This window comes from Streptomyces sp. PL-29 (assembly GCF_058344425.1).
In genome coordinates this window covers 6,678,971-6,788,281 of sequence record NZ_CP136996.1, presented here as the reverse complement: position 1 = coordinate 6,788,281, position 109,311 = coordinate 6,678,971, and the positions used below count along the sequence as shown (strand labels likewise).

Annotated in this window: 111 protein-coding genes and 1 pseudogene (2 of these 112 only partly in view); 50 read left to right on the top strand and 62 right to left on the bottom strand. The window is 72.8% G+C overall.

Annotation, left to right across the window (positions count from 1 at the left end; all coding sequences use genetic code 11):
- Window positions 1-519 carry the final stretch of a sigma-70 family RNA polymerase sigma factor gene (locus R4Z63_RS30930; RefSeq protein WP_037917236.1) on the top strand. Its footprint begins 1,071 nt before the window's first position, so the window shows 519 of its 1,590 coding nt (coding positions 1,072-1,590); the start codon falls outside the window, past its left edge; the stop codon is at window positions 517-519.
- A gap of 10 nt (window positions 520-529) precedes the next feature.
- Here R4Z63_RS30930 and R4Z63_RS30925 read toward each other — a convergent pair whose 3' ends face one another.
- The 4 genes from R4Z63_RS30925 to R4Z63_RS30910 form a co-directional block, all read right to left on the bottom strand.
- On the bottom strand, window positions 530-1,438 hold the full coding sequence (locus tag R4Z63_RS30925; protein WP_384454213.1) for an NAD-dependent epimerase/dehydratase family protein: 909 nt from the start codon (window positions 1,436-1,438) through the stop codon (window positions 530-532).
- 55 nt (window positions 1,439-1,493) lie between these two features.
- Window positions 1,494-2,309 (bottom strand): class I SAM-dependent methyltransferase, encoded by an 816-nt coding sequence (locus tag R4Z63_RS30920; RefSeq protein WP_384454216.1) that lies wholly within the window; start codon window positions 2,307-2,309, stop codon window positions 1,494-1,496.
- A 9-nt stretch (window positions 2,310-2,318) separates the two neighbouring features.
- Entirely contained in the window at window positions 2,319-3,710 is a 1,392-nt protein-coding gene (gene gad, locus R4Z63_RS30915) for a glutamate decarboxylase (RefSeq protein WP_037917230.1), read from the bottom strand.
- 73 nt (window positions 3,711-3,783) lie between these two features.
- Window positions 3,784-4,515: a TioE family transcriptional regulator gene (locus R4Z63_RS30910; protein WP_384454219.1), complete on the bottom strand. Its 732-nt coding sequence runs from the start codon at window positions 4,513-4,515 to the stop codon at window positions 3,784-3,786.
- A gap of 58 nt (window positions 4,516-4,573) precedes the next feature.
- Here R4Z63_RS30910 and R4Z63_RS30905 point away from each other — a divergent pair, with 58 nt between their 5' ends.
- The 3 genes from R4Z63_RS30905 (at window position 4,574) to melC2 (ending at window position 7,258) form a co-directional block, all read left to right on the top strand.
- Window positions 4,574-5,803, top strand: coding sequence for an erythromycin esterase family protein (locus R4Z63_RS30905; RefSeq protein WP_384454222.1), 1,230 nt, complete (start codon window positions 4,574-4,576; stop codon window positions 5,801-5,803).
- A gap of 220 nt (window positions 5,804-6,023) precedes the next feature.
- A complete protein-coding gene (gene melC1, locus R4Z63_RS30900) occupies window positions 6,024-6,413 on the top strand; it encodes an apotyrosinase chaperone MelC1 (protein WP_037917224.1) in 390 nt (129 codons plus the stop codon).
- A complete protein-coding gene (melC2, locus tag R4Z63_RS30895; RefSeq protein ID WP_037917222.1) occupies window positions 6,410-7,258 on the top strand; it encodes a tyrosinase MelC2 in 849 nt (282 codons plus the stop codon). The genes melC1 and melC2 overlap by 4 nt, the downstream gene beginning before the upstream one ends.
- Here the strand turns inward: melC2 and R4Z63_RS30890 are convergent.
- The gene (locus R4Z63_RS30890) at window positions 7,213-7,917 is read right to left on the bottom strand and encodes a response regulator (protein ID WP_384454226.1); all 705 of its coding nucleotides are present in this window, start codon (window positions 7,915-7,917) and stop codon (window positions 7,213-7,215) included. The genes melC2 and R4Z63_RS30890 overlap by 46 nt on opposite strands.
- Entirely contained in the window at window positions 7,914-9,542 is a 1,629-nt protein-coding gene (locus R4Z63_RS30885; protein ID WP_037917218.1) for a sensor histidine kinase, read from the bottom strand. Before R4Z63_RS30885 ends, R4Z63_RS30890 begins: the two co-directional genes overlap by 4 nt.
- A 105-nt stretch (window positions 9,543-9,647) precedes the next feature.
- On the opposite strand from R4Z63_RS30885, the gene R4Z63_RS30880 reads away from it, so the two are divergent.
- Window positions 9,648-11,042: a cation:dicarboxylate symporter family transporter gene (locus R4Z63_RS30880; protein WP_384454230.1), complete on the top strand. Its 1,395-nt coding sequence runs from the start codon at window positions 9,648-9,650 to the stop codon at window positions 11,040-11,042.
- Between the two features lie 276 nt (window positions 11,043-11,318).
- A complete protein-coding gene (locus R4Z63_RS30875; protein ID WP_037917216.1) occupies window positions 11,319-13,091 on the top strand; it encodes a S8 family peptidase in 1,773 nt (590 codons plus the stop codon).
- A gap of 143 nt (window positions 13,092-13,234) precedes the next feature.
- Here the strand turns inward: R4Z63_RS30875 and R4Z63_RS30870 are convergent, their stop codons facing one another.
- Entirely contained in the window at window positions 13,235-13,909 is a 675-nt protein-coding gene (locus R4Z63_RS30870) for a (2Fe-2S)-binding protein (protein WP_384454234.1), read from the bottom strand.
- Between the two features lie 660 nt (window positions 13,910-14,569).
- On the opposite strand from R4Z63_RS30870, the gene R4Z63_RS30865 reads away from it, so the two are divergent.
- Together R4Z63_RS30865 and R4Z63_RS30860 are read left to right on the top strand one after the other, a co-directional pair.
- Entirely contained in the window at window positions 14,570-15,256 is a 687-nt protein-coding gene (locus R4Z63_RS30865; protein ID WP_037917212.1) for a GNAT family N-acetyltransferase, read from the top strand.
- 288 nt (window positions 15,257-15,544) lie between these two features.
- Window positions 15,545-16,801 carry an alpha/beta hydrolase-fold protein gene (locus tag R4Z63_RS30860; protein WP_384454237.1) on the top strand — a complete coding sequence of 419 codons (1,257 nt, stop codon included), beginning with the start codon at window positions 15,545-15,547 and terminating at the stop codon, window positions 16,799-16,801.
- Here the strand turns inward: R4Z63_RS30860 and R4Z63_RS30855 are convergent.
- On the bottom strand, window positions 16,779-18,260 hold the full coding sequence (locus R4Z63_RS30855; RefSeq protein WP_384454240.1) for a carboxylesterase/lipase family protein: 1,482 nt from the start codon (window positions 18,258-18,260) through the stop codon (window positions 16,779-16,781). The genes R4Z63_RS30860 and R4Z63_RS30855 overlap by 23 nt on opposite strands.
- Before the next feature lie 99 nt (window positions 18,261-18,359).
- Between R4Z63_RS30855 and R4Z63_RS30850 the strand changes: the two genes are divergently transcribed.
- Together R4Z63_RS30850 and R4Z63_RS30845 are read left to right on the top strand one after the other, a co-directional pair.
- Window positions 18,360-18,680, top strand: coding sequence for a hypothetical protein (locus R4Z63_RS30850; RefSeq protein ID WP_037917210.1), 321 nt, complete (start codon window positions 18,360-18,362; stop codon window positions 18,678-18,680).
- Window positions 18,681-18,775: 95 nt separating this feature from the next.
- Entirely contained in the window at window positions 18,776-19,054 is a 279-nt protein-coding gene (locus R4Z63_RS30845; protein ID WP_037917208.1) for a chaplin, read from the top strand.
- 71 nt (window positions 19,055-19,125) lie between these two features.
- On the opposite strand, the pseudogene R4Z63_RS30840 reads toward R4Z63_RS30845, so the two are convergent.
- From R4Z63_RS30840 to R4Z63_RS30810, 7 genes and pseudogenes are all read right to left on the bottom strand, one after another.
- A pseudogene (locus R4Z63_RS30840) lies at window positions 19,126-19,308 on the bottom strand (transposase); the annotation flags it as partial.
- A gap of 278 nt (window positions 19,309-19,586) precedes the next feature.
- Window positions 19,587-20,450 (bottom strand): tyrosinase family protein, encoded by an 864-nt coding sequence (locus R4Z63_RS30835; RefSeq protein ID WP_037917206.1) that lies wholly within the window; start codon window positions 20,448-20,450, stop codon window positions 19,587-19,589.
- Between the two features lie 30 nt (window positions 20,451-20,480).
- Window positions 20,481-20,849: a tyrosinase family oxidase copper chaperone gene (locus R4Z63_RS30830; RefSeq protein WP_037917204.1), complete on the bottom strand. Its 369-nt coding sequence runs from the start codon at window positions 20,847-20,849 to the stop codon at window positions 20,481-20,483.
- A 59-nt stretch (window positions 20,850-20,908) separates the two neighbouring features.
- Complete coding sequence (locus R4Z63_RS30825) at window positions 20,909-21,448, bottom strand: GNAT family N-acetyltransferase (RefSeq protein ID WP_384454245.1); 540 nt, start codon at window positions 21,446-21,448, stop codon at window positions 20,909-20,911.
- 128 nt (window positions 21,449-21,576) lie between these two features.
- A complete protein-coding gene (locus R4Z63_RS30820; protein ID WP_384454248.1) occupies window positions 21,577-22,698 on the bottom strand; it encodes an acyl-CoA dehydrogenase family protein in 1,122 nt (373 codons plus the stop codon).
- Complete coding sequence (locus tag R4Z63_RS30815; RefSeq protein WP_384454252.1) at window positions 22,695-23,900, bottom strand: acyl-CoA dehydrogenase family protein; 1,206 nt, start codon at window positions 23,898-23,900, stop codon at window positions 22,695-22,697. The genes R4Z63_RS30820 and R4Z63_RS30815 overlap by 4 nt, the downstream gene beginning before the upstream one ends.
- Window positions 23,897-24,871: an NADPH:quinone oxidoreductase family protein gene (locus tag R4Z63_RS30810; RefSeq protein WP_384454255.1), complete on the bottom strand. Its 975-nt coding sequence runs from the start codon at window positions 24,869-24,871 to the stop codon at window positions 23,897-23,899. Before R4Z63_RS30810 ends, R4Z63_RS30815 begins: the two co-directional genes overlap by 4 nt.
- 244 nt (window positions 24,872-25,115) lie before the next feature.
- Here R4Z63_RS30810 and R4Z63_RS30805 point away from each other — a divergent pair, with 244 nt between their 5' ends.
- On the top strand, window positions 25,116-26,222 hold the full coding sequence (locus R4Z63_RS30805) for a hypothetical protein (protein WP_384454257.1): 1,107 nt from the start codon (window positions 25,116-25,118) through the stop codon (window positions 26,220-26,222).
- 287 nt (window positions 26,223-26,509) lie between these two features.
- Entirely contained in the window at window positions 26,510-27,409 is a 900-nt protein-coding gene (locus R4Z63_RS30800) for an SDR family NAD(P)-dependent oxidoreductase (protein WP_384454260.1), read from the top strand.
- Window positions 27,410-27,419: 10 nt separating this feature from the next.
- On the opposite strand, the gene R4Z63_RS30795 is transcribed toward R4Z63_RS30800, so the two are convergent.
- From R4Z63_RS30795 to R4Z63_RS30775, 5 genes are all read right to left on the bottom strand, one after another.
- Window positions 27,420-28,184, bottom strand: coding sequence for a PIG-L deacetylase family protein (locus R4Z63_RS30795; protein WP_384454263.1), 765 nt, complete (start codon window positions 28,182-28,184; stop codon window positions 27,420-27,422).
- Window positions 28,185-28,391: 207 nt separating this feature from the next.
- Window positions 28,392-30,146 (bottom strand): DNRLRE domain-containing protein, encoded by a 1,755-nt coding sequence (locus tag R4Z63_RS30790; protein ID WP_384454266.1) that lies wholly within the window; start codon window positions 30,144-30,146, stop codon window positions 28,392-28,394.
- A 120-nt stretch (window positions 30,147-30,266) separates the two neighbouring features.
- The gene (locus R4Z63_RS30785; RefSeq protein WP_384454269.1) at window positions 30,267-31,571 is read right to left on the bottom strand and encodes an alpha/beta fold hydrolase; all 1,305 of its coding nucleotides are present in this window, start codon (window positions 31,569-31,571) and stop codon (window positions 30,267-30,269) included.
- Window positions 31,572-31,843: 272 nt separating this feature from the next.
- A complete protein-coding gene (locus tag R4Z63_RS30780; protein ID WP_384456283.1) occupies window positions 31,844-32,929 on the bottom strand; it encodes an S-(hydroxymethyl)mycothiol dehydrogenase in 1,086 nt (361 codons plus the stop codon).
- A gap of 73 nt (window positions 32,930-33,002) precedes the next feature.
- Complete coding sequence (locus tag R4Z63_RS30775) at window positions 33,003-33,992, bottom strand: LysR substrate-binding domain-containing protein (RefSeq protein ID WP_384456286.1); 990 nt, start codon at window positions 33,990-33,992, stop codon at window positions 33,003-33,005.
- A gap of 71 nt (window positions 33,993-34,063) precedes the next feature.
- On the opposite strand from R4Z63_RS30775, the gene R4Z63_RS30770 reads away from it, so the two are divergent.
- Both R4Z63_RS30770 and R4Z63_RS30765 read left to right on the top strand, forming a co-directional pair.
- Window positions 34,064-35,173 (top strand): dihydrodipicolinate synthase family protein, encoded by a 1,110-nt coding sequence (locus R4Z63_RS30770; protein ID WP_384456289.1) that lies wholly within the window; start codon window positions 34,064-34,066, stop codon window positions 35,171-35,173.
- Window positions 35,174-35,510: 337 nt separating this feature from the next.
- Window positions 35,511-36,254: a transglycosylase SLT domain-containing protein gene (locus tag R4Z63_RS30765; RefSeq protein ID WP_384456292.1), complete on the top strand. Its 744-nt coding sequence runs from the start codon at window positions 35,511-35,513 to the stop codon at window positions 36,252-36,254.
- On the opposite strand, the gene R4Z63_RS30760 is transcribed toward R4Z63_RS30765, so the two are convergent.
- From R4Z63_RS30760 to R4Z63_RS30735, 6 genes are all read right to left on the bottom strand, one after another.
- Window positions 36,251-37,177, bottom strand: a complete 927-nt coding sequence (locus R4Z63_RS30760; RefSeq protein WP_384456295.1) for a phytoene/squalene synthase family protein — start codon at window positions 37,175-37,177, stop codon at window positions 36,251-36,253. The two genes, R4Z63_RS30765 and R4Z63_RS30760, sit on opposite strands and share 4 nt — an antisense overlap.
- Window positions 37,178-37,279: 102 nt before the next feature.
- Entirely contained in the window at window positions 37,280-38,980 is a 1,701-nt protein-coding gene (locus tag R4Z63_RS30755; protein ID WP_384456298.1) for a serine/threonine-protein kinase, read from the bottom strand.
- 27 nt (window positions 38,981-39,007) lie between these two features.
- Window positions 39,008-40,630: a peptide-N4-asparagine amidase gene (locus R4Z63_RS30750; protein WP_037917183.1), complete on the bottom strand. Its 1,623-nt coding sequence runs from the start codon at window positions 40,628-40,630 to the stop codon at window positions 39,008-39,010.
- Window positions 40,631-40,702: 72 nt separating this feature from the next.
- Complete coding sequence (gene rraA, locus R4Z63_RS30745) at window positions 40,703-41,182, bottom strand: ribonuclease E activity regulator RraA (protein WP_384456301.1); 480 nt, start codon at window positions 41,180-41,182, stop codon at window positions 40,703-40,705.
- A 300-nt stretch (window positions 41,183-41,482) separates the two neighbouring features.
- Window positions 41,483-42,382, bottom strand: coding sequence for a DMT family transporter (locus R4Z63_RS30740; protein WP_172671263.1), 900 nt, complete (start codon window positions 42,380-42,382; stop codon window positions 41,483-41,485).
- Window positions 42,379-43,254 carry a phosphatase PAP2 family protein gene (locus R4Z63_RS30735; RefSeq protein ID WP_384456305.1) on the bottom strand — a complete coding sequence of 292 codons (876 nt, stop codon included), beginning with the start codon at window positions 43,252-43,254 and terminating at the stop codon, window positions 42,379-42,381. Before R4Z63_RS30735 ends, R4Z63_RS30740 begins: the two co-directional genes overlap by 4 nt.
- A gap of 152 nt (window positions 43,255-43,406) precedes the next feature.
- On the opposite strand from R4Z63_RS30735, the gene R4Z63_RS30730 reads away from it, so the two are divergent.
- A complete protein-coding gene (locus tag R4Z63_RS30730; RefSeq protein ID WP_037917177.1) occupies window positions 43,407-44,039 on the top strand; it encodes a TetR/AcrR family transcriptional regulator in 633 nt (210 codons plus the stop codon).
- Window positions 44,040-44,193: 154 nt separating this feature from the next.
- On the opposite strand, the gene R4Z63_RS30725 is transcribed toward R4Z63_RS30730, so the two are convergent.
- Window positions 44,194-44,745 (bottom strand): TerD family protein, encoded by a 552-nt coding sequence (locus R4Z63_RS30725; RefSeq protein ID WP_384455700.1) that lies wholly within the window; start codon window positions 44,743-44,745, stop codon window positions 44,194-44,196.
- Between the two features lie 131 nt (window positions 44,746-44,876).
- Window positions 44,877-45,953 (bottom strand): hypothetical protein, encoded by a 1,077-nt coding sequence (locus tag R4Z63_RS30720; protein WP_384455697.1) that lies wholly within the window; start codon window positions 45,951-45,953, stop codon window positions 44,877-44,879.
- A 260-nt stretch (window positions 45,954-46,213) separates the two neighbouring features.
- On the opposite strand from R4Z63_RS30720, the gene R4Z63_RS30715 reads away from it, so the two are divergent.
- Complete coding sequence (locus R4Z63_RS30715; RefSeq protein WP_384455694.1) at window positions 46,214-47,023, top strand: glutamate ABC transporter substrate-binding protein; 810 nt, start codon at window positions 46,214-46,216, stop codon at window positions 47,021-47,023.
- Window positions 47,024-47,093: 70 nt separating this feature from the next.
- Here R4Z63_RS30715 and R4Z63_RS30710 read toward each other — a convergent pair whose 3' ends face one another.
- The gene (locus tag R4Z63_RS30710; protein WP_384455691.1) at window positions 47,094-47,660 is read right to left on the bottom strand and encodes a DJ-1/PfpI family protein; all 567 of its coding nucleotides are present in this window, start codon (window positions 47,658-47,660) and stop codon (window positions 47,094-47,096) included.
- Between the two features lie 218 nt (window positions 47,661-47,878).
- Between R4Z63_RS30710 and R4Z63_RS30705 the strand changes: the two genes are divergently transcribed.
- On the top strand, window positions 47,879-48,703 hold the full coding sequence (locus tag R4Z63_RS30705) for an endonuclease I family protein (RefSeq protein ID WP_384455688.1): 825 nt from the start codon (window positions 47,879-47,881) through the stop codon (window positions 48,701-48,703).
- A 114-nt stretch (window positions 48,704-48,817) separates the two neighbouring features.
- Entirely contained in the window at window positions 48,818-49,120 is a 303-nt protein-coding gene (locus R4Z63_RS30700) for a DUF3040 domain-containing protein (RefSeq protein WP_037917164.1), read from the top strand.
- A gap of 46 nt (window positions 49,121-49,166) precedes the next feature.
- On the opposite strand, the gene R4Z63_RS30695 is transcribed toward R4Z63_RS30700, so the two are convergent.
- Complete coding sequence (locus tag R4Z63_RS30695; RefSeq protein ID WP_078555943.1) at window positions 49,167-50,789, bottom strand: beta-N-acetylhexosaminidase; 1,623 nt, start codon at window positions 50,787-50,789, stop codon at window positions 49,167-49,169.
- Between the two features lie 177 nt (window positions 50,790-50,966).
- Window positions 50,967-52,196: an MFS transporter gene (locus R4Z63_RS30690; RefSeq protein ID WP_384455685.1), complete on the bottom strand. Its 1,230-nt coding sequence runs from the start codon at window positions 52,194-52,196 to the stop codon at window positions 50,967-50,969.
- Window positions 52,197-52,416: 220 nt separating this feature from the next.
- Here R4Z63_RS30690 and R4Z63_RS30685 point away from each other — a divergent pair, with 220 nt between their 5' ends.
- Window positions 52,417-52,872, top strand: a complete 456-nt coding sequence (locus tag R4Z63_RS30685; RefSeq protein ID WP_037917159.1) for a MarR family winged helix-turn-helix transcriptional regulator — start codon at window positions 52,417-52,419, stop codon at window positions 52,870-52,872.
- Window positions 52,873-52,875: 3 nt separating this feature from the next.
- On the opposite strand, the gene R4Z63_RS30680 is transcribed toward R4Z63_RS30685, so the two are convergent.
- The 4 genes from R4Z63_RS30680 to R4Z63_RS30665 form a co-directional block, all read right to left on the bottom strand.
- Window positions 52,876-53,400 (bottom strand): hypothetical protein, encoded by a 525-nt coding sequence (locus R4Z63_RS30680; protein WP_384455682.1) that lies wholly within the window; start codon window positions 53,398-53,400, stop codon window positions 52,876-52,878.
- Window positions 53,397-54,080 (bottom strand): RNA polymerase sigma factor, encoded by a 684-nt coding sequence (locus tag R4Z63_RS30675; RefSeq protein WP_384455679.1) that lies wholly within the window; start codon window positions 54,078-54,080, stop codon window positions 53,397-53,399. The genes R4Z63_RS30680 and R4Z63_RS30675 overlap by 4 nt, the downstream gene beginning before the upstream one ends.
- 8 nt (window positions 54,081-54,088) lie before the next feature.
- A complete protein-coding gene (locus R4Z63_RS30670) occupies window positions 54,089-54,544 on the bottom strand; it encodes an LPXTG cell wall anchor domain-containing protein (RefSeq protein ID WP_052030135.1) in 456 nt (151 codons plus the stop codon).
- A 155-nt stretch (window positions 54,545-54,699) separates the two neighbouring features.
- Window positions 54,700-55,074: a YbjQ family protein gene (locus R4Z63_RS30665; protein WP_037917157.1), complete on the bottom strand. Its 375-nt coding sequence runs from the start codon at window positions 55,072-55,074 to the stop codon at window positions 54,700-54,702.
- A 341-nt stretch (window positions 55,075-55,415) separates the two neighbouring features.
- Between R4Z63_RS30665 and R4Z63_RS30660 the strand changes: the two genes are divergently transcribed.
- Window positions 55,416-55,880, top strand: coding sequence for a hypothetical protein (locus tag R4Z63_RS30660; protein WP_384455673.1), 465 nt, complete (start codon window positions 55,416-55,418; stop codon window positions 55,878-55,880).
- On the opposite strand, the gene R4Z63_RS30655 is transcribed toward R4Z63_RS30660, so the two are convergent.
- The 5 genes from R4Z63_RS30655 to R4Z63_RS30635 all read right to left on the bottom strand — a co-directional run bounded on the left by R4Z63_RS30655 (window position 55,846) and on the right by R4Z63_RS30635 (window position 60,893).
- Window positions 55,846-56,253, bottom strand: a complete 408-nt coding sequence (locus R4Z63_RS30655) for an NYN domain-containing protein (protein WP_384455670.1) — start codon at window positions 56,251-56,253, stop codon at window positions 55,846-55,848. The two genes, R4Z63_RS30660 and R4Z63_RS30655, sit on opposite strands and share 35 nt — an antisense overlap.
- Before the next feature lie 9 nt (window positions 56,254-56,262).
- Complete coding sequence (locus R4Z63_RS30650; RefSeq protein WP_384455667.1) at window positions 56,263-58,551, bottom strand: phosphatase domain-containing protein; 2,289 nt, start codon at window positions 58,549-58,551, stop codon at window positions 56,263-56,265.
- Window positions 58,552-58,608: 57 nt separating this feature from the next.
- Window positions 58,609-59,295, bottom strand: coding sequence for a Rossmann-fold NAD(P)-binding domain-containing protein (locus tag R4Z63_RS30645; protein WP_384455664.1), 687 nt, complete (start codon window positions 59,293-59,295; stop codon window positions 58,609-58,611).
- A gap of 142 nt (window positions 59,296-59,437) precedes the next feature.
- Window positions 59,438-59,872, bottom strand: a complete 435-nt coding sequence (locus tag R4Z63_RS30640) for a VOC family protein (protein WP_037917151.1) — start codon at window positions 59,870-59,872, stop codon at window positions 59,438-59,440.
- A gap of 70 nt (window positions 59,873-59,942) precedes the next feature.
- The gene (locus tag R4Z63_RS30635; protein ID WP_384455661.1) at window positions 59,943-60,893 is read right to left on the bottom strand and encodes an SLAC1 family transporter; all 951 of its coding nucleotides are present in this window, start codon (window positions 60,891-60,893) and stop codon (window positions 59,943-59,945) included.
- Between the two features lie 326 nt (window positions 60,894-61,219).
- On the opposite strand from R4Z63_RS30635, the gene R4Z63_RS30630 reads away from it, so the two are divergent.
- Together R4Z63_RS30630 and R4Z63_RS30625 are read left to right on the top strand one after the other, a co-directional pair.
- Window positions 61,220-61,675, top strand: a complete 456-nt coding sequence (locus R4Z63_RS30630) for a DoxX family protein (protein ID WP_384455657.1) — start codon at window positions 61,220-61,222, stop codon at window positions 61,673-61,675.
- 44 nt (window positions 61,676-61,719) lie between these two features.
- Window positions 61,720-62,295 carry a YdeI/OmpD-associated family protein gene (locus R4Z63_RS30625; RefSeq protein ID WP_384455654.1) on the top strand — a complete coding sequence of 192 codons (576 nt, stop codon included), beginning with the start codon at window positions 61,720-61,722 and terminating at the stop codon, window positions 62,293-62,295.
- A 216-nt stretch (window positions 62,296-62,511) separates the two neighbouring features.
- Here R4Z63_RS30625 and R4Z63_RS30620 read toward each other — a convergent pair whose 3' ends face one another.
- A complete protein-coding gene (locus tag R4Z63_RS30620; RefSeq protein WP_172671262.1) occupies window positions 62,512-62,916 on the bottom strand; it encodes a DUF5997 family protein in 405 nt (134 codons plus the stop codon).
- A 58-nt stretch (window positions 62,917-62,974) separates the two neighbouring features.
- On the opposite strand from R4Z63_RS30620, the gene R4Z63_RS30615 reads away from it, so the two are divergent.
- From R4Z63_RS30615 to R4Z63_RS30605, 3 genes are all read left to right on the top strand, one after another.
- Entirely contained in the window at window positions 62,975-63,787 is an 813-nt protein-coding gene (locus tag R4Z63_RS30615) for a LysR family transcriptional regulator substrate-binding protein (RefSeq protein WP_384456055.1), read from the top strand.
- An 88-nt stretch (window positions 63,788-63,875) separates the two neighbouring features.
- Window positions 63,876-64,247 carry a VOC family protein gene (locus R4Z63_RS30610; protein ID WP_491522616.1) on the top strand — a complete coding sequence of 124 codons (372 nt, stop codon included), beginning with the start codon at window positions 63,876-63,878 and terminating at the stop codon, window positions 64,245-64,247.
- Window positions 64,248-64,717: 470 nt separating this feature from the next.
- Complete coding sequence (locus tag R4Z63_RS30605; protein ID WP_384456052.1) at window positions 64,718-66,211, top strand: cellulose binding domain-containing protein; 1,494 nt, start codon at window positions 64,718-64,720, stop codon at window positions 66,209-66,211.
- A 27-nt stretch (window positions 66,212-66,238) separates the two neighbouring features.
- Here R4Z63_RS30605 and R4Z63_RS30600 read toward each other — a convergent pair whose 3' ends face one another.
- The 8 genes from R4Z63_RS30600 to R4Z63_RS30565 form a co-directional block, all read right to left on the bottom strand.
- The gene (locus R4Z63_RS30600) at window positions 66,239-66,886 is read right to left on the bottom strand and encodes a hypothetical protein (RefSeq protein WP_384456049.1); all 648 of its coding nucleotides are present in this window, start codon (window positions 66,884-66,886) and stop codon (window positions 66,239-66,241) included.
- A gap of 133 nt (window positions 66,887-67,019) precedes the next feature.
- Window positions 67,020-67,259 (bottom strand): chaplin, encoded by a 240-nt coding sequence (locus tag R4Z63_RS30595; protein ID WP_037917135.1) that lies wholly within the window; start codon window positions 67,257-67,259, stop codon window positions 67,020-67,022.
- Window positions 67,260-67,736: 477 nt separating this feature from the next.
- A complete protein-coding gene (locus R4Z63_RS30590) occupies window positions 67,737-68,195 on the bottom strand; it encodes a DUF7144 family membrane protein (RefSeq protein ID WP_037917134.1) in 459 nt (152 codons plus the stop codon).
- Window positions 68,196-68,319: 124 nt separating this feature from the next.
- Window positions 68,320-68,520: a DUF8691 family protein gene (locus R4Z63_RS30585; RefSeq protein WP_037917131.1), complete on the bottom strand. Its 201-nt coding sequence runs from the start codon at window positions 68,518-68,520 to the stop codon at window positions 68,320-68,322.
- A gap of 179 nt (window positions 68,521-68,699) precedes the next feature.
- Window positions 68,700-70,910, bottom strand: a complete 2,211-nt coding sequence (locus tag R4Z63_RS30580; RefSeq protein WP_491522615.1) for a winged helix-turn-helix domain-containing protein — start codon at window positions 70,908-70,910, stop codon at window positions 68,700-68,702.
- Between the two features lie 525 nt (window positions 70,911-71,435).
- Window positions 71,436-72,320, bottom strand: a complete 885-nt coding sequence (locus tag R4Z63_RS30575) for a YhjD/YihY/BrkB family envelope integrity protein (protein ID WP_384456041.1) — start codon at window positions 72,318-72,320, stop codon at window positions 71,436-71,438.
- Between the two features lie 467 nt (window positions 72,321-72,787).
- Entirely contained in the window at window positions 72,788-73,234 is a 447-nt protein-coding gene (locus R4Z63_RS30570; RefSeq protein ID WP_384456038.1) for a hypothetical protein, read from the bottom strand.
- Window positions 73,235-73,363: 129 nt separating this feature from the next.
- Entirely contained in the window at window positions 73,364-73,789 is a 426-nt protein-coding gene (locus R4Z63_RS30565; protein WP_037917121.1) for a secondary thiamine-phosphate synthase enzyme YjbQ, read from the bottom strand.
- 470 nt (window positions 73,790-74,259) lie between these two features.
- Between R4Z63_RS30565 and R4Z63_RS30560 the strand changes: the two genes are divergently transcribed.
- From R4Z63_RS30560 to R4Z63_RS30510, 11 genes are all read left to right on the top strand, one after another.
- On the top strand, window positions 74,260-74,679 hold the full coding sequence (locus R4Z63_RS30560) for a DUF5133 domain-containing protein (protein WP_384456035.1): 420 nt from the start codon (window positions 74,260-74,262) through the stop codon (window positions 74,677-74,679).
- A 244-nt stretch (window positions 74,680-74,923) separates the two neighbouring features.
- Window positions 74,924-75,247: a plasmid stabilization protein gene (locus tag R4Z63_RS30555; protein ID WP_384456032.1), complete on the top strand. Its 324-nt coding sequence runs from the start codon at window positions 74,924-74,926 to the stop codon at window positions 75,245-75,247.
- Between the two features lie 138 nt (window positions 75,248-75,385).
- Window positions 75,386-76,480: a carboxylate-amine ligase gene (locus R4Z63_RS30550; RefSeq protein ID WP_384456029.1), complete on the top strand. Its 1,095-nt coding sequence runs from the start codon at window positions 75,386-75,388 to the stop codon at window positions 76,478-76,480.
- An 85-nt stretch (window positions 76,481-76,565) separates the two neighbouring features.
- The gene (locus R4Z63_RS30545) at window positions 76,566-77,039 is read left to right on the top strand and encodes a helix-turn-helix domain-containing protein (RefSeq protein WP_384456026.1); all 474 of its coding nucleotides are present in this window, start codon (window positions 76,566-76,568) and stop codon (window positions 77,037-77,039) included.
- A gap of 10 nt (window positions 77,040-77,049) precedes the next feature.
- A complete protein-coding gene (locus R4Z63_RS30540) occupies window positions 77,050-77,463 on the top strand; it encodes a VOC family protein (protein ID WP_030027260.1) in 414 nt (137 codons plus the stop codon).
- 91 nt (window positions 77,464-77,554) lie between these two features.
- Window positions 77,555-79,939 (top strand): ATP-binding cassette domain-containing protein, encoded by a 2,385-nt coding sequence (locus R4Z63_RS30535; protein ID WP_384455577.1) that lies wholly within the window; start codon window positions 77,555-77,557, stop codon window positions 79,937-79,939.
- 187 nt (window positions 79,940-80,126) lie between these two features.
- Complete coding sequence (locus R4Z63_RS30530; RefSeq protein WP_384455574.1) at window positions 80,127-82,682, top strand: galactose oxidase family protein; 2,556 nt, start codon at window positions 80,127-80,129, stop codon at window positions 82,680-82,682.
- 186 nt (window positions 82,683-82,868) lie between these two features.
- Window positions 82,869-83,591 (top strand): TetR-like C-terminal domain-containing protein, encoded by a 723-nt coding sequence (locus R4Z63_RS30525; RefSeq protein WP_384455571.1) that lies wholly within the window; start codon window positions 82,869-82,871, stop codon window positions 83,589-83,591.
- A 1-nt stretch (window position 83,592) separates the two neighbouring features.
- The gene (locus R4Z63_RS30520) at window positions 83,593-84,744 is read left to right on the top strand and encodes an MAB_1171c family putative transporter (RefSeq protein ID WP_384455568.1); all 1,152 of its coding nucleotides are present in this window, start codon (window positions 83,593-83,595) and stop codon (window positions 84,742-84,744) included.
- Between the two features lie 300 nt (window positions 84,745-85,044).
- On the top strand, window positions 85,045-85,497 hold the full coding sequence (locus tag R4Z63_RS30515) for a helix-turn-helix domain-containing protein (protein ID WP_037917099.1): 453 nt from the start codon (window positions 85,045-85,047) through the stop codon (window positions 85,495-85,497).
- On the top strand, window positions 85,494-86,075 hold the full coding sequence (locus R4Z63_RS30510; protein WP_037917096.1) for a toxin: 582 nt from the start codon (window positions 85,494-85,496) through the stop codon (window positions 86,073-86,075). Before R4Z63_RS30515 ends, R4Z63_RS30510 begins: the two co-directional genes overlap by 4 nt.
- 10 nt (window positions 86,076-86,085) lie before the next feature.
- On the opposite strand, the gene R4Z63_RS30505 is transcribed toward R4Z63_RS30510, so the two are convergent.
- The 5 genes from R4Z63_RS30505 to R4Z63_RS30485 form a co-directional block, all read right to left on the bottom strand.
- Window positions 86,086-89,454 carry an aminotransferase class I/II-fold pyridoxal phosphate-dependent enzyme gene (locus R4Z63_RS30505; protein WP_384455563.1) on the bottom strand — a complete coding sequence of 1,123 codons (3,369 nt, stop codon included), beginning with the start codon at window positions 89,452-89,454 and terminating at the stop codon, window positions 86,086-86,088.
- A complete protein-coding gene (locus R4Z63_RS30500; protein ID WP_384455560.1) occupies window positions 89,451-90,389 on the bottom strand; it encodes an NAD-dependent epimerase/dehydratase family protein in 939 nt (312 codons plus the stop codon). The genes R4Z63_RS30505 and R4Z63_RS30500 overlap by 4 nt, the downstream gene beginning before the upstream one ends.
- Window positions 90,390-90,609: 220 nt before the next feature.
- Window positions 90,610-91,506, bottom strand: a complete 897-nt coding sequence (locus R4Z63_RS30495) for a geranyl diphosphate 2-C-methyltransferase (protein WP_384455557.1) — start codon at window positions 91,504-91,506, stop codon at window positions 90,610-90,612.
- Window positions 91,507-91,508: 2 nt separating this feature from the next.
- Window positions 91,509-92,912: a family 2 encapsulin nanocompartment cargo protein terpene cyclase gene (locus tag R4Z63_RS30490; protein WP_491522614.1), complete on the bottom strand. Its 1,404-nt coding sequence runs from the start codon at window positions 92,910-92,912 to the stop codon at window positions 91,509-91,511.
- Between the two features lie 94 nt (window positions 92,913-93,006).
- Entirely contained in the window at window positions 93,007-94,419 is a 1,413-nt protein-coding gene (locus R4Z63_RS30485; RefSeq protein ID WP_384455554.1) for a family 2B encapsulin nanocompartment shell protein, read from the bottom strand.
- A 425-nt stretch (window positions 94,420-94,844) separates the two neighbouring features.
- Here R4Z63_RS30485 and thpR point away from each other — a divergent pair, with 425 nt between their 5' ends.
- From thpR to R4Z63_RS30470, 3 genes are all read left to right on the top strand, one after another.
- Window positions 94,845-95,447 carry an RNA 2',3'-cyclic phosphodiesterase gene (thpR, locus tag R4Z63_RS30480; protein ID WP_384455551.1) on the top strand — a complete coding sequence of 201 codons (603 nt, stop codon included), beginning with the start codon at window positions 94,845-94,847 and terminating at the stop codon, window positions 95,445-95,447.
- A gap of 165 nt (window positions 95,448-95,612) precedes the next feature.
- Window positions 95,613-95,927, top strand: coding sequence for a hypothetical protein (locus R4Z63_RS30475; protein WP_491522613.1), 315 nt, complete (start codon window positions 95,613-95,615; stop codon window positions 95,925-95,927).
- A gap of 17 nt (window positions 95,928-95,944) precedes the next feature.
- Window positions 95,945-96,250 (top strand): hypothetical protein, encoded by a 306-nt coding sequence (locus tag R4Z63_RS30470; protein WP_384449300.1) that lies wholly within the window; start codon window positions 95,945-95,947, stop codon window positions 96,248-96,250.
- 70 nt (window positions 96,251-96,320) lie between these two features.
- On the opposite strand, the gene R4Z63_RS30465 is transcribed toward R4Z63_RS30470, so the two are convergent.
- Together R4Z63_RS30465 and R4Z63_RS30460 are read right to left on the bottom strand one after the other, a co-directional pair.
- Window positions 96,321-96,941 (bottom strand): TetR/AcrR family transcriptional regulator, encoded by a 621-nt coding sequence (locus R4Z63_RS30465; RefSeq protein ID WP_384449297.1) that lies wholly within the window; start codon window positions 96,939-96,941, stop codon window positions 96,321-96,323.
- A complete protein-coding gene (locus R4Z63_RS30460) occupies window positions 96,934-97,284 on the bottom strand; it encodes a darcynin family protein (RefSeq protein ID WP_384449294.1) in 351 nt (116 codons plus the stop codon). Before R4Z63_RS30460 ends, R4Z63_RS30465 begins: the two co-directional genes overlap by 8 nt.
- Window positions 97,285-97,387: 103 nt before the next feature.
- Here R4Z63_RS30460 and R4Z63_RS30455 point away from each other — a divergent pair, with 103 nt between their 5' ends.
- Together R4Z63_RS30455 and R4Z63_RS30450 are read left to right on the top strand one after the other, a co-directional pair.
- Window positions 97,388-98,116, top strand: coding sequence for an SDR family NAD(P)-dependent oxidoreductase (locus tag R4Z63_RS30455; RefSeq protein WP_384449291.1), 729 nt, complete (start codon window positions 97,388-97,390; stop codon window positions 98,114-98,116).
- Window positions 98,117-98,452: 336 nt separating this feature from the next.
- Window positions 98,453-98,608 (top strand): DUF6131 family protein, encoded by a 156-nt coding sequence (locus R4Z63_RS30450; protein WP_172671261.1) that lies wholly within the window; start codon window positions 98,453-98,455, stop codon window positions 98,606-98,608.
- A 23-nt stretch (window positions 98,609-98,631) separates the two neighbouring features.
- Here the strand turns inward: R4Z63_RS30450 and R4Z63_RS30445 are convergent, their stop codons facing one another.
- Window positions 98,632-99,018 carry a VOC family protein gene (locus tag R4Z63_RS30445; protein WP_037917078.1) on the bottom strand — a complete coding sequence of 129 codons (387 nt, stop codon included), beginning with the start codon at window positions 99,016-99,018 and terminating at the stop codon, window positions 98,632-98,634.
- A 31-nt stretch (window positions 99,019-99,049) separates the two neighbouring features.
- A complete protein-coding gene (locus R4Z63_RS30440; protein WP_384449287.1) occupies window positions 99,050-100,270 on the bottom strand; it encodes an FUSC family protein in 1,221 nt (406 codons plus the stop codon).
- A 136-nt stretch (window positions 100,271-100,406) separates the two neighbouring features.
- Between R4Z63_RS30440 and R4Z63_RS30435 the strand changes: the two genes are divergently transcribed.
- A complete protein-coding gene (locus R4Z63_RS30435; RefSeq protein ID WP_384449285.1) occupies window positions 100,407-100,592 on the top strand; it encodes a hypothetical protein in 186 nt (61 codons plus the stop codon).
- A gap of 44 nt (window positions 100,593-100,636) precedes the next feature.
- On the opposite strand, the gene R4Z63_RS30430 is transcribed toward R4Z63_RS30435, so the two are convergent.
- Window positions 100,637-101,002 (bottom strand): hypothetical protein, encoded by a 366-nt coding sequence (locus R4Z63_RS30430; protein ID WP_037918362.1) that lies wholly within the window; start codon window positions 101,000-101,002, stop codon window positions 100,637-100,639.
- 120 nt (window positions 101,003-101,122) lie between these two features.
- On the opposite strand from R4Z63_RS30430, the gene R4Z63_RS30425 reads away from it, so the two are divergent.
- A complete protein-coding gene (locus R4Z63_RS30425) occupies window positions 101,123-101,680 on the top strand; it encodes a SixA phosphatase family protein (protein ID WP_384449282.1) in 558 nt (185 codons plus the stop codon).
- Between the two features lie 66 nt (window positions 101,681-101,746).
- On the opposite strand, the gene R4Z63_RS30420 is transcribed toward R4Z63_RS30425, so the two are convergent.
- A complete protein-coding gene (locus tag R4Z63_RS30420) occupies window positions 101,747-102,202 on the bottom strand; it encodes a DUF5709 domain-containing protein (protein WP_037917071.1) in 456 nt (151 codons plus the stop codon).
- A gap of 63 nt (window positions 102,203-102,265) precedes the next feature.
- Window positions 102,266-102,607 (bottom strand): STAS domain-containing protein, encoded by a 342-nt coding sequence (locus R4Z63_RS30415; RefSeq protein ID WP_052030127.1) that lies wholly within the window; start codon window positions 102,605-102,607, stop codon window positions 102,266-102,268.
- Between the two features lie 102 nt (window positions 102,608-102,709).
- Here R4Z63_RS30415 and R4Z63_RS30410 point away from each other — a divergent pair, with 102 nt between their 5' ends.
- From R4Z63_RS30410 to R4Z63_RS30395, 4 genes are all read left to right on the top strand, one after another.
- Window positions 102,710-103,612 (top strand): oxygenase MpaB family protein, encoded by a 903-nt coding sequence (locus tag R4Z63_RS30410; RefSeq protein ID WP_384449277.1) that lies wholly within the window; start codon window positions 102,710-102,712, stop codon window positions 103,610-103,612.
- A gap of 167 nt (window positions 103,613-103,779) precedes the next feature.
- Complete coding sequence (locus R4Z63_RS30405) at window positions 103,780-104,178, top strand: hypothetical protein (protein ID WP_384449274.1); 399 nt, start codon at window positions 103,780-103,782, stop codon at window positions 104,176-104,178.
- Between the two features lie 230 nt (window positions 104,179-104,408).
- Window positions 104,409-105,281, top strand: coding sequence for an isocitrate lyase/PEP mutase family protein (locus R4Z63_RS30400; protein WP_037917064.1), 873 nt, complete (start codon window positions 104,409-104,411; stop codon window positions 105,279-105,281).
- A gap of 464 nt (window positions 105,282-105,745) precedes the next feature.
- A complete protein-coding gene (locus tag R4Z63_RS30395; protein ID WP_172671260.1) occupies window positions 105,746-105,973 on the top strand; it encodes a hypothetical protein in 228 nt (75 codons plus the stop codon).
- A 57-nt stretch (window positions 105,974-106,030) separates the two neighbouring features.
- Here R4Z63_RS30395 and R4Z63_RS30390 read toward each other — a convergent pair whose 3' ends face one another.
- Window positions 106,031-106,900: a class I SAM-dependent methyltransferase gene (locus R4Z63_RS30390; RefSeq protein WP_384449269.1), complete on the bottom strand. Its 870-nt coding sequence runs from the start codon at window positions 106,898-106,900 to the stop codon at window positions 106,031-106,033.
- Between the two features lie 136 nt (window positions 106,901-107,036).
- On the opposite strand from R4Z63_RS30390, the gene R4Z63_RS30385 reads away from it, so the two are divergent.
- The 3 genes from R4Z63_RS30385 to R4Z63_RS30375 all read left to right on the top strand — a co-directional run.
- Window positions 107,037-107,561 carry a hypothetical protein gene (locus R4Z63_RS30385; RefSeq protein WP_384449266.1) on the top strand — a complete coding sequence of 175 codons (525 nt, stop codon included), beginning with the start codon at window positions 107,037-107,039 and terminating at the stop codon, window positions 107,559-107,561.
- A 56-nt stretch (window positions 107,562-107,617) separates the two neighbouring features.
- On the top strand, window positions 107,618-108,352 hold the full coding sequence (locus R4Z63_RS30380; RefSeq protein ID WP_384449264.1) for an ArsR/SmtB family transcription factor: 735 nt from the start codon (window positions 107,618-107,620) through the stop codon (window positions 108,350-108,352).
- An 85-nt stretch (window positions 108,353-108,437) separates the two neighbouring features.
- Window positions 108,438-109,311 carry the 5' portion of a DMT family transporter gene (locus R4Z63_RS30375; RefSeq protein WP_491522612.1) on the top strand. 83 nt of this gene lie beyond the right edge of the window, so 874 of the gene's 957 nt are visible here — the first part of the coding sequence; it begins with the start codon at window positions 108,438-108,440; the stop codon falls past the right edge of the window.

Sequence of the window (109,311 nt, the reverse complement as noted above, 5' to 3'; positions counted from 1 at the left end):
TCCGCCGGAACCCCTTCGGAGTCGGCCTCCCCGTCCCCCTCCGCCCCGGCGAGCCCTTCGCCGAGTCCGAGCCCCACACCGCGGCGCAGCAGCCCGCCCAGCCCGCGGGCCTCGTCGCCCAAGCCGGCCCCCGCGCCGCCGGGTATCACCGGCCAGGTGGTGGCCCTGGTCAACACCGAGCGGGCGGCGGCAGGCTGTGGGCCCCTCAAGGAGGACCCGAAGCTGCGGGCTGCGGCGCAGGAACACTCCGACGACATGGCCGCACGGGGCTTCTTCGACCACACCAACCCGGACGGCGAGGACCCCGGGGACCGCACGACGGCGGCCGGCTACCGCTGGTCGACGTACGGCGAGAACATCGCGAAGGGCCAGCAGACGGCGAAGTCGGTGATGGACTCCTGGATGAAGAGCACCGGGCACCGGGAGAACATCCTCAACTGCTCCTTCAAGGACATCGGCGTGGGCATCCACCAGGGGGCGGGCGGCCCCTGGTGGACGCAGAACTTCGGCGCGCGGTAGGCGGCCCGAATCAGCCACGGGCGAGTGCGCGCAACGCTGCGACGCAGTCGGGGTGGCTCGGGGCCCATCCCAGCTCCGCCTTCGCCCTGGCGTTGGACACCCGGAGGTTCGTCGTGACCATCCGGTGGGCGTAGGGGTAGGCACGCATCAGCCAGCTGGGCGCGTTCAGCGGCCTGGGGGTGGCGAAGGCTTCCGCGACCGCCTTCACGTGCGCGCCGAAGCCCATCGGGGTGTCGTCGGCGATGTTGTACGCCTGCCCTGCCCGGCCTCCCTCGACGGCGAGCGCCACGGCCCGGCCGGCGTCCGCCAGGTCGACCCAGGGCAGGACGCGCCCCTGGTCGGCGACCGCCGGAAGCTTCCGGCGGCGCAGCAGTTCCACGAGGGCCTCCGTGCCCCCTGCTCCGTAGAACAGGCCGAACCGCAGGGCGATCCCCTCGATGCCGTCCGCCTCCAGTACGAGCTGCTCCTTGACCCGCATCGCCTCGACGTGGCGGTCCACCGCGCGGTCGCCGGTGGGGCCGAAGAGGTCCCCCGCCTCGGTGACCACGTGCCGGCCGAAGTCCCGGTAGCCGTAGCCGAAGACCATCGACTCGGCGATGACGCGCCGGGCGCCGAGCTCGCGGGCGGCCTCCATCAGGTGCCGGGTCCCGATGAGCCGCAGGTCGTCGGTGGCGTACATGTCCCGGTGCCTCATCGGTGCCTCGCGCAGGGCGGTGGCCGCGTGCACGATCGTGTCGATCCGGAGGCCGGCGACCGCGCGCAGCAGTCCGTCACGGTCCAGCAGATCGGCCCGTACGTCGGATCCGGCACCCCGGCCGAGGCCGGTCACGGTGTGGCCGGCGCGGGTGAGCGCCGCGGCGATGTGGTGTCCCAGGACTCCGCTCGCCCCGGCCAGCAAGACGTTCTTGGTTTCAGTCACACCCGGACGACCGGCCGCCGGTGGCGGATGTGACACATCGGTAGCGTGACCTGTGTCACTGCGGCGGGCCGGGTGGGCGCCTCCCCCGGACCGTCCAAGCGCGTGCGGTGAGCCGGACCGAGCCGCCCGGGCCGGCGGGCAGGGTCGCTGCGAGCCGGGTGCGCAGCCGGTCCCGGGCCGCGGGGGCGAGCGTCGCGACGTAGCCGGGAGCAGGTCCCTGACCGGAGAGGAACGGCTCCCACAGGTCCTCAAGGCCAGTGAAGACGGTGGGCACCTCGACGGAGCCGACCGTCACGTCGGTCAGCCCCGCCCCCGTCCAGAGCGCGCGCAGCGGATCGGGGCGGCACAGGGGGAAGCGTCGGCCCTCGTCCAGCGCGGCGGCCGCCGGGTCGACGGCGGCCGCGGCGTCCCAGAAGAGGCGCAGGAGCGCCATGCCGTCGGCGTAGTCCCACACGTACGCCGCGACCAGCCCGCCGGGCCGGACCACCCGGGCGGCCTCGGCGACCGCCGCCTCGGGCGGTTCGACGAAGTTGAGGGCGAGTCCGCTGACGACGGCGTCGAACACCGCGTCGCATAGGGGCAGCGCCGAAGCGTCGGCGACGGCGAAGCGGGCGGGCACGGGCGCGGCGGCCCGGGCGGCGCGCACGAACTCCCCGGACCGGTCGAGTCCCAGTACGGTGCGCGGCCGGCACCGGGACGCGACCTGCGAGGTCAGCGCCCCGGTGCCGCAGCCGACGTCCAGCCATCGCAGGGCGGCCGGGGCGCCCAGCCGCGCCAGGAACAGCTGGGCGACCCGGCGGCTCCACCGGCCCATGTACCGCTCGTAGGCGTCGCCCCGCGCCCAGACGTCGGACGGGCCTCCCGCGTCCATCCGCCGCGCCTAGTGGTGGAAACCGGAGCGGGGTGCGGTGGCCGGTGCGGGAGGGGGCGAGGCCGTCAGGTGCTCCACGGCCCGGCGCAGGTCCTCGACGAGCAGGGCGATCTGGTCGCGGGTCACTCCGTGCCGGACCAGGACGCGCTGGATGACGGTGTCGTCGCGGTCTGCGGGCAGCGGGTAGGAGGGCACCTGCCAGCCGCGCATGCGCAGCCGGTCGGAGAGGTCGTAGAGGGTGAAGGGGGCCGAGGCCGGGTCGGTGAGCGTGTAGGAGACGGCGGGCAGGGCCCCCTTGCCGTCGTAGAGGAGGGTGAAGGGGCCCATGTCGGCGATCTGGCGGGCCAGGTACTGGGCGGTGTCGGCGCAGGCCTGCTGGACCCTGGCGTAGCCGCCGCGGCCGAGGCGCAGGAAGAGGTAGTACTGGGCGATGACCTCACCGCCGGGGCGGGAGAAGTTGAGGGCGAAGGTCGGCATGTCGCCGCCGAGGTAGTCCACCTTGAAGACGAGCTCCGCGGGGAGCAGGTCGGCGGAGCGCCAGATGATCCAGCCGACTCCGAGGGGCGCGAGTCCGTACTTGTGGCCGGAGGTGTTGACGGAGGCGACGCGCGGCAGTCTGAAGTCCCAGACCACGTCGGGGTGGAGGAAGGGGGCGACGAAGCCACCGCTCGCGCCGTCGACGTGGATGGGGATGTCCCAGCCGTGCTCGGCCTGGATCCGGTCGAGCTCGGCGGCGAGTTCGGCGACGGGCTCGTAGTCGCAGGTGTAGGTGACGCCGAGGATGGCGACGACGCCGATGGTGTTCTCATCGACGTACTCGGCGAGCTGATGGGGCCGCAGGCCGGTGGCGCCGGGCTCCAGCGGGACCTGGCGCAGCTCGACGTCGAAGTACCGGGCGAACTTGTCCCAGCAGATCTGGACCGGCCCGCAGACCAGGTTCGGGCGGTCGGTGGGGAGCCCCTCGGCGCGGCGGCGCTCGCGCCAGCGCCACTTGAGGGCGAGGCCGCCGAGCATGGCAGCCTCGCTGGAGCCGGTGGTGGAGCATCCGGTGGCGGTGGTGCCGGCCGGGGCGTTCCACAGATCCGCCAGGATGTTGACGCACCGGGACTCGATCTCGGCGGTCTGCGGGTACTCGTCCTTGTCGATCATGTTCTTGTCGAGACAGACGTTCATCAGGCGGTGCACACCCTCGTCCGACCAGGTGGTGCAGAAGGTCGCGAGGTTCTGGGCGGCGTTGCCGTCGAGCAGGAGCTCGTTGCGGAGCAGCTCGTAGACGACCTCGGTGGGCGAGTGGTCCTCCGGAATCCGGTACTTGGGGAGGATCTGCCCGCTCAACGTGGACGCGAACACGTCCGTGTCGGCGTCCTGGCGGGATGCGTCCTTCGTCTCATGCAGGGCCATATCGGGACTATAAGTGAATAAAGTCGCCATTCACCGGCACTTCGGATGGTGACGCGGGGCGGTGACTGGCGGGTCACCCGCCGGTCCGTCGGTCGGCGGCGCGGAGGTAGCCGTCCAGCTCGGCGGCGCCGGCCAGCAGGGCCCGGCCGCGGGCCGACAGGCGTTCGCACCAGGTGCCTAGGGCCGCGTCCAGGGGCTCCAGGCCGCCGGCCGAGCGGACCTCGGTGAGCAGCGGGGCGATCTGCTCCAGCCGGTAGCCGCCGCGCCTGAGCTGGTGGGCGAGGCGGGCGTCCCGTACGGCGGCCGCGTCGTAGACGCGGTAGCCGGTCTGCCGGTCGCGCCGTGGCTGGACGAGCCCGGCACGCTCCCATGCGCGCAGGGTCGCGGGGCGGACCCCGAGCTGCTTCGCGAGCGGCCCGATGAACGTGTCACCGGATGCGGGAACCTCCGCGAGGGGCGCCAGGTCGCGCAGGGCGCTCTCCACGGCCCACAGGGTCCGCCGGTCGTCGAGCAGCTGGGCGTGGCTCTCGTCGATGAGGCGGAACGCCTCGTCGAGCACGCCCTCGTTGACCGCCTTCATGATCGACGCCGCCGTCCGGTGGCCGTGGCCGGGCACCAGGGCGAGGAAGGCGTCCAGGGCGCGGGCGTGCAGCGGGGTGTAGGTGCGGTAGCCGTGGGACGTGCGGTCGGCGGCCGGGAGGATGCCGGCCTCTTCGTAGTTCCTGATCGCCTGCGTGGACAGGCCGTGGCCGCGCGCCAGATCGACCGGCCTCAGCCGCACACCGCTTTTAAGGTTCTTCCGCATTAACCCCATGATATGGCGGGAAACTCTCAACCGGAACTTCAACGATAGCGTTGAAGGTATGGATATCGGCATCAAGGACACCGTCCACACCGTCGAGGCCGCCGCCGTCATGGGGCTGCTCACCACCCGGCCGCGGGTGCTCGCGCTGGGCGAGCCCACCCACGGAGAGGACGCGCTGCTCGACGTCCGCAACGAGCTGTTCCGGCAGCTCGTCGAGGAGGAGGGCTACCGGACGATCGCGATCGAGAGCGACTGCCTGGCGGCACTGCGCGTCGACGCCTACGTCACCTCCGGCACGGGCGGCCTCGACGAGGTCATGGAGAGCGGGTTCACCCACGGCTTCGGCGAGTCCGCGGCCAACCGCGAACTCGTGTGCTGGATGCGGGCGTACAACGACGGCCGGCCCGCGGCCGACCGGCTCCGCTTCGCCGGCATCGACGGCCCGCTGGAGATCACCGGAGCCGCGAGCCCCCGCAAGGCCCTCACCGCGCTGTACGACTACCTCGCCCACCACGTCGACGCCGCCCTGCTCCCGTGCACCGGGCAAACGCTCGACCGCCTGCTCGGAACCGACGCACGGTGGACCGAGCCGGCCGCGATGACGGATCCGGCCCGGTCCGCGGGCCGCTCCGCCGGGGCCGGTGAACTGCGCCTGCTCGCCGACGACCTCGTGGCGCTGCTCGAAGCGCAGACGCCGCACCTGATCGGGGCGACGTCGCGGGAGGAGTGGGAGCGGGCTCGCCTCCACGGACGCACGGCCACCGGCCTACTGGGCTACCACCGCTGGATGGCCGACACCTCACCCGGCCGCATGGCGCGGCTGGTCGGCCTGCGAGACCTGATGATGGCCGAGAACCTCCTCGCCCTCGCCCGGCGCGGCCCCACCCTGGTCCACGCCCACAACAGCCACCTCCAGCGGGGCAGGAGCGCGATGCGGATGGGCGACCTGCCCCTGGAGTGGTGGAGCGCGGGTGCGATCGCAAGCGCACACCTGGGCGGGCAGTACGCCTTCTTCGCTACGGCCGTCGGCACGATCCGGCACCGAGGGGTGGACACCCCGCAGTCGGGCACGCTGGAAGGCCTGCTGTACGCGCTCCCGAACGACCTCTGCGTGGTCGACTCCCGTGCGCTCGGCGCCGCCCTCGCGGGGACGCCGACCGCACCCCGCACGTCCGCCTGGTTCGGCTACGCCCCCTTCGAGGCCGCCCAGTTGCCGATGACCGACGGGCTCGTGTTCATCAAGGACATCCCGCAGGGCCGCCCGGCGGCCATCTCGCCGGCGCGCTGACACTCCGCTTCCGGCCGACTCTCCCGTGTGACACCGTTCATACGACCCCCGCCCCACAGGAGAACTTACCGCTCAGTAGGCTCATTCCCGCAGATCTTCCCGTCGGGGCCTCAGGAGCCGGCCCAGACGGGAAGATCATCCAACTGGTTCTACCGGCAACTTGTCCGCCGATGTCCGGATACCGGCCACGTCTCCTCCGAGCGCTGATACCTCTTCGGGCATGAACAAGATCACCCGCCGTCAGGCTCTGGGGACAACCGCCGGTGCACTCACCGTCCTCGGCCTGACCGCCGCAGCATCGAGCGTCGCCACGAGCGCCGCCGCGACCCCGGCCGTTTCCACACCCCCGGGCACGGTCGACGAGGTCTACCAGGGCCGCCGCATCCAGATCAGCACGGGCGGTGGAGGCCACCACGGCGGCCACCACTCAGCCGGCCAACCCACCGTCCGGATAGACGGCAGAGAACTCCACATCATGCGCAACGCCGACGGCAGCTGGATCAGCGTGATCAACCACTACGAGACGTTCACCGAGCCCAAGCTCCTCGCCCGCGCCGCCGTCCGCGACCTCCAGGGCGCTCCCCTCGTCCCCTTCGGCGGTGCGGCATGACCGTCCGCAAGAACCAGGCCTCCCTGACCTCCGACGAGAAGCGCGCCTTCACCTCGGCGCTGCTGGAGCTCAAGCGGGACGGCAGCTACGACCGCTTCGTGACCACCCACAACGGCTTCATCATGAGCGACACCGACTCGGGCGACCGCGTCGGCCACCGCTCCCCCTCCTTCCTGCCCTGGCACCGCCGCTTCCTGCTGGAGTTCGAGGCGGCGCTGCAGCGGGTGGACGCGAGCGTCGCACTCCCCTACTGGGACTGGACCGCCGACCGCACCACCCGCTCCTCCCTCTGGGCCCCCGACTTCCTCGGCGGCACCGGCCGGGCCCGCGACGGGCAGGTCCTCGACGGCCCCTTCGCCTACTCGACGGGCCGTTGGAACATCAACGTGCGCGTGGACGGGCGTCCCTACCTGCGGCGCACGCTGGGTGCGGGCGTTGCCCAGCTGCCGACCCGGGCCGAGGTGGACTCCGTCCTAGCCATGCCGGTCTACGACATGGCTCCCTGGAACAGCTCCTCGAACGGCTTCCGCAACCACCTGGAGGGCTGGCGCGGCGTCAACCTGCACAACCGGGTGCACGTGTGGGTCGGCGGGCAGATGTCCACCGGCGTCTCCCCCAACGACCCGGTGTTCTGGATGCACCACGCCTTCGTCGACAAGTTGTGGGCGGACTGGCAGGCCAAGCACCCGCAGTCCGCCTACCTGCCGGCAGCGGGCACCACGAACGTGGTGGACCTGAACGACACCATGCGGCCGTGGAACGACGTGACCCCGGCGGACATGCTGGACCACCGGAAGTTCTACACGTTCGACACCGAACCGGTCGCCGCCGCCAGCCAGCGGTAGTGCAGTTCGGGGCGGCCGACCTGGCCGTACCGCGGGGTCCGGTCCGCCCGGCCGCTCTCCACCAGGTGCTCCAGGTAACGGCGGGCGGTGATCCTGGAGATCCCGGCCGCCTCGGCCGCCCCCGCCGCGGTCAGCCCCTCGGACGCGGACCGCAGCAGCGCGGCGACCCGGTCCAGGGTCGGCGCGCTCAGCCCCTTGGGGAGCTCGGCCGGGCGTGGCGCGCGCAGCGCCGCCATCGCCCGGTCGACGTCGTCCTGACCGGCCGCCTCGCCCGCCGCCTGCCGGAACTCGGCGTAGCGCAGGAGCCGTTCGCGCAGCGTCGGGAAGGCGAAGGGCTTCAGGACGTACTGGACCACGCCCAGCGAAACGCTCTCGCGGACCACGGCCAGGTCCCGGGCGGAGGTCACCACGATCACGTCGACCGGATGCCCGGCGGCGCGCAGCCCACGCGCGAAGCGCAGGCCGTGTCCGTCGGGCAGACCGAGGTCCAGCAGGAGCAGGTCGACCCGCGTGCGCTCCAGCACCCGGGTGGCCCCGGCCAGCGAATGGACGGCTCCGACGGCGGTGAACCCGGGCACGCGGTTGACGTACAGCGCGTGCGCGTCGGCGGCGACCTGGTCGTCCTCGACCACCAGCACGCGCACCTCTGCGCCGCTCACCGCGGGCTCCGCGCGGCCGGTGCCCGATCCGCGGCCCGTTCGGGAGCGGCGGGCAGCCGTACGGTGAACTCCGCACCGCCGCCCGGCCCCTGCGCGGCGACCACCGCGCCGCCGTAGCGCTGAGCCACCTGGGCGACGAGCGCGAGGCCGAGGCCGCGGCCCTCACCCTTGCCGGACCAGCCCCTGCGGAACACGTCGACCCCCTCGGGCAGTCCGGGCCCGTTGTCCGCGACCCGCAGCAGCAGCCCGTCGCGCTCGGGCCGCAGCGTGACCGCGATCCGCGCCCCGGGGACGGCCGCCACCGCGTCGACGGCGTTGTCGATGAGGTTGCCCAGCACGGTGACGAGATCGCGGGCCGGCGGCAGGCCTGCCAGGTCGGCCAGGCTGCGGCTGTCGGCGGTCACGGCGAGTTCGACACCCCGCTCGTGCGCCTGGGCGGCCTTGCCCAGGAGCAGCGCGACGAGTACCGGCTCGCCCACGGCGGTGACCACCTCGTCGGTGAGGGCCTGCGCCAGCTCCAGCTCGGCCGTGGCGAAGTCCACCGCCTCCCGGGCACGGCCGAGCTCGATGAGGGAGACCACGGTGTGCAGCCGGTTGGCCGCCTCGTGGGCCTGGGAGCGCAGTGCCTGTGTGAATCCCCGCTCGTGGTCCAGCTCACCGGTCAGGGCCTGTAGTTCGGTGTGGTCGCGCAGGGTCACGACGGTGCCCCGGCGGCCGCCGCCGGCGACCGGCGAGCTGTTGACCACCAGCACCCGGTCCGCGGTCAGGTGCACCTCGTCCACCCGGGGCCGGTCGGCGAGCAGTACACCGGTGAGGGGCGTCGGCAGCCCGAGGTCGGCGGCACCCGTTCCGGTGACGTCGCCGGGCAGGCCCAGCAGTTCGCGACCGGCATCGTTGATCAAGGTGATCCTGCGCTGCCCGTCGAGCATGAGGAGTCCCTCGCGCACCCCGTGCAGGGCCGCCTGGTGGTAGTCGTACATCCGGCTGAGCTCGGCCGCGTTCATGCCGTGCGTGTGGCGGCGCAGCCGCGCGTTGACCACGTACGTGCCGGCGCCGCCGAGGGCGAGCGCTCCGCCCGCGACCCACACCAGCGCGGAGAGCTGCGCGCCGAGCCGGTCGCTGACGGCTCGGACGGTGATTCCCGCGCTGACCAGGCCGATGATCCGGCCGTCGTCGTCGAGTGGGGTGACCACGCGGATGGAGGGGCCGAGGGTGCCGGTGTAGGTCTCGCTGAAGGTCTCGCCGCGCAGGGCCGGGGCGGTGTTGCCCAGGAAGGGCTCACCGATCCGGTGGGGATCGGGGTGGGTCCAGCGCCTGCCGTCCGGAGCCATGATCGTCACGAAGTCGACCCCGGAGTCCACCCGGACCTTCTGCGCATAGGGCTGGAGCTCTGCCGAGGGGTCCGTCCCGCGCGCCGCTCCCCGGGCGGCCTCGCGCACGGAGGGCGAGTCCGCGACCGCGCGGGCCACGGCCCCGGCCTGGCGCGCGGCGGCCTCCTCGGCCTGCCCCCGGGCGGTGGCGTAGGCGAAGACGGCACAGCCGGCGACGACCACGGCGACGAGCAGTACCTGCATGGCGAAGAGCTGGCCGGCGAGGCTGCGCGGCGGACGAGGGAGGCGGAACATGGCGCTCAGTGTGCACCGGGTCGTGAACTCAATGAACGCAAGGGTGACCGGGGTCACAGCCCTGGGTGATGGTCTCCCCGGACGACTTCACCACCAGGAGGCATCGTGGCCGCCAGGCGCGACAGAACGCACTATCTCTACATCGCGGTGATCGCCGCGGTGCTGCTCGGCATCGCGGTCGGGTTCGCCGCACCCGGCGTGGCCGTGGAGCTCAAACCGCTCGGCACGGGCTTCGTGAACCTCATCAAGATGATGATCTCGCCCGTGATCTTCTGCACCATCGTGCTGGGCATCGGCTCGGTCCGCAAGGCCGCCAAGGTGGGCGCCGTGGGCGGACTGGCCCTCGGCTACTTCATGGTCATGTCCACGGTGGCACTGGCCATCGGCCTGTTGGTCGGCAACCTCCTGGAGCCGGGCAGCGGGCTGCAACTGACGGAGGCGGCGCGCAGCGCGGGCGAGGCGCAGGCCAAGGCGGGCGGGGCCGAGAGCACGACGGAGTTCCTGCTGGGGATCATCCCGACCACACTGGTCTCCGCCTTCACCGGGGGCGAGGTGCTCCAGACGCTGCTGGTGGCACTGCTGTGCGGGTTCGCCCTGCAGGCCATGGGCGCGGCCGGCGAACCGGTGCTGCGGGGCATCGGGCACGTGCAGAAGCTGGTGTTCCGAGTGCTTGCGATGATCATGTGGGTAGCTCCCGTGGGCGCCTTCGGGGCGATCGCCGCGGTGGTCGGTGCGACCGGCATCGACGCCCTGAAGTCCCTTGCCGTCATCATGATCGGCTTCTACACGACCTGCCTGCTCTTCGTCTTCCTGGTGCTGGGCACCCTGCTGCGCGTGTGCACCGGGGTCAGCGTCTTCGCCCTGCTGCGCTACCTGGGCCGGGAGTTCCTGCTGATCCTGTCGACCTCCTCGTCGGAGTCGGCGCTGCCGCGGCTGATCGCGAAGATGGAACACCTGGGCGTCTCGCGCCCGGTCACCGGCATCACCGTGCCGACCGGGTACTCCTTCAACCTGGACGGGACCGCGATCTACCTGACGATGTCCTCGCTGTTCGTCGCCGAGGCCATGGGTACGCCGCTGGCCCTGGGCGAGCAGATCTCGCTGCTGCTGTTCATGGTCATCGCGTCGAAGGGTGCGGCCGGCGTGACCGGCGCGGGTCTGGCCACCCTGGCCGGGGGCCTCCAGTCGCACCGGCCCGAACTGGTGGACGGAGTGGGCCTGATCGTGGGCATCGACCGGTTCATGAGCGAGGCGCGGGCCCTGACGAACTTCGCGGGCAACGCGGTCGCGACCGTGCTCATCGGCACCTGGACGAAGGAGTTCGACCGCGACCGGGCCTGCGAAGTCCTCTCAGGACGGCTGCCCTTCGACGAGAAGACGCTGGTCGACGACGGGCACGGGACGCAGCCGGCCGCACCGGCCGCGGCTCCGGTCGCCGCCCCCGCCGGGACCGCCGCGACGGTCCCGGCGCACCGCCCCGAGGACGGCGTGCCGGTCTAGGGCTCCCCGACCGGTCCGCCCTCGGCGGGCCGGTCGTGCAGGGCTCGCCCCCACGGTGCCCCGCCCGGCCGGCCCGTCGCATTCTCCGCACTTGCACCCATAGTCGGAATTCGGCCACCGATAAACGAACCCCGGTGCTGTAAAAGGTACTTCCGCAACCGGCCGCGTGCATGACATCTTGCGTCCACCACTTGTTTCGTACGGCCCGGCCTGACCACCGGGTCAACGGAGGACGCATTGATACCCCACATATCCAGCCGACCTCGGCGTACCCTCGTGCTGGCCGCCACCCTCGGCGCGGCCCTCGCCTTCGGGGCGCCCGCCGCGCTCGCCGGCACCGCTCCGGTCTCTCCGTCCGGCTCCGCCGCCCCCGCCCCCGCGGCGGCGCCCAAGGCCGCGGCCCCTGCTTCCCAGAGTGCGACCTGGGTTGCCGGCACCCGCGCCTACCTGGTGATCACCGCCCCCGGTGACACCACGGCGGTCCGCAACGCGGTCACCGCCAACGGGGGAACGGTCTTCCAGCACTACGACGCGATCGGCGTCATCACCGCCCACTCCGCTTCCGCCTCCTTCGCCGCCACCATGCGCGGCGTGAGCGGGGTCCAGCAGGTCGGCGCCACCCGCACCTCGGACGTGCCGGCGGACGCCTACAACCCGGCGCTGCCCGCCAATCCCACGCAGTCCGCGACGCCTTCGGGCGAGCCGGTCCGCGCCGACATGACCCAGATCAAGGCCGACCAGGCCTGGGCCGTCACCACGGGCTCCGCCTCCGTCAAGGTCGGCATCCTGGACACCGGTGTGGACGACCAGCACCAGGACCTGGCCCCGAACTTCAACGCCGCGGACTCCGCGTCCTGCGCCTACGGCAAGCCGGACACCCGTACGGGTGCCTGGCGCGACGTCGGCACCCACGGCACCCACGTGGCCGGTACGGTCGCCGCCGCCAAGAACGGCAAGGGCGTCATCGGCGTGGCCCCGGGCGTGAAGATCTCATCGGTGCGCATCGCAGAGCCGGGTTCCTCGCTGTTCTTCGCCGAGAACACGATCTGCGGCTTCATGTGGGCCGGCGACCACGGCTTCAAGGTCACCAACAACAGCTACTACACGGACCCGTGGCAGTTCAACTGCCCGGACAACGCCGACCAGGCCGCGATCATCGAGGGCGTCAAGCGCGCCCAGGAGTACGCCGAGGGCAAGGGCTCGCTCCAGGTCGCGGCGGCCGGCAACTCCAACATCGACCTCGCCAACAAGACAACCGACACCGAGAGCCCGAACGACTCGACGCCGGTCAGGCGCACCATCACCAACGCCTGCCTGGACATCCCGACCGAGCTCCCGGGCGTGGTCACCGTCTCGGCGATGGGCACCACCGCGAAGGCCTCGTACTCCAACTACGGCCTGAACGTCATCGACGTCACGGCTCCCGGCGGAGACTCCACCGGCATCTACAGCACCCTGCCGGGGGGCAAGTACGGCTCCATGAGCGGCACCTCGATGGCCTCGCCGCACGTGGCCGGTGTGGCGGCACTGCTGGCCAGCACCAACCCGGGGATCACCCCGGCGCAGCTGCGCGACAAGCTGGCCACTCAGGCCAACGACGTCGCCTGCCCGTCGGACAGCCGCTGCAAGGGCACCACGGCGAAGAACGGCTTCTTCGGCGAGGGCCAGGTCGACGCCCTCAAGGCGGTCGGCAGCACCCCGCAGCCCGGCACGTACTTCGAGAGCACCGCGGACTACGCCATCAGCGACTACACCACGGTGGAGAGCCCGATCACCGTCAGCGGCGTGACCGGCAACGCCCCGTCCGCCCTCAAGGTGGGTGTGAACATCGTCCACACCTACATCGGTGACCTCAAGGTCGACCTGATCGCCCCGGACGGCTCCGTCTACACGCTCCACAACCGCTCGGGCGGCAGCACCGACAACATCAACCAGGTCTACACCGTCAACGCCTCCTCCGAGGTCGCCAACGGCACCTGGAAGCTCCGGGTCAACGACAACGCCCGCGGCGACAGCGGCAAGATCGACTCCTGGAACCTGACCTTCTGAGGTCTGACGCAGGGATCCGCCGCAGGGCCATCGGGGAGCGGTGCAACCGCTCCCCGATGGCCCTCACCAGTTCCGGGCGATCCCGGCGGGTGCGCGGCCGACCGGGCCGCGCACAGCCGGACGCGGGCCGCGCCCCGGTCCGGTCAGCCGCGCCGGGTACGCAGGACGCAGTCGCCGCACAGGCCCCCGCCGGGGACCCGGTAGTAGAGGCAGCAACTGCGCCGTACGAAGGCCACGCCGAGCCCCTGCTCATGGACGAACGTACCGGTGCCCGCGAGCGCCCCACCGTCGGCCAGCAGGCCGCGCGCCAGCCCGAGGGCGGCGCCGGCCGGGACCCGGTCGATCAGCACCCGCAGCGCACCGACCAGCCCGGACGCCGTGTTCCCCCGCATGACCGTCGGCGACAGGCCGTAGCGCTCCCGCAGCCCCGCCTCCAGCAGGGCGAGGTTCCCCAGGACCGACTCCCCGAGGTCCTCCACGGGCCGGGCGGCGGGCGCGGGCAGCCAGAACCGGAGCGACCCCGCCTCCGGCAGCTGCCACCACACCCGGTCGGCGGCGAGGTCCGGCACCTGGCCGGCCAAGGCCGCGCACCCCAGTCCGAGCGACCACAGCCGCGAGGCGATCCCGAACTGGGCCGTCGAGGCGGCGACCCTCCCGGGTCCGCTGCCGATCCGGCGGCCCACCTCGGCCACGTAGGGCCCGAGGTGCCCGCCGTACAGCGCGGTGAGCGGCCGGAAGCCGGGCTCCGGCGGCTGCTCCCCGTACGCGACGGTGAAGAAGGGGCCCACGTCGGCCAGTCGCCGCAGTACGTCGTCCATACGGGGCATGATCTCAGGCCCCGCGCACGGGCGTGCTCACGTCACCCTCCGGGCGGTGGGGCCGGGACCGCCGACGGCTCCAGCGGCGCCGGGGATCAACCGTTCGGCGGTCTCCCGTCGGAGTTTCGCACCGGCTTCCGACCGGGCCGCCGGGGTGCCTGCCGCCCGGCGCGAGGACCCCTGCGGACCCGGGTGGCGCAGTCGCGTGCGCATCGCAGTCCGACCGCCCTCCGGCACCCCGCCGACGGCCGCCTGTCCGGCCCCGGCCCGGCGGGCGGGCGCCGTCGGGGACGTCCGCGGGACCGGCCCGCGGGGCCTCGCCCGGCAGCATCGGACTGTCCCCGCATCGCCGCAGGTCAGACGCAGGAGAACGGGATCCGGCGGCCGTACGCGCGGCCGTCCGTGGAGCCCGCGTCGGATGGTGGGAGGCATGCCCGTGAAAGAGGATCAAGGGCGCTCCGGCGAGGGGAGGCGAGCCGTCGAGAACCAGCGTCACACCATTGCCGAATTGGGGCTTCATGCGGGGACTTTAAGGGGCTACATTGAGCCACCCGCGTTCACCTGACAGCCGGTCGCCTTTCACTCGTGTTTTGCACGGGGGGCGACGTCATGGACGCAGACTGTGCAACCACCCCACCGCCCAGAAGGACCGAAGGCTCCGTGCCCGTACCCGTACACCTCGCGGGCCGCACCGTGCGGCTCGAGCCCCTCGCACCCCACCACACCGAGGCCCTGGCCGTGGCCGGTGCCGAGGATCGTACGACTTACGCCTTCACCCCCGTACCCCACGGGGTGCAGGCGTCACACGAGTACATCGACCGCGCGCTCGCCGATCAGGCCGCGGGTCGATCGCTCCCGTTCGCCATCGTCAGAGCCACTGACGGGCGCGTGGTCGGTTCGACCCGGTTCCTGGAACTCGACTACTGGCAGGGGCCCCTGGTGTGGCCCGCCGTGCCGGGCGTCCCGTTCGGCGATCCGGCGACGGCGATCCCCGATGCCGCCGAGATCGGCAACACCTGGCTGTCCCCGACCGCCCAGGGCACCGGCATCAACACCGAGGCGAAGCTGCTCATGCTCCGCCACGCCTTCGAGACCTGGGGGGTCCGGCGCATCTCGCTGCGCGCCGACGCGCGCAACGGCCGGTCCCGGGCCGCGATGGAACGTCTCGGCTTCACCTGCGAGGGGGTCCGCCGGGCCCATTCGCGGGGGCTGGACGGCGCCGTCCGCAGCACCGCCTTCTACTCGATCCTCGACGAGGAGTGGCCGGCCGTACGGTCGATCATCGAGCTGAGGCTGTCGGCGGGGGCGCAGCGCAAGCGGCGTCGCAAGGCCCTGATCCCGGCCTAGCCGGGCCTAGCCGGGCCTAGCCGGGCCTAGCCGGACAGAAGAACGGAAAAACGGTCCTGCCCCGGCCTCCTCAACAGGGAGGACCGGGGCCGGACCGGTTCCACCGGCCGGCCGGGCGCTCCGCTCCCGGGCTTCCGCGGCGACCGTGCAATGAGCTGCCCCAAGAAACACCAAGAGAAGGAAAAGTGCGGAACCCCGGCACGCTTTCGATCATCTTTCGAACGGAAGAACCGAGACGTCGGACCACCCGCCCTTCCAGGGGCAGCACCAGCCGGAGAGCCACCGCACATGTCGTACGCACCCGAGGGGCAGCAGCACCAGCCTTACCGGCCGGAGGGGCGGAGCCAGCAGCCGACCCACGGCGAGCCGTACGGCCGGCCGTACGGGCAGCAGCCTCCTTACGGGGAGCAGTACGGCGCACCGCCCTCACCGTACGGACAGCAGCCCCCGGGCCCGTGGGAGCCGGAGCAGCCCGAGCGCCCGCGCCGCAGGGGCCGGCGCTGGCTGATCGCCGGAGCCTCGGTCCTCGCGCTCGCGGGCATAGCCGCCGGCGTCATGGCCTACTACGAGATACCTCCCTTCACCGACAAGGGATCCGCGGTGTCCTTCGGGCCGGACGGCGGCGCCAAGGGCTCCGGCCAGGGCGGTGCGGGAGCCCAGCAGCCGGCGAACTCCAAGATGCTCATGCCGACCGGGCCGGCGGCCGAGTTCAAGAACTCGATGACGCTGGCCGACGGCACGCACGTGGCCGTGACGACCCTGGACGGCAAGAAGTCCGGCTTCAAGGGCAAGGTCTGGGTCTGGGCCCCCAAGGAGTACAACGACCCGAAGTTCGCCAAGAGCGGCTTCCCGGTCATGATCGCACTCCCGGGCGGCGCCGGTTATCCCAACAACTACTGGATGGGCACCGACCTCGGCCTCCAGACGAGCATCAGCAAGTGGTACGCGGAGGGGAAGAGCAAGCCCTTCCTGCTGGCCATGCCGGTGCTCAACCCCGGGCCGGACGACAAGGGCGTCTACTGGGACGGCTCCGACATCCCCGGCCAGCCGAAGATGGGCACCTGGCTGACCGAGGACGTCCCGGACCTGATGAAGGCGAACTTCCGCACGGTGAAGTCCCGAGACGGCTGGGCCTTCATGGGCTCTTCCACCGGCGGGTTCGCGGGCCTGAAGGCGGTGCTGAAGCACCCGGACAAGTTCAAGGCCGTGATCGCCTCCGGCCCGGACATCGTCCCGGACTCCTCCCTGTGGAAGGGCCACGACAAGGAGAAGGCCGAGAACAACCCGGAGCTCCTGGCCCAGCAGCTGATCGACACCAAGGGCCCGGACGTCTACATCGCCTTCCAGGTCGGCGACAGCGAGAGCAACAAGAAGACCCTGCCGGACGTGCAGAAGTTCGTCGACACCTTCGGGAACAAGGGGCCCGTGCACACCAGCCTGCGCGTGATCCCGGGCGGCAAGCACAATGCCAAGACCTACGTCCCGAACATGGCTGAGGGGCCGATCCAGTACATCAGCAAGGTCATGGAAGGGCCGGTCGAGTAGCCCTCGGCGCCTGCGTCCGTTCGTGCTCCGGCCCGCCGAACACCTTCGGCGGGCCGTCGCCGTTCCAGGGCGCCCAGCCCGGGTCGCCCGTCGTGGCGAACCGCACCCACGCCCCGTGCATCTCGTCGGCCAGTTCCTGCGGGGCGGCCCTCCCGGCCAGCCAGGCGGCCTCCGGCACGGACAGGGTGTCGAACACGAATCCCAGCTCCAGTGCGTGGCAGGCGCCGAGCCCGGGGACGCCCGAGCACCAGGCGAACTCGTACAGGAAGCTGGGCGCCGCCCGCCGGGCCCCCGCGAGCCTGCGCAGCGGATCGCGCAGCAGCCGATCGGTGAACAACTGTCCGGCGAGCTCGGCGGGGCCCGCTCCGGGCAGCGCGGCGCGCAGCGCCGCCACGGCGGCCCGGTCCTTGCCGGTCCGGGTACGGGCCAGTGCGACGGCGAGCGGCCCCATCCGGTCCAGCAGGCGCATCCCGCCGGTCGGGGCGAGCCAGAGCCGGTACTCCTCGGTCGTCCATCCGAACAGCAGCGGAACGGCGCCGGAGGCCGGGTCCGTACCGGCCGTGAGGGCGTCGAGGGGGTCCGCGGGCAGCGTCTCCGGATCGACGACCAGGCCGAAGGCGGGCCCGCCGAGGAGGGGGCCCGATCGGCGCAGGACGGCCGCCTGGGCGGCCATCAGGTCGGCCAGGGAGGCGGCGGTGAACGCGGCTGCGGTGGCCTCCACCTTGAGCAGCGATGCCATCCGCCGGACCATGGCGCGCACCCTGGGGCGCGGCAGGGCCTCGGGGGCCCCGCTCTGCAGAGCCGCCCGGTGGAAGAGGCCGGCCGCGCGCGGGGCGGCCAGGAGAGCGCCGATGCTGATCGCTCCGGCGGATTCGCCGAAGAGGGTGACGCGGGCCGGGTCTCCGCCGAAGGCCGCGACGTTGTCGCGGACCCATTCGAGGGCGGCGATCTGATCGAGCAGGCCGCGGTTGGCGGGTGCGTCGGGGAAGAGGCCGTAGCCGAGGACGCCGAGGCGGAAGTTGAAGGAGACCAGCACGACGCCGTCGCGCGCGAAGGCGGAGCCGTCGTAGACGGGCACGGCCGAGGAGCCGCGGGTGTGCGCCCCGCCGTGGATCCACACCATGACCGGCAGGCCGGCTCCGGGAGCCGGCTCGGGGGTCCACACGTTCACGGTCAGGCACCCGTCGCCGGGGATCTCCGGGTCCGGCAGCAGGGCCGCGAACGTGGGCGGGTAGGGCACTTTCGGTGCGGTCGGCCCGAAGGCGGCGGCCTCGCGCACGCCGTCCCAGGCGGCCGGCGGAGCGGGCGGCGCGAGGCGGAGGGGGCCGACGGGCGGTGCCGCGTAGGGGATGCCGAGGAAAGCGGAGATGCCGTCGGCCCCGGTACGGCCCTCAATCACGCCGGCCACGGTCCTGACCCGCGGCCGGCCGACGCCGGCGGCGACGCCCTCTGCACTCATCCCGTCCTCCTGCTGCTGGTGCCGGTCCCGCACGGTCGCACAGCCGTCCAACGGGTGACAAGGCGTGACCGGGCCGGGGACCGGCCCGGTTGGACGGGCATGCGAATCCTGCGTATCCACCACACTCTGCCCGCCCTGCTGCTGGCGGGCATCTCGTGCGTCGCCGGTCCGGCCCATGCGGCGGGGCCGGACTTCCAGTACGTCGGCCAGGACGACCGGGTGCACGGCCTCACCGCGCCGCGGGGATGCGCGGCCGCGGAGGGCGGCGGCGGCCGTGCGGTCACCAACGCGACCCGCGGCTCGGCGACCCTCTACCAGGGTCCCCGCTGCACGGGCCGGGTCGTCGGTGCGCTGCGGCCAGGCGAGGCCACTCAGGTGCGGCCCTTCTTCTCCTCCGTCGCTTTTCCCGTCACCGGGTAGGCGCAGCGGCCGTGACTCCTCGGCCCCCTCCGCGTTGTATGCCATGTCAAATGCCACAGATTCTGTGGCACCCCATATCTCACGAGGAGATCTTGATGTCGCGTATCGCGAAGGCATTCGCCATCACCGCTGTCACCGGTAGCGCCGTGGTCGCCGGTGCGGGCCTGGCTGTCGCCGATGCCGGAGCGCACGGTGCGGCGGTCGGCTCCCCCGGTGTCCTGTCGGGCAACCTGCTCCAGGTCCCGGTGCACGTCCCGGTCAACGTCTGCGGCAACACGGTGAACGTGATCGGCCTGCTGAACCCCGCGTTCGGCAACACCTGCGTCAACGCGTCGGGCGGCGGCAACCACCACACCGCCGGCTACGGCCACTGACCCCCTGCTCGACCGGAGGGCCCCAGCCGGTCGGCGGATTCAAGGGGTCGTCGCAACACGCGGTGAGTTGATCAAGCCGCGAGTAGTTTAGACAGACGCTCGGCTGGGGTTTCCCAGCCGAGCGTTTTGCGTGGGCGGCTGTTGAGTTCGGCGGCGACGGCGTCGAGGTCCTCGCGGGTGTGGACGGACAGGTCGGTGCCCTTGGGGAAGTACTGCCGCAGCAGGCCGTTGGTGTTTTCGTTCGAACCGCGCTGCCCGAGGCGCCGCGTCCGTTCCGCCATCGCTTGCCCGTCCGGACGTTGATGCCGATGACCACGGCAGCCTCGGAGTAGCCCATTCCTTGATCCACAAGCCGGAAGTATGCCTCCCGCTCCTGGACCAGCTTCCTGGGTCCCTGCGGCCTCCGGTCCTCCCGGATCTTGAAGTCCATTGCCACCCCTGAACTGGGGTGTTGCAACGACCACTAGAACCTAAGCTCGCGGGGGCCCTTCCCCTGTGTGCTGCGGCCGCCCCGCCCGGCCCCGCGGGCGGGTCATTCGTAGCGGTACAGGCCCTGGTGGTCGAGGGCCTCGCGCGGAGTGACGTTCCACGGGGGCATCGGCTCGTCGAGGGCGATCACCCGGCCGCGCTGGAGGTCGCCGAGCGGCAGGGGTGCCGCGGGCAGGTAGCCCGAGCTCGGGTGCTTGTGCTGCCAGCGGTCCCAGATCAGATCCACGAAGGCGTGGTGCAGCCAGAACACCGGGTCGTTGGGCGCCGTGCCGCCCGTCATGTGGCCGCCGATCCACTGGTGAACCTTGTTGTGGTTGCGCCAGCGCTCCCGCTTCGGTGCGGCCCAGCCCTCCAGCTTGTTGCGGAAACCCCCCGCGGTGGCGGTGGAGTCCCAGGGCGCGACGTCGTAGACCGGATCGTCCATCGCCCACTGGAGTTCGGCCGGGGTGGGCAGGGCGATCGGATTCTGCGGCCTGCCCAGGTTGCGGGTAAGGAACGCGGACTCGGTGATGCCCACGGTCACCGTCCAGTTGCCCTTGTCGTAGGCGAACGGGCCGGTCATCACCTTGCGATCGGTCGAACGGCCGGTGCCGCCGAGGAAGTCGTCCGCCCAGAGCGAGGAGACCGGGCTGGTGTCGGTGGTCCAGTCCCAGTACGGGACGGACACCCCCGGGTCGATCTGCCGCAACTGCTTCTCGAACTCCAGCAGATAGAGCCGGTGCCAGGGGAAGAAGGACGGGGACATGTGCCCGACGCGCAGCTTGCGGTCGCGGTCGGGCACGAAGTACGTGTCGTGGGTGCGCACCAGGGCGTCGTAGGCGCCGCTGCGCTTCAGCTCCAGTACCGCCGCGGTGAACCGCTTCTTCTGGGCGCTGGTGAGGTTCTTCTGGTTCTGCCGGACGTGCAACGCGTCGTTCCTCCCGTTCCCGTGGGTCTGTCAGCCGTGGTGCGGGGCTGCGAACGCCAACTGGTTCGTGCCCAGTTCGTCGACCGCGGCACGGGCCAGTTCCAGTGGGGTCGGATAGGACTGGAAGTGGTTGATGCCGCTCAGGTAGCTGCCGTCGGCCCGCCGCATGACATGCAGCGGGCGGCCGTCGATGCGTACCCCGGCGACGTCCACGGCGATGTGCCGGCCGCGGTAGGTCTCCTCCTCGGCGAGCGGTGCCGGCGTGAGGGTCTGCCGGGGCCGGCGGGCCCGCAGTACGGGGGCCAAGGCCGCGCCCGTCCCGGCCAGCACGGCCGCGGTGAACGCCGTACGCAGAAGCGCGCGTCGGGTCAGTGGTGCGGCGGCGGTTGCTGCGGACATGCGGTCTCCCTCGCTCGGTGGCCGGCGGCTACGGGTCTAACGCCGCGCGGCGGGCGAGGTCACCGGTCGGCGCCGCGGAGCCGCTTGTAGAAGAAGGTCGTCGGGTGCAGCCGGCCCTCCGGGTCGGCGGCGTAGTCGGGGATGGTGCCGGCCTGTGCCCAGCCGGCGGACCGGTAGACCTGCTCGGCGCCGCTACCGGTCTCGGTGTCCAGGAACAGCAGCAGCACCCCGGCCCGGACCGCCTCGGCCTCGGCGTGCGCGAGGAGGGCGCGGGCGGTACCCCGGCCGCGGGAGTCCGGGTGGACCATGAGCTTGCGCAGCTCGGCGCGGTGGCGACCGTTCGGCTTGGACTCCCGGTACCAGCTGACGGTGCCGTCGACGAGACCGCCGGCGCCGGTGCGGGAGACCCACAGGGCCAGGGATCCGTCCTCGACGGCGGGCAGCAGGGAGTCCCACCAGGCGGCTGCGGCCCCGTGGTCGAGGTCATCGAGGAAACCCAGTGAGGAGCCGTCGCGCACCACGGCGAGCAGCAGGGCGGCGAGTTCGTCGCGGTGGGTGCGCAGTCCGGTCGCGGACAGCGGGGTGATCACGGCGGTCATGCAGAGAGCATAGGAAACGCTCGGGGACCTGCCGCCGGCGGTCCGGGCGCAGGCGGCAGGACAGGGTCGTTGTGCCCCGCCGTGCCGTGCCGGACGATGCCGGACCGGCACGGCACGGGAGGGACGGCCTACGCGGGGAGTTCCGCGAAGTCGGCCACCAGGCCCCGGTGGTGACCGGCCGTACCGAGGGCCAGGGAGTCGGCCTTGGCCCGCTTGAGGTACAGGTGGGCCGGGTGCTCCCACGTCATGCCGATGCCTCCGTGGAGCTGGACGCATTCCTCCGCGGCGCGGACGGCCACCCCGGAGCAGTAGGCCTGGGCGACGGCCACCGTGAGGGGCGCGTCGGGGGCAGCGGTGGCGAGGGCGTCGGCTGCAGCCCTGGCCGCCGCACGGGCGGAGGCCACGTCCAGCCAGAGCCGCGCCAGGCGGTGCTTGAGGGCCTGGAAGGAGCCGACGGGCCGGTTGAACTGGTAGCGCCCCCTGACGTGCCGGACGGTCTCGGTCAGGCACCATTCGGCCAGCCCGACCTGCTCGGAGGCGAGCAGCCCCGCCGTGCAGAGCAGCGCTCCGGCGACGGCCGCCCGGGCTGTCGCGGGGTCCGCGAGGCGGGTGCCCGGAGCCGCTTCCAGGGTGACGGTGGCGAGCGGGCGGGTCAGGTCCAGCGCGACCACAGGGTTCACGGTGGCGGCCCCGGCCGGGACCGCGTACAGCCCGGTGTCGGCCAGGACCAGCAGGACGTCGGCGGCCACCGCGTCCGCCACGGCGGTGACCCTGCCGGTCAGGATCCCCCCGCCGGCGTCCCGTACGGGGGCCGGCAGACGGCCGCCGGGGGCGAGGGTCAGCGGCACGGCCGGGGCACAGACGGTGCGTCCGCAGGCCAGTTCCGCCAGCAGCGGGGCGGCTTCGGCGGTGTCACAGGCGAGGAGGATCTCCGTGGCGAGCACGGCACTGGTGAGATACGGGACGGGCGCCACGGCCCGGCCCAGCTCTTCCAGCACCACGGCCGCCTCCCGGTGCCCCGCACCCAGCCCGCCGAGCTTCTCGGGTACGAGGAGCCCCGCCGTGCCGATCTCGACGGCCAGGGTGTGCCACAGGGCCGGGTCGTGCGGCCGCCCCGTCTCGGCCCCGACGAGGACTGCCGTGGCGTGGCAACGGTCGGCGAGGAGCGAGCGTACGGTGGCGCGCAGTTCCTCCTCGGCCTCGGAGTACAGGAGGTCGGCCGGGGTCGCGGGGGCTGCCGGTGCCGTCATCGGGACAGGTCCTTCCAGGCGAGGTCCTTGTCGTCGCGCGGCTCCGGGGGCAGGCCGAGGACGCGTTCGGCGACGATGTTGAGGAGGATTTCGCTCGTGCCGCCCTCGATGCTGTTGCCCTTGGCGCGCAGGTAGCGGTAGCCGGCATCGCGGCCGGTGAAGTCGACCAGCTCGGGGCGGCACATGGTCCAGTCCCCGTACAGGAGGCCTTCCTCGCCGAGGAGTTCGACCTCCAGACCGCTGATCTCCTGGTTGAGACGGGCGAAGGTCAGCTTCATGCCCGACCCCTCGGGGCCGGGCTGGCCTGCGGCGAGTTGCTGGCGCAGCCGCTCCCCGGTGAGGCGGGCGACCTCGGCCTCGACCCACAGTTCCAGCAGGCGCTGGTGGAGGGCATGGGTGCGCAGTCCGGGGCGTTCGCGCCAGGCCGCGGCAACGGGTGCGATCATGCCGCCTTCGCGGGGGATGCGCATGCCGCCGATGGAGACGCGCTCGTTCATCAGGGTGGTGCGGGCGACCTCCCAGCCCTGGCCGACGGCGCCGAGGCGGTGGGTGTCGGGGATGCGGACGCCGGTGAGGAAGACCTCGTTGAACTCGGCCTCGCCCGTGAGCTGGCGCAGCGGCCGTACCTCGACCCCGGGGTGGTGCATGTCGCAGAGGAAGTAGGTGATGCCCTGGTGTTTGGGCAGTGCGGGGTCGGTGCGCGCGACGAGGATGCCCCAGCGGGCGGTGTGGGCGCTGGAGGTCCACACCTTCTGGCCGTCGACGATCCACTCGCCCGCGCCCTCGTCGAGGACGGCGCGGGTGGCGAGCGCGGCGAGGTCGGATCCCGCGCCGGGCTCGCTGAAGAGCTGGCACCAGACCTCCTCGCCGGCCCACAGGGGGCGCAGGAAGCGACGCTTCTGTTCTTCGGTGCCGTAGGCGAGGATCGTGGGGGCGGCCATGCCGAGGCCGATGCCGATCCGGCGGGGGTCGTTGTCGGGGGCGCCGGCGGCCTCCAGTTCGGCGTCGACGACGGCCTGGAGGGCGCGCGGCGCGGCGAGCCCGCCGAGACCCTCGGGGTAGTGCACCCAGGCGAGTCCGGCGTCGAAGCGGGCGCGGAGGAACTCGGTGCGTCCGGTGCTGGCCGGCGGGTGCGCGGCGAGCAGGTCCCGGGTACGGGCGCGCAGCGCCTCCGCAGGGGTGTGGGCGGCGTCGGCGGTCATCGGGCCGCCCCGTCCAGGTCCGGTACGACGACCAGGCGGCCGGTGGTGGTCCCGTCGGCGAGCCGCTGCACGGCGTCTGCGGCCGCTGCGAGCGGGAGGCGTTCACTGACCAGCGGTCTGACCGCGCCTTCGGCGGCGAGCCGGGTGAGCTCGGTGTGGCAGGCGAGGACGGCGGCGGGGTCCTTGGCCGCGTACAGGCCCCAGTGCAGACCGAGTACGGAGTAGTTCTTGACCAGGGCGTGGTGGAGGGCGGGGGTGGGGACGGTGCCGCTGGCGAAGCCGACGACGACGATCCGGCCCTCGAAGGCGACGCATTTGGTGGAGGCGTTGTAGGCGTCCCCGCCGACGGGGTCGTAGACGACGTCGGCGCCGCGTCCGCCGGTGAACTCCTTCACCCGAGGGGCGATTTCCTCAGCCGTGCGGTCGATCACCAGGTCGCAGCCGAGTGCCTCGGCGGTGCGGGCCTTGTCCTTGCCGCCGACGACCCCGATGACGGTGGCGCCGGCGGCCTTGCCCAGCTGGACGGCGGCGCTGCCGACGCCGCCGGCGGCGGCGTGCACGAGGAGGGTCTCGCCGGCCCGGAGGCGGGCGCGGCGGTGCAGGCCGAACCAGCCGGTCTGGTAACCGATGTGGAGGGCGGCCGCCTCCGCGTCGTCGAGGGTGTCCGGAGCGGGCAGCAGCGCCCGGGCGGGCGCGGTGACGTACTCAGCGAACCCGCCGTGCGGCAGGCTCGGGTTGGCGATGACGCGCCGGCCGTCCTCGGTCTCTCCGCAGACCTCGACGCCGGGGGTGAAGGGCAGCGGCGGTGTGATCTGGTACTGCCCGCGGGCGAGCAGCGCGTCGGGGAAGTTGACGTTGGCCGCGAGGACCCGGAGTCTCACCTCGCCCTCGCCGGGGACGGGTTGGGGAACCTCTTCGAGGCGCATGGCCTCGCGGGGCTCACCGGGGGTATGTACTCGCCATGCCTGCATCCGGGGCCTCCAGCCGCCGTCGAGGAACCACGCTCCGGGCGCATACTAAGCGGTCGCTTGCCCTCTTGTGAACCGCCGGGCCGTGGAGGCGCGCCATGGAGACCGGCCGCGGACGGCGCCCGACTGGGAACACCACGCGCCATTCAGGCCACACCCGCCGCACCTTCAGGCAAGATGTGGCGAGCACGTGTCATGACTCAACGGGGAACAGCACCTGTCCAGGGGGACCACCATGAGAAGAAGCATGTCCGCGATCGCAGCCGCCGCCGTCCTGGCCGGCCTGGTCACCGCGGCCGGCCCGGCCGCCGCCGCGGGCGACGCGAAATGCACGCCGAAGATCCAGGTGCTCGACTCGATCGGGGACGAGTCGTACATGCGCGACATGCTGCGCAGCCAGGGCGTGTTCGACCTCGGCGCGGACGGCCTCGCCGTCGGCGTCTCGGGCCACAAGCCCGTCTACTGGACCGGCACCACCTTGCACCCGGTCCCGCTGGCGGACCCGAACGCGACGGGGCAGGTGATCGCCGTCAATGCGCACGGCCTGATGGTGGGCATGCTGCGTACCTCCGGTGGCCTGTCCCTCTTCACCTACCGGGTGGGCGACGCGGCGATCACGCCACTGCCGGACAGCTACGGCTACGACAAGGAGGCCGACGTCAACGACGCCGGGTACGTGGCCTCCCGCTCGGACGGCGGGGTCGCCACCGTATGGAAGGACGGCCAGAAGGTCCGCGAGCTGTCCCTCCCGGCCGACGCCGGCCCGGGGATGCAGACCACGATGGTCACCGGCATCAACAACCACGGCGACGTCCTCGGGATGGCGACGCAGGACTACGAGGTCCCCGAGACCGGCGAGCACGTGGAACGCACCTACCCGGTGCTGTGGCCGGGGGACGGCACCGCCGCCCGGTTGCTGGATCCCACGATGAACGAAAGCTACGTCCAGGACCTCGACGAGAGCGGCCGGGTCGTCGGCTACGACTGGGGCGGACCGTGGCACGAGTACCGCACGTGGGTCTGGGAGCCTCCGCTCGGCAGCCCGGGCAGCACTCCCGGGGGGCTGAGCTCGCACCCGTACGCGACCTTCGAGGCCATCAGCCCGACCACGAACGTCAGCGTCGGCACGGCCAAGTTCCACCCGGACGCGATGACGCTGCCGGACCAGGCGCTGCTGCGGTCCGGCTCCGGCCCGGTCAAGGCCCTGCCGCGGCTGGCCGCGGGCGGCGCGAGCATGGCGGAGGCCGTGTCGGACAGCGACCTGGTCGGCGGAGCGGCCGTGAACGCCAAGGGCAAGCTCAAGCCGGTGATCTGGACCTGCGCGACCAAGCAGGCGTACAACCCCGGCAGCTAGTGCGCTGACCGCACCGGTTCGCCAGGTCGGTGCCCATGATCCCGTGCCGATCGGAGGCGACGACACGTCCGATCGGCGCCGCAAGGGTATCGCCACGCCCTGGACGGCCTTGAAGGACATATCGCGTTGGCCGTTTCGGGGAGGATCAGCAGGAGCTGCCGCCCGGGGATGGCGATCCGATGGCCCGCGCGCTATCGATGGGCGCATGGAGAACCCTCAGCGCGGGCTGCCCGCACCGCCACCGCTCGGTGCCGCCGCCCTGCCCCCCCGGTACGTACGCGGGGCAGGTGGTCCTCGTGACCGGCGGCGGCACCGGCCTGGGCAAGGCCGTGGCCGCCGAGTTCGCGCGACTCGGCGCCGATCTGCTGATCGCGGGCCGCCGCCCCGAGCAGCTCAAGGCGGCGCGGCGGGAGCTGGCGGCCGTGCCGGGCGCCGGCCGGGTGGCCGCCGCCGTCTGCGACATCCGGGACCCCGAGCGCATCGCCGAGGTCTTCGGGGCGGCCGAGGCGGGCCTCGGGCTGCCGGACGTGCTGGTCAACAACGCGGCCGCCAATTTCCCGTCCCCGGCCGAGGACCTCTCCCCGAACGCCTGGCGGGCGGTCGTCGACATCACCCTGACCGGCACCTGGTTCACGACCCGCGAGTTCGCCCGCCGCCACCTCGCGGCGGGCACCCCCGGCTCGATCGTCAACATCGGCGCCTCGTACGCCTGGACGGGCGGGCCGGGCTTCGCCCACAGCGCCGCCGCCAAGGCCGGGGTGAAGAACCTGGTGGAGACCCTTGCCGTGGAGTGGGGACCGTACGGCATCCAGATCAACGGGCTCGTCCCGGGTCTGTTCCCGCACGCCGACATGACCGCGGACATCCGCGAGGGCCTGGAGCGGGCCGCACCCGGCGCCGGGGAGGCCCGGCAGCCAGAACGCCCGGCCCTCGGCCCGCAGCAGCACGGCTCGCACCGAGGCGTCGAAACGGATCCGGTCCGCGAGCAGGCCGAGCTGGCGGCTGGACTCCCAGCTCCAGCCGTTGAGCCGGTCCGGGCGGCACAGGGTGAGGACCGCCACGCCGTCCGCGACCTCCAGCCGGATCCGCTCCTCGCCCTCGGCGATCTCCGTCGAGATGGTGTCGATCACCGTATCCCGCACCTCTCGCCCGACCGACGACCCGGAACTGATGCACCGTCAGACTAGGGGTGGGAGGTCAGCGGGGGAAGACCTCGAACGCTACCGCCGGGCGCCCGCCGAACCGGGCCGCCACCCGCTCTGCGTTCCCGGTGAGGAACGTGCGGACGTACTCCTCGGGGTCCTGGTCCGTCAGCGCCTCGATGTAGGCCCGGTGCTCCAGCAGGGAATGCACCGAACGCTCCAGGCCGGGACCGGCATCGGCCGCGTGGGTGGGCGTGCTCGTCCCGGCCACCGCCACCCAGCGGACCCCGTTCCACGGTTCCAGGCCCTGCTCGGAGACGAGCTCCGGGAAGATCCAGCGGTTGCCCGCGTCGGCGGCTGCGTCCAGCGTGGCCCGGCCAACGGCCTTGTGGTCCGGGGTGTTCCAGAAGCCGCCGCCCTGCTCCCCGCCCCACGTGTCACGGTGGTTGAGGGTGATGACCAGCTCGGGGCGGTGCCGGCGGATGGCAGTCGCGATGTCCCGGCGCAGGCCGAGTCCGTACTCGACGATCCCGTCGCGGTGGTCGAGGAACTCCACTGCTGACACCCCGACCACGGCGGCGCTCGCGCGCTGCTCGGCCTCGCGCAGCGGGGCGCAGTCGGCGGGGGCGAGGGAGTCGATGCCCGCCTCCCCGCGGGTGGCCAGGAGGTAGACCACCTCGCGGCCGCCGTCCGTCCAGTCGGCGATCGCGGCCGCGCACCCGTACTCCAGGTCGTCCGGGTGGGCGACGACGGCGAGGGCGCGCTGCCAGTCGGTGGGCATGGGCTCCAAGGGGGCCTGTTGATCACGTTGTTCGGTCATGCGTCGCACCCTAGGTGAAGGGGCCGCCACCGGCCGGTAGCGGCCCCCTCGGAAGCCGATCCCGCCCGCACGGCATCCCCCCGGTGGCCCCGGTGGCCCGTCTTCCGCCGCTGCGCGACGCGCGGCCGGTGGGTACGGTCCCACAGGGGCCCGCACCCCCCGCCGGCCCCGCTGGATGAGGGGCCGGACCGGCGGATCGATGTGGGGTCAGCCGATGGGGCGCGGGGTCGCGTCCATCCCCGTTGCCGTACCACGGAACCAGACGGCCTTGCCGTCGGCGCCGACGGCCGCCAGGTCGGCGAGCCCGTCGCGGTCGAAGTCGCCGGCCGAGACCAGCGTCGGATACGCGGTCCGGTCCAGGCCCGAGCCGATCTTCACGCGCTGCGCCGCGGCCCAGCTCGTGGGGTCGAGCCGGCCGGCAGCGTCCTCGGCCCCCCTCACGACGTACAGGTCGCCCGAGACGTCGTCGCGCGCCCACAGGTCGGTGGCGCCGTCGCCGTCGGTGTCGCCCGGGACGATGACCGAGACGGCGTCCCAGCCGCCGTCGCCGACGAGGACCGGAGCACCGTTCATGTCGAGGTACCCGATCCGACTGCCCGCGTACGCCCAGAGCTTCGCGCCCTGCTTGACCAGCAGGTCCGGCTCGCCGTCGCCGTTGAAGTCACCCGCGTCGGCGATGTCCTGAGCATCGGACCAGTGCTCGTTGCCCCGCACCGGGTCGCTCTCGATGGCGCTCAGAAGCATGCCGTCGTGCGGACGGACACTGCCGAGACCGGTGTTGGGGAGGACTCGGATCTGCTTGGCACCCAGGCCTTCGACCGTCTCGAGCACCAGCAGGTCGTTGTAGCCGTCCTCGCCCCAGTCCCCGCCGACGGCGATCCGACTTCCGGGAGCGAACGACGCCCCGGCGTCGACCGGTGCGGCGAAGGTGCCGTCGGCCCGACCGGCCGAGAAGCGGAGCCTTCCATCGGGGTCGAGAGTCCACAGGTCGCGCAGACCGTCGCCGTTCAGGTCGCCAGCTGCGTCGCGCACCCCGCCGTTCCCGAGGGCCCAGATGCTGTACACGGCCTGGTCCGAGCGCCGCCCGGACCGGTCGAGGCTGTACGCGTAGATCATGTGGGGTCCCGAGCCGGTGGGCGTGATCACAGCACTGGTGCCCGGCGCCACGGTGACCTGCCTCGGATCGAAGTCCGACCAGTAGACGATCTTGTCGATGTTGGCGGCACCGCCGGTGCCGAAGGTGAACGTGCCCGGCGTACGCGCCTTCCCAGTCCCCGCGGGCACCCCGTTCGACGCGTCGGGGAACTCGGGAGAGCTGATCACCGGCGGCGCGGGACGGCCGATGGCCACGTCCAGCTGCGCGGTCGCCGGGGCGAAACGCTTCCAGGCCGAGGAGTCGGATTCGTCGGAGGCGAACAGGCCGACGGTGACAGTGGTCTGGGACGTGGCCGCCGCCTCCTTCACGAGCGCGGTGGCATCGAACTCGAGGTCGCCCGCCGCACAGCCTTCACCGCCCTTGGCATCCGTCACCGTGGCCAGCCGGGTCTCCCTCCCGGGCTGCAGCTTCCACGTGGTCCGAGCCGAGATGGCACCAACGCTCCACAGTTCCACCGGACGGCCCGCGCAGGACGCCGACCCCGTGTTGGCGATCCTGAAGGTCGCTTTGGAGACCGTGGCACCCCTGAACGCGCTGGTGTCCAGACGGAGGTAGGCGCGCGACAGCCCCTGCGCGCCGCCCTCGTCGCCGACGCGGAGGTCGTCGGAGGTGTTCCAGTAGGAGCGGTTCGGCTCCCTCTTGGACACACGCGTCCAGGCCTGCGCGGTGGCCGGGGCCTCCGCCGCACCCGTGGCGCTGCCCATCGTCGCGGCGACGGCGGCCGGCGCTGTTCCTGCCACCGCCCCGGTCACGGCCAGCGCGCCGGCCAGGGCCAGTGGGACGGCGCTCGACATCCTTCTCGACATGCATGCTCCACACATGAGTTCGGTTCCTCCGGGACGAGGACCCACCTTAGCCGGGTGATCAACTTCTGCGGGAATGATTATTCGGGCGCCCCGCACGTCCTTGACCTGCGAGGACACCGGTCATGCCGCGTCGTGCACCAGGGCCAGCAGGCGATCCAGGACGCGGGTGCCGCCCGCGCGCAGGCCGTCGTGCTCGAACTCGTCCGTCACCCAGGTCCGCAGGCCCCGGACGGCACGGGCCGTGCTCAGCGCGTGCTCCGTGTCCACGTACATGTCGTCGTGGTAGACCGCGGCCGCCACCGGCACCTCGTTGGCCGCCAGCCGCTGCGGATCGTAGAGGGGCTGCCAGCCCGTACGGGCGGCCAGCAGGTCGGCGGTCTCGCGCAGCGGGGCGAGCGCCGGGTCGGTGGTGAAGTGCCAGGGGTGGATGGTCTCGCCGGTGAAGAGCACGGGGGCGTCACCTGCGAGGGCCTTGCGGGCGTCGAAGCGGGGGTGTTCCGCCAGGACCCGGTCGGCGGCCCAGTCGGTGGGCGCGGCCGGGTCCTGGGCGTAGATCGCCTCGTGAAGCAGTGCGTAGAGGGGGTGCCCGGCGAAGGAGAGGTGGGAACGAGTGCCTTCCAGGAAGGCGTCGGAGAGGGCCGGTCCGGCAGGAGTGGAGACGAAGGCGTCCTCCAGCATGTAGTGCAGCTGGTGGCTGCCGTCGCCGCTGCCGAGGAGGATGCCGAGGGACTGGAAGGCCTCGACCGTCAGGACATGGCCGCCGGGAATTTCGGCCGGCTGTTCCGCGAGGTGGGCGGCGATCCGGCGGGCCCGCTCGGCGTCCATCGGGTAACGGGCGTAGTGCGCTGCATTCTTGCGCTCAATGCGCGGGCAGGCGGCCCGATAGACCTCGTCGGCGGTGGCGGTCAGCGCGGGCAGGCCGCCGGTGATCAGGGCGGCGGCGAGCCCCTCGGGAGCGCTGGAGAGGTAGCGGACCGTGCAGAAGCCGCCGAAGCTCTGGCCGAGCACGGTCCAGGGTGCGCCGCCGGTGAGGCCGGGGCGGATCATCTCGGCGTCGCGCACGATGGAATCCGCCCGGAAGTGGGCAAGGTGGTCGGCCTGCTGGGCGGGGGTGCCACGCAAGGGCAGTGTCTGCCGGTTCAGCGGGGTTGACCGGCCGGTGCCGCGCTGGTCCAGGAGGAGCACCCGGTAGTCCTGGAGGGCCCGCTCCAGCCAGGCCTGGCGGCCGACGAAGCGGCGGGCGCCGAAGCCCGGGCCGCCCTCCAGGTACAGAAGCCAGGGCAGGGTCTGCGGATCCTTGCCCGTGGCGACCACCTCGCGGCCGTACAGCTCGATCCGCTCCCCGTCCGGGCGCGCGTGGTCCAGGGGGACGGAGAACCGGTGGTCGGTGAGGACCGTGCCGGGCTGACGGTAGCGGTGGACGATGGTCACGGACGACCCCCAGGGATGCGAGGTACGGAAGTTCCGTGCCCCGGCCGGGTGAGGCGCCGGCGGGCACGGCGGTCCGCCCGAGTCTAGGGGCGCCCCGAGGGTGTCGTGCCGGTCGGGCCGACCGGCACGACGCCGGCCGCGGGGTGTCCGGGACAGGCGCTGGACGCGATCCCCAACCCCGGTCGCCTTCCGCGGGTGCGCGGAAGGCGACCGGGGTGCGCGGAAGGCGGTGGCCGGGCCTCCGGAGCCGCAGCTGCCTGGACGGGTCAGAACTCGACGACCGAGCGGAGCACCTCGCCGCGCTCCATCCGGGTGAAGGCGTCCTCGACCCCGTCGAGCGGGATGGTTTCGGAGACGAAGGCGTCCAGGTCGAGCCGCCCCTGCAGGTAGAGGTCGATCAGCAGGGGGAAATCCCGCTCGGGCAGGCAGTCGCCGTACCAGGAGGACTTCAGGGCGCCGCCGCGGCCGAAGACGTCCAGGAGGGGGAGTTCGAGCTTCATCTCCGGGGTGGGCACGCCGACCAGGACCACCGTCCCGGCCAGGTCGCGGGCGTAGAAGGCCTGCTGGTAGGTCTCGGGACGGCCGACGGCGTCGATGACGACGTCGGCTCCGTTGCCGCCGGTCAAAGCCTGGACCGCCTTCACGACGTCCTCGGTGCGGCCGTTGACGGTGTGTGTGGCGCCGAGGCCGCGGGCCCATTCCAGCTTCCGGTCGTCCAGGTCCACCGCGATGATCCGCGAGGCGCCCGCGAGCCTGGCGCCGGCCACGGCCGCGTTGCCCACTCCCCCGCAGCCGATGACGGCGACGGAGTCGCCGCGCCCGACGTTCCCGGTGTTGAGGGCGGCGCCGAGGCCGGCCATCACGCCGCAGCCGAGGAGTCCGGCTGCGGCGGGGGCCGCGGCCGGGTCCACCTTGGTGCACTGGCCGGCCGCGACCAGGGTCTTCTCGGCGAAGGCGCCGATCCCGAGGGCCGGGGAGAGCGGGGTGCCGTCCTCCAGTGTCATGGGCTGGGTGGCGTTGTGCGTGGCGAAGCAGTACCAGGGGCGCCCGCGCTTGCAGGCCCGGCAGGTCCCGCACACCGCTCGCCAGTTGAGGACGACGAAGTCGCCCGGCGCCACGGAGGTGACGTCCGGCCCGACCGACTCGACGATTCCGGCGGCCTCGTGGCCGAGCAGGAAGGGGAACTCGTCGTTGATCCCGCCTTCGCGGTAGTGCAGGTCGGTGTGGCAGACCCCGCAGGCCTGCACCCGGACGAGCGCCTCCCCCGGTCCCGGGTCGGGCACGAGGATCGTCGTCGTCTCCACCGGTGCGCCCTTGCTCCGGGCGATGACCCCTCGTACTCGATGTGTCACGTCGTACCCCGCTCTGATCGGTTCGGTATGGATCAACGAACGTACACGGACGGCACCCGGTAAGGGAGTTGTGTCACGCTTCGGCGCGCGACCCGGCCAGATCCGGTGGTAGGGCGGCGCGAACTGCGGCGCCGAAGGCGGCCACGGCGGGGTGGGCGGCGGCCCCGCTGCGGAAGGCGAGGCCGGTGCGCCGCTGCATCACCAGCCGGGTGAGGCGCACCGCCGGGTCGGGGCGGCCCGCCACCCCGAGCTGGGGTACGACCGCCACGCCCTGGCCCGCCGCGACCAGCGCGAGCACGGTCGCGAAGTCGTCGACCTGGTGGCGCACCCGGGGGGTGAACCCGGCCGCCTGGCAGGCCCGTGTCGTCATGGTGTGGCAGAGGGTGCCGTCCGTGGCGGTGATCCAGGGGGACCTGGCGTGCGTGCGCAGGGCCGCGCCCTGGTCGGGCGCCGGGGGCGGCTGCGGGAGGTCCCCGGCGGTCGCCCGGCCGCCCGGCGGGCCCGACCCCCCGGCCGCCCCGGGACTCCCGCCGGTCGGCTCGGCCAGGTACATCGCCTCGCCGTACAGGGGCTCGGTGTCCAGCCCCGGCTCCCGCTCGGCGGGTACGAAGTCGTACGCGTGGACCAGTGCGACGTCCAGGTCCCCGGCCCGCAGGGCATGGGCGACCGCCGCCGGGTCGGTCTCGCAGAGCATCGGTTCGAGCCCCGGGTGGCGACGGGCGAGGGTCATCAGGGCAGCCGGGACGATCGCGCGGGTCGCGGTGGGGAAGGCACCGATCCGCAGGGCGCCGGCGAGGCCCCCGCGGGCCTCGGCGAGGTCGGCGTCCGCCTGCTCCAGCCGCTCCAGGACCGCCTCGGCGTGCCGCACCAGGTTCTGCCCGGCCGGGGTGAGCCGCACCCGCCGGCCGGTGCGCTCCAGCAGGGGCAGGCCGGCCTCCCGTTCCAGCACGCCGAGCTGCTGGGACACCGCCGAAGGGCTGAAGCAGAGGGCCTCGGCCACAGCGGCGATCGTGCCGCGGCAGGCGAGTTCGCGCAGCAGGCGCAGGCGCCGTACATCGAGCATCGGCTCAGCTTACGCAGGGAGTAAGAAACGTGAACTGGATTCGATGCTCGCGGGCGGTGAGGCTCGTGCGCATGACACAGAACACCTCACAGAACACCTCACAGAACGCGTCCCGGAACACGTCAGGGAACACCGCAGCGGTCCCGCTCCACGGGATCCACGTACCGCTCGTCACTCCCTTCACCCTCACCGGGGAGATCGCCGCAGAGGCCCTGGAGGGGCTCGCCCACGCGGTGCTCGACGGGGGCGCCACCGGGATCGTCGCCCTCGGTACGACCGGGGAGGCGGCCTGCCTCGACGAGGCGGAGCGCGAACGCGTGACCGGTGTGTGCGCCCGGGTGTGCCGGGAGCGCGGGGCCCTGCTGACCGTGGGGGTGGGGGCGGTCGGCACCCGGGCCGCGGAGGCCTCGCTGGCGGGGCTGGCTCGGTGGCCACGCGCGGGGGCGGCTCTCGTCACCGTCCCGTCCTTCGTGCGGCCTTCGCCGGCCGGAGTGTTGGCGCACTTCGGGCGGCTGGCCAGGGTGAGTCCCGTACCGCTGGTCGTCTATCACATCCCGCACCGCACGGGGCAGCCGCTGGACGCCGCCGCGCTGCGGGCCCTCGGTTCGCTGCCCGGGATCGCCGGGGTGAAGTACTCCACGGGCAGCATCGACCAGGACGCGATGGAACTGCTCGGTGACCGGCCGGCCGGCTTCCAGGTGCTGGCCGGGGACGACCTGTACGTGTCACCGATGCTCGCCATGGGCGCGTCGGGCGGGATCCTGGCCTCGGCCCACCTCGCGACGGAGCGGTTCGCGGAGCTGGCCGAGGCCTGGCGGGCGGGGAACGCGGTCCATGCCCGGGCACTGGGGCACGCACTGGCCGGCCTGTCGGCGGCGCTCTTCGCCGAGCCCAATCCGGCCGTCGTCAAGGGCGTGCTCCACGCCCAGGGCCGCATCCCGGCCGCCGCCGTGCGGCTCCCTCTGCTCCCGGCCTCGGATGCGGCGGTGGCATCCGCCCTGGAGCGGCTGGAGCGGCTGGAGCGGCTGGCGGGGCTGGAACGGCCGGCGGGGCTGGAGCGGCCGGCGGGGCTGGACGCTCCCTCTCCCGAGGGGAGCGCGGGGGCCATCGGCGCCGCGAAGGGAAGTCAGCTCCGGGAGGGGGAAATCGGCGCCGGAAAGAGTGCCGGATGGGCGTTTTGACCTCTACGCGCGAGTCGCCCGAATAAGCCCACCAGGTACCGGACTTACCCCTATTGACCCGCGGCGGTCCAGCTGGTGATGTCAGTCACGCGGGACACGTCAACATCATTTCCCCCGAGAGGCCGATTCCCTTTTCCCGGAAAGGGAATCGGCCTTTCCGTCGAGATGCCCACAAGGTCATTTCCGGTGCGGATAGCGGGATGTCGATCTATGGGTGGAATTCGGGGCTTGTTCCCGCCCGGCGGGCTCACCTACGGTCACCTCACTCCAGGTGACGGGCGGCCCCGTACGGCCCCGCCATCCGGATCTCCCGTCCCCCCACGTGAGGAATTCCGCCATGCCTGCAAAGGGTAAGCACCGTCGGCCGAAGCAGAACCCGATCACCCGTAAGCTGGCCCTCGCCGGCACAGGTGGCGCGGCCCTCACGCTCCCGCTGATCAGCGCGACGACCGCAGGAGCGGTCGGGACGAGCGCACCGGCAGCGGCGGTGACCAGCGTCACCGCGGCCACCGCGGTGAACGTGGCGGCGACCCCTCCCACCACGTATTCCGTGGTCGCCGGCGACACCCTTTCGGAGATCGCCGCGGACCACTCCCTCAGCGGCGGATGGAAGCAGCTCTACGAGGCGAACCGCGCGGTGGTCGGCGACAACCCTTCGGTCATCCGACCCGGAATCAAGCTGAAGATCGTCTCCCAGGCGAAGACCGCCACGGCCGCCACCGCCGCGTCCAAGACCGCCGCCAAGCCGGCAGCCTCCTACCCGAACAATCTCGACGGGTGGATCCGCGAATCCCTCGACGTGATGGCCAAGCACGGAATTCCCGGCAGCTACAACGGAATTCACCGCAATGTGATGCGGGAGTCCTCGGGCAACCCCAGGGCGATCAACCTGTGGGACATCAACGCCCGGAACGGAATTCCCTCCAAGGGACTGCTCCAGGTCATCGACCCGACCTTCAAGGCCTACCACGTGCCCGGCACTTCGCTGGACTCCTACGACCCGGTCGCCAACATCACCGCGGCCTGCAACTACGCGGCCGCCCGCTACGGCTCCATCGACAACGTCAACGGCGCCTACTAGCGGCTGCCGGTGCGGGCGGGGCCCCGGCCGCCGGCCGCGGCACGCAGGAGGATCCGCAGGGGCGCGGTGAGGCCGTAGCCCACGTCGCGGCGCAGCGCGCCGGCACCGGCCCGCTCGACGGCGGCCAGCTGGTGGGCCATCAGGTCCACCATGGTGGCGATGACGGGGCGGAGTCCCGGCTCGGCGAGGTCGAGGATGCCGTGGGTCGCGTCGAGGGCCGTCCGGGCGCGCCGGGTCTCGGCGGCGAGGAGGGCCCGTACGGCAGGGGTGTCACGGGCCGCCTCCAGATCGGCCCGGGTCACAGAATGCTCGTCGAGGCGGGCGCGCGGGAGGCAGAGCCGGCCGTCGGCCAGGTCGCCGTGGAGGTCGGCGAGGAAGTCGACGCGCTGAGCCGCGTCGACGAACCGGCGCCAGCCGGCGGCCTGTTCGGGATCCGGGCCGCCCTGGTACTGCAGGCCGGTGAAGACGACGACCCCGGGCCAGGCGTACGCGTCGAGGTAATGCTGGAAATCCGCTTCGTCGGCGAAGCCGCCGAGGGCCGCCTCCGCGGTGGCGGCGCCCGCCAGGAAGCGGGACACCCAGTGCCCGGGCAGCCCCCGGGAGTGCACGGCATGGGCGTAGGCCCGCAGCACGGGATCGGGGCTGTCCCCGGATTCCAGCGCGGCCTCGACCCGTGCGGTCAGCGCGGCGAGGGCGGAGGCCCGTTGCTGCGGGGTGCCGGTCTCGGCCACGTCGTCGACGAGGTTCATGAAGGCGAGACCGGCGGCGAGGGCCGGTACCAGCGGCGGCGCGGCGAGCAGTCGCAGCGCCAGGTACGGCGCGGGTTCGCGGCGGAGCACCCGGCGGGCGGCGTGGGTGTAGTCGTCCCGCAGCGGGGGGCCGGATATCCCGGCCGCCGTGAGGGTGGTGCGCCAGCTGGGCATGGTGGTGAGGCTCCTCGGTGTGCGCGTGGAGGGAAGTGCGGGCGCGCGGACGCGCCCTCGTTCGGCTGCGGAGCCGTGCGGCCCGGTGCGGGCCCGGGCCGGTCAGGTGGCGGTGACCTTCCTCAGGCTGCCGTCGGTCTTCCACAGGACATAGCCGCCACGGCCGTACTCGTCGCTGAGGTAGGTGCGGATCGAGGGGACCTGGTCCATCATCCAGGGGTCGACGATGACGTGGCGCGAGGTCGGCTTCTCGACCTTCAAGTCCTTCTGGGATTGCTCCAGCATGCCGGGCAGCGCGTCCCAGTTGACCGTGGCCATGTCGATCAACGGCTCGCCCTCCTCGACTGTGCCGTCCGGTCCGGTGCGCGAAGCGACGCCGTCCCGGTACTGCCAGGAGTCGACGGTCTCGGCTCCGGCCGCGGTGGGGATGGAGGCCAGGATGTAGCCGTCGTAGAGCGTCATGTCGACGAAGGTGGTCGTCCCCGTCGCCTTCTTGAACGCCTCCAGGGCGGTGCGGATGTTCCCCGGCGTCATCATGCTGCCCCGGGGCGCGTCCGCCGTCTGCGCGCTCGCTCCGGGCGTGGGAGCCGAGACGGCGTTCCGCCCGGACGGCGCGGCGGAGGCGCCGGCCGCGCGCGTCGCGGCACCGCCCGTCGCCTCGTCGTCGCCGGAATTGCCGTCGGGCAGCAGCTGGACGATGCCGGCGATCGCTGCCGCCAGGACCGCGGTGACCACGGCGCCGATGAGGGCCGGACGCCTGCGCGCGGATGATGCCACCGGTCGCGGTGCGGTCGGAGCCGCGTAGGGAGAGCCTCCGGAACCGTAGGGCGGCGGGACGGGCGGGGTGTGCGGGGCACTGTTCGGCGCGTAGGGGCCGAACTGCCCGTACGGGCCGGGCACGGCCGGGGAGGCGGCGGGCGGCGCGGAGACGGCCGCGGGGCCGGCGCCCGCACCGAGAGCGGCGCTCGCGTCCCGGAGCAGGTGTTCCAGCTGTGCTCCGTCGGGGCGCGCGGCCGGGTCCCGCACGAGCAGCCGTTCCAGTACGGGCCCCAGCGGGCCGGAGCGGACCGGCGCGGGGATGGGCTCGTCGAGTACGGCGACGACGGTGGCCAGGCTGGTGGCCCGGCGCAGCGGGTGGCTCCCCTCGGCGGCCACGTAGAGCAGCATGCCGAGCGACCACAGGTCGGAGGCGGCCAGCCCCTCCTCCCCGCGGACCCGCTCGGGCGCGATGTACTCCGGGGAGCCGATCAGCACTCCCGTCGCGGTGAGCGCGGTGGAGTCGTGCAGCGCGGCGATGCCGAAGTCGGTCAGCACGGCCGACCCGTCGGGGCGCAGCAGCACGTTGGCGGGCTTCACGTCACGGTGGAGGATCCCCTCGGCGTGCGCGGCGCGCAGCGCGGACAGCACGTCGAGGCCGAGCCGCGCCACCTCGGCGGGCGGCATGGGGCCGGACTCCAGGCGGTCGTGCAGGGAGCCTCCCCGGACCATCTCCATGACGATCCACGGGTGCCCGTCCGTGCCGTCCGCGGGCTCGACGATGTGGTGGATCGTCACGACGTGGGGGTGGGCGAGGCGGGCGAGGGCGCGTGCCTCGCGGACGGCACGTTCACGCATCTGGTCCGCGAGGCCGGGCTGGGCGGCTGCGGTCGCCGGGTCCGGCGGGCGCACCTCCTTGAGAGCCACTTCTCGGTGCAGGGCGATGTCGCGCGCCCGCCAGACGGTACCCATGCCGCCGCTGCCCAGGGGCGCGACCAGTTCGAAGCGCCCGTCGATCAGCCGTCTGCCGGCCTCACTCGTGTCCATGGCGGATCATCGTAAGTGCCGCCGCGGTCAGCAGCGCCGCCGGTCCACCGTGACCGTTCCCTGGACGGCTGTCACCGTGCGGTCGTAGCACCCGCCGGGCACCTGCGCCCCGTACAGCCGGTGTCGGACGGTGGTGGTGGCGACCGCGTGGCGCTGGTCGCGCGGGACGTTCGCGGTGTAGGTGGCGTCGCCGGTGTACCGGTCGTCGAGCCGGGAGGTCCCGATGGTCCGGCCGCCGCGCAGGGTGACGGTGTCCGCGTGGTCGCCCAGGGTCAGGACCGTGCGCAGGCGGTCGCCCGCGCCGAGGGTGGTCTCGCCGTCCATGGTGTAGGTGCGGCCTGTCCGGGTGGTCGTCGGTCCGTGCGTCACGCTCTCGTCGTCGGTCCAGGCCGCGGTCAGCGCATCGCGGCTCTCGCCCTCGGTCCAGCGGTGGGCGGAGGTGTGGTGCACGGAGCGGCTGACGGTGGTGGCCACCCGGCCGCGGGAGGTGTTGAGGTATCCGGCGGTGGTCAGCCGGTGGCCGCCCTCGGTGTCCACCCGGTGCAGTTCGCCCGGGACTGCGGGGGTCCAGCGGGAGTGGCCCGTCGGGGCGCTCTCCTCATGCCGCGTGAGGGCGCCGGTGACGACCCGGCGGGCCTCGTCCTGCCAGAGCAGCAGGTTGGTGGGGGTGCTCCAGCCGCTCTGCCCGGCGGGCAGCCCCGCGACGGTCACCTCGATGCGGTGCGGGCGGCCGTCGTTGAGGAGGGCGGCGTAGGGCGTGAGGTCGTAGCGGATCGGCTGGACGTCGAAGGCGCGCGGGCCGGGGGTGACGTACCAGAGGAAGGGGTTGGACCAGCCGCCGGTCCAGACGGTGGGGAAAGGCGCGGCGATGCCGGCGAGCCGCCCGTCGACGAGGACGCGGACCTCGCGGTGGGGGCCGCCGTCGGCTGTGCAGGAGTACGGGGTTCCGGCGGGGGTGGTCAGGTACCAGTACTCCTCGCAGCCGCCGCCGGAGCCGGTGGCGTACACCTCGGCGAGCAACCGTTCGGTGTTGCGCGGAGTGGTGATCGTCGGCGTGATGAGGGGCAGCACCCGGTCGGGGGTATCGGGTGCGGGGGTGCGTCCGTCGGCCGCGTAGAAGGTCAGGGTCACCGTGACGTCGATGACGCCGGTATAGGTGTCGTTCACGACGTTGCCGATGAGCATCTCGACGGGCTGCGGGCGGGCAAGGGTGTCGCGGTAGCGGGTGACGTCCTTCTCGACGGACCAGGCGATGCCGTCGGGCGAGGGCTGGGGCGTCGAGGTGCGCAGGATCTCCACACCGCCCAGGGAGAGGTGGCCCAGGCGGTCGTACTGGCGGCCCTTGACCTTGCCGTCGAGGCGGAGCACCACTGCGGCCCAGTCGGCCGCGCCGCAGGCGGTGGGGGGCGTGTAGTGGCCGCGGAAGGGGGTGAAGTCGCGGAACCGGGCCTGCGCGAGGGTCACCCGGCAGGACCGGGTGGCGGGCTTGGTGACGGGCGGAGCGGCGGTGAGGGGGTCGTGCCAGTCGGTGCCGAACTCGGCGGGCGGCGGGTCGGCCGGTGGCAGCCCCTGCGCGGGACCCGCGGCGGCCAGGGTGCCGGCGGCCAGCGCGAGCGCTCCGAGCAGGCCCGTGATCCTGTGTCGTCTCATGGACCGGCAGTGAAACCCGGTGCGCCGGGCGGCGGCCAGGCCCCAAGGGCCGGACCTGGCCGGTTCCGGTCGTCAGCCGCGCAGGACGACCACTCCGTCGTCGTCCGCGTGGACGGTGTCCCCGGTGCAGAAGGTGACCCCGCCGATGGTGACGGGCTCGTCCACGGCGCCGGCGCCGGTCTTGCCGCTCTTGCGGGGGACGGTGCCCAGGGCCTTCACACCGAGGTCGAGCCCGCCGAGGGCCACGCTGTCGCGGACTGAGCCGTTGATGATCAGGCCTGCCCAGCCGTTGCGTTCGGCGGCGCCGGCGATGAGGTCGCCGACCAGGGCGGTGTGCGGCGAGCCGCCTCCGTCCACGACGAGGACGGCGCCCCCGCCCGGAGCGTGAAGCAGTTCGCGCAGCAGGGCGTTGTCCTCGTGGCAGCGGACCGTCCGCACGGGGCCGGCGAAGAGCCTGCGGCCGCCGAACTGCCGGAATCCGGTGGTGCAGATGCCGAGGGCTTCGCCGTGCTCGTCGTACAGGTCTGCGGTGGGGACAGGGGTGACGCTCATGTCGGTACCGGTTCCTCGCTACTCGTTCTCCTGGGTCGCGCCGTGCGAACAGGGTAGGGGGCCGGGCCTCGCCGGCGGGGGCGGGGGCGGTGGCGAGGCAAGGCAAGGCAAGGCCCGACAACGGCCGGAACCCGGCGGGCCCGAGGGCGACGCGCCGGGGATCCGCGCGAGGCGAAACGTTTCCGCGCAGCCTTTCCCCGCAGCCTTTCCCCGCAGCCTTTCCCCGCAGCCTTTCCGCGCAGCCTTTCCGCGCACCGTTTCCACGGAGCGTTTCCGTGCACCGTCGCGCGGCCCCCGGGATCAGACGGGAACCCGTCCCCCGGGTACGGCCAGTTCGGCCGCGGCGGCCGACACCCCGGTCGGTGGGGCGCCCGTCGGAGCGGCCGGCGCCCGGGTCAGCAGGACCACGCCCCGCGCCGCCACGAGGGCTCCGGCCCCCGCCAGCACCAACCCGGCCGGCCCGCCCTGGAGGCGTTCGCCGAGCAGGGCCGCACCGATGGCGGCCGCGGCAAGCGGGTTGGCCAGGTTCACCACGGCGAGCGGGGCGCCGAGCCCGCCGCCCCGGTAGGCCCGCTGCGACAGCAGCATCCCGCCGACCGCGAACATCACGACCAGCAGCGCCACGGCGACGACCCGGACGCTCAGCAGCGATCCCCCGCGGCCGCCCGCGACGGCCACGGTCTGGGTCAGTGCGGAGGCCACCGCGGAGGCCAGCCCGGAGGCGGTGGCGTGCCGCAGGCCCGTGCCCGGGTCCCTGACCGCGGTCAGGAGCAGGATCACCGCCGTCGTCGTCCCGGAGACGACCAGCGCCTCGGCCAGCGTGAGGGTGTCATCGGGGGCCGGCCCGGAGGCCGGGAGCAGCAGCAGGCCGAGCCCGACGACGGTGGCGAGGGTCCCACGCCATTCGGTGGCCGCCACCCGGCGTCCGGCCCGGCGCGCCCCCATGGGGACGGCGGCCACCAGGGTGAGCGCGCCGAATGGCTGCACCAGGGTGAGGGGCCCGTAGCGCAGTGCCGCCGCGTGCAGCAGGGCCGCGGCCGCGTTCAGTCCGGCCGACCACCACCAGACTCCGGAGCCCAGCAGCGCCCCCGCGCTGCGCGCGGCGCCGGCGCGGGCCAGCCGTTCCTGGGCGACAGCGCCGGCCGCGTAGGCCACGGCCGAGGCGAGGCAGAGCACGACGGCGAGGGCGGTGTCGTTCACCTTCCCGCTCCCACGGACGCGGCGGTGCTCTCCCGGCGCGGCCCCGCGCGCACGGCGCCCTCGGCTTCCGTGCCGTCCTGGCCGCTTCGGGCCCCCGCGCCCGCGTCCGTGTCGTCCCGGCCGCCCGCCCGCGGCCGGGGGACCACCAGCAGGGCGATCCCGAGGAGAGCGGCGGCCACGACCGCGTCGAGCCAGTAGTGGTTGGCGGTGCCGACTATCACCAGCAGGGTCACCAGCGGATGCAGCAGCCACAGCATCCGCCGGGACGAGCTCTTCGCGCCCTTCGCCCCCCGGGTCGCGACGATCACACCGATCGCGAGCATCAGCGCCCAGCCGAAGTGCAGCGAGGGCATCGCGGCGAACTGGTTGGCCAGGGTGTCGGTGTCCGGCGCGGCCCGGTAGACGGAGGGCCCGTAGACCTGACCGGTGTCGACGAGCCCCGCCGTGGGGAGCATCCGCGGGGGCGCCAGGGGATAGGCGAGGTGCAGGACGAGCGCGGCTCCGGTGAGCACGGCGAGCACCCGGCGGGTCCACAGGTAGTGGGCGGGGCGGCGAATGTAGAGCCAGACCAGGAAGAGGGCGGTGGCGGGGAAGTGGACGGCCGCGTAGTAGGTGTTCGCGGTGATCACGAGGGCGTCCCCGTGGAGCAGTAGCCGCTGCACCGCGCCCTCGCCGGGCAGGTGCAGCAGGCGCTCCGCGTCCCAGATCCGGTCCGCGTTGCGGAAGGCCTCGTCGGTGCGGTCGGTCGAGAGCAGTCGGCCCGCCTTGTAGACGATGAAGAAGCCGGCGACGAGCAGCAGCTCGCGTATGAGGCGCCGGCGGGCGGCTCTCGGTCCGCCTGCCGGCCCGGCAGGCGTGGTGTGGGCGGTCATCCCCCGGTCTCTCCTCCTGTTGCGCGCACAGCGACACGCCAGTGTATCGATACATTGTCGTATCGATACGTCGGTGTACCGATACGGTCGCGTTCCCGTACACTTCTCAGCGGAACCAGCAGCCGAGGCGCCCCCGAGGAGAGCCGCAGCCCATGACGTCGACGCCGCCCCCCGCACGCCGCTCCAAGATCACCCCGGAGCGGGAGCAGGAGTTCTACGACGCCGTCCTGGAGCAGCTGCGCGAGCACGGTTACGAGGCCCTGACGATGGAGGGCATCGCCGCCCGGGCCAGCTGCGGCAAGTCCACGCTCTACCGGCAGTGGAAGACCAAGCCCCAGCTGGTGGCCGCCGCCCTGCGCTCCGCACGGCGGGGCACCCTCGCCGCGGTGGACACCGGGACCCTGGCGGGCGACCTGCGCGAGGCGGCCCGGATCGCTGCCGGCACCTCCGGGCGCGACACTCGGCTGACGCAGGCCCTCGGGCACGCCGTCCTCAGCGACGAGGCGCTCCAGGCCGCCCTGCGCGAGGCCCTGGTCGAACCCGAACTGGCGGCCTTCGACGCGATGGTGGAGCGGGCCGTGGCCCGCGGCGAGATCTCCGCGGGCCATCCCGCCGCGGAGTTCCTGCCGGCCCAGCTGATGGGCGTGCTCCGCATCCGGCCGGTATTGGAGGGGCAGTACGCGGACGCCGACTACCTGATCCGGTTCGTGGAGGCGGTCATGCTCCCGTCCCTGGGCCTCGGGCCCGACCGCCCCGCCCGGCCGGCGGCCGGCCAGGCCCCCTGAACCGGCGGGGCACCGTCCCGGTGACCGGACGGCGCCCCGCCCGCGCTGCCTCGTGGGGACGGCGGCAGCGCGCCACCCGGACCGGGCGGTGGCCACTCACCCCAGTGGCCACCGCCCGCTCTGGGCGGACCCTCGGCGGTCTCCTCCGCCGCATTCAGCGGCCCCCGCCCATGACCCGGGTGAACTCCTCCGGGTCGGCGTCGAAGCCCTCCAGCCGTAGGGCGAAGGACCAGGCACCCGAGGCGTCGCGGGTGAACTCGGCGACGGTGGCGGCGGTGGCGGCGGGCACCGCCGCGAAGTCACCCTGGGCGAGGTCGGTGTGGCCCTCGCGGATCCGGAACCCGGTGCCCGCGACATCGGCGAAGGTCTTCGCCCGGCCCGCGCCACCGCCCGCTCCGGCCCGGGTGTCCTGGATGACCACGCCGATCACCACGCGGCCCTTGTCCGGCGCCATCCTGTGCAGTTCGACGGTCATCACCTCGTCGAAGCCGAAGCCCTGGCCGGTGTGGCTGTCCCGGTTGAGGGTGATGGTTCCGTCCGGCGACCGGCTGCCGAAGTGCACGAGTTGGACGGGCGCCCCGTGCGGATCGGCCGCCGGGTAGACCGCGGCGACGATGTCCAGGTCGTTCGCCGGAGTGCCGGCGGGGCTGGGGTCCCACCGCAGCGCGACCTCCACCTTGGCCAGTCCTTTGCGTACACCGGTCACCGAACTCCCCCTTCGTCTGCTGGCATTGCCCTGGCATGATCCCACGGGCGCCGCACCCCGGCCCGAACGGCCGTACTTTCCCGGCCAGTCGGGCCGGCCGGAACGACCGCCGGGCCGCCCTCCACCGCCTGCTACCAGTCGCCGTCCTGTACGGGGCTGCCCGGCCTCGGGGCGTTGCCGAGCGGCTTGACCTGGCCGGGGGCGGGCTCGGCCCACGGGGTGTGGTCGTCGCCGAGCCACTCCCCCACCGGCTTGACCCCACCGAGCACATCGGTCGGCGCCAGATCGGCGGCCGAGTCGTCGTAGTAGTCGAACCACGGCAGCCCGGCCCGGGTATAGGCGGCGCGGTCGACCGGCGAGGGCGGGGGATCCTCGCCCGTGATGCGGCGCCACGCGGGCGGGGTCACCAGGTGCACGAAGACCCGCGCGGACGGCTCCCCGGCCCAGTCGGACAGCGGGCGCTCGTCCCGGTAGACCTCCTGGCGCATGCTGCCGCCGACGCCGAGCCCCATCGCGGGGGCCGCGGGCGCACCCGGCCTGCCGCCCGGACCGGCACCCCGGGGCGCCCCCGGCCCGGCCGGGGCGGGCGGCGCCGCCATCGGCGCGGGGACCGGTCCGCCGAAGCCGCCGCCCGTCGGCGCCGGGCCGGGCGGAGCCCCGTAGAGCCCCCCGCCCTGGGCCGGCGCAGGGGGAGGTACCGGTCGCGCGGCTTCGGCCCGGCGCCACCGCGCCAGCGCCTCGGGGCCCAGCGGGAACACCTGGAGCTGCACGCCGCCGGTGGTCTCCTCACCGGTGACCTGCCCCTCGACCGTGGCACCGAGCCCCAGCGGCACGGCGACGAACTGGCGCACCGTGCCGTCCCCCGAGTTGATCCCGTCCAGCCAGGGCTGCCGGGGCAGCACCGTGTAGTTCTGCGGGGTCCGCGCCAGGCGGCCGCTCCACCGCTCGCCGGAGACGGCGCACACCTTGCCGACGCCGACCTGGAGCGCCGCGGGCGTCCGGGTCCCCCCGAAGCTCAGCCACATGGCCTCGCGCAGGTACACGGGCAGCATCACGCCGCCCTTCGCCAGCCATTCCGACGGGACCGTGTCGGGGTGGTCCTCGACCCTGCGCAGCGGGAATTCACCCAGTCCCGGCGGCAGCGCATGCGTTCCGCTTTCGGGCAGGCGCAGCGTCCGTATGAACCGGATCTGCACTCCTTCTCCCATAAGCAGCGCATTTCCGTCCACCCGTACCGAACCTGTTCCCACACTCGCCCCTTTCTGCTGGTCAGAGCCGGTTTTACCGAAGCAATGACGGTCAAGCCGGATCGTTATCCTCAAGTTTTGCTCAAATGTAGTGACGCTGCGGCCGCCCGCTTCCTAGCTTCCTCGTACACGTGTCCCGACGTGTCGTACGTTCCCGCGGTTCCACACGCCCGGCGATCCCGGTGACGCGTCCCGCGTTCCCCCCAGGAAAGAGTGCAAGCATGAAGGTTCCCCAGGCCGGCGCGGTCGCCGCAGTGATCGCCCTCGCCCTGACCGCATCCGGGTGCGGTGGTGGAGACGAGGACCAGGGGATCCTTCCCATCGGCATCAAGTTCGACCAGCCGGGCATTGGCATGCGCGAGACCGGTGGCACATTCACCGGGTTCGACGTGGATGTCGCCACCTACGTGGCCAAGGAGCTCGGCTACAAGCCGGAGCAGATCGAGTTCAAGCAGGTCCTGAGCAACGACCGTGAGCTGCTGCTCCAGTACAACGAGGTCGAGTTCGTCGTCGCGAGCTATTCGATCAACGAGAAGCGCAAGGAGAAGGTCGATTTCGCGGGCCCGTACTTCGTGGCCCACCAGGACCTGCTAACCCGCGCCGACGACACCTCGATCACCAAAGCCGAGGACCTCAACTCCAAGACGATGTGCTCGGTGACGGGTTCGACCTCCGCCGAGAACCTCAAGAAGAACCTCGCCCCGAAGGCGTCCCTGCTGGAGCTCGGCGGCTACTCGGACTGCGTCGTCGCCCTGCAGGAGGGCCGCGTCGACGCCATGACCACGGACAACGCGATCCTGGCCGGATACGCCGCCCGCAAGGGCAACGAGGGCAAGTTCAAGCTGACGGGCCAGAGCCTCAGCAACGAGAACTACGGCATCGGTGTCAAGAAGGGCGAGAAGGAGCTTCAGCGCAAGATCAACGATGCTCTGAAGAAGATGGTCCAGGACGGCTCCTGGGAAGCGGCCGTGAAGAAGAACTTCGGCGCGAACTACAAGTACGAGCCGGCTCCGGCGATCACCACCGGCTGACGCCCGACGCACGGGTGGCCGTGACCCCTCCGGCAAGGGGTCACGGCCACCCGTGCGTCCCGGCCCCGCGTCAGGCCACCGGGGCCTTGCCGCGCAGCACGGTCAGGAACTCCCTCATCCAGCGCGAGTGGTCGGGCCACGCTCTGGCCGAGACCAGGGTGCCGTCGACCACCGTCTCGGAATCCTCGAACCGGGCCCCGGCGGCCTCCATGTCCAGTTCCAGCGCGGGATACGCGGTCACCCGGCGGCCGGCCAGCCCCCCGGCCGCGGCGGTGATGAGCGGGCCGTGGCAGATCTGCGCGATCGGCTTGTCTGCCTCCGTGAAGGCGGCCAGGATGCGCCGCAGCTCGGGATCGTTGCGCAGGTACTCGGGCGCCCGGCCGCCCGGCACGACCAGGGCCGCGTAGTCCTCCGTCACCACGTCCGCGAAGGCCAGGTCGGCCGGCCAGGTGTAGCCGGGCTTCTCGGTGTAGGTGTCGTAACCGTCCTCGAAGTCGTGTACCACGAAGCGCAGTTGCTTCGCACGCGGCGCCGCGATGTGCACCTCGTACCCCTCCTCGCGCAGACGCTGGTAGGGATACAGCACCTCCAGCGACTCGGCCGCGTCGCCGGTCACGATGAGGATCTTCACTGCCATGGGCTGCTCCAGGTAGGGCTGTGGGCGGTCGGGGCGGCCCCGCCGGGGCCACCGCTACCCTGCCCGCGGCCCTCGGGGCGCACACCCCCGGCTTCCACGTTCCCGACACATGCTTTTTGCCTGATGGGCACATGACAATGCGATGCTCCTGTCGCCACCCGATCCCCCGCCGAATCCCCGGGCGGGGACGGTGCGTACGGAGAGGTACCCCCCACCGAATGAGAATCTCGCGCCTGACCCCCTGGGCTGCCGGCCTCGCCGCCGTGGCCCTGGTCGCCGTACCGGCGGCTGCGTCCGCCGGCCAGCAGGTCGCGGCGGCGCCCCCGGCCCCCGGGACCGCCCCCGCAGCGGCCGTCGCGTACGACGCGTACTACGCGCCCGCCGAAGGCAAGACCGGTGCCGCGCTCAAGGCGGCCCTGCATGACATCGTCAAGACGCAGTCCAGGATCTCCTACGACGGGGTGTGGAACGCCCTGAAGGCGACCGACGAAGACCCGGCGAACCCGAACAATGTCATCCTGCTCTACTCCGGCCGCTCGCAGTCGAAGTCGTCGAACGGCGGTGGCGCCAACGACTGGAACCGCGAGCACGTCTGGGCCAAGAGCCACGGCGGCTTCGGCACGGCCACCGGCCCGGGCACCGACCTGCACCACCTGCGCCCCGAGGACGTCAGCGTCAACAGCACCCGCGGGAACAAGGACTTCGACATGGGCGGCAGCCCGGTCAGCGAGGCCCCGGGCAGCCTGACCGACGCCGACTCCTTCGAGCCTCGGGACGCGGTCAAGGGCGACGTGGCCCGCATGCTGCTCTACATGGCCGTCCGTTACGACGGCGGCGACGGCTTCGCGGACCTGGAGATGAACGACAGGGTCAACAACGGCTCCGCCCCGCTCTTCGGCCGGATCAGCCTGCTGAAGCAGTGGAACCGGATGGACCCGCCGGACGCCTTCGAGCAGCGTCGCAACCAGCTCATATTCGACGTGTACCAGCACAACCGCAACCCGTTCATCGATCACCCGGAGTGGGTCGAATCCATCTGGTGACGTCGGACCGCGACCGCGGCGGCCTCCGGGGGTTGACGTGCGTCAGGCCGGGTATGCGCAGGCCAGAGGCTGCGGACCGCGCCCGACGGCGGCAGCCCACGGAGGTACGTCGTGATGGACGGAGCCGGCCTCTCCGATCGCGAGCAGCGCGCCCTCTCCGCGATCGAGGCAGAACTGCGGGGCGACCGGGCCCTCGACCGGATGCTGCGGTCGGGGCGCCGGCGGCGCCGTGCCGCCTGGGGGGCTCTGTGGGGCGCGGCGACCGCGGCGCTGTTCGTCGCCGCTTCGGTCACCGTGTCCGAGCCGCTGCTGTGGGGCTGCGCCGCAGCCTGGACCCTGACCGTCGTCACGGCCCTGCCCGCGGCCGTCGAATGGGCCGGCCGCCGCAGACGGGTCGGCGGGCACCCGGAGGGATGACCTGCCGCGGGCCGGCAGGCGCACCGGGCGGGGGACGGTCAGGCGGTCAGACCCGGCCGGCCAGGGCCTGGAACTCGGGCCAGGACAGCGTGGGCGTGCGCGCGTCCCACACCTTCTGGGACAGCGCGGCCAGCGGCATCCGGATGCCCGCCGCCACCTGGTCCTGGGTCTGCGCGCCGGACAGGTCGGCCCAGACGGCGAGGCGCCCGCCGAGTATCTGGCCGTCGTAAGAGGTCGGCACCGGTGCGGTGCCGCGCAGGACCAGAGGGGTCCACTGCTCGTAGATGCGCCGGCCGGTGGGGTAGGTGAACTGGTTCGGCTCGCCCAGCACGTAGTACAGGTACTCGTCGTTGAGGTTCACGAGCTTGCGGCCCTCGCGCAGGTACTCCAGCGGCGGTCGTGCTCCGATCTCCTTGCCGGTCCAGTACTCGACCTGGATGTCCTCGGCGGCACTGGTGACCCCGCCGGCGAAGAAGCCGTCGTTCCACGCCTTGAGGGCCTTGCCCGAGGGGCGGACCACGTCGGCCCGGTCGTTCAGCCATCCCGTGGCCAGGTCCTGCACGCGTGCCGAGGGCCCGTAGCGCTGCTGCGCCGCGCGGGCGAGCTGGGGGAAGGAGGCCTGCGGGTCGCGGACGACGAGCGCCTGGTACTCGTCGGCGCCCAGGTGCCAAGCCCCGCCGGGGAAGAGCGGCCGGTACTCGCGCAGCAGGTCGTCGACAAGTGCGGCCGCGGCCGGGTTCGATATGTCCACCGCTCCCTTGACTGCCCGGCCGTTCACGTCGCGCAGCTGCAGATCCGGGTGGGCGCGCAGCACGGCGCCGAGGTGTCCGGGCGAGTCGATCTCAGGGACCACGGTGATGTGCAGTCGGGAGGCGAGCGCCGTGATGTCGCGTACCTGCGCCTTGGTCAGGTGCGGGGTGGAGACGATCTCGGGGTGGCTGTCGGACTGGATCCGGAAGGCCTGGTCGTCGGAGAAGTGCAGCCCGAGCTGGTTGAGTTTGAGGTCGGCCATCTCGCGCAGGCGGCCCTTGATCCACTCGGGCGTGAAGTGCTTGCGCGCTATGTCGAGGTTGAGGCCGCGCTGGGGCTTGGCCGGCGCGTCGCGCACGGTGCCCTCGGGGGCCGAGCCGGAGGCGCGCACGGCCTGCTTGAGGGTACGGGTGCCGTAGAAGACGCCGGCCTCGTCCGGGCCGCTGATGCGCACGCGGCCGTCCTTGACGGTGAGGGTGTAGGACTCGGGCCCGCCCGCACCCTCCACGGCGAGCTCCACGTCTCCGGAACGGGGGGCCGCCGACGCGCCGTAGGTGATGCCCAGTTCCCCGGCGAGCAGCCGTGCCTCGTCGGAGAGCGCGGCCGTGTCGTCCTGTGCGACGACCACACGGGCCTCGGGGGCGGGCTTCCATCCGGGGCCGCGGGCCGGCTCGTGGTCGCGTACGGCCGGGATGGTGCGCGGGGCGGTGGAGAGGGCGTAGCTGGGCGACGGGGGCGGTGGCGGGGTGGGGGCGCCGGCCGGGGTGGTGGTGCCGGCGGGGCCCGGGGTGGTGGTGCCGGGGGTCGCCGGGCCGGGGGCCCGCGCCGCGTCGGAGGCGGCCGTGCACCCGGGCAGGGCAAGGGCGACGACCGCGGCGACAGCTGCCGTCGCGATGACGTGGACCCTTCTGCGCTTCATTGGTTTCCGCATCGTGCACCAGTGTCCCCCCGTACCAACGTGGCACGCGGAGCACGGGCGCGCGACCCGGCCTGGGCCCGGACCCGGTGCCGCGCGCCGCGCCTCTCAGCACCGTCTCCGGCGGCCCCGCGGAGTCGGGTGACACCCGCGGGGCACGCCTTCGGCCAGGGGCGGCCGTCACTGCCGGGCGGGATCGGCGGCGATCGTCGCGCGGCTTTCGGCGGCGGCCACCACCCGGCTGGCGGGAGCGGTGCGCGCGGCCGTACGGCGTTCCAGCGCGCCCGAGACCAGGGCGAGCAGCAGGGCCGAGGCGGCGAGCGCGGCACCGACCCAGTTCGGGGCGGTCCAGCCGAGGCCGGCGGCGATGACGAGCCCGCCGAGCCAGGCGGCGAGGGCGTTGCCGAGGTTGAAGGCACCGATGTTGACGGCGGAGGCGAGGGTGGGGGCGGCGGCGGCCTGGTCGAGGACGCGCTTCTGCAGTGGGGGCACGGTCGCGAAACCGAGGGCGCCGATCAGCGCGAGGGTGATGGCGGCTCCGGTCTTGCTGTGGGCGGTCAGGGTGAAGACGGCGAGGGTAACGGCGAGGGCGGCCAGGGTCGCGTAGAGCAGGGGCATGAGCGCGCGGTCGGCGTAGCGGCCGCCGACGAGGTTGCCGACGACCATGCCGAGGCCGAAGAGGACCAGGAGCCAGGTGACGGAGGAGTCCGCGAACCCGGCGACGCCCGTCATCATCGGCGTGATGTAGGTGATCGCCGCGAAGACGCCGCCGAAGCCGAGGACCGTCATGGCCATCGCGAGCAGCACCTGGACGTTGCGGAAGGCGGCGAGTTCGCTGCGGATGCGCACCTCGCCCCCGGGCCGGGGCAGCTCCGGCACGAGGCGGGCGATGCCGAGCAGTCCGGCGACGCCGAGCGCGGCGACGATCAGGAAGGTGACACGCCAGCCGAGGGTCTGCCCGACGAGGGTGCCGAGGGGAACTCCGACCACGTTGGCCACGGTCAGACCGGTGAACATCATGGCGATCGCGCCGGCCTTCTTCGCCGGGGCGACGAGCTCGGCGGCGACGACCGCGCCGATGCCGAAGAAGGCGCCGTGGGCGAGCGACGCGATCACGCGGCCGGTGAGCATGGCCCCGAAGGCGGGGGCGAGTGCGGAGAGCACGTTGCCCACGACGAAGAGGCCCATGAGCAGCATCAGCATGCGCTTGCGGGGGATGCGGGTGCCGAGCACGGTCATGAGGGGGGCACCGAGGACGACGCCGAGGGCGTAACCGGTGACCAGGAAGCCGGCCGTGGGGATCGAGACGCCGTAGTCCGCAGCGACCTCGGGGAGCAGGCCCATGATGACGAATTCGGTGGTGCCGATCCCGAAGGCCCCGACGGCGAGGGCGAGGAGCGCGAGAGGCATGGGGAGGTGCCCTTCAGGGAGGTGGTGGTGCCGGGTGCGGACGCGACCTGCGCGCAGGGATGCTTCCGACGCTTACATGCGCACACATTAATTGCAGACGCGGGATATATGCAAGCGCGGGCTATTGCGCAGATGGCATATCCTGGGGGCACGCGGCCCGCACGCTCGCCCCGCGCGCCCCGCGCGCCCCGCACGCCCCGACGCTTCGATGGAGGAGCCCATGACGGCCACGGACAGCACGCCGACCGCCCTCTCCCAGGGCTGGTGCGCCCTCTCGCTCCTGCACGGCCGGATCGAGGCGCACATCGAGCGCGCCCTCCAGGCCGGCCACGGACTCAGCGTGCGCGAGTATTCGCTGCTCGACGTCCTCAGCCGCCAGCACGACGGACCGGGCGGGCACCTGCGGATGCACCAGGTCGCCGACTCGGTGGTGCTCAGCCAGAGCGCGACGACCCGGCTGGTCAGCAGGCTGGAGGACCGCGGCCTGCTGAACCGCTACATCTGCGACACCGACCGGCGCGGCATCTACACCGACGTCAGCGGATCCGGCCTGGCCCTGCTGGCCGCCGCCCGCCCCACGAACGACGCCGCCCTGCGCGAAGCCCTCGACGAAGCCGCTGGCCATCCGGAGCTGGCGCCCCTGGTGGCGGCCGTGGAGAACCCCCGCAGGCCGTAGGGCCTACCGGCGCGGAACGGGCGGGGACGAGGTGGCGGCCGCGCCCGGCGCCGGAGACGCGCCGCGCGACGGCGGCACCGCCCCGGACGGCCCCGGGGAGGCCCGTACCGTCGGGCCGAGCGACCGGTCGGGCGTCGGGACGCCGGACGGTGCCGCCGACGCGTCCCCGCCCGAGGGCCGGCCCGGTCTGCTCGGCGAGGGCGACGGCGGTCCGCCGGAGGACGGGCCCGGAGTCGTCAGGCGCGGCGGGGTCGCGGGCAGCTGCGGACCGGGCTCGGCGTCCGGGACGAACAGCAGGTACCCGACACCGGCGACCGCGGCCGCGGCCGCCGTGAGAGCCGCGAGCGGCACGGCGAACCGCCGCAGCCGCTCCGCCGGCCGTCGTCCGGCGCGCGCTCCCGGCGGGCTCGCGGTGCGCAGGCGGCGGGCATCGACGCCGTCCGCACGCGCGGACAGCGCCTGGCGCAGCCGGCGCTCCACCGGGCGCTCGCCCTGATGCGGGCCGAGGTGTTCGCCGTCGGGCGTCATATCCGTCCCTCCAGGTTCCGTTCCAGCGCGTCCAGGCCGCGGCTCGCGCTGGACTTCACCGCTCCCCGGCTGATCCCCAGGGTGGTCGCGATCTCCGCCTCGCTGAGGTCGGCCCAGTACCGCAGCACGAGGACCTGTCGGCGCCGGGGCGTGAGCCGGGCCAGCGCCGCGAGCACTTCGCGGTGTGCTTCGTCCAGCACCACATGGTCCTCGGCGGACGGCAGGTCGGCCGCCGGAGGCGGGGTCCAGGCCCGTGCGGTGCGCCTGCGCCGCAGGACGGAGCGCGCGGTGTTGACGACCGCGGTGCGCAGGTAGCCGAGGGCGTTGTCGACCTCGGCCACCTGTTCACCGTGACGGCGGTACAGGGCGGTGAAGGCGTCCTGTACCACGTCCTCGGCGGTGGCCAGGTCGTCGACGAGCAGCACCGCCAGCCGGACCATGCCCAGCCGGTGCGCGTGGTAGAGCTCGGTGACCGTGGGCGGTCCCGGGTCCCCGTCGCCGGTGTGGTCGTGGGCGTGGGCGTGGGACGGGCCGTACGCGGAACCGTACGCCGGAGCGTGCGGCCCGGCGAAGATCCGCGGGGTGGTGGCGCGCTCGTGGCGCAGCAACGACCACAGGCCCCGCCACGCCCGGCCGAAACCGGGCGCGAGGGGGCCGACGGGTGGTGCGAGGTGGAGCACGGGATTCCTCAGCTGTTCGCGCGGCGCCGCACGGCGTAGAGGGCTCCGGCGCCCGCAAGGACCAGACCGGCCGCTCCCGCCCCCATCGCGACGGTCGTCGCCGAGGAGCCAGTATGCGCGAGCTCGGCCCTCGTGCCCGCCTCGGGTGACGCGGCGGGCGACGAGGGAGAGGCACCGGGGCCGGAGTCGCCGCCCGCGCTGCTCGGAGAAGCGCCGGGGGCGGCTCCGGGGGAAGCACTGCTCGCGCCGCGGCCGGTGATCGAGGGGGAGCTGACCGAGGGGACGGGCCTGGGGGCGACCTCTCCGGGCGAGGCGTCGGCCGGGACGCTGACCGACGGGGAGGGCGCGGCCGGGCCGGCGCTCGCGCCGTACGCCGGTCCGGCCAGGACGACGGCCGCCCCCGCGGCGGCTGCGGCGACGGCCGTGCGGCGCACGGCCAGGGGGACACGCTTGAGGTTCTTCACGGTGGGTCTCCACGGTCGGTTCCGGGGTGAAGGGGCGCGGACTGCGCCCCTTCACCCCGCACGACGCGCGACCCTCCAGGAGGTTGCCGCCACCGCGGAAATACTTTCGTCCGTCGTGCAGCTCCGTCTCCGGAGCGACCACCTGCTGGAGAAGGTCAGGTGGAGGCGGGGACGAGCACGACGGCCGTCCCGTAGGCGCAGACCTCGGTCCCTACGTCGGCGGCGTCGGTGACGTCGAAGCGCATCATCAGCACGGCGTTGGCGCCGCGCGCCTTCGCCTGCTCGACGAGCCGGTCCATGGCCTGGTTCCGGGTCTGGACCAGGGTCTTGGTCAGGCCCTTCAGCTCGCCACCGATCATCGACTTCAGTCCGGCGCCGATCTGGCTGCCCAGGTGGCGGGAGCGCACCGTGAGGCCGAAGACCTCGCCGATGACCCGCTCGACCCGGTATCCGGGGACGTCATTGGTCGTCACGACGAGGACGCCGGTCTCGTGCGCGCCGGCTCCACCGCCGTAGTCGTCGATACCCATGCGTCCACTCTTGCGCCGCCCGCCCGCCGCCGCATCCGGGCAGCCCGTGATCGGGGCACGGGGGCGGCGAGCCCCGGCCCGCGGGCGACGACGGGCCTGACGCGGCCGGAAAGGGCGAGTCCGCTCATGCGGCCGGGGCCGTGCATCCGCACCGCGGTGCCCGGTACTCCCCAGGGCGGCCCCCTGGTGGACACATTGGGCATATCGGGTTACAAGCCGGTGGGGCACCGGAGCCGCAGGGCCCGTCCTCGTCATAGTCGTCCCTGGCAGCCGCCTGCTGCCATCCCGCGCCGCACCACGCGGCCGGTCGGACGTCTTCACAGAGGAGTCGGCTCATGCTGATGCCCACCAGAACCATCCTCGCTCTCGCCACCGGAAGCCTGGTTCTCGGTCTGGTCGGAGTGGGCGCCGCCGTCGCGGACGAGGGCCCGCGGGAGATCATCGTCGGCGAGGTCCCCCCGTACGCGCAGCCGGGCGGGTACCCGTACGAGAGGTACGCGTACGGGAAGGTCGTCTCCAGGGGGCCGCTGAAGGTCCGCAGCAGGCCGACCACCGAGTCGCGGGCGATCGGCCACGTGCAGCCGAACAGCCGGGTCGAGATCGAGTGCAAGAAGTACGGCGAGAAGGTCGACGGGAACCGCATCTGGTACCGCCTGCACGTCGAGCGGGAGGACTGGGAGAACGGGTCCGGCCGTGAGGACCGCCAGGACCGTCAGGACCCCGACCGCGCGAAGGCCTACGAGAAGGAGCACTGGGTCTCCGCCCGCTACGTCAAGAACCTCTCCGAGGTGCGGTACTGCCGCTGACCCCCGGCGAGTCCAGCGGGCGTACGGCACGCGGTCCCACGCACCGCGCACCGTACGCCCCGACGCGTTCCCGCAGTTCGCGGTCGGCCGTGACCACGACCACCGGGCGGCCGTCGACCGCCCGGGCCGCGACCAGTTCCACGATCCGGTCGTCCGCGCTGCCGGGCGCCGTCTCGACCCGTACGCCGGGCACGGACGCTACGCCGCCGGCGGCACCCTCGACGACGAGGACGATCTCCTCGCCCTCGTCCCGGGCGGCCAGCCGGTCGCGCAGCCGCTCGGTCGCGCCGCGCCGGTCGCGCCACCAGCCGTCCGGCACCGAGCCGACCACGTTCGCGGCATCGACGATCAGCACGGTCAGCACGGTGCGCACACCCGGACTTCAGAAGTCGCCGTAGTTGACCTGCCAGGTGGGCAGGCCCATGCGGCGCCAGACGGCGACGACCCGGTCGCGGTCGTCGAGGGAGACCCGCACCGCGTAGCGGTGGCGCACGTGCGCGTCGAACAGCTCCGCCTTGACCACGTCGTCGCGGCGCGTGTCGCCGGCCGCGCGCATCCACAGCTCGTCGTAGGGCACCTCGTGCCGGCGCAGCCAGGACTCGGTCTGGGCCCGGTACTCCTCGCTGCGCCCCGACAGCAGCACCACCGTGTCGCCGTCGGCGCGCCGGAAGGCGTCCAGCGCCTGCCGGACCGGCTCGTTGAGCAGGTCGAGCTCGCAGCGCGTGAAGTCGTACGGCCCCCGGTCGCCGGTCAGTGCGAGCGTGCCGTCGATGTCGCACATCACCGCCGCCGGCAGTGCAGGGTCGGCGACGTAGGGCGTCACGGGCAGCGCGGCCACCTCCCCCGAGCCGGCGTTCATCCACTCGCTCGTCAGGCGCCAGCCGCCCCGGCGGACGTTGCGGTGCTTCTCGGCCAGCACTCGGATGATCTCCTCACCGACCTGGCGCTCGCGGGCGGCGTCCCGACGCAGGCACTCCTCCAGCGACACGTCGGTGAAATCGTGCACGACGAAGGTCGCGCGGCCGCCGACGGCCGCCTTCAGCCGCTTCGGGATGTGCTTGGTCAGGTGGGTGTTGTCGACGACCACGTCGAACCCGTCGTCGACGGCCGCGCGGACGGCCGCGTCCTGGATCGCCAGGACCGTCTGCTCGTGGGCGAAGCCGCGGCCGCGGCCGCGCCCAGGATCCGGCAGGTCGAGCATGGCCCGCAGGTCGTCGAGGTTGACCCGGCGCATGCGGCCGCCGGACTCGGCCTGCAGGGCGCGTGCGGCCGTCGTCTTGCCCGAGGCGGGCAGACCCGTCATGACGTGGACGACGGGAACGGGTGACTCCCCCTCGGCGGGCCGGTGGGGCAGGTCCGCAGCCTGCCCCGGGATCCCTGGCGCAGCCCGGGACACGCGGCCGGCCCCGGCCGACGTCCGCGCGGGAGCGGGCGCGGTCCGGTTGTCCTCGTCGGACACGCTCCTGTCCTCCTCGTCGGTGACGTACGGGTCGACGGCCTCCGGCCGGACCCGGCGCCAGGTCGTGAGCTCGGTCGACCGGCCGTCGAGCCGCATGAACATCGCGGGCCGAACGGCGCGGTCGGGCAGCTGCGCCACGGCCCGGGCGAAGGCTCCCCGGTCGGAGGCCAGGTGCACGAGGCCCGCGTAGGCCTCGTCGATCGCCCGCTCGTGGCGGGCGGCGGCCTCCTCCAGGCCGGCGATGACCTCGCGCACCCAGTGGTCGAACTCGTCGGGCACCTGCGCCAGCAGAGCATCGAGGGGCTTGCCGCCGGACGCCTCGATGTCGGAGACGGTGCAGTTCAGGCCTTGTGCGAGCTGCTGGGCGGGCAGGTCGGCGAAGCGCTGGATGCCGTGGCCGCGCCAGATGTCCCGCGCGGTCACGCCGGTGAGCACCCTGTGCAGCCGTACGTACTCGGACAGCTTGGCCTTGGCGCGCACGCCCGAGGCGAAGCGCAGCACGAAGCCCTCGGCGTCCATGCCGGTGGCGGATGAGCCGCCCGGCAGGGTGTTGGACTCGGTCAGCGCGAGCAGCTCGTCGAGCGGCATGGCGGGCCACACCGTGACGACGGAGCCGATCCCGGTCCACTGGGTGGCGGCCTCGGCGAGCGGCACCTCGGTGCCGCCGACGGTGAAGGCCGCAAGGAGGACGAGGTCGCGGCGGTCGCCGTAGTCCACGACGATGCGGTTCTGCGGGTACAGGATCTCCGCGAGATAGGTGGTGCCCGGCTTGAGGGCCGAGGTGTCCGCGCCGTCGAGCCGGCGCTGTGCCCAGGTGGCCTGGGCACTGGTGAAGGACGCCTTGGAGGCGACGCGCCAGCTGCCCGCGTAGTGGAAGACGATCGCGAGGCTGCCGTCGACCTTGTCGTACACCTCGAACGGCTCGTCGGGCAGGGCCGGGGCGTACGGCCGGCCCGACGCGTGTTCTCCGACGTTGAAGAACTTCGGCAGCGGCAGCGCGACGATCGCACCGGTCTCGTCGTCGGCGACCAGGCCGCGGCAGCGCGTGGTGACCTCGTTCCAGACGCCCTCGTACTGGGCCGTCCGCGTGTACGTGTAGATGGACAGCGGCAGCTCTGGGTGCGATTTGCGGGTCACGTACCCGGCGTCGATCGAGTGTGCCAGCGCCTGGGCGGGCAGCAGGTCATGCAGAGTCAGGCTCTCCTGGCTCATGGGGTCCTCCCGGTTTGAGACGGCTCATTCTCGCCTGCGGGAGGTGATGCCCGGTACTCAATTATGCCTGGTCGGGGCGGCTCCAAGGCGGTTGATGTCCGCGGGCCGCAAGATGTGGCCGGGCACCTCGGTGCCGGGAGTGGCGACGGCGATCATGGCCCGGCCGAAGGCCTCGGAGGTGATGACGAGGTCCGGTGCGAACCGCTGCAGCAGCGGTACCAGCGGTGCGGTGACGGCGTGGAGGACACGGTGGAGCCGGGTCCGGGGCCTGGCGCCGCGCGCCGGCCGGACGATGCCGGGGCGGAACATGTAGGCGCGGAAGGGGAGTTCCAGCAGGTCGTTCTCGGTCCTGCCCTTGACGCGGGCCCACATGGAGCGGCCCCGGCCGGTGCTGTCCGTGCCCTCCCCGGAGACGTACGCGAAGGTCATACCGGGGTTGGCTGCGGCGAGCGGCCGGGCGACCGCGAGCGTCAGGTCGTGGGTGACGCGCCGGTAGTCCTCCTCCTTCATGCCGACGGAGGAGACGCCCAGGCAGAAGAAGCAGGCGTCGAGGGCGGCCGGGTCGACTCCGTCGGCGGACAGGTCGGACGGGTCGTCCTGCACCCGCTCGCGCAGTTTGGGGTGGGTGACGCCGAGCGGGGAGCGACCGACGGACAGGACGCTGTCGACGGAGTCGTCACGCAGGCACTCGCGCAGGACGGCCCGGCCGAGCATCCCAGTCGCGCCGAAGAGGATGACGTTCACCTCAGGAAGCGTAGGCGTCGGCGGTCGGCGGCGCGCGGGGGCGGGGAGGCGGGCCGGTCCCGCCGGGACGGGCGGGATGGTCGGGACCGGCTGGTGCGCGGATCGGCGGACGGGCGGACCTGATGCCCGGGATCGCCGGGGCTCAGTGGGAGACGCAGAGCTCGTTGCCCTGGGGGTCGGCGAGGGTCGTCCACGTACTGGGGCCCTGGCGGCCCTCGTGGAGGAACTTCGCCCCCTTGGCGACGAGGCGCTCGACCAGTACCTTCGGGTCCTCGTCACCGGTGCGGACGTCGAAGTGCATCCGGTTCTTGACGGTCTTGGCCTCCGGTACGAGCTGGAAGAGGACGCGCGGGGCGCCTTCCAGCCCCCCGGGGTGGCGGATCGCCGCTCCCGCCTTCCAGACGAGCGTGCCGCGGTGGGTGGTGGTGTCGTCCTCGGTCGCGTGCCCCGCGGCGATCAGGCCGCGGATGAACTGCTCGTCGCTGGGCTCCACTTCCCAACCGAGGGCGTCGGCCCACCAGTCGGCGAGGGGGTGCGGATCGGGCGAGTCGATGGTCACCTGGAACGTGTACGCCATGCCGGGACCCTACTGACCGGGCGCGGGCCGCGCCACAGGAGGACCGCCGTGACCACGGCGGGCGGCGCGCTCATTGCGGCGGGCGGGGGGCGGCGAGCCGCGAGGAGACGAGCACGCCGACGATGGCCAGCCAGGCGGCCACGGCGATCCAGAGCAGAAACTCCCCCACCGGAACGAGCCAGGCGATGCCGGCCGGCTCCGCGACGGACAGGCACGCCGTGGCCGTCATTCCGAGGGGGAAGACGGTGGCCCAGCGCCGGATGTCGCCGCGCGTCCGGGGGTGGCGCAGTTCGGCGGTGAGCAGGACCGCGTACCAGACGAGGGACAGCGCGAGCGTCACGAGCGTGACGCCGCGCAGGGCCGTGTGCGCCGCGGCCGTCCACACGGGAGACGCGGTGAGCTTGGAGCCGGCCAGGGCGGAGAGGGAGAGCGCCCCGCCCGCCACCCAGTGGTCGCCCGCGCCGCCCGCCACCTCGCCCAGGTCGAACCTGAGGAGAGCAGCCGCGTAGAGCAGCAGCCCGAGGCAGAAGGCGGCCAGCGCGGCCCGGGCCAGCCAGTCCTGGTGGCACGCGGCGGCGAGCACGGCTGCCAGGAGGGCGAGCCCCTGCGTCGCCACGCAGCCGAGGAAGGCGCCTCCGGGCATGCGGCGGTGCCAGTGGCGTACGACGTTGACCAGCAGTCCCGGCCAGAGCACCGCCGCCAGCGCGAGCAGTGCCGCGGCCGCGGTCTGCCGGCCGAGGAGGGAGATCCGGGTGCCGATGACGGTGGTCGCGGCCACGGCCGTCAGGGCGGCCGGGGTGTCGGCCTCGGCGCGGAACCGCCCGCGATCGCCCACGAGCCGGGCCGTGAAGTCGAAGCCGAGGACGAGCCACAGGGCGACCGCGACGACGAGTGCGACCAGCGACGCCGCCTCGTGTCCCGTCATGTACAGCCCGACGGAGATGATGCCCGTGGCCATGACGGCGGCCCCCGCCGCCGGCGGAAGGCCGGTCCACCAGCCCGGGCCCGGAAGGATGCTCACGCTTCCAGCGGACCGCACGGTTCAGCAGGCCGCCAGCGGGCGGGGCCGACTGGCGGCCCGCCCCCGCGCGGCAATCCCAGGGTACGTGTGCAGGGTGCACGTGACGGGACGCGGCCGTCCCGGGCCCTGGACGGAGCGGGAGAGAAAGCGGTCCGCCACGGGGGCGATGCGGACGGCCGAAGGGTCCCCTCGACGGCGCCCGCGCCGCCATCGAGGTGGCCGGAACTTGCGCTTGCCAGGCCTGTTAGGTCTACCTAACCTATGGCTCGCTCGAGCACGTTCGGCACGACTTCGGGATCCGTCCCCAACCGAAGGAGCCTCCCCCCATGAACGCACGTCTCGACCACGCCCAGCCCTACGCCATCGGCCTGTTCCGGATCGTCACGGGCCTGCTCTTCGCCTCGCACGGCGCCGCTTCCCTCTTCGGCGTGCTCGGCGGCGCCCATGGCGGCGGCACCGTCGCGGCGGGCACCTGGCCGGGCTGGTACGCGGCAGTCATCCAGCTGGTCGCCGGTGCCCTGGTCCTGCTGGGCCTGGGCACCCGCGCGGCCGCGTTCGCCGCCTCCGGCTCCATGGCGTACGCGTACTTCACGGTGCATCAGCCCGGTGCGCTCTGGCCGCTGCAGAACGGCGGCGAGGCCTCCGCGATGTTCTGCTGGGCCTTTCTGCTCCTTGTCTTCACCGGACCCGGCGCCCTCGCGCTGGGCTCCCTGTTCGCGTCGCGAACGACCGCCTCTTCAAGGCACCGCGACGACACCCGACCGGAAACCGTGGCCGCCTGAAGAATGGATTCGTCCGCAGATCAACGGCCGATAGCCTGTCGCACATGGACGAACTCAACGGGGTGGAGATCGTCGGCTTCGCGGACGCCGAAGCGTTCGAAAGCTGGCTTGCCGAGCACTACACACGCCAGGAAGGGGTGTGGGTCAAGCTCGCGAAGAAGAAGTCCGGGATCCCGTCGGTCACCGATGACGAGCTCGTCGACGTAGGGCTCTGCTACGGCTGGATCTCCGGGCAGCGACGCTCTCTCGACGACACGCACTACCTGCAGAAATACGTGCCGCGCCGGCCCAGGAGCCTGTGGTCGCAGGTGAACGTCGACAAGGTCGCGGCGCTGACCGCCACGGGCCGGATGCGGGAACCGGGGCTCGACGAGGTGCGCAGGGCACAGGCGGACGGTCGCTGGGTCGGCGCCTACGCCCCACAACGCACCGCGGGGGTGCCGGAGGACCTCGAAGCGGCACTCGCGGCGCGTCCCGAGGCCCGCGCGGCCTTCGACGCACTGGACCGGACCGGTCGCTACCTGGTCGCCCTGCCGCTGCTCCAGGCCCTCACGCCGGAGACCAGGAAGGCCCGGCTCGACCGGGCCGTGCGCCTGCTGGCCGGTGACCCTCCGCAATGAGGCGGTGAGATGTCGGGGCGGCGGCCAGGCTCTCCCTGCCCCCGGAGAAGGCATCGGGCCCGACCCCACCGCTCACGGGGAGGCCGGGCCCGGGGGCCCGGGGGCCCGGGGGCCCGGGGGCCCGGGGGCCCGGGGGCCCGGGGGCCCGGGGGCCCGGGGGCCCGGGGGCCCGGGGGCCCGGGGGCCCGGGGGCCCGGGAAGTCGGCCCTCGGCGGGTCAGGAATCCTGGTGGCGCGCCTGCTCCGCCCGCTCCGCGTTCCGCTCCTTGATCCGCACCGCTTCCTTGCGGACCTCTGCCTGGGTGGCGCGCTCCCGCAGGAGCCACTCGGGGGACTCCTGCTTCAGCGCTTCGATCTGCTCCGTGGTGAGGGGCTCGGTCACTCCGCCGCGGGCGAGGCCGGCGATGGAGACGCCCAGCTTGGAGGCGACGACCGGGCGGGGGTGCGGACCGTTGCGGCGCAGCTCCTGGAGCCACTGGGGCGGGTCGGCCTGGAGCGCGCTCAGTTCACTGCGCGAGACGACACCCTCCTGGAACTCTGCGGGGGTGGCCTGGAGGTACACGCCCAGCTTCTTCGCCGCGGTCGCGGGCTTCATCGTCTGGGTGTTCTGGTGCGACGTCATGAGGTCAAGGGTATCGAGCATGTGCACGGCTTCCGACCACGCCCGGTAACCTTGCGGGGTGACAGGCTCGGAAACACCCCCAGCGTTCCGGCTCGCTTATGTCCCCGGCGTGACCCCTGCCAAGTGGGTGCGGATCTGGAACGAGCGGCTGCCCGACGTACCCCTGACCCTCGCGCAGGTCTCCTCCGCCGAGGTGTTCGGCGTCCTGCGCGCCGGTGACGCCGACGCGGGCTTCGTCCGCCTCCCGGTCGACCGCACCGACCTCAGCGCGATCCCCCTCTACACCGAGACCACGGTGGTCGTCGTCCCCAAGGACCACCTCGTGGCGGCGGCCGAGGAGGTCACCACCGAGGACCTCGCCGACGAGGTCGTGTGGCAGCCGCTCGACGACACCCTGGACTGGGAGAAGCTTCCCGGCCAGCCCGCGATCGAGCGGCCCGCCACGACGGCGGACGCGGTCGAGCTGGTGGCGGCGGGTGTGGGCGTGCTCGTCGTGCCCCAGTCCCTGGCCCGCCTGCACCACCGCAGGGACCTCACCTACCGGCCGGTCTCGGACGCACCCACGTCACGGGTGGCGCTGTCGTGGCCACAGGCGGAGCCCACCCCCGACCTGGTGGAGGAGTTCATCGGGATCGTCCGCGGACGGACGGTGAACAGCACGCGGGGCCGGCAGCAGGCGGCTCAGCAGCCCAAGGCCAAGGGCAAGCGGCCCGAGCGGGGCACGGGCAAGGCCGTCGGCAGCGGACCCCGGCGCGGGTCCGGGGCCGGGTCCGGCAAGCCCGCTTCGGGCAAGGCGGCCGGGAAGAACGCGCGCGGTGGCTCCGGCGGGGCCAAGGGAGGCAAGGGCGGCAAGCCCCGGCGGCGCCCCTAGGGCTCCGGCCCCCGGCATCCCGGACGGCGGGGACCGTGGAATGGTCCTCGAAGAACCGTCACCGGCAAGGATTTGCCAGAATCGGATCATGCTGACCATCGGGACGATCGTCATGGGCGCCGAGGACGTGCGGCGGGCCGCCGCATTCTGGTCCGGGGCGCTGGGCTACGTACCACGTGACGGCGCGGTGGACGACGGCTGGACCGTCCTGGAACTGGCCGACGGCGCCGGACCCGCACTGGCCCTCGGCCGCAGCATCACGCCGGTCCAGCGGCGCCCCCGCGTCCACCTCGACCTGTACGCGGCGGACGCGGCCGAACAGGCGGCGGAGGTGGCACGGCTGGTGTCGCTGGGAGCCCGGCACGTGGAGTGGGACTCCTACCCCGAGAACCCTGACTTCGTGGTCCTGGCGGACCCCGAGGGCAACCGCTTCTGCGTGATCGACGCGACCCACGGCTGACTCCCCCACCCCGTCTGCGAGAGACGGACGGGGCGTGAGGCCCTGCGGAGGGGACTGCGAGGCCTCGCCGCCGTGCCGTTCCTCACTGATGCGGATCGGCTCGATGACGACGTCGTCGACCGGGCGGTCCCCTGCTCCGACGGCTGTGCCCGCGATGGAGTCCACGACCTTGCGTGGAAACGGCGGTCCCGCACGGGCGGCTCCGGCGCGCCCGCTCGGGCGGAAGGCGGCCGAAGGCTCACCCGGCCGGGGCCGGCATCCGTGCAACCGAAGATCCCGTCGGCGGGCTGCGGCCGGTGACGCGGGCAGAGCCACGCAGACAACGGCCCTTCCTGATCCCCCGCTTTCCCCTTCCTTAAGCGGAACCTAAGGCTCATCGAGACCGCCCCGAAGCGAACGAATGTCCGTTTCGGGGCGGCTAGCGTGCTGCCGCAACCCCAACTCCCCAGTAGCACAAAGGCAGGCACGCGATGGGCAGCACACTCGGTCACCGGCGCAGGACGAGTCGTACGGCGAGGGTCACGGGCGCGATCGTGGCAGCGGCGGTGATCGGCGGTGCGGCCTTCGCGCTCACCGGGACCGCACACGCCGGGTCCGTCGGGGCCGTCTACACGAAGTCCAGTTCCTGGAGCGGCGGTTACACCGGGCAGTACGTCATCACCAACAGCACCGGGCAGCCCCGGTCGGGCTGGACGCTGGAGTTCGACCTCCCGACGGGCACGAAGATCGACTCGCTCTGGAACGGCACCCACACCGTGGCCGGGCAGCGCGTCACCGTGAAGCCGGCAGGCTGGAACGGGGAGCTGGCAGCCGGCGCCTCCGTCACCGTCGGATTCGTCGCGAGCGGCCCCGGAGCCCCGGGCGACCCGACGGGCTGCCGTATCGACGGAGTGAAGTGCTCCGTCGACCAGAGCGCCACCGCCCAGCCGAGCGGGCGACCCACCACCCGGCCGACCGCCACCGCGGCTCCGACTGCGGCCCCGACCACCGCCCCGACCGCTTCGGCGACCTCCGCCCGGCCGACCCGCACCGCGTCGCCCTCCCCCACGGCGACCACCCCGGCACCGGTCGGCGGCGCGCGCTTCGCGCCGTACGTGGACACCTCGCTCTATCCCGCGTACGACCTGCTCGACACGGCGGCCAAGACCGGCGTGAAGGAGTTCCACCTGGCCTTCATCACCTCCGGCGGCGGCTGCGCACCGCTGTGGGGCGGCGTCACCGAACTCGCGAACGACCAGGTCGCCGCGCAGATCGGTGCGCTGCGCGCCCAGGGCGGTGACGTGCGGGTGTCCTTCGGTGGGGCTGCCGGACACGAACTCGCCCTGAACTGCGCCACGGTGGACGACCTCGCCGCCGCCTACGGGAAGGTCGTCGACCAGTACCGCCTCACCAAGGTCGACTTCGACATCGAGGGCGCGGCCCTGCCCGACACCGCTGCCAACGCGCGCCGCGCTCAGGCCATAGCCAAGCTCCAGAAGGCCCACCCGGGTCTGGACGTGGCCTTCACGCTGCCCGTGATGCCCGAGGGCCTGACCCAGCCGGGGGTGGCGCTGCTGGCCGACGCCCGCAAGAACGGCGTCCGCGTCGACGCCGTCAACATCATGGCGATGGACTACGGCCCCGCGTACAGCGGGGACATGGGGCAGTACGCGATCCAGGCCGCGACCGCCACCCAGGCCCAGATCAAGGGCGTGCTCGGACTCTCCGAGGCGGCGGCGTGGAAGGCCCTGGCCGTCACGCCGATGATCGGCGTCAACGACGTGGCCAGCGAGGTCTTCACGGTCTCGGACGCGACAGAGCTCGTGGAGTTCGCGGCGTCGAAGGGAGTCGGCAGGCTGGCCATGTGGTCCTCCACGCGGGACAAGCAGTGCGCGGCCGGAGCCGTCAGCCACGCGGACGCCACGTGCAGTTCGATCCTCCAGCAGCCCTTGGCCTTCACCAGGGCCTTCGCCGCCCTCAAGTAGCGCACGGCCCGGTCGGCTTCGGCCGGATCAGACCAGGATGCCCGCCCGGGTGGCAAAGTCGAGCGCCATGTCGACGCGCGGGGCGGGGCGGCCTTCGGTGCCGGGCGCGGTGAGCAGGGCCGTCGCCGCCTCGGCGTCGGCCCTGCCCTCGCGTACGAGCGCCGCGAACCGGTCGACGGCGTCGGCGAGGGCCCGCTCGTGCACGGAGGGGGCGTCGAAGGAGGAAGCCGTGAGGCCGAGGAACTCCTCGTGTGAGCCGGCCCAGGGCGCGGCTCCCTCCAGCCCGTCCTCGTGCAGCTCCCGCGGGTACGGGATGCGATGCCAGGCTCCGTTCTCCCACCAGTAGACGAAGCCGAACATGTTGCCGTCGGCGTCGTCCCGCAGGAGCTCCCAGGGCAGCCAGTCCGGCCCACCCGCCAGGAAGTCGATCTGCTCGCCGCCGATGTGGGTGGTGCTGCCGTCGGGGTCCTGACCGCAGAACACCGCGCGGTCTTCGTCGAACACGCTCAGCCGCCACCAGCCGTCGGCTCCGGTGGAGTGGCACCACAGGCCGTCCTCGTCGAGGGCGAACTCCGTGCCGGTGGAGGAGGCGACGTCGACCATCGCCATGATCGCGGCCCTGGTCCACAACTGCTGTGGGTGATCGAGGTCTTCGGGCCGGCTCGGCGTGTGCATGCTTGGTCTCCTCCAGGGTCTTGGACAAGCCTCGCACGGCATCGGCGCGACGCCTCACGAGGGTCCGCCCCGGCACGGACGAAGGCCCGTCCCGACCGGAGGTCCGGCCGGGACGGGCCCGGTGCTTCGGCCGTCAGGCGTTGATGCAGGTGTTACCGGCGGCCGGGTTGAGGGCGCCGATCAGGTTGATGCTGTTTCCGCACACGTTGATCGGAATGTGGATCGGGATCTGGACGACGTTGCCCGAGAGGACGCCCGGCGAGCCGACCGCGTAACCCTCCGCGACGGAGTCCGCCGAGGCCGAGGACGCACCGCCGATGACCGCCAGGCCCATCACCAGGGCGAGGCCCGCACTCTTCCAAACACGCGACACGTGGAATCTCCTTGTCGTGCAGGACGGTGCCGGAGCACCGCACGGCCCCGAGGGGGGCCGCCCCTCCTTCTTCGGCAGCAGACCGTCACCGCCCGAAGCCCGGACGGCCCCGTTCCCTCGAAGAGGTGCCCGCACGACCTCCGTTTGGTGGTATCCAGGGTGACGGCCCACGGCAGAGCCGGGCTCGAATTCTCTGTTCGAACACACCAGTTCGGATTCCTGCAGCACGACGCGGAAAGCCCCAGCCAGCCTCGAAGAAACGAACCGGGCTTCCAGGGCAGCGACTTCACGGAACCGGCGGGCGGCGGAGCAGCCCGGGTCGATCTGCCACGACGCCGGGGCAGGGCCCGGCGCCGGCACCCGGCCGATCCTCCGCCGGGTGCACCGGGGGCCGCCGCGCGGGAGCGGCCTCGCCCTTGCGCAGGGCGGCACCCGGCCCGTGTCGAACCGGACCGGGTGCACGCCCGACCACCCATGTCACACGGGCTTTTGCGACCAACTCGTGCACAGGGACCAGATGATGAACACGTCGATCGCGATGATGATGATCGACCACCACGGCTGGTACGGCAGCCACAGGAAGTTGGCGATGATGCTGAGTCCGGCGAGCACGATGCCTGCGCCCCTGGCCACGTTGGAGCCGAGGAACAGGCCCACTCCGGTCAGCACGACGATGATCCCGACGATGAGGTGGATCCAGCCCCACGACGTCAGGTCGAATGCGAAGACATAGCTGCCCAGACGCGCGTACACGTCGTCCTCGGCGATGGCCGCGATGCCCTGGAAGATCGCGAGGCATCCGGTCACGACCAGGAGGACCGCGGCCAGGAACGTACCGACCGCCCCTCCGGTTCCGTCGCCTCCGCTGGACAGCGGTGTGGTGCCCGGCGCGGGGCCGGTGTTCCAATTTCCCCCGGTCGGTGTCGACTGGCCCATCGAACTCACCTCACAGTTGGCGGTACCGCGCCGGACACACCCCACAGTGTCGTCCGGCCGACGGTTTCTCGTGATCACCCGAAGCGGGTGGTCCTCCCTTCCGGGTCGTGGAGCGGGCGCGGCGTCAGGCGGCGGGTACCTGGCGCATTTCGAGAACCCGCAGGCCCATGGCTTGGAAGCGGGTGAGGAGCCCGTACAGGTGCGCCTCGTCCGCAACGGTGCCGAGGAGGAGCGTCTGCTCCCGGACCGGGATCCGGTCGAGCTCGGGGAAGCTCGCGGCGAGCGTGTCCGGCACGACGCCCGAGATGTGGAACGCGTAGCGCATGAGAGCACTCACTTCTCTCCGGAGGAAGACGTCAGGTGCCGTGACTCGGCCTGCCTGGTTCCTGCCTCATTTCTGCCTGGCTCTGCCGTGTGCTGCCGGGTTTCGCGGAGTTCTGCCCTGCCATCGTCGGCCCGGCTCCCGCAGCCCGGCATCGCCCGGTACGGGCGAGGCGCTTCCCCCTAGAGCAGCCCGAGGTCCTGGGCTCGGTGGACGGCGTCGCTGCGGCGGGTGACGCAGAGCTTGCGGTAGATGCTCTTGAGGTGAGTCTTGACGGTGTTGGCCGACACATACAGCTCGGCAGCGATCTCCTCGGTGGACAGCATCCGTGCGGCCTGGCGCAGCACCTCGGTCTCCCGTGCGCTAAGCGCCTCCACCACGGGCGACGGCGTGCCGGGCCCGGTCGCCGGGTCGGCCGGGCGGACGCGGCCCGGGGCCGGACGGGAGCCTTCTCGCAGGTGTCGGCGAACCCAGGGGCCGCTCTCGGCGAACGGCCGGCGCAGTCCCTCCGGCCGGGAGAGGTCCACGGCTTCGGCCAGCTTCCGGCGGGCCTCCACGGCGTGGCCGTCCGCGGCGGCGATCTCTGCTCCGAGCAGGTACGCCGCCACCCGCACCGGCGGCGCGACGCCGTCGCCGGCGGGCAGGCCCGCGAGCTCTCGCGCGGCGGCCCCGGCGCGGCCGACCGCCAGGAGGGCGCGGGCACGGGCCAGCACGTGCTCGGGCCGCGCGGAGGGTGCGGCGTCGAGCACCCGCAGGGCCGCCACGGCGTCACCGCATGCCAGGTGGGCTGCCGATCCGGCCACGGCCAGCGCGTCCGCCGCCCACGCGGACAACGGCTCCGCGGCCCCCGTCGAGCGCAGTCGGGCGAGGATGGCGAGAGCGGCCTCGCCGTCGCCCCCGGCGGCGGCGATCCTGGCTCCGATGACGGCGGCCTGGACCGCTGCCGTGCTATCGGGGCGGAGGCCGGCGGCCGCGGCCGTGGTCGCCAGGTCCAGGTGGATTCGGGCGGCCGGCAGGTCGTCGTGCTCCACGGCGACGCCTGCCCGGACGAGGTGACCGGTGCCGGAGCGGCGCTCGGGCGGGAGCGCCGACTGCTCGGCGACGGCGAGGGCGGCACGCGCGTGCTCGGCGGCCCGCCGCAGCCGGCCCCGCATCAGCTCGGCGAGGGCCAGCGAGCCGAGCGCGTCGCAGAGCGGATACCGGGTGCCGGGATCCCCTACCGGCTCGGCGGCCGGCTCCGCGCAGGCCTCGGCGGCAGCCGCGAGGGCAGCGCGCGCCGAGTCGAGCCGTCCGGCGCCGAGCCTGACCGCGCCGAGTGCCGCGAGGAGCAGGGCACGGATCTCGGGGTGCGCGGCGACCAGCGGGGCCGGCAGCTCGCCGAGGAGCCGCTCGGCGTCGGCCGCCGCCCGCTCGGTGGCCGCCAGGTCCCCGGTCGCGCGCCCGGCGAGCGTCCCGAGGAGGGCCCGGCTGAACCTGGCGGCGGCGCCGGAGCCGGGGCCGAGGTGGGTGTCCGCGCGGCGCACCGCATCCCGGTAGCCGGGGAGGTCCTGTACCACCAGCCGGAGGGCCGCCCCGACCAGGGCGGGCGCCGCGCCCGCCGCGTCCGCGGGCAGGGGCGCGAACGCCCGGTTCAGCCGCTCCGCCCGCAGGCCGGTGAACAGCCGGCCGATCGCCAGGTCGTCGACGAGCCGCCCCGCGGCGAACGACCAGTCGCCGGCGGCCGCTGCCTGGACCACGGCCTCGTCGAGCCGGCCGGTCCCGGCGAGCCAGCGCGCCGCCCGCCCGTGCAGCTGCTGCTCCAGCCCCGGGTGGCGCTGACGCAGGTGTGCGCGCAGGACCTCGGCGAAGAGAGGGTGCAGCCGGTACCAGGCGGATGCGTCGACCTGTTCCAGGAAGGCGTTGTCGCGGGCCAGCCGGGCGAGGGTGAGGGCGGCGTCGTCACGGCCGGTCAGCGCGTCCGCGAGGTCGGGGTGGACCCGGTCCGTGATGCTGACGCGCAGCAGGAGGTCCCGGGTGGCCGGCGGCTGCGCGTCGAGCACCTCTTTGAGCAGGTAGTCGGCGATCGTGGTGCGGTCGGCCGCGAACTGGCGAACGAAGGCTTCCGGGTCGGGGCTGCGCTGCATCGCGAGGGCGCACAGCCGCACCCCCGCGGCCCATCCCTCGGTCCGTTCCATCAGCAGCCGGATCCCGGCCTGCGAGAGGTCCAGCCGGTGCTCGGCCAGTAGGGCCTCGGCGTCCGCGTCGGTGAACCTGAGGTCGGCCTGGCGAATCTCCGCGATCTCGCCCGCCGCCCGGTAGCGGTGCAGTGGCAGCAGGGAGTCCGTCCGGCTGGTGAGGACGACGCGCAGGCCTCCGGCGGCGTGCCGAAGCACGAAGTCCAGTCCCTCCGTCATGGCGGGGCGGGCGGGCCGTGTCGAACTGGTCGAGCACGAGTACGGCGGGCTGCGCGGAATCGGCCAGAGCCGCCGCCAGACGCACCAGGAAGGACTGGGTCACCCCTTCGGCGCGGGTCGGCCTGCCCACGGCGGCGGGCAGCTCGACCCCGCCCCGGTGGAGGGCCTCCATGACGTACGCCCAGAAGACGCCGGGGGCGTCGTCGGGTTCGACGGTCAGCCACAGAGGGGGCCGCGGCGCCCGGCCGCCGGCCGCCCAGTGCGCGGTGAGCACCGTCTTGCCCGAGCCGGCCGGACCGTTGATCAGGGTGAGCGGGCCCCGCACCCCGGCCGTCAGACGGCTGAGCAGCTCGGGTCGGTGGACGAGGGTCTTGGGCACGGCCGGTGCGGTGAAGCGGGCCGTGAGCATCGGGTCGCTCTGCGGTCGGGCCACAGCCTCCACTGAAACCGCGATCGGTCGTGATCACCACTCGTGCCGTCCGGTACGGGTGAGGTGCGGGCCCGCCGCCGGGCTCTCGGGCGGGCTCACCGCTGGGCCGGCCCGGGGCCGGGTGCGCGCTGCGGCGGGTCGTCGGCCGTGCCCAGCCGACGCGCCAGCAGGTGCTCGTGGGCCAGTACGTACCCCACGGCGACACCCATGGTGACGACGACGAAGAACATGATCAGCCAGGACAGGACGACGAAGACCAAGCCGAGGCCGCCGAACTGTTGGAGGCTCCGGTTCAGGGCGCGGGGCATGTAGAACTGGGAGCCCCAGCTGATCAGGCCCGCCCCGACCGCGACCAAGACCGCGCCGGGCAGCAGGGGAAGCCATGCCACCCGCCCGCCGAGCAGGAGGTGCTGGGTCCACCACCACAGCAGGATCCCGCTGATCAGGGAGACCACCGCGCCGAGGACCCGGCCGGCGCCGAACGCCTGCTGCACGGGCCCCTGGAACAGCAGCGCCGTCAGCCAGACCAGCAGCCAGGCCAGCCAGCGCCAGGCCGCCAGCCGGGCCCCCGCCTTCGGCAGGTGCCAGGCGCGCTCGCAGGTCCGCTGGAGAGCGCGGCTGCAGGCGGTCGCGGACAGCAGTGTGACCACGACGCCCACCACCCCGGTGCTCGCGAGGGCTGCCGTGTCCTCGCCGCTGTTCTGCACCACCGAGCGGATCTGGTCCAGTGCCGGGCCCGTGAGGCCCAGGGTCCCGCTGATGGTGGAGACGAGCTGCTTGCGCATCCAGTCGGGTGCGAGGGCCCCGATGACGAAGATGGCGGGGATCGCGCCGAGGAAAGCCTGCGCGGCCAGCCGGGTCGCACAGTCCAGCAGGTTGACGCGCGCGAACTGTTCGAGGATCCGGCCGAGGAACGGCGTGTAGGTGCGCATCCAGGCCGGCACGGTGAAGCGGGGCGGCTTGTCACGCGGTTCCGACACGGTGACGGCTCCTTCCCCGGACGGCGCCTGTCGGCTGCGGTTGCCCTCCACGAGAAGGATGCGGCCGCACCGAACGTCCGGCACGTCGGGAGCGGCCCCCGCGCGGGTGGGGAGCGCGGCCCCGGTGGCTCCGGCCCGAGGTCCGAGGCCGGCCCGGAGCGGACGTACGGCCGTCGTCCCGGGCGGCCGGTCCGGCCGTACCGCAGGGCCTGGCACGCGCGGCGGTCGACGGCCCGCCCTGTGTCACCGGCGGCCTGCGGGAGCCGCGGCGCGGGCGCCGGGGCTCCCGGGACGCGGGGCGTCGGCCGAGGCCCGCCACCGCCCTCGGGAACGGAGTCCGGCTTCGACCCGGCCACGGTAGGCCGGTCGGGGGCGGTGGCGGGCGGAACCTCACTGGCGCTGGTGAGGACCGGTCCGGGTCCGGGCGGAAGGGCGCCCGACGCCGCCCTCCGCGTCCGCCGCCCCCGCTACGGACCCTGGTGACCGCCGTCCAGGCGGACGATCTCCCTTTCCAGCGGGCCGAGTTCCCCCTGCCCGTCCGCCTCCAGCCGGACTATCTCCTCCCGCACCGCGGTGAGTTCCTCCTGACGCCCCATGACCGCCAGCTGCAGACCGTAGGCCTCGAGCACGACCATGAGCAGCTGCGCCCGTCCGGCCTCCAGGGAGTGCATCCGGCGGGCGGCCCCGACCGCCTCGGCCCGCAGGGCGAGGGCCGTGCCGGGCTGATCGGCGAAATCCTGCCGGCTGTAGGTGCACAGTGCCCGGGCCAGCTGGGGCAGATAGGCGAGCGGGCTCACCTGGGCGAGTACCCGGTAGGCGGCGACCTCCTGTCGGGTGGTCAGGGTCTGGGAACCGAGGAGGGCCACTCGGGCCCGGAGTACCACGTCGTGGTTGATGTGCGCCGTGTGATTCATGACGCTGATTCTGAAAGCCGCGAAGGGGCCCGAACAAGGGCAATCCACTGTGCTCTTGATCCTACGAAAACGTGCTCTGACCTGTCATGATGGATACGTCTTCACCCCTGCGCCCGCTCGGCGCCCCGGTCATCCGGCCAGGAAGGACAGCCGGACCCGACGGCGGGGGTTGTCCCGGTTGGTGTCCACCAGAGTGACGGACTGCCAGGTTCCGATTGCCAGCGTTCCGTCGATCACCGGAAGCGTCGCGTGCGGCGGGACGAACGCGGGCATGACGTGGTCACGCCCGTGGCCCGGAGAGCCGTGGCGATGCCGCCACCGATCGTCGGCCGGCAGCAGGGACTTCAGGGCGGTCAGCAGGTCTTCGTCGCTGCCCGCTCCCGTCTCGATGACGGCGAGCCCGGCGGTCGCGTGCGGCGTAAAGATGTTGAGGAGTCCACTCCGCCCGCGCGCGACCTCCTGAAGGAAGGCGGCGCAGGCGGAAGTCAGGTCGTGGACGGTCTCCCGGTTCCCGGTCGTCACGTCGACGGTGCGCGATACGAAGGCGTCGGCCATGGCGCCATCCTGCCGCCGCACCCGTGCGCGACGGCGCAACCCGGCCGGCTGTCCGCGCGGAGGTGATCGACCGTCACTGGGCCGCCAGGGGTTCCGGTTCGCGGGGTCGGCCGGACACAGCGGCGGACCGCCGACATGACGTTCGCGCGCCGCAGGACGTCCGGGGCGCGGGTGCAACCTCCTCGCCGCGCCCGTTGGGCGCGGCCTGCCGGGGGAAGCGCGCTTCGGCATCGAGCGGCCGCGGCGGGGTGGTGAAGGTCGTGCGGGCGAACCTGCACGCCGTCGGTGCGGCGGGCGTTCTGTGGGTGTGGAACGACAACTGGAGCGGGCATACCTTCCATGCTTACCTCCACAGTCCGCACAGCCTTCGGTTGAAAGGATGATCGGTGACCTCTCAAAGCATTCATCAGTCTTCTGATGAGCATGTACCGGTACTCCGTGGCGCGACGACGGTGGAGTGGGCGACGGGCATGGTGATGGCCCTGGCACCCTGCGGGGCCCGTGAGGCGCGGTTCGCGTTGGCGGCGGCAGCCGAGCGGGCGCGGGTACCGGTGGCGGACCTCGCGGCCGCGGTGGTCGCGGGCTCGCTCGGGGACCCCGTACCCGCCCGGTGGGATCGCGCACTGCGGCGCGCGGTCGAGGCCCTGCGGAGCGCCCGGCCGGGGGCGGAGGGCGAACGCGGCGTGGGGCTACTGCCCAGCCGGACCCGGACCGAGGACGCCCTGGCGCGGTTCCGGGCGGCCCGGGAACGGCTCGCCGGGGCCCCCGGTGACGCGGTGGCCCGCGGCGCCATGGACGACATGGCCTACACCCTGTGTGTGCTGATGGGCCGCTCGACCGTGCACGAGGCCGTGCTGGCGGCCGAACGACACCTGGCCGCAGCGCACTGACCCGACCGGCGGCCGACCGGGCCGGCACCGGAGCCCGGCGGGGCCGGCCGGGCTCCGGTGCCGTCGTCGAGCGCGGAGGCGAGTCCGATGCACTCGACGTCGATCTGGTCGGCCGGCTCCGCCAGGACCGCGGAGAGGCCGCGGGCGGTCGACGGGCCGCGCGGGGCGGAGCCCGTGTGCGGCGCCCGGGCAGGGGTAGGCGCTGGACGTACCGGAGCGTCCGTACGGCAGTGAGGAAGTCGTCATGCCCCGCGGTTCCAGCCCCAAGAGGGAACGACAGTACGAGCACATCAAGGACAGCGCCGAGGAGCGCGGTGAGAGCCCCGAGAGGGCGGAGGAGATCGCCGCGCGGACCGTGAACAAGGAGCGGGCCCGGGCCGGCGAGACGAAGACGGCGAGCAGGACCTCGCTGGAGGACATCTCCTCGGGCCGGCGCGGCGGATTGCGCTCCCACAAGGGGGCCGGAGGCCCCACCTACGACCAGCTCTACGAGGAGGCCAGGCGCAGGAACATCCACGGCCGCTCCTCGATGGACAAGGCGGAGCTCAAGCGGAAGCTGGGCCACTGAGCGCGGTGGGCGGACGGAGCGGTCCGGTGGGCGAGCACGCGCCGCGCCGGACGGCGCCGACCATTGAGCGGAGCGGCAGCCTAGGCCGGTCGGCGCAGGCGGCGGATGATCAGGGCACTCCCGGGGTAACCGCACCGCGTGATCACATTCGGCGTCGAAGAGGAATACCTCCTGGTGGACCCGGTGACGGTGCTGCCGGTACCCGGGGCCGAGTACGTGCGCAGGGCGGCCGGTCTGGGCCCGATCGCGGAGGACGGCGAGATCCAGGACGAGCTGCTCCAGGCACAGGTCGAGGTGGCGACGCCGGTCTGCACGGAGCTGGAGGAGGTCGGCGGCCACCTGCTGCGGCTGCGGCACGCCGTAGGCTCGGCCGCCGAGGAGCACGGCTGCCGGGTCGCCATGGCCGCCGCGGCACCGCTGCGCGACCCGTCGGCGGTGCCGGTCACCCGCAAACCGAGGTATCTCAGGATGGAGGGCCAGGCCCGGCAGCTGGTGGACGAGCAGCTGATCAACGGTATGCACGTGCACGTGGGGGTGCCCGATCCGGCGACCGGCGTCGCAGTGCTGAACCGCATCCGGGTTTGGCTGCCGACCCTGCTGGCCATGTCCGCGAACTCTCCGCTGTGGGACGGCAAGGACACCGGCTTCGCCAGCTGGCGCACGATCGTCTTCGGCCGCTGGCCGGTCAGCGGCCCGCCCCCCTACTTCGACGGGCACGCCGACTACGAGCGGCGGATCGACGCGCTGGTCGCCTCCGGGGTGATCGCCGACCGGGGTCAGCTGTACTGGCAGGCACGGCTGTCCGACCGTTTCCCGACCGTCGAGGTGCGGTGCCTGGACGTGCAGCTGCGGGCCGACGACGCGGTCATGCTGGCCGGTCTGGTGCGCGCCCTGGTCACGGTCGCCCTCGCCGAGGAGAAAGCCGGGGCCGCGCCCGCGCAGTGCTGTCCGGAACTGCTGCAGGCCGCCAACTGGCACGCGGCCCGGCACGGCCTGAACTCCACCCTGGTCGATCCCAAGGGTCGCTGCCGCAGCAGCGGTGACGTGCTGTCCTCCCTGCTGGCCCACGTCGCTCCGGCACTCGCCGAGTCCGGCGACGAACGCGAGGTGGCGTCGCTCGTGCACCGGCTCCTCCAGGAGGGGACACCGGCCGACCGGCAGCGCCGCGCCCTGCGGGAGGGCGGCATGCCGGCCCTCAGGAACCTGATCGTGGGCGACTCCCCGTCCGGCTGAGCCGGGTGGCAGGCGCGGACCGGGGGGACGAGCGGACCGGGCGGACGCCCCCGCCGACCGTTTGCGTCGTGCGATGCTGGTGGGCATGACCTTGGAGGACCTGGTGAGGCTGCGCCGTGCCCGGGACGTGATCGACCGCGACTACGCGGAGCCGCTGGATGTTCCGGCGCTCGCGCAGGTCGCCCTGATGTCCCCCGGGCACTTCTCCCGCAGCTTCCGCGCCGCTTTCGGGGAGACCCCGTACAGCTATCTGATGACCCGCCGCGTCGAACGCGCGAAGGCGCTGCTGCGGCGGGGCGACATGAGTGTGACGGAGGTCTGCTTCGCCGTCGGGAGCACCTCGCTGGGATCGTTCAGCTCGCGATTCACCGAGCTCGTCGGCGAGAGCCCCAGCGCCTATCGGGCTCGCGCGCACGAGGCGGGCGAGGCCATTCCGGCGTGCGTCGCCAAGTACATGACGCGACCGGTCAGGGGCGGGCGGCCGCCCGGTGACCAGGGCACGGCACCCGTCGCGGATCCGGTCAGAAATGGAGAAGCGAAAACGGCGGGCGCCTCGTAGCGTCGAAGCCATGAACATCAATCTCTCGCAGTGCTTCATCGCGGTGGACGACCACGACAAGGCGATCGCGTTCTACCGCGACGTCCTGGGCCTGGAGGTGCGCAACGACGTCGGGTTCGAGGGGATGCGCTGGGTGACCGTCGGGTCGCCCTCGCAGGACGTCGAGATCGTCCTCGAACCGCCGCTCGCCGACCCCGGCGCCCCCGCCGCGGACCGGCAGGCGATGGCCGAGCTGCTGGCCAAGGGCATGCTGCGCGGCGTGATCTTCTCCACCGACGACGTCGACGCCACCTTCGAGCGCATCCGGGCGGCCGGCGGGGAGGTCATGCAGGAGCCCATCGACCAGCCGTACGGAGTCCGTGACTGCGCGTTCCGCGACCCGGCCGGCAACATGCTCCGCTTCAACCAGCCCCGCAAGCAGTAGCACCACCTTCCCCTCACGGGCCGCGGTCACGTCCACGCCATCCGGCGTGACCGTGACCGCGGCCCTCCCCATGGACGGAGACACCTCGCGCATGGCCACGCGGAACACCACGCCGCCCCCCGCCCGGCACGCTGCCGACAGCCACGACCTGATCCGGGTGCACGGCGCCCGTGTGAACAACCTCAAGGACGTGAGCATCGAGATCCCGAAACGCCGACTGACGGTGTTCACCGGGGTCTCCGGATCCGGCAAGAGCTCGCTGGTCTTCGACACGATCGCCGCGGAGTCGCAGCGGCTGATCAACGAGACGTACAGCGCCTTCGTCCAGGGGTTCATGCCGACGCCGGCCCGGCCCGAGGTCGACGTGCTCGACGGGCTGACCACGGCGATCATCGTCGACCAGCAGCGGATGGGCGGCGACCCCCGCTCGACGGTCGGCACCGCGACCGACGCCAACGCGATGCTGCGCATCCTGTTCAGCCGGCTCGGCAGCCCTCACGTCGGCTCACCCAAGGCGTTCTCGTTCAACGTCGCCTCCATCAGCGGTGCGGGTGCGGTCACCGTGGAGCGCGACGGCCGGACCGTGAAGGAGCGCCGGTCCTTCAGCATCACCGGCGGCATGTGCCCGCGCTGCGAGGGCCGCGGCTCGGTCACCGACCTGGACCTCACCCAGCTCTACGACGACTCCAAATCGCTCAACGACGGCGCCCTCACCGTCCCCGGGTACAAGCCGGGCGGCTGGAGCTACCGGCTGTACAGCGAGTCGGGCCTCTACGACGCCGACAAGCCGATCCGCCGCTACACCAAGAGGGAGCTGCACGACTTCCTCCACCGCGAACCGGTCCGGATGAAGATCGCGGGCATCAACATGACCTACGAGGGGCTCATCCCCCGCATCCGGAAGTCGATGCTCGCCAAGGACCGGGAGTCGATGCAGCCGCATATCCGGGAGTTCGTGGACCGTGCGGTCACCTTCACGACCTGCCCCGACTGCGACGGCACCCGGCTCACCGAGACGGCCCGGTCGTCGAAGATCAAGGACGTGAGCATCGCCGACGCGTGCGCGATGCAGATCAGCGACCTGGCCGCATGGGTCGACTCCCTCGACGAGCCCTCGGTGGCACCACTGCTCGGCTCCCTCCACCACACCCTCGAATCGTTCGTCGGGATCGGGCTCGGCTACCTCTCCCTCGACCGCCCCGCAGGCACCCTCAGCGGCGGCGAGGCGCAGCGCGTCAAGATGATCCGCCACCTGGGGTCCTCGCTCACCGACACCACCTACGTCTTCGACGAACCCACCACCGGTCTGCACCCGCACGACATCCAGCGCATGAACGGCCTGCTGCTGCGGCTGCGCGACAAGGGCAACACGGTGCTCGTGGTGGAACACAAGCCGGAGACGATCGCGATCGCCGATCATGTCGTCGACCTCGGTCCCGGCGCCGGGACAGCGGGCGGCACCGTCTGCTTCGAGGGGACCGTCGACGGACTGCGCACGAGCGGCACCATCACCGGACGGCACCTCGACGACCGCGCGGCCCTGAAACCCGCGGTACGCGAACCCACCGGCCGGCTGGAGATCCGCGGCGCCGCGACGCACAACCTGCGCGACGTCGACGTCGACATCCCGCTGGGCGTGCTCACCGTCATCACCGGGGTTGCCGGCTCCGGGAAGAGCTCGCTGATCCACGGTTCGATCCCGGCCGGCGAGGGCGTTGTGTCGATCGACCAGGGTGCGATCCGAGGCTCCAGGCGCAGCAACCCGGCGACGTACACAGGGCTGCTCGACCCGATCCGCAAGGCCTTCGCCAAGGCGCACGGGGTCAAGCCGGCGCTGTTCAGCGCCAACTCGGAGGGGGCCTGCCCCACCTGCAACGGCGCGGGAGTCGTCTACACCGACCTGGCGATGATGGCGGGTGTGGCGGTCACCTGCGAGGACTGCGAGGGCAAGCGGTTCCAGGCGTCGGTTCTCCAACACCGGTTGGGCGGTCGCGACATCAGCGAGGTGCTGGCGATGTCGGTGACCGAGGCCCTGGAGTTCTTCGGATCCGGTGAGGCGGCCACCCCGGCAGCGCACCGCATCCTCGGCCGGCTCTCCGACGTCGGGCTGGGCTACATCAGCCTCGGCCAGCCCCTCACGACGCTGTCCGGCGGCGAGCGGCAGCGCCTGAAGCTGGCCACGCACATGTCCGGGAAGGGCGGGGTCTACATCCTCGACGAGCCGACCACGGGACTCCACCTCGCCGACGTCGAACAGCTCCTCGGCCTACTCGACCGGCTCGTGGACTCGGGCAAGTCGGTCATCGTCATCGAGCACCACCAGGCGGTCATGGCGCACGCCGACTGGATCGTCGACCTCGGGCCCGGCGCCGGCCACGACGGCGGGCGGATCGTCTTCGAGGGCACACCCGCCGACCTCGTCGCCGACCGGTCCACCCTCACCGGGGAGCACCTGGCGGCCTACGTCGGCGCCTGACGGCCGCGGGGTCCGCGGCCCCACCGCCGCGGACCCCGCGGCCGATCCGGCCGGGTGCGGTGCGGCCGGGCCGGGTGCGGGGCTGGGTCCGGCACACGGTTCCCGCCAACTCTGGCTGTTCCCGGACGAGTTGCGCGCTATCTGACTATCTTCTACGGGGCACATCAGTTCGCCCCAGGAGGTCAGATTGCAGCCCAGGCGCTCCTTCGCGCTCCCCGGCCCGTTACGCCGCTCCCACCTGCTCATAGCCTTCGCCCTCGGCTCCCTGCTGATCGGCCTGACGCCCTGGCTCGGCGTCACGAGCACCGCAGCGGCCGGCCGCGCACCGGGGCCGCGGGCCGCGCCCGTGCCCACCGACCAGCAGGCGGCGGTGCAGTCGCCGCACCACGGCGTCGCGCCGGCGAACGCCATGGAGCCCACCGCCCCCGTCCTCGACCGGGCCGGGTGGACGGCGAGCGCGAGCGACGAGGAGACCACCGGCGAGAACGGCCGCGCCGCCAACGTCCTCGACGGCGACGCCACCACCATCTGGCACAGCAAGTGGACCGGCACCCCCGCGCCCCTGCCGCACAGCATCACCATCGACATGCACCGCACCGCGGTCGTCTCCGCCCTCGTCTATCGGCCGCGTGCGAACGGGCCGAACGGGCGCGTCGGCGAGTACGGCATCAGCGTGAGCGCCGACGGCCAGAACTGGGGCACCCCCGTCGCCACCGGCACGCTCGCGGACGACGCCACCACCAAGACCCTCGGCTTCGCCCCGACGGGCACCCGGTTCGTACGACTGACGGCGACGACCGAGGCGGGCAACCGCGGGCCCTGGACCTCGGCCGCGGAAATCAACCTGCTGGGCGACCCGGGCACCCCCGAAGCCACCGTCGACCTGTCCCGGGCCGGGTGGACGGCGAGCGCGAGCGACGAGGAGACCACCGGCGAGAACGGCCGCGCCGCCAACGTCCTCGACGGGAACGCCACCACCATCTGGCACAGCAAGTGGACCGGCACCCCCGCGCCCCTGCCGCACAGCATCACCATCGACATGCACCGCACCGCGGTCGTCTCCGCCCTCGTCTACCAGCCCCGCGCCGACGGCCCCAACGGGCGTGCCGGCTCGTACACCGTGGCGACCAGTACCGACGGCACCTCCTTCGGCGCCGCGGTGGCATCCGGCACCTGGCGGGACGACGACACCGTCAAGACCGCCACCTTCATCCGTGCCGAGCAGGCCCGGTACGTACGTCTCACCGTGACCGCCGAGGCGGGCGGCCGGGGTCCCTGGACCTCGGCGGCGGAGATACGCCTGAGCGGGCCCGCCAACCCCGCCGTACACGGTTCCTGGGGCCGGATCATCGGCTTCCCCCTGGTCCCGGTGGCCACCGCCGCCCTGCCCGGGGACAAGCTGCTCGCCTGGTCCGCGTACGCCGTCGACCGCTTCGGCGGCAGCAACGGCTACACCCAGACGGCGATCTTGGACCTGAAGACGGGCAGGGTCACCCAGCGCCGCATCGACAACACCGGCCACGACATGTTCTGCCCCGGCATAGCGATGCTGGCCGACGGCCGGGTGCTGGTCACGGGCGGCAGCAACGCGGAGAAGGCCAGCATCTACGACCCGGCCTCCGACTCCTGGTCCGCGACCACCAGCATGAACATCGCCCGCGGCTACCAGGCCATGACACTGCTCTCCACCGGCGAGGCCTTCGTCCTCGGCGGCTCCTGGAGCGGGAACGCGAGCACCGACAAGGCCGGTGAGGTCTGGTCGCCCGACACCCGCACCTGGCGGAGGCTTCCCGGCGTTCCCGCCTCCCCGGCGCTGACGGCCGATCCGGCCGGGCCGTACCGCGCCGACAACCACATGTGGCTGCACGCCGTTTCGGGCGGCAAGGTGCTCCAGGTCGGCCCGAGCAAGCAGATGAACTGGATCTCCACCAGCGGCCAGGGCAGCATCACGCCGGCCGGCACCCGGGCCGACAGCCAGGACGCCATGACCGGCAACGCCGTTCCGTACGACATCGGCAAACTGGTCACGCTGGGCGGTTCTCCGGCCTACCAGGACTCCCCCGCCACGCGGCGGGCGTACACCGTGGGCATCTCGGGCAGCCAGGTCCAGGCGGCACGCACCGGGGACATGGAGCACCCCCGTGCGTTCGGCAACAGCGTCGTGCTGCCCGACGGCAAGGTGGCGGTCTTCGGCGGCCAGGCCTATCCGGTGCCGTTCAGCGATGCGACCTCGGTCCTGACGCCCGAGCTCTGGGATCCGGCGACCGGCAGGTTCACCCCGCTGGCCTCCATGGCCGTCCCGCGCAACTACCACAGCGTGTCCAACCTGCTGCCCGACGGCCGGGTCTTCTCCGGCGGCGGCGGCCTGTGCGGCGACTGCGCCACCAACCACCCCGACGGAGCCGTCTTCACTCCGCCCTACCTGCTGAACGCCGACGGTTCGCCGAAGCCGCGGCCGGTGATCACCGGGGGCGTGCCTCCCCGGACGTCGCCCGGCACGCAGCTGACGGTGAGCACCGAGTCGTCCGTGGCCTCCTTCGTCCTGATGCGGGCCTCGGCCGCGACCCACTCCACCGACAACGACCAGCGGCGGGTACCGCTCGTGTCCACGCCGGCGGGGGCGGGCTCGTACACGGTATCCATCCCTGCGGACACCGGTGTGGTGCTGCCGGGGACGTACATGCTGTTCGCCCTCGACGCCCAAGGGGTGCCGAGCATCGGCCGGTTCGTCACCGTCTCCTGAACCGGTGGGCGGTGGCGGAGGTCCGACTCCGCCCACCGCCGCCGGTGACCGGCCCACGCACCGAGGCCGGGACGGGGGACGCGTACCGGCCTTCCGTGCCCCCCTCCGTGGCCGAATCACGGCGGGGGGCACGGGTGTTCGGGTGACCGGGCTCCTCGCACGGTCGTCCACGGGTACGGTTCCGGCATGGACGTTTCCACAACCCATCCGAGCGACGACGTGGCTCCGGCCGCGGTGGTCAAGCACGCCGCACGCCGGCAACTGGCCGAACTGGGGGCGTCGGGCCTGTCCCTGGACGGCGTAGCCCGCGAGAGCGGTCTCGCCGTCGCCGATGTGCAAGCGGTCTTCCCGCACCGGGACGACCTGCTGACCACGCTCGTCATCGACGCCTACGACGCGTCCGGTTCCGCGATGGAGCGGGCCGACCGGGCCGCCGCGGACGCCGGTGCCACGGGGGGCGCCCGGCTCCTCGCGGCGGCCCGGGCACTGCGGCAGTGGTCCTTCGCCCACCCCGCCGAGTTCACCCTGATCTACGGCTCGCCCGTGCCGGGCTACCACGCCCCGCAGGACACCGTCCCGCCCGCCGCGCGCACCCCCGCGGTGCTCGCCGGCATCCTGCGATCCGCACTGGCGGCCGGCGAACTCGTCCCGCCCCGCCGGACGCTGCCGGGCGGGCTGCTGCGACCGGAGGCCCTGGAGCTCTTCGGCGGTGCGCCCGAGGCCCCCTTCGCGGACGTCGTCGAGCGCGGCATCGTGCTGTGGAGCAGCCTGATCGGCCTGCTGGTGTTCCAGGTCTTCAGCCGTACGCACGACAGCGTCCTCGACGAGGCCGCCTATTTCGACCACGCCGTCGCGGTGGCGGCCGAGACCGTCGGACTTGAGGTCCCGGTGGGCGAGGGCGACCGCTGACGTGAACGCCATCCGGACCCTCTGCTTCGCGACAGCGGCGCTCTCCTCCTACGCCGCGCTCTTCTACCGCCTGTCCCAGGCCCGGCGCAGCTGGCGGGACGGCGCCTACCGGGCACTGATCGCCACCCTGCTGCTGCAGTGCCTCACCTTCACCATGGGAGCCGTCGCCATGGGTGGTGGAAGCTTCCTGGGCGTCGGCAACCTGGCCATCCTCATCATGCACCTGGCCGCCGTGGCCTTCTGCGTCGCGGCGCAGATCATCCTGCTGCGATGGGCTGCCACGGACGAGGCCGCGGCCCGTGGGACACGGTACTGGCTCGTCACCGGCATCGTCCTCGACGTGCTGCTGACGGCCCTGTTCTTCCTGGCGGACGGACCCGGACGGCCCACCTCCGACTTCGACGGGACCAGCAGGCCGCTGCTGCTCACCTACCTCCTGGTCTTCGTCGTGTCCCAGGCGGTGCCGTGCGTGACGATCTACCGGCAGTGCGGCCCGTACGCGCGGATGACGGACAACGCCTCGCTGCGGCAGGCGCTGCGGATGCTCTCCGTCGCCGCCGTGGTGCTGTTCCTGTACTGCACGGCCCGTACGGTCAACATCCTGACCGCGGCGACCGGGGTGGACATCGGCGCCTGGAAGCTCGCCTCGAACGTCTTCAGCGCGACGGGCATCGTGATCCTCTCGCTCAGTCTGATCAACTCCTTGTGGGGGCCGCCCGTTTCCCGGCTCAAGGAGTGGGCCCGCAGCTACCGCGCCTACCGGGCGCTGCATCCGCTGTGGCGGGACCTCTACGAGTCCTCGCCGGACATCGCGCTGGAACCCCCGGGGGCGTCTGTCTCCGACCTCAACTACCGGCTGCACCGCCGGGTGGTCGAAATCCGTGACGGGTGGCGGGACTTGCGCCCGTACATCGACCGGGAGACGAACACCGCCGACGGGGCGAACGGGGAGGCGGGCGAGGAGCTGCGACAGGCGTTCGCGGAAGCGGCGCAGATCAGGCAGGCCCTTCAGGCCAAGCGGACCGGGACGGTCCCCGATCACAGCAAGGACGCGGGCGACTTCGACGACCGCGACACGGACAACTTCGTGGCGGAAGTCGCCTGGCTCACCCAGGTTGCCGCCGCCTACAGTAAGCTCAGTAAGGCGAGTTGAGAGCTCCCGCCCGGTTTGCATCCCCCGTCAAACCGGGCGGGCACTCCCGTTCCCCCGTGTTTCATCGGGCCGGACGGGTGGCTTCCGCCCGGACTGGCCCGGCCCATCCCCCGAGGGCCGGGCCAGTCCGATTCTCCGCAGCAACCCGACCCCGTTTCCCCCGTGAGTCGCGTTAGCTGACAGCTATCGGCGAGACCCAACGTTGGCGGAGTCCCGGCCAATTGTCAACTGACCGCTATTCTGGGAAACTGACGTATAGCCACGGGCTATGCCGAGGAGGTGACGGGAGGAAGGTTCACCATGACGGAGACCGAGACCGGGGGCGATGACCGGCCCCTGCTCGCAGTGCGTCTCGACGACCTGTTCAAGACGGTTCGCCCAAAGGGCAGGCACTGGACCAACGCCGAGGTGGCGGAGGAACTGAAGCGGGCCAACCCCGAACTCAAGGCCGGGGGTGTGTATCTGTCGCAGCTGCGGACCGGCAAGCGCTCCAATCCCTCGCCCGACCTCCTGGCCGCCCTCGCCCGCTTCTTCGGCGTATCGGTCGCCTACTTCTTCGACGACAAGGTGGCCGAGTCCGTCCTCAGCGAGGTCGCCGCGATCGAGGCGCTGCGGCAGTCCGGGGTCCGGGCGGTGGCGATGCGGGCGGCCGGGATGAAGAAGGAGAACCTCCAGGCCATCACGGCCATCATGGACCAGTACCGGCAGTTGCAGGGCCTGCCGCCGGTCGACGACCCGTCCGGCCCCGAATGAGGGGCGCCAGGAAGGAGCGGTCGGCGGACCAGGATCGCCGCAGCCGCCTCAAGAAGCTCCGGAAGGCCGGTGCGCAGCGGATCGCCGAACTCGACCTGCCGAAGGCGACCGACGTGGCCGAGCTGTGCCGCCACCTCGGTGAGGCACGGGGCCGCCCCATCCTCCTGGTCCCGATGCAGATGCCTGCGACGCATCCGTGCGGCATGTGGGTCGCCGCCCGCGACGAGGACCTCATCTTCTACGACGCCAACACCACCAGCGCGCATCAGGAGCACATCATCTTGCACGAGCTGGGCCACATCATCTGCTGCCATCGCGGGGCCGGCGGGCTGGACGAGACGGCCGCCCGTCTGCTCTTCCCCAACCTCGACCCCGAACTCGTACGCGACATGCTCCTGCGGGCCGCCTACGACGACGTGCAGGAGCAGGAGGCGGAGATCATCGCCTACCTGCTCTCCCAGCGGATGGGCGCCACCGGCGAAGGACGGGATCGGACGGCCTCCGCCGGGGAGGCGGAAGCCGCCGGCGATCCCGGCACGAGTGCCATGCTCCACCGCATCGAACGCACCTTGTTCTGACGTGGCCCGGTCACACCGCGGCGCTCGCCGCCACCTCCTCGGCCAGCACGGCGACCGCCCGGCGGATGTCGTCCCGGCGGTGTTCGGACGTGAGGAAGAACCGGAGCCTCGCCTGTCCCTCCTCCACGGCGGGATGGAAGATCGGATCGGCGATGACCCCGCGGGCGAACAGCCGGTCCGCGACGTGCAGGGTCCGCGCCGAGCCGCCGAGGACGACCGGGACGATGGGGGTGTCCGCGCTGGCGCCGGTCGGCAGGCCGGCCGCCGCGGCCAGTCCGAGGAACAGCTCGGCGTTCGCCCTCAGGGTGCGCACCCGGTGCGGTTCCGCGGCGATCAATTCGAGGGCGGCCAGTGCGGCGGCCGCGTTCGCCGGGGTCAGGCCCACGCTGTAGACGAAGCCTGGAAGGGTGTGCCGCAGCCAGCGGACCATACGGGCCGATCCACCCAGGTAACCGCCGCAACTGGCCAAGGACTTGGAGAGGGTGCCCATCCACACGTCCACGTCGGAGCGGTCCACGCCGAAGAACTCGCCCACGCCGCGGCCGCGCTCGCCGACGGTGCCCATGCTGTGCGCCTCGTCGACCATCAGCAGGGCGCCGTAGCGCTTCTTCAGCTCGATGAACGCGGGCAGGTCCGCCAGGTCGCCGTCCATGCTGTAGGCACCCTCCACCACGATCAGCACCCGTCGGAAACGGGACCGGTTGACTCTCAGGAGGTGTTCCAGGTCGCCGCGGTCGTTGTGGGCGAAGGGTCTGCGCGCCGCCCCGGACAGGGCGCATCCCTGGAGGATGCTGTCGTGGGCCAGCGCGTCGTGCAGGACGAGGTCCCCGGCCCCGACGAGGTGCCCGATCGCGGTGACGTTGGTGGCATGGCCGCTGACCAGGGTGAGGCAGTCCCCGACGCCGAGGAAGGCGGCCAGGGAGCGTTCGAGACGGACCGTCAGCTCCCGTTCACCCGAGAGCGGACGGCTCGCGGAGACGGAGGTCCCGTACCGTTCCACGGCCCGGTGCGCGGCTTCGTTGACCGCCGGATGGCCCGACATCCCCAGGTAGTTGTAGGAGCCGAAGGAGAGGTACGAGCGGTCGCCGATCACCGTGGTGTCGCGGACGGTGCCCTCGTGGACGCGGAAGTACGGGAAGCCGGACCCGCCGGCGGTGACCGAGGCCAGGCGCTCCTCGAAGAGGGAGACCTCCGGGAAGTCGTCGACAGTGGTGGAATCTCGGCGCCACTCGGCCGGCGCCTCGCGGGAGGGGCCGCCGGAAGCCGCCGGCCGGGCGCGGCCCGGATCGATCAGCGCGATCAGGGCACCGACGGTGAGTTCGGGCGCGAACAGGTCCTCGGTGCGGAGTCCGGGCGCGCGCCTGGCGATGTTGACCGCCAGTTCCTGGAGCATGAGGGAGTCGAACCCGAGGCCGGCCACCAGCGCCATGTCCTCGCCGAGGTCCTCGCGGGGGAACACCCCGGTCCGCGACACCTCCTCGAACACGATGGACACGGCGTCCTCGCGGGGCGCGGGGGACGGAGCCGGCGCCCGGGACGGCGCCGCCACGGCCGGCTCGGCGGCCGCGCCCACCGCCGGCGGGGACCCGGCAGGCTCCGCCGGGGTGTCCAGCGCGCGCGCCGCGTCGTCCACGACCCAGTGGCGGCGGGGTGCGAGCGGACTGGGAGGCAGGGTGCACGGGGGTGTGCGCCGGGCCGCGGAGGCTTCGGCGGGCATCGGCGCGGGCCCGGGCTCCACAGCGCGTCCGGCCTCCAGCGCCGCGGCCGCCGCGATCAGCCGGGCGGCGGCATCGGCGGGGTCCCGGGCCGACAGCGCGAGGTGCTCCTGCAGGGGTGCCCGCCGGGCCAGGGTGTCCGCGACCTGGGCCAGCGGCGGCCGGTCCTCGGTGAGCGACCTCGCCACGTCCCTGGCGTACCGGGCCAGTCCGGCCCGGTCGCGCGCGGTGAGGACCAGTTCGCGGGGCCCCTCGGGTGGCACCGGGCGGACCGCCGGCCCAGCGTGCCCCTCCAGAACCAGGTGGACGCCGGTGCCGCCGAAGCCGAAGGCGCTCACCCCGGCCCGGCGGGGCAGGTCGCTCCCGGGCCACGCGACCGGTGCCGTCGCGACGGTCAGTCGAGCGTCGTCGAGGACGGTGGTGTCGGCGAGGGCGAAGTCCGGCTGCGGCGGGATCACCCCCCGCTGCACGGCCAGGACCGACTTGATCAGTCCGGCCAGGCCCGCCGAGTTGAGCGAGTGCCCGACGACCGCCTTCACCGCGCCGAGGTGGGCGGGGGCCGCGGCCTCACCGCGCAGTTCGCGCAGGACCGCGAGCTCGACGGGGTCCCCGACGGTCGTCCCGGTGCCGTGCGCCTCCAGGTAGCCCACCTCGCCCGGGGGCAGGCCCGCGTCGCGGTAGGCCCGGCGCAGGGCCCTGAGCTGGCCGCCCGCCTGCGGGTGCATGCCGCCCTGGACGGTCCCGTCGTTGGCCGTCCCCACACCGCGGATCACCGCGTAGACCCGGTCGCCGGCCGACAGGGCGTCGGCCAGTGGCCGCAGCACCAGCACCCCGGCGCCCTCCCCGAGGACGAATCCGTCTGCGTCGGTACCGAAGGGCAGGCATCTGCCGCTGCGCGAGATGGCACCGATCCGGCACAGTCCCACCAGCAGGTCCGGGGTGAGGACCAGCTGGGCGCCACCTGCGATCGCGATGCGGGACCGGCCCGCGCGCAGCGCGTGGACCGCGTTGGCGACGGCCATGAGCCCGCCGGAGCAGGCGGAGTCCAGGGCGTAGCTCTCGCCGTGCAGGTCGAAGACCGAGCTGATCGTGTTGGGCCCCATGTTGAGGAGGAGCCCAGCCACGGAGGTGCCGTGCAGACCTTGGACAGCGCGTACAGCCTCCGTCCCGGGGTCCGTCGCCCTCGCCCCGAACTCGCCTCCGGCCAGCTGGCGCATCCGTATCCGCATGGTGCTCAGCTCGCGGTAGCCGCTCTCGGTGAGGGCGGTGATCACCGAGGTCTCTTCGCGGTCGAAGCCGTCGGCCTCCCAGCCCGCGTCCTGGACCGCCTCACGGGTCAGGTCGATCAGCAGCCGGTGCTGGGGATCCATCGCCGCGGCCCGGCGCGGCGGGATGCCGTAGTGCGCCGCGTCGAAGTGGCCCACGTCCGGCAGCACGGCCATGGTGTCGGTGTAGGTGGACGACGTGTCGCGGAAGTCGCCGCTGAGAAAGGCCGCACTGCGCCAGCGCGTGTCGGGGATGGTGGAGAACTGCGGTCGCGGGTCCGTCAGAAGCCGCCAGTACTCGTTCAGGTTCCGGGCTCCCGGGAACCGGCAGGCCATTCCCACGACTGCTATCGCCGCGTGCCCCTCCCCCGGGCTCCGCGCCGCCGTCACGGAGGTCATCGGGCGGCCGATCGCGCACGCCACCAGTCGAGGGTGGCCGTGACCTGTTCGCCGACGGGGGTGGCCCGCACCGCGAAAGCCTCCTCGTAGGCAGTCGCATCAACCACGAAGGGGCGGTCGAACTGGTAGCGGATCTCTCCCAGTTCACGCATGAGCGGCGAGAAGAGCCCCGCAAGCGACAGTGCGGCCGACGGGATCCTGCGCACCACCGCCGGCCCGCTCCCCGATTCCGCGGCGAGCCGGTCGGCCATCTCCCGTACGGACCGGGGAGGTTCGGTGGGAATGTGCCAGGGACGCCCCCAGGCCCGCTCCTCACCCGCGACCTCGGCCATCGCCGCGGCCACGTCGGGAAGGTAGGTCCAGCTGTGCGGGGCGTCCGGATCTCCCAGCGTGGCGACCGGCTTGCCGCGCAGCAGCGCCGGTACGACCCGTCCGGCGAGGTGGCCCCCGGTGGTGACGCCCGGGCCGAAGAAGTCGCTGGCCCGCACCTCGACCGCCCTGATGCGGCCCTGCTCGTGCAGGGTCCGCACCTGTTCCCACGCGGCGGCGCGGACCCGGCCCTTGGGGCCGGTCGCGACGAGCGGGAGTTCCTCGGTCAGGGGGCCGTCCACCGGCCCGTAGCCGTAGAGGTTGCCCAGCATGACCAGGACGGCACCGGTGGCCTCGGCCGCGGCGCAGACCGACGCGACGAGCGGCGGCCATGCGCGCACCCAGCGGTGGTAGGGGGGTGCGGCGCAGTGGTGGATCGCCGTCGCGCCCCGTGCGGCGGCGATCAGCCGCTCCCGGTCCGCCGCGTCGAACGCGACGTGTTCGAGCCCCGGTTCCGGGCTTCTGCCCGACCTGGTGACGACGCGTACGGAATGTCCCTGCTCTGCCAGCAAACGGGCGGTGGCGGCGCCTGCGGGTCCGAAACCCACGACCACATGAAGACTCACGCGCGCACCCTAGCGCGAGTCCGGATCGATCTCTTCCGAGTTTGGCCGGTACCGGACGGTCCCGGACCGGGACGGGTCCGGAGCAGGTACGGGATCGGCAAGGCGCCGCTGCGGGCCCGGACCGACGGCGCCCGGGATCCGCCGGACGCGGTTGGCCAGGACCCGACCCGTCGTGCCGGGCCGGACCCGTCGTCACGGGCCCGGCCGTCCCCGTTCGACGTCAGACGCGATCGGCGGCGATCAGCACGTATTGGAAGGAGCCGTCCCTGTAGGAGTTGATGAACGCCTCCTCGATGCCCGTGACCAGAGACGACGTGGCGCGCAGCTCCCAGTACGGCAGGGTCTCGGGGGTCAGGTCGATCACGACCTGCGGCACGAGACGGTTGTCGGCCATGGCCCGCATGTACTCACGGCGGGAGTGGATGTTGCACTCGAAGTGGGCATTGATCTGGGAGACCCACTTCGAAGGCTGGCCGTAACGCGGGTTCCAGCAACCGGTGATGGTCACGTAGCGACCGCCGACCGCGAGGACGCGGGAGTGCTCGGCGAACAGGTCGTGCAGGTCGACGTACATGCTGGACTCGTTGTTCCAGGAGGCGGCGGCCTGTCCCGTCTCGAACGGCGTGTTGAGCATGTTGCAGACGCGGGCGTGGACGGAGTCCTCGATACCCAGCTCGCGGGCGCGCTGGTTGGCGAAGTCGGCCTGCTTGGCCGACAGGGTGACGCCCTCGACCTTGCATCCGAAACGCTGGTGGGCCATGACCATCGAACCGCCGCGGCCGCAGCCGGCGTCCACGAGCGTGTCGTCGCGGCCGATGGCGCCCAGGTGGTTCAGCAGGACGTCCGCCTGCGCGGACTCCAGGCGGTGGAGCTCGGCGATCAGCTTCTTCTCGTATGCGCTGTCGCCGGAGTCCCCGAGGGCCGCCTGGTCGATGTCACCGATGCCGTAGTGGTGGTGGTAGAGACCGTCGACATCTCCGAGGCGGAGGTTCACCGGCCGCGCCTCGTGGTCCCAGTAGCGGGCGATGTCGCCCTGGTAGGGCGTCGCCGGGGAGGGAATGAAGGCGGAAGTGGGGGCTGCAACGGTGAAATCGGTGCTAGTCACAGAGGGATCCATCCTTACCAGAAATCGGGCAGGCTGTAGCGGTAGGTGTTGGTCTGGTGCCAGTAGTGGTTGCCGTCGACCCAGGCGGCCACGCCCCGCAGGAAGCGCAGCATGCGTGGATCGGGGCAGGAGGCGGCCAGTTCCGCGGCCGCGGCTTCGAAGGCGTGCATGAGTTCGTTGTGGACCTCCACCGCCTTCAGGTAGGCCTCCTTGTCGGAAAGGCCCTCCCGTGCTGCGATGACCACCGGCAGGTTCAGGTGCAGGCCGGGGCTTTCGAGTTCCTTGGTGTAGGAGTACAGGTCGTTGGCGAGGGTGGTGGCGTTGCCGGCGAGCGCGATCACCCGCTGCGTGGCGGGCATGGCGTGGAGATCGGCCGGGAGTTCGTAGCCGCCCACGGTGTCGGTGATGGTGGGACAGGGGCGGAAGTTGTTGAACTGGCGCATCGCCAGGTACTCGGACACCTCGGGGACGTACTTCGTCTCGGCCCATGCGGCCTCGGCGAGGTACCCCAGGTGCAGCCGGGCCATGTCGTGCCGGTACCGGTCGGCCTGCGACGGGGTCGCCGCCCGGGTGAAGTACTCCATGGCCGAGCGGTAGGAGCGCCGCGGGGCGTCCGAGAGGAGCGATTGCGCCCAGGCCGGCTGGTACTCCGCGGTCGTGTGGACCGGGTCCAGAGCGGTGTGCGCCAGCAGAAGCCTTCCTCCTAGTCCGACGGGCGATCCACCGTGGTCCTCGCAGTAGCAGTCGTCGACCACGTTCTCGGCGACCATCAGCCGGGTGGCGATCATGAGGTGGTCGACGGTCGGGGCGTCCGGGTGGCAGGCGACCATGTAACGGCCCACGGAGAAGCCGTCGAACTGGTCCTCCCACTCCGGCGGGTAGGCCTCGACCTCGTCCACGGCCCAGCGCTTGATCCGGCGGCTGACCTCCTCGACCCGGACGGGGTCGGGTTCCGGGACCTGGTGGTGGTAGAGGCCGGGGACCGGCGTGCCCTCCGCGGCGGGCCGCGGAGCGGGCACGTCGGCCACCGCAGGCGGGGTGGCGGTCGGTGCCGGGCGCGGCGTGAAGAACAGCCCCGCCGTACCCACACCGCTGGGACCGCGCATGATCCGCTCCAGGGCGGGGTTCGGTGTTGCCGGCGCGGCGGCGGCCTCCCGCACCGGCGCGGCGACCAGGTCGCCCCCCGGTCCTTCAGTGGTTCCTTCGTCGGGTACGGGCACGGGCCCGGGAACGGCAACGGGGACGGCAACCGGGTGGGAAGGCCGGGTCGCCGGCCCGAAGGGCAGCGGCGGCCCGGTCGGCAGCGCGGGCTTGCCTCCGGTGACGGGGTCGGCGCCCCGGCCGTGACCGTGGGTCCCGAAGCGGGCCGCGGCGGCAGGCAGGCTCGACTGCGCAGGGGAAGGCCCGGGAACGGGCATCCGTGGCTCCTAGGTGATGGGGGTGGGCGGTGCGGGACCCTCCCGGGCACGGTCGGCCGGCCCGGGAGGGTCCGGGCTGCTGGCGGCCGGGCCGTCAGTCGCGCCGGCGGCCGATCTGGACGTTCTCCATCACCCCGAGCGCGTCGGGCACCAGGATGGCGGCGGAGTAGTAGGTGGTGACCAGGTACGAGATGATCGCCTGCTCGCTGATGCCCATGAAGCGCACGGACAGGCCCGGCTCGTACTCCTCCGGAAGTCCGGTCTGGTGCAGGCCGATGACGCCCTGGTTGTCCTCGCCCGTGCGCATGGCGAGGATGGAGCTGGTGTTCTCCTTGCTGATGGGGATCTTGCTGCACGGGAGGATCGGTACCCCGCGCCAGGCCGGAACCTGCTGGCCGCCGAGGTCGACGTGGTCCGGGTAGAGACCGCGGGCGTTGAACTCCCGCCCGATCGCCGCGATGGTCCGGGGGTGGGCGAAGAAGAACTTGGTGCCGCGGCGGCGGCAGAGCAGTTCGTCCATGTCGTCCGGGGTGGGCGGCCCGGAGTGGGTCTGGATGCGCTGCTTGAAGTCGGCGTTGTGCAGGAGCCCGAACTCCCGGTTGTTGACGAGTTCGTACTCCTGGCGCTCGCGCAGCGCCTCGATGGTGAGTCGGAGCTGCTCCTCGGTCTGGTTGTGCGGGCCGTTGTAGAGGTCGGCGACACGTGTGTGGACCCGGAGCACGGTCTGGGCGATGGAGAGTTCGTACTCGCGCGGCTTGAGTTCGTAGTCGACGAAGGTGCCGGGGAGCGCGGCTTCGCCGGTGTGGCCGGCGGACATCGCGATCTCGGCCTCGCCGTGCTTGTTCTGCCGCTGGTGCGGGAGTGAGCCGAACCGCTCGACGTGGGCCCGGAGGTTCGGTGCCGCGTCGAGGACGGCGGCAAAGTCGGCGCGGGAGAGGGTGAGCAGGGTGCCGGAGGTCTCGGCGGTGGCCGTGTAGTCGGCCGTCGCGTCCGCGTCCAGCAGCGCGTTCTCACCGAAACGGTCGCCGTCGGCCAGTACCGAGACGGCGATGGCGTCGCCGTACTTGCCGACCGAGGTCTGGCTGACGCGGCCGTGGGCGATCAGGTGGATCCGGTCGGCGACGGCCCCGCGCTCGATCAGCACCTCGCCGGCGCGGAAGTCACGCTGGACGCACCGGTCGGCGAGCGTGACCAGCACCTGCTCGTCCTCGAAGCCGCGCAGCATGGCGAGTTCGCCGAGTTCGCGCGGAATCACCCGGACGTCCGCCCCGTCCTGGACGAACTCGATGCGGCCGTCGCCGACGGTGTAGGTGAGGCGGCGGTTGACACGGTAGGTGCCGCCCTTGGTCTCCACCCAGGGGAGCGTCTTCAGGAGCCACCTGGAGGTGATCTCCTGCATCTGCGGGGCGGACTTGGTCGTGGTGGCAAGGTTGCGGGCGGCCGCCGTGCCCAGACTGGTCTGCCGGATCGGCTCCAGCTGCGCCTCTGGGCTGGTGTCCACGGTCATCGCGCAGGGCTCTCCTTCGTGCGGGCGGTGATCGGCGCATGCGTGTGCACGTCACCATTGAAAGAAGAAAAATAGGGTGAATACCCGGGCAATCCCTCTAGATCCGCAAGCACACTAACGGCCCATGGAGCGGATGCCCCATGGAGGGACGGGGGGATTACCTCGATTCGGTGATCTTGAGCCGCGCCGTGTTTGATCAATGCCTCAGCGGTTCCGGACACGTGTGCCGTGCACTTTCCGCCAAGACCACGACGGAATGTCAACTTCCTCATCAGTCATGCCGGTTGTCCGGCCGGCCGAACGGCATACGGGCGTCCTCCCCGCCCCGGGTACGCTCCCCGGCCGGGCGGCGGACCCCCGCGGACGGCCCCCGCGGAGGGGCGGAAAGGTGACCGCAGCGCGGGTCGTGCGGTACGAAGATTCCTGTGAAGGAACAGATCCGGCCCTCGACCGTGCGCGTGTTCATCGCGCTCGCCCCGCCCGACGACGCCAAAGAGGAGCTCGCGCGGGCGCTGCGGCCCGCCTACGCGGCGTACCCGGGCCTGCGGTGGAACCGCATCGAGGACTGGCACATCACCCTGGCGTTCCTCGGCGAGCTCCCGGTGGGAACCGTGCCGATGCTGCGGCCCCCGCTCGCGGAGCTGGCCGCGACCCGCCAAGGCCTCGACCTGGCGCTGAGCGGTGGCGGACACTTCGACGAGCGGGTCCTGTGGAGCGGGATCGGCGGGGACGTCGAAGGCCTGCAGGTACTGGCCTCCGAGGTGCGCGCCGTGGTCAGGGCATGCGGTGTCCCCTTCGAGGACCGGCCGCTGCGCCCCCATCTCACACTGGCCCGGACCCGCCGCAACGATCCCGCGTGCGTGGTGGAGGCCGCCGCCGGACTGGCCGCGTTCTCCGGTCGCCGGTGGCTGACCGCACGCCTGCACCTGGTCGGCAGCAACATCGGCCGCGGCCCGGGCCCGATCCACTACCGCGACATCGAGGCCTGGAGCTTCCACCACGGCGACCGAGGCCGCGCCGGAACGTGATGCGGCCTCGCGGGGGTGCCCCTCTCCCGCGGCGTCGTCACCGCCCACCTCCAGCGCCATCCAGCCGAACGCACCCTGCTCCAGTAGCTGTTGGCGCTCCCCGAGGCCGGGGCGGATGCCACCCGCGGGCCGGCCGCGCCCGGGCGGATCGCGTGCAGTGCGGTCGTGGTCGCCCCCCGGCGGTGCCTCCTGCACGTCCGGCGCGGGTCCGGCGGCCTGTCCGCCCTGCCCGGCGGGCCCGGCGACCGTACGCTCCTGGCCGCGGCGCTGCGCGCCGTCCGCGAGGAGGCGGGGATCGCGCCGGCCGCTCTCTGCCACACCGCCGAGTACCGGGACGTACCGGTCGGCTTCGGCGTCCGCGCCGTCGCAGCGGGGCCCGGCCGGGGTGAACCGGATCGCCCGCACCAGAAGATCACTGAAAATCTGGGGTTCTGGCCCCGCGTCAGCACCCGCGAGGCCAGAACCCCAGATTTTCAGTGATCTTCTAGGACTTCCGGATGGTGTTCCACGTCGCCGACGAGGACGTGGCCCCGAACCCGCACACCGCAGGAGCGCCGGGGGGCGAGTGGCTCCCCTTCGACCAGGTGGACCCCGCGCTGCGCGCCAGGCTGCTGGAGTCCGGGCTCGACGGCAGAGTGGACACCGTCCACCGGGAGTTGCGGGAGGAGGCCGGACGCGTCATCGACCCTGCCGTCGAATTCGTCCCCCTGGTCATGTCGCGAACCGGCCGGCAGGCGGCCGCGCATCCAGCTGTTCTTCCGGGCCTGGCGCTGGTGCGGCGAGCCCCGCCTAGAATCCGATAGTCGATGCGCGATGTCGGCTGAGGATGCGCGATTCCGGGGCTCGGTGCGCGTTTGCCACGGTTCGCGGCCGTCACTCTCGATCTCTTGCGGCCTTTTCGGGCAGTGGTCCGGAATCGCTGGGAGCGACCACGAGCGCGGCGAGTTCCGCGGCGAGATCGGACGGGACGGGGTCGCCGGTAACGAGCAGTCTGAGGTAGATCGGACCGAGCAAGACCTCGATGGCCAGGCCCACGCCCGTCACGCGCAGCCGCCCCTGTTCCTCGGCGCGTCGCAGCACCTCGTGCAGGATCTCTCGCCGCTCCCGCTCCACCTCGCGCAGAGCGGCGGCGAGCTCCGGCGATCTGGGCAGTTCACTGACCAGTCCGGTAATGATCCGCCCCAGAGGTGTGCCGGTGAGAAGCCGGATCGTGTTGGACAGCACGGTCACGAGATCCGCCAGGGGATCGGCGGTGTCGGGGGCTTCGGGGTTGGCCTGGGCGAAAGCCTCCCGGACCGCAGCCGCGATCAGCTCCGTACGATCCTTCCACCGTCGGTAGACCGTGGGCCGGGAGACGCCCGCGCGGGCGGCCACCGCGTCGACCGACACGCCCGCCGCCCCACCCTCCGCCAGCAGTTCGACAGTCGCTCGCAGGATGCGTCCCGAGGCTTCGCTGCTGCGCGGGCGGCCCGGCGCGGACGTCCTCTCAACCACCGGCCACCACCGGCCCGCGGGCGGCGACGGACCTGTCGTACGCGGCGAATCCTTCCTCGATCCCCATCGCGACCTGCCTCACCTCCACATACGGCACGGAGAACAGGTCGGTGTCCCGGACCCCTTCCCAGAACATGTAGTAGGCAGAGAGGTCCTCGGTCTCCACGAACAGGATGTCGCTGTACTCGGCACAGAACGCCTCCGCGTCGAACCAGCGCAGCCTGATCCCCTCGGCGCCGTCGGCCAGCGCCTTGACCGTCTCCCAGACGGCGGCGCGTTCCGCACGCTCCAGCCGGAGCCAGGCGGGCTGGAACCGCAGCATGTTCATCACGATGTACGTCACGACGCTTCTTCTCCTTCACGGGATCTCACCGAACCGCGGAGAACCGCGGAGGAATAGATTACAGTACTGCTTCGTAATGTAAATCGACGAAGGAGGTTCAGCCGTGCCGGCAGGACTGACTGTGATCACTGGCGGCACCGCGGGCGTGGGACTGGCCCTGGCGCGCCGGCTCGCCCATCAGGGTGGGCAGGTCGTCGTCTGTGGGCGGGACCGGACCCGCGTGGCAGCAGCCAACGCCAGACCGGGTATCGAAGCCCTGCGGTGCGACCTCACGGTGGAGAGTGACATCGCCTCCCTGGCGGCAGAGCTGCACGCACGAGGAGGCATCCGACTGCTGGTCAACAACGCGGCCGTGCAGTTCGGATACCGAGTCGCCGAGCATGACCGCGACGACGTGCTCCGCGACGTGGACACGGAAATCGGCACGAATCTCACCGGCCCGGTCAAGCTCACCGCACTGCTCCTGCCACTGATGCTGCCCGGCAGTACCATCGTGAACATCACCTCGGCCCTGGCCCTGACGCCCAAGCGCAGCGCGCCCCTGTACTGCGCCACCAAGGCCGCACTGCGCAGCTACACCACCGCCCTGCGCTACCAGCTCGCCGACGACGAACGCGGTATCCGGGTGGTGGAGGCGATGCTGCCCCTGGTGGACACAGCCATGACGGCCGGCCGGGGCAGCGGCAAGATCAGCCCGGAACACGCCGCCAGGGAACTACTGGAGGGCCTCGACCGCAACCGCTCCGTCGTCCACGTGGGTAAGATCCGCGCCCTGGTAGCCCTTCACCGCCTGTCCCCCGCACTCGCGGCACGCCTCCTCCGGGACAGCTGACCACCCTTCCCCTGCTGTGGCCAGATGCGTGGCGTGACACGCAAACGAGGCGCACTGCCAGGCGGCCCCGTGGAACACCGGGGCGGCGAACCGGGCTCCACCCGCACCGAGTTCGCAGCCGGCCCGCCGGCCGCCGACGCGGGGCGGCCGCCCCTGCGCGAAGGAGGCCTGCGGCGCGCCCCGCACCACGCCGGGCAGCGGGGTGCCGTGAGGGCCGCCGCCACGGATCAACCCGCCCTCCGACGCAGCGTCGACGCATGGGGCGAAACAGGCATAAGGTCACGCAACCGTGGTAGACGCCCTGCGTACCGGTTCTCCGGGAACCAGGAGGTAGTCATGATCGTTCTGGGCGTCATCCTGCTGATCATCGGCTTCGTCACGGGGATATCGATCCTCTGGACGATCGGCGTGATCCTCGTCGTCGTCGGCTTGGTGCTCTGGCTGCTGGGTGCGGTCGGGCACGCCGTGGGAGGCCGCAAGCACTACTACTGACGCCGGGCCTCCTGGCCCCGCGCTCAGGGGCGGTGGCGCAGTGGATGGTCCTCCGGGACCTCCACGACCGCGATCCGCACGCCGTCGGGGTCCGCGATCCACATTTCGATCAGTCCCCACGGCTCGCGCAGGGGAGGCCGCACCACCTCGGCACCGCGGCTGCTCAGTTCCTCGTACGCCGTCTGCGCGTCGGCGACTTGGAGCCACAGCCGCAGGCCGGGCGCGGGTGGCGCGTCGGCCCGTCCCGACACCTCGAGAAAGCCGCCGCCGAGGAAGTAGACCGTGCCGCGCTCCGGTCCCGTGCCGAACTCGCGGTACACGGCGAGGCCGAGGGTCTCACCGTAGAACGCACGGGAACGTTCGGGGTCCGTGGGTCGCAGCAGGATCCTGCTGCCCAGTACGTGCACCATGCCCCCACCTTCGCGCATCGCACGCCCCCCGTCACCCGGGCCGCTCCGCCCGGCCGCGCCCGCGGGTCCAAGCCCGCGGCCGGCTGCGCAGCGGTCCGGTGCGCCGACTGCGGGTGTGCCGGTCGAGTTCCTCCAGCAGGCGCTGCGAGCGCTTCTCCACGCCCAGCTCGTCGAGAACCCGGTCGATCTCGGTGAGCAGCGCTCCGCGCAACTGCCAGTGCCCGGGGTCTGCACGCGCCGAGGCCAGCAGATGGTCCGCGAGCCGGTCGCGGTGTGCGCGGGCCACCGCCAGCTCCCCGGTCAGGCGGGCCTCGGCCTCCTCCGCGTTGGCACTCACCTGGGCGGTGATCAGCTGGGCGAAGCTCTCGACGGCGGTCGCGGTGTGGCGCAGCACCTCGCGCAGCGCGGCGGCGGTCCCCGGCTCGAAGAGCGGGCCGTCCGGGCGGACCTTGGCGAGGTCGGTCACCGTCCGGCAGGCCACGCGGAGCACCACCGCGCAGATCTCCAGGGTGTCCAGGCCGGTCCGCAGCACCAGCCGGAAGAGCAGGCCCTCCTTGACCCGCGGATTGAGCCGGAGGCTGTCCTCCGCCTGCCGCAGGGCGGCGTCGACCTGCGCGATGTCGTTGTCGAGGCGGCGCGCCTCGTGCAGCCGGGCCGCGGCCTGTTCGACCCTGCCCGGGCCCGTGGGCTCCTCGCCGAGGTGGTGCAGCAGGCGGCTCATGCGCCCGGCCAGATCGGTGATCGCGGTGCCCGCCGGCCCGATCCAGAGGGGAGGCGCCAGCAGGAGGTTGACGAGCAGCCCGACCACCGCGCCGATGACGGTTTCCAGCACCCGGTCCCAGGCGGTGTCCGCCACCTGGGTGACGCCGAGGACGAGCATGGCGCTGATCGCGACCTCGGGGACGAACTCGTCGACCCGCACCAGGTGGCCCACCACCAGCGAGGCCAAGATCAGCAGGCCCAGACTCCACCAGGTGAGACCGACCAGCGCGCTGAAGCCGATGGCGATCAGGACGCCGACGACCACCGAGTTGACCCGGCGGATGCTGGTGGTCAACGTGGAGTAGAGCGTGACCTGGACGACCAGCAGGGCCGTCAGCGGGGCGGTCAGCGGGTTCGGCTCGCTGCTCAGGCGGAGGGCCACGACGTAGCTGATGACGGCCGCGGCGGTGGAGCGCAGGGCCTGGACGGCGACCGGCTCGCGGCGGCGCCGTGCGACACGGGTGGCGATGCTGCTGATCGTTTCCGACATGACTGCGCATCTTCCCAGGCCGCGCCGGAGGACTCGCGCCGGAACGGACGAGTCCGTCCGTGTCGTGGGTGACGCGTGGGGTAGATGGGGAAAGTCCGATGTCCGCGTCGAGCGAAGGTGTGAGGGAGCGACAGCCATGAAGGACACGGAGGACAGGGGTCAGCAGCAGGCCGGAGGCCGTGGGGAGCACGCGCAGGAACACCCCGGCCCGGACCCGGTGCACCCCGAGGCCAGCAAGCCGGTCGCCGGCAAGACCCCGGAGGAGCTGCGCAGGCGGCAGGAGAGCAAGATGTCCCGGCCGCACGACGAGGACACCGGCTGACGGCGTCCGCCGCGCGGCCGGACGCGGCGCCGACGGGTCGGCTCTCACGGGCCTTCGTCGTAGGTTCCGGCCTCCACCTCCAGGGCGAGTTCCTGGAGTACCTCGATCGAGGAGACGTCCGTCCGCCCGCCGTCGTGGGCGATCGCGAGACTGGTGAACGCCAGACTGAATCCGGAGACCATGGTGTGCAGGGCCGGGCCGAGTGCCTCGGCCACCAGGGTCGCCACCTGTTGCGGCGTGGCGTCGGCGGGCACGCTGATCGACGGCAGCATTTCGTTCAGGAGCTGTGTGGCCACGCCGGCCGCCGCGGCGTGGCCGTCGGGGTCCTCGCCGGCTTCGGCGGCCCGGCGGATGTCCTGGGCCTCGGTCAGGATGCCGATCACCCGCCTGAGTACGTCTGCGCGTTCCATCCTGCGCAGGGTAGTCCGCCGGGCCGCGGTGCGGGTGCGCGCGCACCGGGCCGACCGCACCATGACCCTGTACGCGCGTACGCGTGGTCCCGTACGCGGACCAGCCGAAGGGAGGGCGCCATGTCCTCGGACACCGGGCCGGGCACGACCGGGAGCCGACTGCTGCTGGTACGCCATGCCAAGGCCGTGCCGAAGGGTGATCCCGCCGAGGACTTCGAGCGCGGCCTGGGCGAGCGCGGCAGGGCCGACGCGCCCCGGACGGGCCGCTGGCTGGCGGAGCACGGCTACAAGCCGGACCTGGCGCTGTGCTCGCCGTCGCGCAGGACGCGCCAGACGTGGCAGCTGCTGGTCCCCGCCCTTGCGGACCCGCCGGACGCCGTCTATGACGACAGGCTCTACGACGCGGCACCGAACGCGCTGGTCACCGTACTGGCGGAGCGTGGCGCCGGGCTCGGCTGCCTGGCCCTGGTCGGCCACAACACCGGCATCCACGAGCTGGCCACGGCCCTGTGCGGGAGCGGCCCGGAGGAACTCCTGGAGCAGTTGCGGGACGGTTTCCCGACCGCGGGCGTCGTGGTGGTGGACCTGGAGGGCGGCTGGGCGGGGCTGGCCCCCGGCGCGGGACGGCTGACCGCCCTGTGGGCACCGGCCCAGCAGGGCCGTGACCCGGCCCCGTGAGCGCGCCCGCCTCGATCGGGTCGCGGCGCCCACCGCGGGGAGCTCCGCCGACTGCGGGCCGCGCGCTCAGACGTCCAGATCCTCGGAGGGCGGCTCGTCGACCACGTGGACCGCCGCTTCCTCGGCCGATGCCGCGCCGCCGTCGATTCCTACGTCACGGGCCAGGACGGAGATGTGCCGCCGCGGTGCCGAGTCGTCCACCACGGCAAGGCGGCCCGCCCGGTCCGCTCCGCCCAGCAGGGCGTCACCGGCTTCATCGGAGATCTCGTCCCCGTCGGAGACCTCCGGCTGCTCCCGCGCCAGGCGCTGCTCCAGCGTCTCCCCCGTGCGGGCTTCGGCGGCGGTGGTGCCCCTCTCGTCGACCGCCAGCGGGCGGTCCAGCGGCACGTACGCGGTGTCGAGGGTGTCGTCGAGGCCCGGTTCGTCGAGGGTGTTCTCCAGGTCGGGCTGCGCCTCGGCGGACTCGTCGGTCTCCTGCGGCTGGTAGACGTCGTCGCCGTAGGCTTCGTCGGCGGTGCTCATCGCGTTCTCCGATCGGTCGGGACCGGCGTGCCGCCGGCAGGGGCGCACCGGTCCCCGGTGCGCTCAGCCGGGCACGGAAGCGTCCAGGGGGAACGAGCCGCTCGAACCGGTGAGTTCGAGCAGTCGCAGCAGTTGGTGGCTGGGCGCCGCCAAACGCAGGACGTGTCCGCTCTGGACGGCCTGCCGCCGGGCCTCCAGCAGCGTGTTGAGGCCCGCGGAGTCGCAGAAGGAGGAATTCCGCAGGTCCACGATGACCTCGGCGCCTTCCGGTGCCTGTGACAGGGCGGCTGCGAGCGTTTCCCGCAGCTCGCCCGCGTGCTCCAGGTCCATGTCTCCGGTCACCCGCACCACGCGGTACTCGGTGCCGGCGGCGGCTTCCGGTACGGGCGCGTCCTCGGCAGCCATGACGTACCTCCTCGTCCATGGGGCACCTGCCCGTCCCAGCACCTCTCAACCGTCCATGCATCCATGGGACCGCGCAGCGGCGCCGAGCGCATACTGGGGGACATGGCGAGCCCCACGATGGCCGTCCGGCGGATCAGGCAGCGTGCCGGCGAGGCGGTGTTCCTGCGCGTCGCCGGTCCCGACGGAGCCCGCAACCGGCGGCGCATCCACCAGACGCCCGGACCCCGCTGGTTCGCACCGGACCGGCCCGTGCGGCGGGTCCACGCGGACGCGTCGATGTTCGTCGGCGGTCTCGCCGCGCTGCTGCTCCAGTCCCTGCACCCGGTCGCGATGGCCGCGGTCGCGGCCCACTCCGGATACCGCGGCGATCCTTGGGGGCGCCTGCACCGGACCAGCACCTTCCTGGCGGTCACCACCTTCGGCACCAGTGCCGACGCCGAGGCGGCGGTGGACCGCGTCCGGGCGGTGCACGCACGCGTCCGGGGCCGGACGCCCGACGGTGTGGCGTACCGGGCGGACGACCCGGAGCTGCTGGGCTGGGTGCACACCGCCGAGGCGTACTGCTTCCTGACAGCCCACCAGCGTTATGGCAAGCATCCCTTGGATCCGGCGGGCTGCGACGGGTACCTCGCCGACACGGCGCGGGTGGCCCGGGCGCTGGGCGCGGACCGGCCGCCGCAGGACGTCCGGGAACTCGCCCTGCGGATGGCGCGGTACCGGCCCTGCCTGAGGCCGACGGACGCGTCCCGGGACACCGCCCGCTTCCTGCTGGCCGATCCGCCGCTGCCGGGGGCCGCCCGGCTGCCGTACGCGCTGCTCGCGGCGGCGGCCGTGGACCTGCTGCCGTCCTGGGCGAGGGCGGCCGTCACCGCCGGTTCGGGTTCCGCGGCGGAACGGGTGCCCGGCGCGGCGGCCCGTGCGGGCGGGCACGCCGTGACCCGGGCGATCCGCTGGGCCCTGCCCCCGCCGCCCGCGCGCACGGACCGGTCGTCCGCGCCGGGGTGATCCCGGGTGGTCCCGGCCCCGGCACGTGCGGCGGCTCGTCGGGGCTTCGGTGAGCGTACGTGCACGATCGATGGCGGCCGACGGGGTGGGAGACTGGGTGGGAAACTGGAACGGCCACCGATACGTTGGCCATCCACCACGAGTCCCCACCGGAGAAGTGACGACCGATGACCCTCCAGGAAGGCCGGCGGGTCCGGCTGGCGGCAGACCTCAGGCTGGCCGGGACGGTCGTGACGGCCGAGGGCCACCCCGCGGACGGGGACGCGGTCGCCGGCGCGCTCTTCCTCGGGTCGGGTGCCCAGGGCATCGTCGAACGGGTGGACCCGCCCCGGGATCGGGAGCAGAGCCACGAGGTGCGCGAGTACGAGCGGCTCACGGCACTCCTGAACGACTTCGGCCACCAGATGCCCCCGGCGAGCAGGCGGCAGCTGGAGGAGCAGGTGGCCTCCCTCGAACCGGCGTGGACCGCCCACCGGGAGCACGGGCCCCGACGGACGGTCCGGGTCCGCCTCGACAACGGCTTCGTCCTCGACGACGCGCGGGCGGAGCTCTTCCTCCCCCTCTGAGTCCCCCTCTGACCGGGCCGGGGCCGCACGGCCGGGCCCGGCAGCCGTCCCGGGCCGGCAGACCGAATGACGGTGCTGTGGTGAACCGGCTGGGCCAACGGAGTGAGTAAAGGCTTCATCCGCGAAAGTTCCGCTCTTCCCCAAGGAAGTATCCGTTTTGGGTAAAGAGTCCTGGTGGCGCGGCTCTCCGCCCTCCCCTGTGCCGATGCGCTCCTCGGAGGAACCGAACCATGACTTACGGGAACAAGCTGCGGGAACAGATCGCGAAGCCGGGCACCACACCGCTCATCGGGGTGTACGACATGTACTCCGCCTCGGTGGCGGCCGCGCACTACGACGGGATGTTCGTCTCGGGGTTCGGGTTCGCCGCCTCCTACTACGGGCTCCCCGACATCGGGTTCATCGCCTGGCCCGACATGGTGGCCTTCGTCCAGCGACTGCGCGGCGCCTTCCCCCGTCACCACCTGCTCGTCGACATCGACGACGGGTACGTCGACCCCGAAGTGGCCTGCCATGTCGTGGAAGGCCTGGAGCGGATGGGCGCCTCCGGCATCATCCTGGAGGACCAGAAGCGTCCCCGCCGCTGCGGTCACGCCGACGGCAAGCAGGTGCTCCCGCTCACCGAGTACCTGGAGAAGCTGGAGATGGTCCTGGCGACCCGCAAGGACCTGGTCGTCGTCGCGCGGACCGACGCGACGGAGGAAGCCGACATCATCCACCGCGCCCAGGCCCTGGCGGCGACCGACGCGGACGTCGTCCTCGTCGACGGGGTGCGCAGCGTGGAATGGATCGAGCGGATCCGCGGGGCCGTCGGCGGCAAGCCGCTGCTGTTCAACCAGATCGCCGGAGGAAAGTCGCCGCGGCTCTCGCTCACCGAACTGACCGACCTCGGTGTCGACATGGCCATCTACAGCACCCCGTGCCTGTTCGCCGCGCACAAGGCGATGGACACCGCCCTCGCCGAACTGCGGCTCGCCGACGGGCGGCTGCCCGCGGCCGACGGCGGCGAGGAGATCGGCGTCGGCGAGTCCACCAGGCTGCTGACCAAGAACATCTCGCGCCACCACCCCCTGCCGGTGGCCCGGGAGAGCGTGAAGGCGTGAGCGGCCCGAACCTCGCCAGTCCGCCCGGCCCGGGTGGGTGATCGCGGGCGAACCGGCCGGCCCGATGCGCCGCGAGGTGTTCGTCCCGGATGCCTCGCGGCGTTCCACCGGCATCGGGAGCGGCCGTTCGGATGAATCGGCGGAGCAGCGCATCACGGGCGGGATGAGTTGATTGTCAGACCTGTATGACAGTCGATCAGTTTCTTCCTCGTCAGATCTCCCGCCCTGCGGACAGGGCCCCCGCACGGCGCACATCGGGGCTTCCCGAGCCCGGTGAGCGGCGCCGGCTCCGTGAGCAGTGGGGGCTGACGACCCGCCAGGTCGGGGTGGCGTTCGGGGTGACCCCGGCGACGGTGCGGTCATGGGAATGCGGGCGCACGTCGCCGAGGGGAGGCCGGCGTGAGGCGTACCGGCGGTTCCTGGCGGGGCTGGCCCAGCACTCCGCCATCGAGGTGCCCGGGGGCGTGGACCGCCGGCCGGCCGCGCCGGTCCGCCCGAAGGCGGTGCCCCGCGAGACGGTCCCCCGCGAGACGGTGCCGCCGAAGACGGCGTCGCCCGCGGTGCGCGTCGCGCCACGGGCGGAGCCGGTCCCGCCGGGGCGGATCCGCCGCCTGCGGGTGCTGGGGGCGGCCGCCTGCGCGTGGTCGATCGCGGCCCTGTGGGTGATCCTCACCTGTCCGCCGCCGCTCTAGAGGCGCCCGGGGCCGCTCACACGCCGCCGGTGGCGGTGACCTCACCGCCGCCCGCGGTCACCCACTCGACGTCGGGTGCGCCCGACCGCGGCCGGGACGGGCGGCGGTGATCAGGTAGTAGTCCAGGATCCGCTGTTCCCAGGCAGTCATGAAATTGCGCGGCCAGGTGCCGGGGGCCCAGAGGCGGGCGAGCCAGCGGTCCCAGCCGGGCCAGACCTGCGGGCCGATCGAATCGGTGCGGACGTCGGCGAAACCGGCTCCGGCGAGGGCCCGGGCGAGGTGGGAGACGGGCCGCGCGATGTCGAGTCCGCTGGCGAAGGTCTCCAGCAGCCCCGCGAGCCGCTCCTCGGGCGCGGGCGCGCCGTCGACGCTGAAGAAGCCGGCCACCGCGACCCGTCCTCCGGGACGCAGGACGCGCGCCGCCTCGTGGGCGAAGGCGGTCAGGTCCGGGAAGTGCTGCACCGCTTCGACGCTGTACAGGCAGTCGAACTCCGCGTCGCCCAGGGGCAGGTCCTCGGCCGCTCCGAGGACGAAGCGCAGCCGCTGCGGCCGCGCGGCGAGGAGCGGGGAGTTGGCGTCGCGGGCCCGGCGAAGCTGCTGGGGGTGGATGTCCACCCCGGTCACCGCGGCGGGTCCGTACTCGTCGAGGGCGAGGGCGCAGCCGAGGCCGAGGCCGCAGCCGATCTCCACGGCGCGGCCGCCGCCGGGGGCGACCGCGTCGAGTACGTGCCGGTAGAGGTCCCGTTCGCTGCGGATCCGGTCGTCCTGCGACAGCGGCCCTCCGAGGTCGACGGACCGCCAGTAGCCGAAGTTGATGAACCCGCCGGCGAACACCGGAACGGCGCTGAGGTCAGCCGGTCCGTACGTCTGCCACACCTCGGGCGGTACCGACGGTGCGGGCCGGTCCACCGGGTCCTCCGACACCATGTCACCGCCTCCTCGTGACGGGGGCGTTGCGCCCCGCGGCCTCCAGTGTGGCCCGTGGAGTCCCGTCGCGGCAGGGGGCACGCCCGGGCACGGGCGCTCACGCGCGCCCCCGGGTCCGGCGTCCTAGGCTGACGCCATGGACCACGCCGATGCCGCAGCCGCCGGATCACCCGCCGAGGCGGCGGCGGCCGCCGCCGCCCGGCTGAAGGAGCGGCTGTACGCGACCATCACCATGATCTCCGTGGTGATCGGTCTGGCGGTGTCGGAGCACGCCGACACCGCCGGGACCGCGGCCACGGTGCTGACCGCCGCCATCGGGCTGTGGCTCGCGACCCTCGTCTCCGACCAGCAGGCGCACCGCGTGGTCCACGGCCGGCTCGCCACCGGCGGGGAGTTGCGGCACATGCTCTGGGTCAGCAGCCCCCTCCTGCTGTCCGCCGTCGGTCCGCTCATCCTGATCGCCGCCTCCGCCCTGGGGGTGATGGCCCTGCAGACCGCCCTGTATGCCTCGGCAGGCGTGAGCGTCGCCTCCCTCTTCGGCTGGGGCTGGTACGGCGGCGTCCGCATGGGCGGCAGCGCGCCGCTCGCTGTGCTGGCCGGCGGGCTCGACGCCACGATCGGCCTGGCCGTCGCCCTGGTGAAGGCCGCGGCCGGCCACTGAGGCGTGCTGCGGCGAAGTGTTCGCTGGCTGCCGAAATCGTGGGGCATCCTGGGTGCATGAACGAGCTGCATCCCGGGTTCCCCCCGGACGCGCCCGCCCCCGCGGCCCGCGTGGCGGCCTTCGCCGCCGCCCTCGCCGACGAGACGCGCGCCGCCATCTGCCTGACGCTGCTGGAGGGGCGCGCCTGGACCGCCGGCGAGCTGGCCCGGATCACGGGGGTGGCGCCCTCCACCGTCTCCGGCCACCTGGCCCGGCTGTTGGAAGCCGGGATCTGCGTGACCGAGCGGCAGGGCCGCCACAGCTACGTACGGGTCGCCGACTCCGCGACCGCTCGGTTGCTCGACGGGCTGGCCGCCCACGCGGTCCCGGACCGGGACGCCGCGCACGCCGCGCCGGTGGTGGGCGCACCGGATCCGCTGGCCCGGGCCCGAACCTGCTACGACCACTTCGCCGGCCGGCTGGGCATGGCGGTGACCGACGCGATGGAGGAGCGCGGACTGCTGCGCACGGACGGCGTGTTCGAGCTGACCGAGGCCGGCCGCCTGTGGTGCGCCGGGGCGGGGATCCGGCTGGCCGGCGAGGGACGCAGGCGGACGGCGAGTTCCTGCCTGGACTGGACGGAGCGGCGCCGCCATCTGGGCGGTCTGGCGGGAGCGCGGCTGTGCGCACGGTCGCTGGAGGAGGGCTGGGTGGTGCGGCCGCCGGGCGGGGGGCGCGCGCTGGAGGTCACCGCGGCGGGTGAGCGGGCGTTCGGCGACCTGTTGGGGATCACCCGGCAGGCATGGGCGTAGACCGGATCCGGTACACCGACCCTCGCCCCGCCTCGACCCTTACATTTCGGTCGACGCCGAAATGTTGCGCCCCTAGAGTGGCGGCATGTCCTTCCGCTCGACTCCGATCCCGCCCGGCGTCCTCACGGCTGGCGCCGTCACCTTCACGGTGTTCGCCTGGGCCTCCGCCTTCGTCTCCATCCGCAGCGCGGGCGCCGCCTACTCCCCGGGCGCCCTCGCCCTCGGCCGACTGCTGGCCGCCTCGCTGGTGCTCGGCGCCCTGCTGCTGATCCGCCGCCAGGGCCTTCCGCCCCGCGAGGCCCGGCGCGGGATCCTGATCTCCGGCATCGTGTGGTTCTGCGGCTACACCGTCGCGCTGAACTGGGGCGAGCGCCTGGTCGATGCCGGGACCGCCGCCCTGCTCGTGAACACCGGGCCCATCCTCATGGCTCTGCTGGCGGCCCGCCTGCTCGGCGAGGCGCTGCCGCCGCGGCTGCTCGCGGGCATGGCCGTGTCCTTCGCCGGAGCGGTCGTCGTGGGCCTGTCCATGTCGTCCGGCGGCGGCTCCACCTCGGTCCTCGGTGTCGCCCTCTGCCTGCTCGCGGCGGTGGCGTACGCCAGCGGGGTCGTCGCCCAGAAGCCGGCCCTCTCCTTCGGCACACCCCTCCAGATCACCGCGTACGGCTGCATGACGGGGACGGCGGCCTGTCTGCCCTTCACCGGGCAGCTGCTCGACGAACTCCCCCGGGCGCCGGCCTCCGCCACCCTGAACATGATCTATTTGGGTGTGGTCCCCACCGCCCTCGCCTTCACCACCTGGACCTGTGCCCTGGCCCGTATGCCCGCCGGCCGACTGGGGGCGACCACGTACGCCGTCCCGGCCCTCGTCGTCCTGCTCAGCTGGGCCCTGCTGGCCGAGGTACCGGCCTGGCTGACGCTCCTCGGCGGCGTACTGTGCCTGGCCGGTGTGGCGGTCTCCC

Excerpts from the sequence above, each read along its gene's own strand:
- R4Z63_RS30450 (WP_172671261.1), top strand. The coding sequence starts at position 98,453 with ATGATCGTTCTGGGCGTCATCCTGCTGATCATCGGCTTCGTCACGGGG.
- R4Z63_RS30585 (WP_037917131.1), bottom strand. The coding sequence starts at position 68,520 with ATGCGCTACGCGTTCCACATCTCGGGCGTCGTGCCGGACACGCTCGCC.
- R4Z63_RS30545 (WP_384456026.1), top strand. The coding sequence starts at position 76,566 with ATGACCTTGGAGGACCTGGTGAGGCTGCGCCGTGCCCGGGACGTGATC.
- R4Z63_RS30735 (WP_384456305.1), bottom strand. The coding sequence starts at position 43,254 with ATGACCGCCCACACCACGCCTGCCGGGCCGGCAGGCGGACCGAGAGCC.
- R4Z63_RS30610 (WP_491522616.1), top strand. The coding sequence starts at position 63,876 with ATGCTGACCATCGGGACGATCGTCATGGGCGCCGAGGACGTGCGGCGG.
- R4Z63_RS30855 (WP_384454240.1), bottom strand. The coding sequence starts at position 18,260 with ATGAGTGCAGAGGGCGTCGCCGCCGGCGTCGGCCGGCCGCGGGTCAGG.
- R4Z63_RS30720 (WP_384455697.1), bottom strand. The coding sequence starts at position 45,953 with ATGGGAGAAGGAGTGCAGATCCGGTTCATACGGACGCTGCGCCTGCCC.
- R4Z63_RS30410 (WP_384449277.1), top strand. The coding sequence starts at position 102,710 with ATGGCGAGCCCCACGATGGCCGTCCGGCGGATCAGGCAGCGTGCCGGC.
- R4Z63_RS30750 (WP_037917183.1), bottom strand. The coding sequence starts at position 40,630 with ATGAGACGACACAGGATCACGGGCCTGCTCGGAGCGCTCGCGCTGGCC.
- R4Z63_RS30470 (WP_384449300.1), top strand. The coding sequence starts at position 95,945 with ATGGTGTTCCACGTCGCCGACGAGGACGTGGCCCCGAACCCGCACACC.
- R4Z63_RS30845 (WP_037917208.1), top strand. The coding sequence starts at position 18,776 with ATGTCGCGTATCGCGAAGGCATTCGCCATCACCGCTGTCACCGGTAGC.
- R4Z63_RS30795 (WP_384454263.1), bottom strand. The coding sequence starts at position 28,184 with ATGACCGAACAACGTGATCAACAGGCCCCCTTGGAGCCCATGCCCACC.
- R4Z63_RS30565 (WP_037917121.1), bottom strand. The coding sequence starts at position 73,789 with ATGGCCGACGCCTTCGTATCGCGCACCGTCGACGTGACGACCGGGAAC.
- R4Z63_RS30600 (WP_384456049.1), bottom strand. The coding sequence starts at position 66,886 with ATGCACACGCCGAGCCGGCCCGAAGACCTCGATCACCCACAGCAGTTG.
- R4Z63_RS30620 (WP_172671262.1), bottom strand. The coding sequence starts at position 62,916 with ATGACGTCGCACCAGAACACCCAGACGATGAAGCCCGCGACCGCGGCG.
- R4Z63_RS30440 (WP_384449287.1), bottom strand. The coding sequence starts at position 100,270 with ATGTCGGAAACGATCAGCAGCATCGCCACCCGTGTCGCACGGCGCCGC.
- R4Z63_RS30860 (WP_384454237.1), top strand. The coding sequence starts at position 15,545 with ATGTCGTACGCACCCGAGGGGCAGCAGCACCAGCCTTACCGGCCGGAG.
- melC1 (WP_037917224.1), top strand. The coding sequence starts at position 6,024 with ATGAACAAGATCACCCGCCGTCAGGCTCTGGGGACAACCGCCGGTGCA.
- rraA (WP_384456301.1), bottom strand. The coding sequence starts at position 41,182 with ATGAGCGTCACCCCTGTCCCCACCGCAGACCTGTACGACGAGCACGGC.
- R4Z63_RS30420 (WP_037917071.1), bottom strand. The coding sequence starts at position 102,202 with ATGAGCACCGCCGACGAAGCCTACGGCGACGACGTCTACCAGCCGCAG.
- R4Z63_RS30695 (WP_078555943.1), bottom strand. The coding sequence starts at position 50,789 with ATGAAGCGCAGAAGGGTCCACGTCATCGCGACGGCAGCTGTCGCCGCG.
- R4Z63_RS30910 (WP_384454219.1), bottom strand. The coding sequence starts at position 4,515 with ATGCGGAAGAACCTTAAAAGCGGTGTGCGGCTGAGGCCGGTCGATCTG.
- R4Z63_RS30885 (WP_037917218.1), bottom strand. The coding sequence starts at position 9,542 with ATGTTCCGCCTCCCTCGTCCGCCGCGCAGCCTCGCCGGCCAGCTCTTC.
- R4Z63_RS30570 (WP_384456038.1), bottom strand. The coding sequence starts at position 73,234 with ATGAATCACACGGCGCACATCAACCACGACGTGGTACTCCGGGCCCGA.
- R4Z63_RS30815 (WP_384454252.1), bottom strand. The coding sequence starts at position 23,900 with ATGACCGCCGACGCCGCCCACACCCCTGCGGAGGCGCTGCGCGCCCGT.
- R4Z63_RS30380 (WP_384449264.1), top strand. The coding sequence starts at position 107,618 with ATGAACGAGCTGCATCCCGGGTTCCCCCCGGACGCGCCCGCCCCCGCG.
- R4Z63_RS30415 (WP_052030127.1), bottom strand. The coding sequence starts at position 102,607 with ATGGCTGCCGAGGACGCGCCCGTACCGGAAGCCGCCGCCGGCACCGAG.
- melC2 (WP_037917222.1), top strand. The coding sequence starts at position 6,410 with ATGACCGTCCGCAAGAACCAGGCCTCCCTGACCTCCGACGAGAAGCGC.
- R4Z63_RS30850 (WP_037917210.1), top strand. The coding sequence starts at position 18,360 with ATGCGAATCCTGCGTATCCACCACACTCTGCCCGCCCTGCTGCTGGCG.
- R4Z63_RS30710 (WP_384455691.1), bottom strand. The coding sequence starts at position 47,660 with ATGGCAGTGAAGATCCTCATCGTGACCGGCGACGCGGCCGAGTCGCTG.
- R4Z63_RS30490 (WP_491522614.1), bottom strand. The coding sequence starts at position 92,912 with ATGCCCGTTCCCGGGCCTTCCCCTGCGCAGTCGAGCCTGCCTGCCGCC.
- R4Z63_RS30485 (WP_384455554.1), bottom strand. The coding sequence starts at position 94,419 with ATGACCGTGGACACCAGCCCAGAGGCGCAGCTGGAGCCGATCCGGCAG.
- R4Z63_RS30680 (WP_384455682.1), bottom strand. The coding sequence starts at position 53,400 with ATGACGCCCGACGGCGAACACCTCGGCCCGCATCAGGGCGAGCGCCCG.
- R4Z63_RS30905 (WP_384454222.1), top strand. The coding sequence starts at position 4,574 with ATGGATATCGGCATCAAGGACACCGTCCACACCGTCGAGGCCGCCGCC.
- R4Z63_RS30920 (WP_384454216.1), bottom strand. The coding sequence starts at position 2,309 with ATGGACGCGGGAGGCCCGTCCGACGTCTGGGCGCGGGGCGACGCCTAC.
- R4Z63_RS30820 (WP_384454248.1), bottom strand. The coding sequence starts at position 22,698 with ATGACGGCACCGGCAGCCCCCGCGACCCCGGCCGACCTCCTGTACTCC.
- R4Z63_RS30625 (WP_384455654.1), top strand. The coding sequence starts at position 61,720 with ATGGACGAACTCAACGGGGTGGAGATCGTCGGCTTCGCGGACGCCGAA.
- R4Z63_RS30390 (WP_384449269.1), bottom strand. The coding sequence starts at position 106,900 with ATGGTGTCGGAGGACCCGGTGGACCGGCCCGCACCGTCGGTACCGCCC.
- R4Z63_RS30640 (WP_037917151.1), bottom strand. The coding sequence starts at position 59,872 with ATGGCGTACACGTTCCAGGTGACCATCGACTCGCCCGATCCGCACCCC.
- R4Z63_RS30590 (WP_037917134.1), bottom strand. The coding sequence starts at position 68,195 with ATGGGCCAGTCGACACCGACCGGGGGAAATTGGAACACCGGCCCCGCG.
- R4Z63_RS30775 (WP_384456286.1), bottom strand. The coding sequence starts at position 33,992 with ATGCTCGATGTACGGCGCCTGCGCCTGCTGCGCGAACTCGCCTGCCGC.
- R4Z63_RS30400 (WP_037917064.1), top strand. The coding sequence starts at position 104,409 with ATGACTTACGGGAACAAGCTGCGGGAACAGATCGCGAAGCCGGGCACC.
- R4Z63_RS30715 (WP_384455694.1), top strand. The coding sequence starts at position 46,214 with ATGAAGGTTCCCCAGGCCGGCGCGGTCGCCGCAGTGATCGCCCTCGCC.
- R4Z63_RS30540 (WP_030027260.1), top strand. The coding sequence starts at position 77,050 with ATGAACATCAATCTCTCGCAGTGCTTCATCGCGGTGGACGACCACGAC.
- R4Z63_RS30830 (WP_037917204.1), bottom strand. The coding sequence starts at position 20,849 with ATGTCCGCAGCAACCGCCGCCGCACCACTGACCCGACGCGCGCTTCTG.
- R4Z63_RS30690 (WP_384455685.1), bottom strand. The coding sequence starts at position 52,196 with ATGCCTCTCGCGCTCCTCGCCCTCGCCGTCGGGGCCTTCGGGATCGGC.
- R4Z63_RS30700 (WP_037917164.1), top strand. The coding sequence starts at position 48,818 with ATGGACGGAGCCGGCCTCTCCGATCGCGAGCAGCGCGCCCTCTCCGCG.
- R4Z63_RS30770 (WP_384456289.1), top strand. The coding sequence starts at position 34,064 with ATGACACAGAACACCTCACAGAACACCTCACAGAACGCGTCCCGGAAC.
- R4Z63_RS30445 (WP_037917078.1), bottom strand. The coding sequence starts at position 99,018 with ATGGTGCACGTACTGGGCAGCAGGATCCTGCTGCGACCCACGGACCCC.
- R4Z63_RS30760 (WP_384456295.1), bottom strand. The coding sequence starts at position 37,177 with ATGCCCAGCTGGCGCACCACCCTCACGGCGGCCGGGATATCCGGCCCC.
- gad (WP_037917230.1), bottom strand. The coding sequence starts at position 3,710 with ATGGCCCTGCATGAGACGAAGGACGCATCCCGCCAGGACGCCGACACG.
- R4Z63_RS30535 (WP_384455577.1), top strand. The coding sequence starts at position 77,555 with ATGGCCACGCGGAACACCACGCCGCCCCCCGCCCGGCACGCTGCCGAC.
- R4Z63_RS30870 (WP_384454234.1), bottom strand. The coding sequence starts at position 13,909 with ATGGACGACGTACTGCGGCGACTGGCCGACGTGGGCCCCTTCTTCACC.
- R4Z63_RS30515 (WP_037917099.1), top strand. The coding sequence starts at position 85,045 with ATGACGGAGACCGAGACCGGGGGCGATGACCGGCCCCTGCTCGCAGTG.
- R4Z63_RS30705 (WP_384455688.1), top strand. The coding sequence starts at position 47,879 with ATGAGAATCTCGCGCCTGACCCCCTGGGCTGCCGGCCTCGCCGCCGTG.
- R4Z63_RS30525 (WP_384455571.1), top strand. The coding sequence starts at position 82,869 with ATGGACGTTTCCACAACCCATCCGAGCGACGACGTGGCTCCGGCCGCG.
- R4Z63_RS30755 (WP_384456298.1), bottom strand. The coding sequence starts at position 38,980 with ATGGACACGAGTGAGGCCGGCAGACGGCTGATCGACGGGCGCTTCGAA.
- R4Z63_RS30810 (WP_384454255.1), bottom strand. The coding sequence starts at position 24,871 with ATGCAGGCATGGCGAGTACATACCCCCGGTGAGCCCCGCGAGGCCATG.
- R4Z63_RS30660 (WP_384455673.1), top strand. The coding sequence starts at position 55,416 with ATGCCCACCAGAACCATCCTCGCTCTCGCCACCGGAAGCCTGGTTCTC.
- R4Z63_RS30385 (WP_384449266.1), top strand. The coding sequence starts at position 107,037 with ATGGACCACGCCGATGCCGCAGCCGCCGGATCACCCGCCGAGGCGGCG.
- R4Z63_RS30580 (WP_491522615.1), bottom strand. The coding sequence starts at position 70,910 with ATGACGGAGGGACTGGACTTCGTGCTTCGGCACGCCGCCGGAGGCCTG.
- R4Z63_RS30665 (WP_037917157.1), bottom strand. The coding sequence starts at position 55,074 with ATGGGTATCGACGACTACGGCGGTGGAGCCGGCGCGCACGAGACCGGC.
- R4Z63_RS30630 (WP_384455657.1), top strand. The coding sequence starts at position 61,220 with ATGAACGCACGTCTCGACCACGCCCAGCCCTACGCCATCGGCCTGTTC.
- R4Z63_RS30805 (WP_384454257.1), top strand. The coding sequence starts at position 25,116 with ATGTCCGCGATCGCAGCCGCCGCCGTCCTGGCCGGCCTGGTCACCGCG.
- R4Z63_RS30825 (WP_384454245.1), bottom strand. The coding sequence starts at position 21,448 with ATGACCGCCGTGATCACCCCGCTGTCCGCGACCGGACTGCGCACCCAC.
- R4Z63_RS30730 (WP_037917177.1), top strand. The coding sequence starts at position 43,407 with ATGACGTCGACGCCGCCCCCCGCACGCCGCTCCAAGATCACCCCGGAG.
- R4Z63_RS30765 (WP_384456292.1), top strand. The coding sequence starts at position 35,511 with ATGCCTGCAAAGGGTAAGCACCGTCGGCCGAAGCAGAACCCGATCACC.
- R4Z63_RS30505 (WP_384455563.1), bottom strand. The coding sequence starts at position 89,454 with ATGACCTCCGTGACGGCGGCGCGGAGCCCGGGGGAGGGGCACGCGGCG.
- R4Z63_RS30430 (WP_037918362.1), bottom strand. The coding sequence starts at position 101,002 with ATGGAACGCGCAGACGTACTCAGGCGGGTGATCGGCATCCTGACCGAG.
- R4Z63_RS30685 (WP_037917159.1), top strand. The coding sequence starts at position 52,417 with ATGACGGCCACGGACAGCACGCCGACCGCCCTCTCCCAGGGCTGGTGC.
- R4Z63_RS30605 (WP_384456052.1), top strand. The coding sequence starts at position 64,718 with ATGGGCAGCACACTCGGTCACCGGCGCAGGACGAGTCGTACGGCGAGG.
- R4Z63_RS30650 (WP_384455667.1), bottom strand. The coding sequence starts at position 58,551 with ATGAGCCAGGAGAGCCTGACTCTGCATGACCTGCTGCCCGCCCAGGCG.
- R4Z63_RS30560 (WP_384456035.1), top strand. The coding sequence starts at position 74,260 with ATGGTGATGGCCCTGGCACCCTGCGGGGCCCGTGAGGCGCGGTTCGCG.
- R4Z63_RS30405 (WP_384449274.1), top strand. The coding sequence starts at position 103,780 with ATGACCCTCCAGGAAGGCCGGCGGGTCCGGCTGGCGGCAGACCTCAGG.
- R4Z63_RS30555 (WP_384456032.1), top strand. The coding sequence starts at position 74,924 with ATGCCCCGCGGTTCCAGCCCCAAGAGGGAACGACAGTACGAGCACATC.
- R4Z63_RS30495 (WP_384455557.1), bottom strand. The coding sequence starts at position 91,506 with ATGGATCCCTCTGTGACTAGCACCGATTTCACCGTTGCAGCCCCCACT.
- R4Z63_RS30425 (WP_384449282.1), top strand. The coding sequence starts at position 101,123 with ATGTCCTCGGACACCGGGCCGGGCACGACCGGGAGCCGACTGCTGCTG.
- R4Z63_RS30790 (WP_384454266.1), bottom strand. The coding sequence starts at position 30,146 with ATGTCGAGAAGGATGTCGAGCGCCGTCCCACTGGCCCTGGCCGGCGCG.
- R4Z63_RS30510 (WP_037917096.1), top strand. The coding sequence starts at position 85,494 with ATGAGGGGCGCCAGGAAGGAGCGGTCGGCGGACCAGGATCGCCGCAGC.
- R4Z63_RS30435 (WP_384449285.1), top strand. The coding sequence starts at position 100,407 with ATGAAGGACACGGAGGACAGGGGTCAGCAGCAGGCCGGAGGCCGTGGG.